The sequence below is a fragment of the Desulfuromonas acetoxidans DSM 684 genome, from assembly GCF_000167355.1.
Classification (GTDB): domain Bacteria; phylum Desulfobacterota; class Desulfuromonadia; order Desulfuromonadales; family Desulfuromonadaceae; genus Desulfuromonas; species Desulfuromonas acetoxidans.
This window is the reverse complement of the sequence record NZ_AAEW02000010.1, coordinates 1-115,343: the sequence shown is the minus strand read 5'-3', so window position 1 is coordinate 115,343 and position 115,343 is coordinate 1. Positions and strand designations below refer to the sequence as shown.

Below are 115,343 nucleotides of genomic sequence, written 5' to 3'. Positions count from 1 at the left end.
TTGATCGCGATGAACTTAAGCCCGGAGAGAGCGTCGTCGCCCAGATTCATCTGGAGCGTCCCCTGGTGGCCCACCGCGAAGACCGTTTCATCATCCGCTCCTATTCCCCGATGACCACAATAGGTGGAGGCAAAGTACTTGATGCCAAGCCTGTCAAACACCGTCGTTTTCGCGAAGAAATCATTGAAGCTTTGGCCGAGCTTGAATCGGGAGAAAAAGCGTTTCTGTTTCAAAAAGTTACCTCTTTGGGCCCCATGAAGCAAAAAGAGCTTGAAACAGTCTCAGGCCTTGGCAGGGAACGCGTAACGGAGCTACTGGAGACATTACAGCAGGAAAAAAAGGTGACATTGCTCGGCAATCAATGGCTGTCGTACGAAACGGAACGCTCCTGGCAGATCCGTCTAGCCAAAGAAGTCTACAACTATCATCAGAACAATCCATTGTTGCCGGGGATTCCACGAGCAACGCTCAAAAGTGTTCTCCCTGCCAAGCTTGCGCTCAAGGGCTTTGACCAATTACTCAATACCCTTTCAGAAACGGCAAAACTCGAACAGATCGGAGAATGGATTAAGAATGCCGGATTCTCGCCTACACCCACTGAAAATCAGCGTCAGAAAATTCAGCAGATCGTCGAGATATACATCAGTGCAGGAACCCAAACCCCAATTTGGTCCGAAGTGCTCGACAACCTGAACTTCCCCATAACTGAGGCAGAAGAATATCTGGCTTACCTTTTGGGAACCGGCGTTCTCGTACGTCTCAACGAAGAAACGATCTTTCATCAAGAGATTTACCAAAAAAGTCTGCTGGCGCTGCAACAACACTTTGCAGACCACAGCGCCCTGACACTCGCCGAATTTCGCGACATTCTCGGCAGCGCCAGAAAGCAAACAAAAGCCCTGCTCGACCATTTTGACGAACGGCAATACACCATCCGCCGTGGTGACGAACGCGTTGCCTGGAAATTACCGGAAAACCGATTTTGTGCCTGACCATCGTGATGCAGATAACTTTTAGCATCAGGGTATTACCACTCTTGCTTAATAAGATCGAGGAGAATTGATCACATGAAAATCCTAGCTTTGAACTGCGGCAGTTCCTCCCTCAAGTATCAGCTTTACAACTGGGACAAGAAAACTGTCATCGCCAAAGGCGTTGTCGAAAGAGTCACCATAGGAGACTCCTTCATCGTCCACGAGGTTCCCGGACGGGAAAACTATCGTAAAAAATACGACTGCCCTACTCACGAAACGGCCATTCATCTGATAGTCAAGACCCTCACCCATGCGACCCATGGGGTGGTAACGGATATGAGTCAGATTTCCGCCGTTGGTCATCGCGTTGTTCATGGCGGTGAAAAATTCACGTGTTCGGTTCTTATCAACGACAAAGTCATCGAGGGGATCAAAGAGGTTCAACACCTGGCTCCATTGCACAACCCGGCGAATATTTCCGGAATTGAAGCCGCCCAGGTTATTTTACCGAATGCTCCTCATGTGGCGATTTTTGATACCGCATTTCACCAAAGTATGCCTGAAAAGGCCTATCTCTACCCGGTTCCATACGAGTGGTACGAAAAACACGGTGTCCGCCGCTATGGTTTTCATGGCACGAGCCATCTCTATGTCTCCAAACGGGCGGCCGTATTACTGGGCAAACCCCAAAAAGATTGCAATCTCATCACAATGCATATCGGCAACGGTGTTTCTCACTGCGCCATCCAAAGTGGTATTTCTGTCGATACCACCATGGGATTAACCCCGCTTGAAGGTGCCGTCATGGGCACCCGCTGTGGTGATATTGATCCAGCGATTCCCGCCTTCATTATGGAGCAGGAAGGCCACAGCGCCAAATCCATCGACAGTATCCTCAACAAAAAATCCGGATTACTCGGCATTACCGGCAAATACACAGATCGCCGTGATGTCATCGACTGGGCCGAGGCTGGCGACGAGCGATGTCAACTGGCCTTGGAGATCGAAAGCTATCGCCTGAAAAAACAGGTCGGTGCCTACCTTGCGGCACTTGGTCGGGTTGATGCCATCGTCTTCACCGCCGGCGTCGGCGAAAATGCCAGCCTGATTCGCCAAAAAGCCCTCGAAGGCCTCGAATCATTGGGAATTGAGCTGGACATCGAAAAGAACAAGAAAACGTTCACAAAAAGCGGTGAGACCCTCATCAGCACAGCCCAATCCAAGATCAAAGTCTTTGTCATCCCCACCGATGAAGAACTTGTTTTCACCGAGGATGTCGTTGGCATTCTCGAAGGAACCTATAGCGACCATTTGACCTTTCCGTACACGTTCTCCAGCAACGACACAGAAAGCGAGGAGGTCGTGCAAAGTCAACGTCTCACTGCATAAAGGAGCTTATGACCCATGTTAGTTGTCGACAAAGATACGTTTCAGCAAGAAGTTTTGGACGCCAATGGTTTTGTTCTTGTGGATTACTTCGGTGACGGCTGCGAGCCCTGTAAAGCTCTGCTCCCCGACATTGAAGCGCTTGAAGAGCAATACGGCGAACAGGTCAAATTCACCAAATTGAACACCTCGAAGGCTCGTCGCCTCGCGATTGGCCAACGGGTTCTCGGTCTCCCCACCGTCGTCCTCTACAAAAACGGGGAGAAAATGGAAGAGGTCGTCAAGGACGACGCGACCAAGGCGAGTATCGCCGCAATGATTGTAAAAAATATCTAAAAGAAAGGAACGTGCCTGATGAACATGTTTGACGGCAAGAAGGTCATCATCATCGGTGACCGAGACGGCATCCCCGCCCCTGCGGTGGTCGAATGTCTCAAAAACACAGGCGCAGACGTAGTCTTTTCCTCCACGGAATGCTTCGTCTGAACGGCTGCTGGAGCCATGGACCTGGAAAACCAGAATCGCGTGAAATCCATGACCGAAGAGTTTGGTGGTGAAAACATCATCGTTCTCGTCGGCGCGGCTGAAGCGGAGTCCGCAGGACTCGCTGCTGAGACCGTATCTAATGGAGATCCGACATTCGCAGGTTCATTGGCAGGGGTCCCGTTGGGACTCAAAGTCTACCACGTAGTTGAGCCGGAATTTAAAGCTGCTGTCCCTGAAGAGGTTTACAGCGATCAGATCGAGATGATGGAGATGGTGCTTGATGTCGATAGCATCGTCGAAGAGATGACTGAGATCAGAACTCAGTACTGCAAGTATCTCTAACAGGCTGTTGAAAAACAGCCTATGGAGGCAACGATGAACACTGAAAGAGACAAGTTCCTAACAGAAATACTGGGCGAATGCTGGCATGGCTCTACCATTGTCGGCTATCGAAACAACCCGAGCTCTACGCAAGCGCTGTGCAAATGTGGCCAAGGGTCATTGTGGAAATGTTGCTTTGACGATGACGATTATCAATTCAAACAGAACAATTTTTCCACCTGGGAGTGCTTTGGGAAATTACTCAACTTACTGTCACATCACGAAAGAAGAGATGAATTTTTCTCAACGTATGGAGCAATTATTCCGGATCATCAAAGACCGAAATACTACCTTGAGGATCGCTATATCGATCCTGATGCGTTGGCCAACATTGCTTATGAGTTTTTGAAATAACCCAGTACTCGCCACCCCAACGGGGTAACTCTCTCTCTTTCGGTGGTGAAAGAATTAACCGTCAAGCGGTGTATCCGTTGTGTGATCGTTCCAGTTCAGGATACACCGCAACGGAGTACCATCATGTTTGACAGAGCCCTGGAAAAGGAATGAATCAATGTCACAATACGTCCGCACCATCGCTCCGGCAACGTTGTTCCTCGCACTACTTTTCGCCACGCCACTGTTTGCTGCCAGCGATCATCAGCAAACGGTTCTCGACGAACTTAACGCGCTAAAACAGCGCATGGCACAACTGGAGCAAATGCTCCTTAACGAGACCACTTCCCCCATCTCTGAAGAGGAACGGTCCCTTCAACCCCAAGCTGAAGACACCGTCACGACCGCGACTGTGGTCGAAAATGTCGTCGAAGCAATCAGACGTCATGGCCCGGAATTCAATGGCGCATTGCGCTTCGGTTACTGCTTTAACGACTTCAACGACCAAAGCAAAGAGAAATGGGGCAACGCCGACTTCAACCTGTTTCGCCTTGGTGTCAAAGGGTCGTATGGCAAACTAAGCTATAATGCCCGCTATCGTTGGTACCGCGACTATAACTTTATTGAGTTCGGATACCTCGCTTATCAGGTCACCAACAAGACCGAAGCGCAGTTGGGCATCAGTATGGTGCCATTCGGCATCATGCCGGAAGCTGCCAACAATTTCTGGTATGGAATCCCCTACTTTACCGGCTATGGCACCGATTATGATCTGGGTTTGAAAATTCTGCATAAAAACGGCCCCTGGGACCTGCAGTTGGCTTTCTATAAAAATGAAGAGATGGGCAGTTCATCGAAACTCGAGCGCTACTCATACGATGTGCTCACCGTGTCGAGCAATGATTTGGCCGCCAATGAAGAAACCAACCAGTTTAATGCGCGCCTGACTTATACCTTCAATCATGGTGATCTTGGACAGACAGAACTGGGCATTTCCGGCCAGTACGGTGGCCTCTACAACACCATTACCGAAGATATGGGGGAGCACTGGGCTGGTGCCATCCACTTGAACGGTAACTATGGACCATGGGGACTGAAGCTTGAAGTGATTGAGTACGATAACAATCCTGAAAACCCTAAAGGCGTCGATGATGATATCGTTTATATCGGTGCGTTCAACGATGCCTACGAAGTGGCTGCTGAAGGCACGATCATCGTTGCCGATTTGAGCTACAGCATTCCGGTTGAATGGGGGCCGATCAATAATTTGAAGTTCTACAACGACTACAGCCGTTTGGTCAAAAAAGAGAGCGGCTTTGAAGATTCGCAGATAAACACCTTGGGCTGCATGGTCACCGCCGGTGACATCTACGCCTACTTCGACGTCATTATGGGTAATAACGCCATCTATATCGGGGGCAAAAACAATCCGTTTGCCGCAGGGGAAAAAGACGCTGACTGGCAGACCAAGTTCAACATCAACGTCGGTTACTATTTTTAATTCTGCTGACACGATGGACAAGGAAAGACAACTGTTCACACAATGACAAAAAAGAATCTATGCAGTTCAGGAACATTCAGGGCTGTATTTGAGTCTTCCGCCGTTGCCGGGTTAAATCTGGCCTTCGGCAGCAAGAATTCAAAAAGCCTGAAAACATCAAGTTTTCAGGCTTTTTAACTTTTCAATCCCCCCCCCGGATGCACCTTAGCGGGTCAAATCCGATTGGAGCAGCAGAAAGCTGGCCACGACAATGGCAGCACTCTGGCTGTTACGTCCCCAAGTGAAGAACCCTCCAACGCTTTGCGGAGTTGCCATCCAACGAAAAAACGTCGTCCTCACCGTGATCGAAATAAATCGTGACGCCGTTGTTTGGCGAACCAGGTTAACATCGGCAAATCCGATACATCCATTTTTCAAAATAGTTTTATTTGACTATGTCTTCTAAACGACATAAGGTGTAAAGAGAATAAAATGAACTCTCTTTCTCTGCTAATTGTCCGGTAGTACATAAAAAATTAACGATCAACCCCGTGGATTCACTTAACCCCCAGCTACGGAAACGACACAATTGAGAAACGTAATACATCAGAAGAGATCGATCCCCCCAGTGTAAGCCCCCCCCAACGCCTTCTGAATTATTTACGTACTCTCACAATCAGACAAATGGAGGACCGCTTGATGACAAAAAGAACATGGAGCATTATTCTCTTGGCTATTATGCTCTTCGCAGTGCCTTTTCTCGCCCAGGCGCAAGAATGTCCAACTGCTGCCCCGGAGAAGAAACATTGCAAATATGCGGAGATCAATGCAGCCCTCGGTCTAAGACCTCTCGGCGACCAAGCACTGTGGTGGCAAGACGGCAATAAAGAGTTTAAAAAGAATTGTATGAATTGCCATCATCGTGGCAATGATGTGGGTGCCAACTTTCTTTATGTCGAATCTAAAACACAACAAGGATGGGATAATGTTTTTATTCGACGTTATCCTGAATGTGCCAAAAACGGTTCCTGGGATTCTTTGACGAAAAAACAACTCCAGGATATCAACGATTTTCTATACCGTTACGCTTACGGAACCGGAGGCGTCTACGAATCGCGCTTTGGCTGATAGGCCATCATCTCTCCTGGTTCAGGGGAACACAGATAACATACAAACAAAAAGGAGATCGCCATCACGGATCTCCTTTTTGTTTGTCACTTCTACCAGCCGATTCCTTTTAATTAAGCATCTGAAGACGATAGATACCTGCGGATATCAACATCATCGATCTGCTCCGACGGCAAAAAGCGACGGGCATACTCCAGATACACGCCACTGGTCAGGAACAGCTCAAAGACTTGGCGGTCAACATGCTCCTGTTCCACCATGCTGTAAAGAATATCGATGGCAACACTGACGGGCTTGGCCTTGTGATAAGGGCGGTCCGATGCGGTGAGGGCTTCAAAGATATCGGCCAGTGCCATGATCCGTTCGGGAATGGACAGCTCGCTACCAGCAAGGCGACGAGGATAGCCATCACCACGCATCGTTTCATGATGGGTCGAAGCATAGCGAGGCACACGCGCCAGATCTTGAGGAAATGGCAATGCCTCCAGCATGCGAATCGTGCTGATAATATGTTCGTTAATCCTGAAGCGATCTTCTGTGGTCAATGTGCCTCGCTCAACGAGCAGATTATACAGCTCGCCGTGGTTGGCTTTGTGTTCAGGAATTTCCATACGAATGCCAAGATGGGAATCGTAATGCACCGCATGATCTCGGGAAATCACATGTTCAGGCTTATCGGCCAGAAGCGGCTCCTCACACGGCAGCGGAGTTTCCTTACCGTGCAGCCGTAGCTCTTCCACCGGTGACAGGCCCAATCGGTCGCTAAAATGACGTGTCCAGGTTACGCTGGCGAGTTGTTGCAAACGCTGTGTTTTTTGTTCATCAAGAAATTCCCCACCAACATTCATACCGGCGACAAAGACAAAGTCATCCTGCAATTGTTTGTGGGCAGCGTCCCTCTCTTTACGATACAGGGCTTGTTGGTCAGGGTTCTGTTGGCACTGTTGCCAATAGCGAATCTCAGCATCACGCCACAGCACCTCAAATCGGGTACGGATTTCATGGATGCGATTGTAGATCATTTCCAGCTTGGTGCCTTTATCAACGATATGTTCCGGGGTGGTAATTTTCCCGCAATCGTGCAGCCAGGCACCAACACGAAATTCACGCCATTGCTCGTCGCTTTCAAAGCTGAAATCGGCAAAAGAAGGCAATCTACTCTGCTCAGCCTGTTCTGCCAGCATAAACGCCAGCTCGGGCACTCGCTTACAATGCCCGCCGGTATAGGGAGATTTATCGTCAATGGCTTGGGCGATCAATTGAATAAACGCATCCATCAACGCTTTTTGTTTAATTTCATAATCACGAATTGAAGCGGCCATAATTTTCATCGACACACCGAGATCGTGAATTTCCTTGATATGACTGTCGGGAATGCGCAATTGGTCATAGCGGCGCAGACGAATTTTCTCATTTTCTTTTGCCAGGTCTTTAATTGGTGACACAATGGGGGAGGCAAAAATCCACGGTGTCGGTAACAGCACCAGCAGCAACACAACCGTGAAAAGAATTGACCATGTGACTCTCTCCAACGCCGGCTGTAGCACAGCATCCACCGGCATAACTATCGCCAGATACTCATCCGCCCGGTGCACCTGAGCAAACGGAGTCACATAAATAAACACCTGTTCACCGTTGATGATAAATTGGTTTAAACGACGTTGTTTGTGGGGGTGCCCGGCCAGAGTCACCAGTTGTTCATAAGGAACAACCCCCTGTCTCTGGCGTGGCTGATCGTCAAACCACTTGGCGGCCAAAGCCTGTTTTTGAGCATCGCTCACAGCAGAAATCGCTTTATTGAGAATCGACAACAAGCCAGCTTTATCGGCAGAAACAGCCAGATGGAGTTCGTGGGGAAAGGCGACCGGATCAAACTGAACCGCGTCATGATATTGCAATTGAGTATAAAAATAGTGCCGGGCGATATGATGAAGAATTTCGCCAAAATCCAATCCGGCATCTGCCTTTTTTCGGCTGACCGCTTCAAGCGCCTCGCGACTGGTGGCGACTTCCTTAACCGTGATGCGCGGAAAATTCGTCTCAATGACATCAATGATCGACCAGCCCCGAGGAATGGCCAGTGTTTTGCCTTCCATCTGGCGGATATGAGTCACCGGCGCATGATCGGGTAAGGTCACCAGGGAGTACGGCAAGGAGAGGTAGGGGTCTGAAAAAAGTCCCAAGTGTTGCGTTTGCTCGGTGCGGAAGAGGGACTGCAACACATCAATCTCCTGGTTACGAAACCGCTCAACCAGTTCCAGCCAGCTAAAACCGTTGACATATTCAAACGATAGACCAGTCAGTTGCGAAATAAGGCTCAAATAATCGACACTGTAGCCATTCGGCTGCCCGGAAACGGCAAAGTCGATCGGCGCCCAGTTGGTTTCATTGGAGACCTTAAGCGTGCCTGAAGCGGCAACAAGAGCCTGCTCGCTTTCCGATAACGCCAAAGGCTCGACGTGGGGCAGTCTTGCGCGGCGATCCGCCCCAAGGTCAGAGGCAATCACCTCGCCACTTTTTTGATACAGGTAGATATCTCCAGCACCATCAATGCGTTGTCCGGCCAGATAGCCGGAGAGTGAACTCAAAGAGATATCAACCGCAACAACCGCCCCACCACCTTTAAGACGCATTGAATAAGTTTGCCCCGGCGCCTGTAGAATCTGAAACAGGTACGGTGCGGTTTTATTGACATGATCCGCCCCGGCTTGAACAAACCAGGGGCGGCTGATGGCGTTATAATCGCTGGGGACACTGCGCCGGGAGCGCAATTGAAACTCCCAGTCGAGATAGGCATAGCTCTTGATTCGCTCGGAACCATCGCGCCGCACTGTAATCACCACCCACCGATCTTCGGGCAACGCGTGGAGTTGCCGACGGACAATAGGGTTGCTGTTAAGGTTGATCAATTCATAGAAGTCATTGTTATCAAACCCCAGATAAATCGAGTAAAACATTGGATTGGCCGCCATAAACTCGGCAAACAAACTGCGCACCTGGGGCCGAATCCATTGATCTTTGACCAGTCCGGGGTAACTGGCCAGCAATCGGGTCGCCTGAGTGGCCTGTCTGTCGATCGCTTTGACAAACTCTCCGGCACCAACGGCCAAACCGTCAAAACGGTTGATCGCTGTTCTGGTTGCCATGCTACGGCTGAAATAATACTGCAAACCCACAGCCAGAGCGGCCGTAAGAACCGTTGCCAACACAAAAATCGTCACAACAGTCAAACGAATGGTGGGACGAAATCGTTTGTGTTTATGCGTCTGTTTCCCCATTACCACCACTCCTTGATCCTTTTAAATCCAGGTATCTCATACCCATTGTTTTATCGGACATTGAGAGTCAGTACAGATTTTGTCTAAAAGACACAATACACCCTTCTAATAACTATAAAATAATAAAAAATAAGAAATATGGCCTCATCCACGATTAATCATCCATTATTCTAGTGACTTACAGATCGACTGCTCATAAAAAAAGAGACAGGCAGGTGCCCGTCTCTTTAAACATTTCCCCGAAAAGCGGTTTAACAACGCCTTTCGAAATTATGGCTCCATGCAGAGGATCAGGGCTCGCTGATCCACACTTCAACCCGGCGATTCTTTTCACGCCCTGCTGAAGTGGCGTTGTCGGCAACAGGCATAGCCTCGCCAAGCCCCATCACAACTTTGGCATTGAGTCCACGGCTCTGTAAAGCTGTGGAAACTTTACGCGTCCGTTTCTCAGACAGCACCTGATTGACATCGTTTTCACCAATATTGTCGGCAAAACCGAACAACATCAACGGACGATAGCGGTTGCGCCCTTGATGCATGAAATCCACCAGACGATCCAAATCGCGTAAAGCGCGATTATCCAGTTCGGTGCTACCACTTTTAAAGCGGTAGGTGACCGAAAGACGCTTTGCGCCCTGAGTTGCAGCCAGATAGTCGGCAGGAGCTGTTTGCGGCAGTGTGAACTCATGTTCCTCAACGGTCAATTTGATAAAGCCAACCTCGTTAACCACCTGTTGGCCTAAATCACTCAGGGCAAACTCGATAAAGTCCCGGGTGTGGTCATTGTTCGGTAACGCTGGTGAATACAGATAGAGACGCCGTGCCAGAGGATAATCTTCCGTGGCCACAGTAAAGGGTGTCGGATACACACCGGCTGCCCCCTGTTCTGAAACCGAAATCGCCTTGGCCGGTTTAATATAAGGCAGGCCGATAAAACCAATCCCTTGTGAATTTTTCGCCACTTGCGCGGTGAGAATACGACTGTCCTCAATACGGGTGGCCTGCTCTGCCAAACTGAGTTTACGCGGTTTGAGGATCATATTTTTAAACGTGTCCCAGGTGCCCGATTTTTCATCGCGGGCAAAGACAGCAACTGGGCCGGTCAAGCCGCTGGCAGGAATCTGGCCCCAGTCGGTGATCTGCCCAGAAAACAGCCCCGCGAGCTGGGCCATACTCAACTCGGAGATGGTGTTGGCGGGATTGACAATGACGGCGATACCATCCATCGCCAATACATGCTCAGACGCAGCCTGGCGCATATCGCCAAACCGTTCGAGCATCACCACTTCTTTATCTTTGATTCGCCGTGATGCCATGCCGATATCACACAGCTCCGCATCAAGGCCTTTAAACGAGGTACTGGAACCATGCGCCTGAATAGCAATCTTCAACAGGTCGACACCATCGATGAGACCAAAGATATCCTGCTCATCGTGCTCGGCGCCGGGTTTCATCCAGATACGATTCGCTCCGAGTTTGCGCAGATATTTTTTTGCCAGTTCTGGTGCTAATTTCGCTCCGATGGTGTTGGAACCATGCAAACCAAGAATGGTGCGCGGTTCCAGGGTCGACACATCCTGAACAGACGCGACCGTGTTCTGCGTGGCTGTTTCCACAGCGACGGCAGATGGCAGTGACGTCGTGATATTCCACCAGTAACCGAAAGCCACACCTATTAACAGAATCGCCGTCACAGCAACCATCATCGGCCAGCGTTTCTGTTTTTGCTCAACAGCCGTCTCAGAAAAAGCCCGTTCAGGTGCTTGCGGCTCAGCGCTCTCTTTACGCTGCTGACTCAAGACACCGGTCATCAACGTATCAAACGCATCTTTCTGCTCTAATACCGCCTGTCGTGTCACCTCCGGTTTAACATCCGGCTCACAAAGAAGCAGCACTTCCCCTTTGGAAAAATAGTAGATCAGCACCCGATGGTCGGCGTAGCGGAAATCGCCGGTCTCCACTTTACCCAGCGAAGCCACCACCCCGCTGCGACTCTGGTTCATCACCTTGCCCAGACGCGTCATATCTTTGTGGGTAAAGTTATGCGGTAATTCGTGGCCCACCACCTCGCCATCACGACTACATAACACCACCCCACTGACACCGGCGGTCTTCAGGAGTCTCTGGACCACATCAGCTGGGGTGCTGTGCCCCTCTGTCTTACTGGTTTGCTCTGCCATAAGAGTTCCGTTTAATGATCCATAAGAGTTTTGCGAACAGCCGCTTCAACAGACTGAGGTTTTTTTTTGCCACTGATACTGACCAGCAAAGCCTTGAGATTGGAGATCAGCAACAGCATATGTCCACCACGACCACTGAACATGCCACTGCGCAGCTCGCCTAATCCGAGAATTCGCCCCAATTCAACCCCGTTATTACGCATCAGATCGCCCTGGGCAGACATGCGCAAACCGGCATTGGTCTCATCTTCATGGGGCTGGCCGTTTTCATCGAACAACACCGCATATTCAACGCCCTGAATCGGCAATAATTTTTTAACCAGCCGATTCACTTTGCGCTCTTGCGGTGCGTCATAAAACAGCGCTTCACGCTGTTTATCCGTCAGCTCATCCAGCCAGCGATGGCCCTCAAGCAGCAGGTGGTTCATCGTCACATCAATCGTCTGACGGGGTGGCTCAAGGCCCATTTGGCAAGAAAAACGTCCCTTGTCACGACCCAACATGATGTACACCGCTTTCAGACCGCGCCAACGACCATACTCAGCATGAACCACATCGCCTTGATGAAAATAGATCGCGCCCTTGTGCTCGCCCTGTTGAATGGAAAGGGCTCCAGAAAATCCATTCTGGTTTTGCATCTGGAGTAAATCCGCCAATCCAACCGTTGGCAATTCACCTGTAAATCCCAATTCTTCAGCAGTATTTCCCGTCATCGCATCCTCCATTCAGTCAAATCGAAGACAATAGTCATCGTGCCCACACTCTCACCACGCCGACTGACTGTTTATGCGCGCCATTTGTTAGATCGGGATAAAAAGTCGAAAGAAGTTTAAAATTGGACGTTAGAACGAGACGGATCAAACCCGGCTAAAAAATACAGACTGTCTATTCAACAAACATTCAAAGGTAAACGTAATCACTTTGCCGAGCAGCATTGAAAATGCTAATCTGTAAAAAATTAGACACCCATTATTTCACCATCAGGACGCTGCAGACGTGAAAATACTCCATATCCTCAGCCAGATTCCCGCTTCGACCGGAAGCGGAATGTATTTACAGGCCATCATGGAGCATGCCCGTCTTCAAGGGCATGACAATTTCCTGCTGGCCGGAGTTCCCAACGATTTTCACTTTGCCGACCACTGCGGACACCTGCCCTGCAACGCTGAACCGGAACTGGTTCGTTTTGGACAGGACACGGACTTTCAGGTGGTCGGCATGAGCGATGTGATGCCTTACCCCAGCGCCCGGTTCTGTGATCTCACTGCAGAGGATCTGGCCCGCTATGAAGCCTGCTTTGACGCGCGACTGCGTTCAGCGATCCAACGCTGGCAACCCGACATCATCCACGCACATCACCTGTGGTTACTCACCTCGCTGGCGCGACAACGCTTCCCGGAGATCCCCATGGTTGCCAGTTGCCACGGTTCCGATCTCCGCCAGTTTCACACCTGCTGCCATTTACAGCCTCAAGTGCTCTACGGCTGTCGTCAGGTTGATGCAATCTGTGCGTTAAATGAAGGGCAAAAAGAACAGATCAGCCAAGAGTATGAAATCGATCAGCAACGGATTCACGTTGTCGGTGCCGGGTTTAACAGCGCTCTGTTCCAAGCCCCGCAAACAGACCAAAAGCCAACCGATCCCACTCAGATCGTCTATGTCGGCAAACTCAGTCGCGCCAAAGGCGTTCCCTGGCTCATCAAAGCCCTGCAACGCCTCAAACAGAAAAGGTGGCATTTTCACCTGATCGGTGACAGTAAAGGGGAGGAGAAAAACGAGATCATCGCCCTGGCCCGGCAACTCGGCAACAGCGTTACCCTGCATGGCAGTCTCAAACCCGATCAACTGGCTGAGATTCTTAAAAAGAGCCACCTGTTTATTCTGCCGTCCTTTTTTGAAGGGGTGCCACTGGTGGTCCTTGAAGCCCTGGCCTGTGGTTGCCGGGTGGTCACGACCAATCTGCCAGGGATCAAAGAGGTTTTTGGTCCACTGACCTGCGATTGGCTGCAACGTGTTGAATTGCCCGAAATGGAAACTATCGACCATCCTCACCCCGATAGCGAAGAGGATTTCATCGAGAGACTGCAGGATAAAATTACAGCTCAACTGACAGCAATCGAAAACAATCCGACCCTCAGTCCACCACAAGTGGTGCAGAACGTGATTCACAATTATGAATGGGAAAGTACCTTCTGCAGAATTGAGAAGGTTTATGAGCAGGTTTTACGTCTGAACCAGTGAAGCCATTAGCGCCGGAGTGTCAGCATGGATCGGCTGAAAGGATTCACGCTTTGCGTGCGGATTCGGGAGCCAGACACACAGCAATGGCGGCCATATCATCGTGGGGTTTAAACCGGGGGAACTGACGACAATGCGGGTCGGCTTTCTCCTGCTGGCGCACCCAGCGCCCGACACCGTCGAGGCCATCTTCTAGATAACGCTCGGCAATGGCCTCAAAATCAGGATCATCACCAGCCGAAGACGGGGGAAACAAGCCATCGCTGAACGCCAGGACATGGCTGAACTCACCATGACGTATCCGACCATGGTGGAGAAAGGATTCCACCCGCTCGTCACCGCACAGCACACCATAATCTTCATTCATCCGCTGGCGTACCCGCTCAATCTGCGGCCGCAAACGACGCAACGCATCATCAACGGTTTCTCCGGGTTCCTGCTGCCACTGAAGTAACGTCTCCGCATCATGGTTATAATACGGCGTCAGCAACCGGTGCTGTCCGTCCCGGTCAATCGCCATAATCAGGCAATCACCGGTCTGCACCCATTCGAGGTCGTCACCGTTCATCCGAAATACGGCAGCACTGGTGCTCCACCGCTGTAACTTATCCGCCACATCAACACCATGTTGCTCCATGGCCGCGCGTAACCGACGGTTGGATCGCCGCGCCAGATTCAGCAGATCATCATCATTGCAGGCAAACTCCGCAGCCGCGACCTGCGCCGCCCACCAGGCCCCGCTTTTTTCATCATAAAGATTTTTGACCAGACTGGAGGCACCATCAAACACCCCGAACAGGTTGTCTTCGATAAGAACCCGATCTTCGTTAAATTGGCCTGAACCTTGGTGCCACAATGTGTCGATGTGTAAATTCACGATGAAACGCCACCCGCAAATAAGAAAAACAGATAACAGCATCATACATAGGCGCTAAAAATTTGTCACATCGATAATTCCGATATTGCGGCTGCAAATATTTGCATTTCCCTATATATATTTTTTTTTGATGCACAGGGGACTTAAAAGGGTTTACAGAAACAGGTGAAACTGTTATCAGCAACTAACAATTCCCCGCGATAAAAGTGACTATGCTGTCAAAACAACCTTTGAAAACATCACAGACATCTCCCCCATCGCTGCAGTGGTGGCTTTTGCTTGCCGTCCTGTTATTGTGGCCAATGTCACTGGGCGCTGCAACGGCTTCGAATCAGTTCACCGAATGGCTGGCTGTTTTGCGACAGGATGCCATCGCTGCAGGGATTTCAGCCACAACGGTTGACAACGCCTTATCCGGCATTCGCCAACCCAAAAAAAAGGTGATTCATCACGATCGCAATCAGCCGGAAAAAAAAGCGACCCTCCAGCGCTACATGGCCGGAAAAATCAATGGCACTCGTATTGAGCATGGTCGAACCATGCTGGAGCGCTACCCCACCTGGCTGACACGGGTTGAACAACGCTACGGCGTGCCGCGCCGCTATCTGATCGCCCTATGGGGAATTGAGACCCATTACGGTGCTTATTCCGGTAACTTTTCGGTTATTCAGGCCCTGGCAACCCTCGCCTATGATTCACGCCGAGGTGATTATTTCCGTAAAGAGCTTTTGAAAGCCTTGCAAATACTTGATGAAGGACATGTTTCTCTGGCACGCATGAAAGGTTCCTGGGCGGGCGCGATGGGACAATGCCAATTTATGCCATCGTCATTTTATCATTACGCTATCGACGGTAATAAGGATGGTCGCATCGATATTTGGGCGACAATTCCTGACATTTTCGCCTCGATGGCCAACTACCTGGAAAAGGCACATTGGCAGACGGGTCAAACCTGGGGACGCCAGGTCACGGTTCCGAAAGATCTTAACCACAACCTGATCGGGCTTAAAACACGATTGCCGCTGGCGCAATGGCGAGAGCATGGTGTTCGGCAACTCAATGATTCGCCCCTGCCATCATCCGAACTTCGCGCCTCGTTGATTGCTCCGGATGGTCTGAATGGCCCCACCTATCTGGTGTATGATAATTTTCGCGCGTTACTGCGCTGGAACCGGTCGCACCGGTTTGCCATTACGGTTGGCACACTGGCCGACAAGCTTGTTGAAAAAAAATAACCCCGGACGTGATCATCACGGAGAAATCCCGACAGAACCAACCTTTTCGGGGCTGCTTCGACGTAGGTGCCAAGCAGCCCCGAGTTCACCTGATCGACTTGACAGAAGTCCCATCCGGGAGCTTTTCAACGAGGCAATCCGAAAAGGCGATTTTCCGTCTTGCTTACAGGCTGTTTTTCAACAGCCCGTTAAAAATGATAGCTCACGCCCAGCCGTAAAGTGACAAGACCCATTGTTTTGTTTTTATCCCCGGCGATGCTGATCTCATCGCCGCAGGTGGTCACTTCGAGATTGGTCGAGATCTTTTCATTGTACTGGTAGCTGGCCCCACCGCCCAACAAGGCACGGAAATGATCGTCCGATGTTTGCTCACCATTCTGCGTGATCTCATAGTCGAGGGCGGCGGCACCGAGGATTCCGTAGACGGACCAACTGTCCCACTCATAGCCGATATGGGTCTTCACGCCATATTGGCTATCGAGTTCCAGCCTGTCGCCGTCGGAAAACGTTTCGTCCTGAGACGTGTCATGGTAAAAAGCTTCACCGGCGACGAACATTCCCTTAAAAATCCTGTGCTTATAACCGGCATAAATCCCGCCGGAAAAATTTGAATCGCCATCAAGCTTATCCGTGTTGCCTCCACTGTCGACCACAACTCCGGAACCGACAGCCGCCGCTCCGACATAGAAACCGTTACCGCTACCACCTGCATACGCCGTACCTGCCGCGAAAACGAGCGCGACAGCCGACAGGACCAGATACGTCATGTTTTTCATCATCAATCTCCTTTTGTTTATCAAGACGAGGTCGGATTGTTCTTAACGCGCCGTCTTTTGCCGACGCGTGTTTTCACGTCACAACGTTACGCCGTAGAGGCCTCTCAAGCTGTGGAATTTGTGTATGAATTTGTCTGGATTTGTAAGGTCACCACCGCGACGGCCGTCGGTTCGGGCCGACAGAGGCTACAAAATCATACAAATGCAGACAAAAGATCTACGGACTGCGCCGTGCCCTTTCGTGTTATGAACAAACCTGCGGCGTCTTTACATCGGGAAAACATTGCGGCTTGTCGAGCGACAGGAGTTTCATTATCATTGACGCACAGACCATCGGCGCCGCCGAGGCCGTGCTGAACCCCCAACAGACGAAATCAAACCACATGACCATGCGAAAACATCTTTTCCTGGTTGAAGATGACCAGAGGCTTGGGGACCTGATCACCTCTTATTTGACCCAGCAGGGATTCAGCGTCACCATTGAACGCCGGGGCGATAGCGCTCCGGCGCGAATTCTCGACGAGCAGCCGGACCTGGTCGTCCTGGATCTGCTGTTGCCCGGCCTGGACGGATTGACCATCTGCCAACAGGTTCGCACCGGATACGGCGGCCCTATTCTGATGTTGACGGCCCTTGAAGATGATATGGATCAGGTTGCCGGATTGGAAATGGGGGCCGACGACTATGTCAAGAAACCGGTACAGCCCCGGGTCCTGCTGGCGCGCATCCGCGCCTTGCTGCGCCGCGTGGAGAAAACCGCCGCTGAGACAGACACCGCCTCGGTGCCCATCAATGAACTGGTCTTCGGCGGATTGCGGATCAATCACACCGCGCAAAGCGTGCTGCTGAATCAGCAGCCGGTCATCCTCACCACCAACGAATTCAATCTGCTTTGGCTGCTGGCACGCCATGCCGGACAAATTCTGGATCGCGCCACCATTTACCGCGAACTGAGAGGAATTGATTACGACGGGCTGGACAGGTCGGTGGATCTGACGATTTCGCACCTGCGCAAGAAACTTGAAGATGACGCGGACCGGCCCCAGCGCATCAAAACAGTCTGGGGGCAAGGCTACCTGTTTGCCCTGCAGGCTTGAGGCGTGCCGATGAAGCGAATTTTTCTCTCTTTTTTCCTGTTTATCATGATCAGCATGGTCGGATTGCAGTACATGCAGCCACTGTTGATCGGCAAACCGCTGCAAGACTATTACCACGAAGAGTACATCGCCTATTGGCGGGATCTGACCCGGGGAACCTTTCAGCTCTTGTTGAACGAGCTCCAGCCACTCACGCCCGCTGAGCAGAAGCGCCGGATAGAACAGCTGCAAAACCACTTCGGTTACCCGCTCGCCCTGACCGATTCAGGGCATCTGCACGTGACGACGGCGGAGCGGCAACAGTTGACAAAACACCTCATTGTCGTCAAAGACAACGGTGAGATGTTTTACCGGCTCATCCCGAAAACCGACACGGTGATCGCCATGGGTCCGGTCAAGGATTTTGCCCCGTCGGTGCAGATCGATCTTTTGTCCTGGGCGGTCATCACCCTGCTTTTCGGCCTGATGGCGTTACTCTGGGCACGGCCGTTCTGGTCAAAGCTGAACGCCATCTGCAACGCAGCCCAGGCCTTCGGCCAGGGCGATTTCAGTGCCAGGGCGCAACTGCCGCAACGTTCGGCTCTGGCCCCCCTGGCCAACACCTTTAACGACATGGCCGGCCGGATACAACAGCTGATCAGCTCCCATAAGGAGCTGACCCGGGCGGTTTCCCATGAGTTGCGCACCCCCATCGCCCGTATTCGCTTTGCTCTGGAAATGGCGCACGCTCCGGCAAATAAAACCGATCAACGCATGTTTCTCAACGAAATCAACCGGGATGTTGATGAATTAGACGAACTGGTGTCGGAACTTCTGACCCATGCCCGCTTTGATCGGGAAGCTCCGGGGCTCCGTCGGGAAGAGCAGCTCATGGCCCCCTGGCTGATGCAGACCGTGACGGAGGTAAAACCCGCGTTGGCCAAGGTAACGGTCATCTGCCTGATTGCCGATGACGCTCAGAAGATGCGGGCACGCATCGCACCGCGTGACATGGCCCGGGCAGTAAGCAATTTGATTCTCAATGCCGGAAAGTATGCCGAAAAGCAAATCGTCGTCACTCTCGAGACGCAGGAAGACCGCTGCCTGATCCATATTGATGATGACGGTCCCGGCATTCCCGTCGCCGACCGTGAACGCATCTTCGAGCCGTTCGTCCGTCTGGATTCCAGCCGCAGTAAAGAGACCGGCGGTCACGGCCTGGGCCTGGCCATCGTCAAGCAAGTCATCACCCTGCACGGCGGAAGTGTACAGGTGGAAGCCTCGCCGCTTGGTGGCGCCCGTTTTACACTCCTCTGGTGATAGGCTCTTGAGCCGTCGACAGGTGTTATCATTGCTGACCCTTCTTTGAAACAACAGCAAAAACCATTCTATTTTTAATTGTTTTTATGCATTTTTTTTTCAATATCAAGCTGCCGTTGAAGCATTTAATACACAGCGTTCACCACACAAAAAAAGGCAACATTAAATTAACAACCCGTTAATTTCATTTACGAAACAAACGAAACCCTTTGCCACGGCCGCAACACAATGCCAACAGTCCCGTGTCGGCGGTAAAAATTGCAACACTGTTCTTAAATAGGTATGATTCCCTTTCACCCGCATCAGTAAGATCAAGGTGAATAAGAGCGTACACGTGCTTGGGCTGAATGCGTTTGAAAAAATCCGGGTCGCCCCCAGAGATCCGGTAGTGATTTTTTCAAAGCTCAGTCGGCTCAATGAGCTGTGCGATCTGCCACCGGTAGCTTCACTGATTCAGGTTTCAATGTAGATTGAAAGGATTATTTTCATGGCAAATTTCATCCCTCCTCAGGGCTTGGCACAGGCTCTGGTTCCCTGGGGGACCCAAAAAGCGCAGCGTCCCCTTGTTGATCTTTTAGTTCTCGGCTTTCTGGCGGGAGCATATATCGGTTTTGCCGCACATCTGGCAACAGTCGTTGGCACAGGTGACTTTGCCTGGCTGGGCATGAAGAAGCTTGCGGTGGGGGCGGTATTCAGTCTCGGTCTGATGCTGGTGATCATTCCCGGTTCAGAATTGTGGACCGGCAATACCCTGATGAGTGTCTCTTTGTTACAACGACAGATCTCCTGGAAAGACATGATGCGCAACTGGCTGCTGGTCTATATCGGCAATCTGGCCGGTTCGCTGTTTCTTGCCTGGATGATTGCCGGACAAACGGGGATTCTTGATGGGCCGATCGGAGTATCCGCAGTGAAGATTGCTGTTGCCAAAGTCTCCCAGCCCGTGGCAGACAGCTCCCATAATCTGGCCTATTTTTTCCGCGCCGTGGGATGTAACTGGCTGGTCTGCCTGGCGATCCTGCTGGCCATGGCGGCTCAGGACATCGGCGGTAAAATCCTCGGCATTTTCTTTCCGATTATGGCGTTTGTCGCTTCCGGCTTCGAGCACGCAATTGCCAATATGTACTTCATCCCGGCGGGTATTTTTGCCCGACAATGGCCAAATGTTCAGGCCATGATAGAGCCAGACCCTACCGTTATGGCTTCATTGAACTGGTCAAGCATGTGGATCGACAATCTACTGGTTGTCACCTTGGGTAATCTTGTCGGTGGCAGTATCTTTGTCGGTGGGCTGTACTGGCTGGTTTACATTCGCCGAGCAGATCACTAATCCACAGCGCAGCGCATCAGACCAACAAAACAGAATTTCATCCCACTTTTGAACACATCCCCCCGTCACTTTTCCCTTCGCTTACACCACGTTAAACCACTCCTCGCCATTTTTGACATTGACATTAATAAATAGAAAAAGCAAAATGAAAGAGCTATTTTCATCGGCATTTCCGATTTCAATTGATGGCCACTTTTCCTATTTCTGTCCTGGGTTTTACATGCATCGTCTTTTTTTCACCACCCTCTGTGTGCTTGTTCTGTTCACCAGTATGGCCCATGCATTAGACTTGGGAGAGAACATTCAACTCCACGGCTTTGCCTCACAAGGCTACATCAACAGTCACAACAACAACTTCCTGGCTCACAGTCGCTCAGGATCAATCAAGATGAGCGATATTGGGCTCAATCTCAACTGGCGGCCATTCCAATCGTTACGCATCGGTGCTCAGGGATATTACCGTAACCTGGGTGATTACAACGAAAATCGCATTGTTCTGGATTGGGGCGTTATCGATTACCACCCGCTGGATTTTTTCGGTGTTCGCGCCGGTAAAGTAAAAATGCCTTTGGGATTGTACAATGAGGTGCGTGATTCACAGTTCCTGTTGCCGATGGTGTTTCTGCCGCAAAGTATTTATGACGAAAGCCGTCGCGACAGCAATCTGGCCTATATCGGTGTCGGCGTGTACGGCAATATTGCCTGTGGAAAATTTGGCGATGTGGATTACCACCTGTTCACCGGACAAACAGACGTGCCAGACGAAAGTCAGCTTGAACAGAACAACGTAAACTCGGCCATGGCCATCATTGAGCGGAATAACACACTGCCGGGCAGCAAACAGAATCCATTAATCCCTGACAGCTATGAATCTCTGGATCGTGAAAGTGATGATCTGTACGGTGGTGCTTTGGTTTACAACACCCCCTTGGGACTGCGCCTGAGCTTCACCCTTTTTCACAGCAAGGCAAGCCTTTATCTCAACGACTCGTCTCAACCGGCAGGAAGCACCCTGGTACATAACCGCTTTGTTTTTTCAGCAGAATACAGTGCTGAACAGTGGCTTATCGCCAGCGAATACAGTGAAACGGACAGAACCACAACCATTTTCGGCTCAACGTCTTTGGATGGTCCGACACAGTCCTGGTATGTCATGGTCTGTTATAACCCTGTTGAAAGCTGGACATTCTCGCTGCTTTACGATGAATTTTATCGGATGAAACATGACAAGCACAGCGATGAACGCCCCCAGGCAGAACCCTATACAGGCTGGCGCAAGGATATCGGTGCAGGTGTGCGTTACGACATTAATGACTGGTGTAATTTGAAGTTTGAATACCACTATGTCGACGGTAGCGCCATGCAACTCAGTGTCATCAATGATGCTCCCAAACGGTACTGGAGCTATTTTGCGGCCAGACTTTCGGTGGTTTTCTGATGAGATATGCGATCCTGGCCATTCTGATTATATTGCTGAGCCTGCCGCCGGTCTATGCAACGACGGTTGAATCAGCATTGCGAGTTGTTGTGTCTGCACAGAACCCGCAACAGCAACTGAGCCGTTCGGAGCTCAATCGTATTTTTCTTGGTAAAACCCGCAAATGGACGCATGGGGAACGCGTTGCTCTCGCCATCAACTCTGAAGCATCCGCCATGGATGAATTCTGCCAAACGATTGTCCACAAGACGCCTCGACAATTCTCCATGTATTGGCGCAAGCAACTCTACTCAGGGCACAGTATGCTTCCGGCTCAATTTGACACTGACGAGCACATCATCGACTATGTTGCAGAACATTCCGGTGCCATCGGGTTTATCCTCTCGCCAATCAACGACCCTCGTATCAAAGAGGTGATGATCGCACCATGAGCGTCTGGTTTCGGAGTATTCGGGCAAAAGTATGGCTGTGCGTAACCATTGTTTTAATGGGTTATTTCGCGGCAACCCTGGTTGGATTCTATGTCAACATCTATCAATACAAGCGTCTGACCCATCTGCAAGCCACCCACATCCCGCTGACCACTCTGGGCAATGAAGCGCTTAAACAATTTGAGCAACAAACAGAGGAATATGAAGACGCCTTTCTACTGGCTGAGGTTGAACTTTCTCAACAAGCTGCTGAAATGAACAACCACGTTCTCAATCCGTTGGATCAATTGATTCAGGTCACAAAAACCCATCCAACCAGCCCAGTAGATCTCACTAAGTTACAACAGGTCAGAAAAGACTACCTCCAACTCTCCGCCATGGCGGAACAGCTCCATACAAAGATTGCCAGCAATATCTTCTCGGCAACCAGCCAGACAGAGATCCAACAATTCAGTGAGGCCCAAAGAAACTTTGGCGACGAATTACACTCTCTGGCAACCACTCTTAACAACGCATTGCTGCTTGAAGTTGAGCAACATAAAAATCGCGCCCTGAACAGTATCATCTTGCTTTCAGTCCTGTTCATGGTTGTCCTCTTTATTGTTGCCCTTTCGGTCAGTCAGGTTTCAAGTGCCCTGCTGGTCGCTCCGTTGAGACACATTCAGGAAAATATTGAGCGGTTTGAACAGGGGTTGAGTCTGAAAAAACCCGCCCTGGAAAACAACAGCGATGAGATCGGCCAGTTGGCCGCAGCTTTCTGGAACATGACGGAAAAACTCGGCAGAACGACGGTTTCTAAAAATTATGTCGACAATATTATCAATAATATGTCGGGAGCCCTGGTGGTCTTGCGTCCCGACCTGACCATCCATAAAGTCAACCCTCAGACACAGGATTTGTTTGGCTTTAGCGAAGAGGAACTCATCGGTCAACCGTTAACGCTTTTAGTTGATTGCGATCAGGATGCTCACAATAGCCCGGAACGGATCAAAAAGTTATTTCGCGGCGAGTCGATTCGCAATACTGAAATTTGTGCAACCAGTAAATCAGGCCAGGAGATCCCGTTACATTTTTCCGGCGCGCCCATGTATGACGATCTGGGCAACCTGAACGCGCTGATCTGCCTGTTCGATGACGTCACCGAATTGAAACAGGCCGAGGCAAAACTCAAACAACTGGCCCATCACGACCCGCTGACCGGGCTGGCAAATCGCAACCTGTTTTTCGACCGACTCCAACATGCACTCCACGATGCAAAACGTCATGGACGCATTTTTGCGCTGCTCTACCTTGATCTGGATAAATTCAAGCCGATCAACGACACATTGGGCCACGAATTCGGGGATCTCGCCTTGCAGGAGATCAGCAAACGTCTGCAGGAAACCCTGCGCGGAGACGACACGGTTGCCCGTATTGGCGGCGATGAATTTATCATCATCCTCAACGGCCTGCCTGACATTAACGCAGCAGTGCCCCTGGCTGAGAAAGTGATTCGCACCATCCTCACCCCCATCCAGATCGGCTCGTTATCCCATCAGCTGGGGGTCAGTGTCGGCATCAGTGTCTTTCCCGGTGATGGCAAAGATACCGACACCCTTATTTCCACCGCAGATAAAGCGATGTATGTGGCCAAACACAGTGGCGGCAACGGCTACAGTGGCGCCGGACATGACTATACCTGCTGCATTGACCCCGCAGAATAGAGCCGGTTTTCGCCACAACTACTGCTCGGTGTAAAACACTTCGGTTTCTTTCTCCGGCACCAGGTCGCGCATCGGATTGCTCCGGTTCAACACAAGGTTGTGCAGATAAAACAGCAGAGTAAAACCGCCAACAGCAAGATTCAGATCCATCACCAGCGTCACCACAGCAGTGCCGCTGATCATCAATCCTTCGCGATTGGTGACATAGATCTCCCGCTCATCGCGACGCGAAAAAAAGTCCTTCCACTGATACCAACGCTTGGTCACAAGCTGCTTCAGGTACAAACGCAGCGGCATAAAATCAAACACATCATAGCCCACTTTCATCAGCACACCGACAAACACTGCCTTGGGAATATAATTGATCCATTCCTGAAACAGCATCATTTCAATCAAAACAAAGGCCCCGGTCACAATCCCGGCCAGGCGTAGATTCGCCTCCTCCTTGAGCATCAGTACCGAACGGATTGTCGCTTGGGCACCGGGAATTCCGCCAACCAGTGCGCAAGCGCCACTGGCAACGCCCTGCGCCATCAACTCCTGATTTTGGCGCGTTACTTCACCACTCATCTTATCAACCACCAAAGAGGTTAGAAGCGTGTCGAGGTAACACAACAATGTCAGCTGAATGGAAAACGGCAACGCCGCTTTCAGCGTGGCCAAAGACCAATCCCGTGGCCACTGTTGCTGGATAAAACCGAAGAAATCCGCACCACCGAAGGAACCGTTGATCTGGACTCTTTCAACCTCGGGGCACAACAAGGCGCAGCCAACAGAAACCAGGATAATCGCCAGCAGGGTCGAGGGGAGAAAACGAGCACGCCGCCCGACCAGATGCCGCATCAGCGGCGCCAGAACAAAAATCAACACCAGAGTCGCCACCACAACCACAGCATTGGCTCCCATGCCGCCTTTCAGAGCCAGCTTGTCTCCCCAGCCAAACACAACATAAAGTTGATCCTGCCAGATCAGCAGGGCAATGCCGCTCATAAACCCGGACACCACCACATTGGGGACCAGGCGAATAAAGCGCCCCAGTCGCAACAATGCCATCATCAGCAGCAACAACCCGGTGAGCAAAAACACCAGATTGATAAATTGATCCGCCTGACTGGACATGGCCACGCGCTCATAGGCAAACGCCACCACCACGGCACTGACCGCACTCATCGGCGCGGTCGGGCCGGAACACTGTACCCGTGTCCCCCCCAACAAAGCTGTGATCAGGGCGATGATACCAGCGGACAGCATGCCTGAAAAAGCGCCCCGCCCGGAAAGGATGCCCAACGCCGCCCCTAGACTCAACGCGATAAAACTGACGGTAAAACCAATGACACAGTTCCGTAGAATATTTTCCAGTGAAAGTTTGGCAGAATCGTCCACAGCCCCCTCCCTGTAAAAACATCGCCTCGGTCACCCTTTCAGAACACGGGCCGATCCGAACAACAACAAGATCAAATAACAATGTTCTACTAAGTCAAGTTACACATAAAAATGACGATATTCAATCAACACAAAGAAATAAAAAAACCTTGTTAATTCAATATATTATTTATTCTCACATCTTTGGAAGAAAAGAGATTTCGTTCTATTTCCACATCAACAAAATCATAACTGCGATATCAAAAATGAATCTGACATCCCAGAATTTGAGCGTAGTATTTATCGTTGAAAAAAATAGCGGCAATAGCGGCGTTGAGCTGGCAGGCTATTGAAAGGCAACCTGTAGACCCCATAGGCTGAAGACAAAAATCAAGGACAGCTTTTCAAATCCTTGATTTTATAAGCAAGAGGGAAATCGCATTTTCGACTTGCATCGATGAAAAGCCCCCCGGAGGGGACTTTTTCAATACCCACGAAAAGCCTGGGAGAGATTCACGGCAAAGATAAACTCTCTGTGAGAAAAGAACAAAGCATCTGTTTCGCAGCCGGGTTGTCCCGGCTGCGAAACAGATCTTAGAAACGGCCGAATTCGTCATCATCAAGGCTGATTTGCGCAGTAGCCTGAGATCCTCCCCAACCGGAAGAGCTGGTTGAGGATGGCTTGGCAGCCGACACTGTCGGTTGGTATTGAGGCTGAGGAGCCGGCTCAACAAAGGCCTGAGCCTGTCCGGCCAGCTTGAAACGACTCAACAATTGCTTAAGATGCGCGGCCTGAGCACTTAACTGTTCTGCCGCAGCCGCCGATTCTTCGGCCGTGGCCGTATTCTGCTGGACGCCCTCATCAATCTGCCCCAGCCCCTGGTTGATCTGAGAGATGCCTTGTGCCTGCTCGTTGCTGGCCGCGGCAATTTCAGCGACCAGATCCGTGACTTTGGTAATGCCTTCAACAATCTCTTCCAAAGCTGCTGAGGTCTGTTGGGCCATTTCGGTGCCATTCTCGGTCTTGGCCACTGACCCCTCGATCAATTCAGCAGTTTCACTGGCCGCCTTGGCACTGCGCGCCGCCAGGTTACGCACCTCTTCGGCAACGACTGCAAAGCCCTTGCCGTGCTGACCGGCACGAGCAGCCTCGACAGCAGCATTCAGCGCCAACAGATTGGTCTGAAAAGCAATCTCATCAATGGTCTTGATAATCTTATTGATATTCTGTCCAGCGTCATTGATCTCATTCATTGCCGCTACCATAGCGCGCATTTTTTCACCACCGGATGCCGCCGCCTTGCTCGCTTCACTGGACAACTGACTGGCAGTGTTGGCACTATCGGCGCTATGGCGGGTCTGTGAGGCCATCTCATTGATGGAACTGCTGATCTCTTCGAGAGAGGCCGCTGTTTCAGTTGCCCCCTGCGACAGGGTCTGACTGGAGTCCGCTACTTGAGAGCTGGCAGAACTGATCTGGTCGCCGCCGGCACGAATCTGAGCGATCAAATCAGTGAGCTGGTGCACCATGGCCTTCATAGAGGTGCCAAATTGATCCCGTTCAGAGGCCAGATGCACGTCAACGGCAAAATTACCTTCAGCGATTTCAGCGGCCAGATCGGCATGTTGTTTCAGGTTGGCGGCCATCAACTTGAGTGATTTCGCCAATTCACCGACTTCATCACCGGAACTGTGGTCAATATCAACAGCCATGTCGCCATCGGCAATCTGGTTGGCCACCCCTTTAAGAGCCACCAAAGGACGCACAATTTGGCGCAACAGAACAAAGACCAGCGGCAGGATAATCACGACAAAACAGACCACAACGGTTCCAAGCCCCCACCACAGGGCCTGACTGGTGGTATGATTAATTTCTGCATACAACTCAGCTTTACGCGCATCAACATCATCGACATAAATCCCGGTGCCGACGAGAAAATCGGTGCCCGGAATCAAAGTGGCATAACTCAGTTTCGGCTGCGACACCTCGCTGCCCGGTTTCGGCCAGACATATTCGCTAAAGTCACCACCTGACTTGGCCGCTTTGACCAGATCGCGGATAATATAAACGCCATTTTCATCTTTCAGATCGATTAAGTCTTTACCTTCCAGTGCCCGTTTAGGCGGAAGAGAGACCAACAACCCTTGGGTGGTATAGATCATAAAATAGCCGGACTTATCGGGATAAAACGCCACCGGCGTATTCAGTGTGCGAAGGTGTTCAATCTGCTCCTCTTTACTGTCCAGAGATTGAATCGCTTCCCCCAAGGTGATCGCCATCCCATCGGTCAACGCCTTGAGTTTGTCACGATGTCCCTCCATCATCACCGCTCCGGTCTGTTCGACCGCCAGACTGCCGACATTGTTCAAGGCATTGTAGCCAAAGATTCCGACGACAAAGCTGAACAAGGTGACGGCAGTCACCAGAATCCAGATCTTAAAACTGATTGACAAATTTTTCATAAACTCTCTCCCCACTTTTGTAAGTCGCACCCAGCGCGAATGTTCGTTCAAACACCTATCCACTTAGTTTAGCCGAAGTTTCAGGAAGTTAAATGGAAGTGCCTCACTTTCATGTGAAAAAAAATACGGTGAGCTGTTGCTTTATTTGCACTGAATATCAAAGAAAATAAAAATGAGACTTGAGAGATAATCCACGTGTGCAAAGCGCAACGAAAAGTGGGGGGGGGGTGGAAACAAAAAAAACCGTCCTGCGCTATGACAAAGACGGCGTTTTTTAAACTAACGTTAGAAAAGAGAGAGATCAGGCATCATCCTGAAGAAATAAAGCGCTGAACAAATCATAACTGGTTTGCGCCTGATGGTGGGCAACGTCCACAGTGGGAATCTGCGCGGAAAACGTTTTGCCGGCGGCCAGCTGATGTTGGTAGTCGCCGCTGGTCGGTGCCTGTGCGGCATCAAAAGACAGCACTTCAAGATCGGGATAACGCTCGCGCAACTGGTCGGCAAGACGCTGCGTCAAATATTCTGCAGCGTCACGACCTGTTAAGCCGAATTGCGAGATATCGTCCCAGATCGATCCCGTCCCCCTGCCATCAGCATTGCTCTCCATACGGCTCCAGCCGTTTTCCAACACGTTACCGACAATTTTACCGTTCGATTGGAACACGGCAAACAGCTTCATTTCATTCTGGCGGGCGATTTGCGCAGCGATCTCTTCGCTGGTTCTCTCGGCAGGTAATTGAATATTGGACAGCGCATCATCAAACTTTATGATGCTGTCAAAATCATTCAAAGGGGTTAAATCAGCAACGGAAAGGCGCGTAAAAGAAAGAGACGAAGCAGACACGGACGACATGGCGGACTCCTTGATTAAGAATTAACAGAGCACTCGCCTGTTTATCGGCATACCAGGTGTTTTTCTTTAACGTACGCGGGGAAATTCTTGTATTGGTCAGAAGATCCAGCTTGCGGCATTCGGCGGTGCCTGCTGTTCTTCCAAGGCTTTGAGGCCTTTCGCACAGCGCACAGCCAACCAGACCAACCAAAACAGTAACAGCAAATAGCCGATGAGAAAGGCCGAAAGCAGACCACCGACAAAAATGTATAAGGCTCCGATCCAGAAGGTGCGAATCTGAAAATCATAATGGCTGCGCAGCCAGACCGGCGCATCGCCACGATACACATAGGCCATGATGACACCGATAATCCCTGTGATACCGAGGACAATCCCCACCAGGTAGAGGATATAGATCAACTTTGCCGTTTTTTCACTGCTCTTGTTCTCCACGATCGTTCCGTCACTCATTCATCGCTCCCTTCAATAGCGAGTCAACGCTTCCCTGCTCGACCACGGAAGCAACATAAAAATTACGAGCCGAGCAGACACTCGCGCTCCTGCTCCATCGACTCATAATAGCGCGCTTCAAGCAGAGTTCCTTCCGGATCACGAAAATAGATCGATGTCCCTTGACCATGTGCACCCCAGCGTGGCACCGGCCCGGTTTCAATCTCCACCTGATGTTCCAGCAAACGCTCATGCAATGCCTGCCACTGGCTTTTGCTCACCGCCACGCACAAATGGTTCAACAACCCACGTTGTTGCCCCGGTTGCTTGGCCCACAGTTTTTTGGGAAACAGATCGATGATGGTATTGGCATTGAGGCGCACCGAGGCAAACGGCACCTTCCCGGCACGATAGGCGGTTAAACGCTCACTTGGTAACTCTAAAACCTCCGTATAAAACACCAGCATCCGGTCATCGTCTTCAACATTCAACGCAATATGATCCAGTAAACATTCCATAGCCCCTCCTTGTCAGTTCATCTATAAGGGTGCTGGATAGATCAACAAAGTCAACCGACAAAAGGTGCGCCAAGAGCTGTTTTTTGGCTCCCCTTCTCTTAAATGCACCAAGGGCGCTCACCACAAAAATGATGAACGCCCCTGATGGTTAGCATCATCAATACCTGCTCACGGTTGGTGACCGATCGTCTCGCCAACTTTGACCAGCGTCTCGATTCCAGCGGCACTATTTTTCAGCAGATCGTCATCAAAAACAATGGCATCTTTCAGAAACACCAGCACCACGGTAGAACCACCAAAATCAAAGTAGCCTTTCTCCTGCATGCGCTCAACGCTCTTGCCTTGATAGGTCTGATGAATCCCGGCAACACCAAACGCCCCCACTTCCATGAATGCCACGCGACCAAACCGATCACTGTCCAGCAGCGTGTAGGAGCGCTTATTGACACAGAAAACCCGCGGCTTGGCTTTCAGGGCCATGGGATTGACCGAATGGTATTGCCCGGCAATGGCTACCGAATCCGCCACCGTTGCATCACAGGGAAAGTGATAGCGATGGTAATCTGCCGGGCACAGGCGCACCACGGCGACTTTGCCTCCGCAAAATTCAGCCATCGGTCGGCCAAACAGAGCATCCAACCGATCTTCCACCCCTTTCACGGTAACCAGGCTATCACCCTCGATGTCCTCGTAAACCAGCAAACGACCATCTGCCGGACACAAAAAATGGGCGGGGTCCTCTGAAAAAGGGCGGGCCCCCTCTTTGAGCTTGCGGGTAAAAAAAGCATTGAAGCTGGCAAACGTTTCTCTGGGCTCGGCAAACTCGCTCTCATCAATGTTGAGATCGGTAATGGCCGAATCAATTTTACCTTTGGACAACGGTGAATCGAAATACCAGCCCAGAGCACGACTAAGCCAAGACGTGCCAAACAAAAGCTGCGAGCACCATTGGCCACTCATGGTTTGATAGGCCCATTTAATCGCAGCGTCACCCATTACGGTTTCGCGACAAAGCTGTCCGTTTTGTCGATCAAAATATTCAATACTATCCAAGGCAATCCATCCTTTTATCGTTTCTAAGATCATTCAGATGTCAACAAACCACGCTTAACCTACTGGAGTAGCGAAAAAAGGTCATCAATAAAGTCACGTTACGACCTTTCTTTTTTGGCGGGAGCAACCAACAGGCTTGCATTGACAAAAATGTTTTGCATACTTCCAGAATCAGGCGCCAACAAAAGCCTGCTATTCACAACTCACCCCGCCATCCCCAGATCGGAAAGGAGCTCAACAGATGTCTTACAGAATCCTAGAAGAAGATTGCACAGCTTGCGGCGAATGTGAACCGGTATGTCCTGTTGACTGCATCTCAGCCAAAGACAACGGCAAACGTCTGATCAATGAAGAGGAATGTATCGATTGTGGAGCCTGTGCGGATGCCTGCCCGGTTGATTGTATTTATCAGCACGCCCACTAGGGCAAACAACAACTGAAAACTTCCCCAAGCCACAGTGCCGTCACCGTCCGGTGAAGCCTGTGGCTTTTTTATTGCTTCAGCAATTTAAATGTTGTTTCAAGCCAATGCCACGGACACACCACAACATTAATTGGTGACATACGACCTCATTAGTTTATAATAGTGACATCCTGCACCATTATTAGGAGATTCCATGAACATGACAACGAAGTCATCCTTGTGGATACTATCCGTAGTGGTTCTCCTCTGCGTTTTCGCGCTAAACTCCCGGCAACCGTCTACCCCTGCAATAAAAGTCGCCGTCCATCACTGGATCGGCTACGAATCCCTGGCACTGAGCGAACAGGAACACCTCCTTGACCCCACCCTCGTCACTCTGGTTCACAGTACATCCCTTTCAGAATCTGCAGCCCTGTTGCGGCAAAACAAAGTTGATGCAGCAGCATTGACCTTTGATGAAGTTTTTCAACTACGTCAGGAAGGGATCCCCCTGACAGTCGTTCTTATCTTTGATGTGTCTGCCGGCGCAGATATCCTCCTGACGCGACCGGAAATCAACAGCCTTAAGCAATTAAAGGGAAAAACCATCGGCATGGAACAATCGGCCCTGAGCCAATTGCTTCTGAGCGCCATTCTCGATAAAGCCGAATTAACCCCATTAGATATCGACCTGCGTTATGGCATTGTTGCCAATCATGGGCAGCTGTGGCAACAACCAGCCATTGATGCGCTGCTCACATACCTCCCTCTGGCGAAAGGGATTGATCAAGACGCGACATGTCTGTTTGATTCCCGGCAAATTCCCAATACCATCAGAGATGTTCTCGCTGTCCGCAGTGATCGGTGCGAATCATTTCGTCCAGCGCTTCAACATCTGCTGGAATGCCACTTCAACATTTTAACCAAGCTGACTCAAAACGATCCAGACACTCTGCACCGCATTGCGCCCCTGCTTGGTTTTTCCGTTCAACAAACTGCCGAAGTTCTGCGCAAAGTGAAATTCCCCAGCCTGGAATGCAACATCGGCTTTCTCACACCGAACACAAAAAAAAGCCATCAAGCTCTTGATACGCTTATCAGTACAATGCAGCAGGCAGAACTTCTCCCTCAACACGTGAACTGCGAGCGTCTGATTGACAGTTCTTTTCTGCCAGGGCCCCAGGAGTAATGAAGATGGCATCCTTTTTTACGAAAATGCTCGCGGTCAGCCTGTTACTGGTCACACTCTGCCCTCTTCAGCCCCTGGCCATAGAATTGAGTCAAATCAAAATCGGTGTTTTGTCGTTCCAGCCCAAATCAACGTCGGCCAAACGTTGGGCGGTACTCGCCGACCACTTGAAAAAAATCTATCCGGAATTGCACCATGTGGTGATCAAGCCCATGAAGAAAGACGAGCTGGAAAAAGCCATCAGCAACAGCCAGATTGACTTTGTGTTAACCAATCCGGCTCAATATATCCGGTTCCACAACTGTTATGGGCTTTCTGCCCCTCTTGCCACCGTTATTCGCGGCACACGTCAGACCCCCCTGTCCGGTTTTGGTGGAACAATTTTCGTCAAAGCAGACAACAACCGGATCAACACCCTGGCCGATATCAGTACGTGTCGGGTAGCGGTTCCCTTTTTACATGCATTCGGTGCGGCACAAATGCAGCAGTATGAATTGCATCTCCATCATTATCCGGTGATCCCGGAGGATCATTTTGTCATTACTGGACTCCCACACGACACCGTGGTTAAAGCGGTGCAAACCGGAGAAGCCGATGTGGGGTTTGCCAGGGCAGGAACCTTGGAGCGGATGGTGCAGGAAAGAACAATCGCTTTTTCCCAATTTAAAATCATCCACGAACAACCATTTAAAGACTTTCCGGCACGTGTTTCCACGCATCTTTATCCGGAATGGCCCATTGCTGCGTTGCGGCATGTTTCGCAGCAAGATCAAAGTATCGTGCTCTCGGCTTTGCTGCAAATGCACCGGATTCCTGACGGCAAGCTGCCCTTTGGTGTCTGCGGATTCTCACCTCCGGCAGACTACAATCAGGTTGAAAATCTGATGCGTACTTTGCGTCTGCCCCCCTTCGACCGAATCCCCGAATACCGCCTTACCGATATCTGGACACAATATAAAACCCAGTCCAGTTTTGTTCTGGTCGCCATGGCCATCATTGTCCTTTTGACATGCTACCTGTTTGTCAGTCGGCGAAAACTTTACCTGGCGCAACAAAAGCTGATGAGAATCAGCGAACGGGATCCGTTAACCGGCCTCTACAACCGACGAAAATTTATGAACTATTATGAAAAAGAGTGGAAAGCCGCCCAGCGCTCGAAAACGCCTCTTGCCGTGTTGATGATCGATATTGACCACTTTAAAGATTACAACGACCATTATGGCCATCTGGCGGGTGATGTCGCGTTAACCGCTGTTGCCGGAGCCATTGAAACACGCATCACTCGGCCTCGCGATTGTACCGCACGTTATGGAGGAGAAGAGTTTATCGGCCTGCTCCCGGAAACCGACGACCTCGCCGCAGCTCAGGTTGCAGAAAAGATCAGAATTCAGGTGGAAAAACTCCAGGTGCAGCACGCTTATTCGGCAACAGCAGATCATATTACCGTCAGTATCGGGATCACCAGTCTGCAGGAAGGGGATAAAATCAACCGGATGGAACTGATCAATCTGGCGGACAAAGCTCTCTACGAAGCCAAAGAAGCAGGACGCAACTGTGTCAAGATCGCCTAGGTCAGCCCTGCCAACCCAGCCACATCGCTGTAGCCGTCAACAATAAACCAAACAGAACGCCCTGGGCCTTCTGATGGCGCTCATTGGCAACCAAAGTCGCCAGCGAATTGCCACCAACGATCCAGATCATGTTGGTCGATAACGTCAACAGCAGCAGCGCCACAGCCAGGCCGACAACACGCTGTGTGCTTCCAGGACCAGGGGTATAAAACTGGGAAAACATGATGGTGGGAACCAGTAGGAATTTGGCGTTCAATAGCTCGACAATTACACCATCTTTAAATGTCAGCGGTTTAAGAATCTGTCCCTTTCGACAGGACATCTTAAAAAACTTCACCGCCAGATAAAGTAGAAACAACACACCGGCATACTTGATGCCGTCGAGGATGCGTGGTGACACCGAAACGATATAGTCGATACAAAAACCGACCGTCAGGCTTTGCACCATTCCGGTCATGTTTGCCCCTAACCAAAACGGCACGGTTCCCTTGACCCCAAATGTACTGCCTGAAGCAGCAAAGAGGATATTGGCCGGACCGGGACTGATGACAATGGGCAGCAAGGTGACCAGCCACAGAAAAAACGTATCAAACGTCATAACGTTCACTCTTCAGATTCGAAAAGTTATCAGAGAAAAACAACCGCTGAATCATACGCTCTTTTGCTTTATGGTGGAATAGCTATTCACTCAGAGCACATTTCATCTTGTAGCCACCGGTGATTTCAAAGCCATTGTCCCGATAAAATGCCACAGTCCGCTCAAATTCCGGAACTGGCGGGGTGCATAATTCCAAACGCGTCCAGTTCTTTTGCCGAGCCACACCCCGCACCATTTCAATCAACTGCCGCCCGACACCCTGGGAACGATACGCTGGCAGGATATAAAATTCCTGAACAATGCCAAACGCCCCTTCCGCATAAAGTGAATAACTTTCACACAGCGCTGCAAATCCGACAACCTCTTCACCTTCCAAAGCAGCAATCACAGTGTAGTGACCGTTTTCCAGATAGTCCCGACACAGGCGAGCAGCTTTTGGTACATCGACGTCGAAATGATTGATTCCGGTACGCTCAATAATTTCGTTGGTCAGACAGACAGCCAGCCGGGCAATATCCTCAGCACGCGCGCTATTAATCTCTGAAAAATCCATTTGGCATTCTCCACACCATGATCCGAATATTCTTTTCGCTCATCAAAGCCCACTAAAAAAGAACAGATCCATTCTGCACCAAATGTCGAATTGTGTAAAAAAAATTGACAGATGGTGATTTGCTAATGTATTCAAGAGAATAAATTTTACATATTAAAATATTTTTTCAAAACTACAGACAGTCCATAACGTCAGGCTTACCTTAACAGTCTTATCCTGCGGAGAAAAATCAATGTCGGACCCTCTTTACAACATTACCTTTCAAGGCAAGCTTCTTTACGGCTATGAACAAGATGAAGTGCGCAACAATCTGGCCAAGCTGACAAAATTCGACGAACAGATGTTAAACCGACTGTTTTCCGGTGAAAAAGTGGTCCTGAAAAAGGAACTCGACCTGGCAACCGCTGAGCGCTATAAAGAAGTTTTGGATAAAACAGGTGCCCGTTGCGAAGTCGTACTGCTCTGTAAAAAAAACAACACGCCTGACGAGACCGAAAAACTGCTGCCTGAAGAAACACACGGCACAACCTGCCCCAAATGCGGAGCAACCGGCCAAGCAGAGGAAAGTTGTGCCAGATGCGGCATCCTGTTCAGCAAATACCGTCAACGTCAGGAACAGATCGCTTCAGGGCAGGGCCGCCCCGCCCCGGCAAGCCACAATGAAGCCAGCTATTTTGATGAGCATCAGGAACAGCTATTCATTTTAAAAGCGTTTGCCGTTATCGTCGGCATTATCTGTCTACAATCTTTTCTCAGCAGTTTTATCGGCTTGTTCATGCTGTTTTTCCCGGTGATTTTTCTTTTTTACGTCAAAATGCAGGCGACAGTGGAGGACCGCTCTGCCACTGAAGTTCTGGCCGAACACATTACTTTTATGCCGGTCATGTACACCACCGGTGAAAAAAGAAAAGAGGATGTCGCCGTCGTAACCTACAGCCTGATCCTGGTCAATATCCTGATTTTCTATCTCTATGAAATTAATACAGATCCCGAATTTCTCGTCAATAACTTGCTGTTTTTACCTCTCAAACCAAACGCATGGAATACGCCATTTAGTATTTTCAGCTATATGTTTCTTCATGCCAGCGGTGCCCATTTATGGGGCAACATGTTGTTTCTATGGGCCGTTGGAACCGTGGTTGAAAAGAGAATCGGTTGGAAACGCTACTTGGCCTTTTATCTACTCTCGGGAATGAGTGCGGCGTTTGTCTCGCTGTTCATTCACCTGGTTTTTCTCAACACACCGGTACACGTTTTAGGGGCATCCGGAGCGATCGCCGGAATAATGGGTATTTATGCCGTTCGCTGTTACTTTAAAAGTATGGTTTTCCCCCTCCCCATTCTGGGAATCTTCTCGCTCATTCTACCGGTCAGTCTCAAAGTTCGTCTCAATGCCTTGGTCATTATCGGTCTGTTTTTTTTAGCCGATTTAAGTGGTGGGATCGGCCAATTAACAGGCAAAGCCTCAATGATTGGCCACTGGACGCACATCGGTGGCATGTTAGGTGGAATCGGACTGGCGACATTTTTCAAGCTGAGCCGAGACGCCTTCAAAGAACGCCATCTTGAAATCGGCAGTACCAGCGTCCACGGTCAAAAACTTGGCATCAATACGGAGGCGGGTGAAGACTCATTACGACTTGTTTTGAAAGATAATCCACAGGACGTGGAGGCTTTACTGCTCCTGGCACAGCTTAAAAGTAAATACAGTGCAACCGACGAAGGAGCTGAACTTTATCCCAAAGCTATCAGTCTATTGATTAAAGACAATCGCCTCCCTGAAGCTGCAACAGCGTTCTTGGACTTTTACCGTATCTACCTCAAAGGTGTTGCGGCAAAGGACCTTTATCGCCTCGCAGGCTACTTTAATCAACACAATGAACTTGAACATGCCGGAACGTGCCTGGAGCTTTTGTGCAAGGACAGCACAACACCCCATCCGATTCTGGAGAAATCGCTCTATCAGTATGGCCGATTACTCGACATCATGGGATTTCCCGAAGCCGCCGCAGAATACTTCCAAAAAGTGATGGATCAGTTTCCAGAGTCGCCATTCAGTGAGAAACTTCAGTATCTAAAACAAAACAATTCGCTATAAGCAGTGATGACAAGCTCAGGAAATAGTCGTACCTCACTCAAAGACACACTGTCCTTGATCATAATCATATACCCCACCGGCATCCAGACAACGGTCAACTGCCAGCCATTGACCGCCATAGAGATATAAAGCGAAACCAAGACCAAACAGAACCAACGTCAAACCGAAACGAAAACGGAAATGACACACGACTTTTTTCATATGGGGTTCCCCTCTCCCACGTTTAAAACGTGATAATTTCAAACCCCTGATCGCGGTACCCTGCCATACCGGGATGACCAGCCATATCGTCCAACAAGGTCAGGTCTTGCTCTTGGGCTGCGGCCAGCGTGCCCAGTTTGGCGGAGCAAGCTTTACAAACCCCTTCGACAACACCAGCCTGCAAACATTTCTGCCATAAAGGTTTGAGCGGACTACCCTCTTCAATAAATTGCGGGATCAATTTAACCGCAGCACCTTCAACAATGATTTTAGCGTCATAGCCTTTCTCCTGCAGATCCAAAGCATTGAGCAGCACATGGATAAAACACATCGCTTCACCATTGAACACAAACAGCGCTATCTTTTTCATGGACAAACTCCTTATGGGGGGGGCAATTGTTCTTCAGTGATAGTCAGGGTGGTGTCAAATTTTCGGATGACCGTGAACGACCTAGCGTGCATTCCAAAGCCAAATACACCAGAGCGGCAGCAAACAATCCGTTGAGCGGTGGCAACCCCGGCAATAACTGTGCAGCAGCACAGCCTGCCAGCCACGCCACAACAGCAGATAAGCGAACCCTTGCGTCGAATACCACCTGATCGTGCCAGCGTTGTTTCTCATGCATAAAATAATCGGTGATAATGATCGCTCCAATCGGTGGCAAGCAGGCGCCCAGCAATGTGAGAAAGCCGACAAAATGCTCATACAACAGCATGGCGGCCAAAGATCCCAGCGTTCCATTGACCACCACCATCGCCTTTTTGGGCAGCCCGCTGATATTAGCGAACGCCAGCCCCGAGGCATACAAGGCACTGTCATTGGTTGTCCAGATATTCAGGCCCAACACCAGCATGGCCGGAACGATCAAGCCCTGGCGCAACATCACTTCGGAAATATCAGCTTGCTGATAGAGCGCAGCACCGACAGCACCAAACACAAACATCAGTGAATTACCGATAAAAAATGCCAAGACGGTTGTCGACACCGCCGTGCGACTGGTGCGGGCAAAGCGGGTAAAATCGGCCGTCAGAGTTCCGCCACTGATAAATGAGCCGACACACAAAGTCAGCGCCACGGAAAAGCTCAGTGGCTGCTCAGGGGTAATGGCCAGCAAGGACGCCATCCCCCCGGTACTGCGCACCGCTTCTTCAACTGAAAACATCCCTAACAAGGCAATGGCAGGAACAGCAACCAGACTTAACAAGGCCAATGCCTTGATACCAAAATAGGCTGTGGTGGTCATCAGCAGCCCGCCAACAGCAATCAAGAGATATAAATTGATTCCTGTCACCTTCTGCACCGGCAAAGCAAACATCACCACACCGACTCCAAACCATCCCACCTGGGTGATTCCCAGCAAGGCTGAGGGGAACCATGAGCCTTTGACACCAAACGAAGCATGGGCGAGTCGGTGTGTTGACAGGCCGGTTGTCGCAGCAATGTGGGCAAGAGCGCCAGTGTAACCACCAAGGATAAGATTCCCGCCCAACACGGCGAGAAAAAAGCGTTCAGCCGTCAGCCCGGCACCCAGCCGCCCGCCGGTCCACATGCTGGCGGAAAAAAAGGTAAACCCCATCATGACAATCAACATCGACCAGAACCCGCGCCGGGAATCCCGCGGAACGGGTTGATGTGAAAAATCACTATACGTTTGATCCGCTGAGTCTTTCATAACGGTTTGTTTACATCGCCTTTCAACGAGGTTGTGCCTCATTTTGTTGTTTGTCAGCACGCGACCACAAACCGGCCAGAACAGATCCGGAGATATTGTGCCAGATACTGAACACAGCGCCGGGTAACGTTGCAAGCGGCGCAAAATATTGACTGGCAAGAGCCACCCCCAAACCGGAATTCTGCATGCCGACTTCGATGGCAATGGTACGGGCTATCTTGCCGTCAAAGCCAACCAGACGTGCTGCAGCGTAGCCAACGCCGAGACCAAAACCATTATGGAGGATCACCGCAACAAACACCAGCGGCCCGACCTGGGTAAGATTGGCCTGATTCAGGGCAACGACAATGGCGATAATTGTGACGATGGCCACCATGGACAAAAAAGGCAACCAGGGTTCGATACGGTGACGTCGCTCACCGAGCACTCGGTTGATAAAAAGTCCGGACAGCAGGGGAATGACAACCATTTTAGCAATGCTGAGCAACATGGCCGAGGCTGGAACAGGCACAGTCTGCCCCACATACAGCAAGGTCAGATAAGGTGTCACCAGCACGGAAAGCAGTGTCGACAACAACGTCATGGTGATGGACAAAGCCACATCGCCCTTCGCCAGATAGGTGATCACATTGGACGCCGTGCCACCGGCCACGCTACCGACCAGGACCATGCCAACCACCAGATCACCAGGCAGTCCGAGCAGGCGGGAGAGCCAATAGGCCGCCGCAGGCATCATAATATATTGCACTGCCACACCAAGACCCATGGCTTTGGGACGCGTCAGAGCACGCCTGAAATCAGCCGGCGTCAGTGTCAGCCCCATTGAAAACATAATGAATGTCAACAACGGTACGATAGAGGGTTTAAGCAGGACAAACGGCTGTGGAAAGCAAAAGGCCACAATAGAACAGACAATGGCCCAGACAGGAAAAAGAATCGTGATGATGGCCAGCATACAAAACCTTTTGAAACGCCGCGGTTCACACTCTCAGCATGATGCGACAAAGAGACATGGATTATGCCTGCCCATCATAAGCCAAACCGCCGTGAAACAACAAGCCAGTGTCCATACTGGCAACGCTCAGGCCTTAACCAACCAACGATTGGGTCGGTTCAAATCAAAGAAGATTCCCCCAAAATAACGCCGCCAGATAAAGCCCAACACCGTAAGCACTGTGCGACCCCAAGCTGAGCAGACGGGAAAAATTTGGCCGAGGTAATCTCTTGGCTGCGACACCAAATCCAAAGCAGGGTTGCATTAAAAAAAATGGGGCAACAATTGTCACAACGCCAATGAATATCGCCGGAAAAAACGTCGGATGCTTTGCCCAGTCAAGCCCCCAGAAAACCAGAAGAACAAGAGCAAACGCCACACCAATGGCATAATGAGCCCCCCACCCCATCAGGCGTTCCCCGCGAACAGGTGGGGATTCAACAATGGTGTTGTGCGTGAATTTCCCTTGGGGCATATGGCCAAGCCAACGGCCGACAAAGGCATAATTCAGTGAAGGAAGCTTAAATACCGATTTCAGAAACAGCGCCCAGAGATCCATGACCACAGTCGCGCCACAACCGATCAGAAATGCCTTGACAACAAGTTCGACCAGCTCATTCATGATGAGACCCTCCATAAGTGATGTGAGATGCTACCGGTTCAGCACCGGATAAGGTATTGCAGGGAAAGGGAAATGGGTTCAGCAAAGAGACGTAAGAATTACGCTCTAAACATATGGATAGGCCTATAATAAGGAGTGCGGCGCAGGCTGTCTACTATTTTGATAACCCATTAAAAACAAAGAATATAATAGAAAAAATGCACACCAGAACAACAGATTTTATTCTACATAAATCATCTTGCGCGTCATGCCGCCATCAACGACCAGGTTCTGCCCGGTAATAAAGCCAGCCTGAGCTGAAGCGAGAAAACAAACCGTGGCGGCAATATCCTGTGGCTGGCCGACCCGCCCCACCGGATGCTGTTCATGGTCTTGACGACTCAGAGACTGGCTGATGCCGTGAGCACCTTTCTTCAGGGCGGAAACATCAATCCAGCCCGGGCTGATGCAATTCACCCGGATCTGTGGCCCGAGACTGAGTGCCATGGCATGGGTTAAAGCAACCACTCCCCCCTTGCTGGCAGCATACGCTTCACTATCGGGCTCGGATTGCACGGCACGGGTTGAGGCAATATGAATAATCGAACCACTGGGATGCCGCAACAGAGGCGCGGCGTATTTACTGCATAAAAAGGGGCCGGTCAGATTCACATTCAGCAAATGCTGCCATTCTTCCAGCGCCAGGGATTCCAAAGGAGTCCCATGGGCTTTGGCAACCGCCGCATTGTTTACCAGCAGATCGAGGCGACCGTAAGTTGCCTCCAGCCAAGAGAACAGTAGTTGAACCGCCTTCTCATCACTCACATCCACCAACTTGCCAATGACGGAGCCGCCCAACGCCGCAACGGCTTCCTCCACAGCCTGACCGTCATTATCCGCTATAACAACGCTCCAGCCCTCGTCACGCAACCTTGTGACAATCCCACGGCCAATGCCCTGAGCCCCACCGGTCACCACGGCAATCTTCTCTTGATCCATTCCCATCTCCGTTATTTTTTACGCTGATGCCGTCTCGGACTTTTGCTGCGCCGGTAAGCCTGCAAATAGAGAGCATCTTCCGCATAGGTGGTGGGATAAATCGTCGGCACCGGCAGCGGATTCAGATGATCATCAACATTAACAAAGGTGAACAGACATGAGTTGGACAGTGCCTCGCTGGTGCGATCCCGGCTGATGCGCCGGATGTTGGCTTCCACCGAAATAGAGGTCTTACCGGTATATACGACGCGACAGGTGTAGTGCAGCTTGTCTCCCAGCCGCACGGGATGAAAGAAATTGACCCGATTCACCGCAACAATCACCGGCCGGTTGGGCGCCACCAGCTCGGCGCAGATCGAGGAAAGCTCATAGGCGCGCCGCATCAGATAGCCGCCAAAGATCGTCGTCGGCACATTCTCTTTGGCCGGATACATCCGCTCCCAGGAATCCGCCACCAGCTTACCGGACAACAATCCTTTGAAGCCCGGCTCATCCTGCGCCTTATGCAGTTTGGTCAGCAACTCGTACTCTTCGCGGCTGGGCGGTTCCTGGGCAGCATCCTGTTGGCTGCGATAATCCTTGCGACTGGCGATGGCATTTTCATAATGCTTTTTTTCCAGCTCATCATGGTAATCCAACGGCGGAATCGTCACGCTCTTCGAGTCATCACCAACACCCAACCGGGCTACCATGGTGAAAAAACACGAGGCAATATACACACCGGGGTCGCCGGGGTGCTCGACACGAATACCCACTTCCATCGAGGTGCGCCCGACATGGTTAATCCGGGCATGCAGCACAATATCGCGATTGACATCCGCCGCCCCCATGATCATGATCTCATCAATGGCCGCAGTGACCACCCGTGCCTCCGGATAGGTCTGACACACATAATTCAGCGCCGTGTCTTCAGCCATCTTATCAAGATCTTCCAGCAAGCGGCCAAAGCGCACATTGCCGACCAGAGGTTCATTGACCACCATGTAGCTGCGGCGTAAGTCGGCATCAGTACTTAAAGGGATGGTGCGATGACATGCGGTATCAATAGGACGTGCCATGGGATTCTCCTAAAAAAACATCAAGGTCAAATCGACAGAACATAGAATAACAGATAAATAAGGCGTTAGGCATTTTCGCGATCCTCATGACTCGGCGGCGTTGACACCACCAGAAACTCCAAATCCTCTTCGTGTTGATTACTCAACGTATGCGGTACGCCAGCCGGAACATGAAAACCTTCATTGGCTTTCAGCGTGTGAATCGTTCCAGCCACTTCAAGCGTGGCAATGCCATGAAGCACGTAAAAAAACTGCTCGGCCTTGTTATGCAGATGGCGCACCTCTGATGCCCCGTTCGGAACCAGCTCCTGAATAACACTGAGGTTTTTTGAGGCGGCAAGATGCCAGCCATCGCAACCGGCACCCCAGACATAATGTTGCGCAGTTTGTTTTGATACAACAGACACTTTTCTCCCCCTGTAGCTTCTACGAATGGAACATTTTCGGCATAGTAAAAAATTTGTGCCACCCGTTTTGTTTAAACCATTTCGTCCATCTGTACCTCAAAAGAATAACGCCATTGTTTGAAAATGGCAGGCCCTCAAAAATAGTTATCGTCACAAAAAAAGATTTTTACGTCCTTATAACTTTTATAATCAACAAAAGCAGGTAGGATTAAACTATCTAATTTTATTAAATTGTTGTTTATTTTGCCTGCTCCTCCAAGGGGAAAAACATGTTCCGCATCCGCGCCGCGTCCATTGGTACCTATCTGGGGGTCTTGACCGTCGTCGCTGTTTTACCCGCCCTGGTTCTAATTATTCATGCGGGACGGGAGCAACGCCGTGACGCCATCGTTCAGGCCGAACATCAGATGACGATCCTTGTCCGCAGCATGGTCGAACATCAGGAAGGGGAAATAAAAGCAGCACGCCAGACATTAAAAACATTGGTACAGACAGAGGCCGTACAATCTCAAGACCCAACCGCGTGCAAACAGTTATTTCATGAGATCATCTGCCACAGTTCGAATTTGCTCAACATCACGCTCTGTAACAAAAGTGGTCAAGTCGTTGCCTCCGCACGCCCATTCAATGCCATCAGCCTCGCTGACCGCAAACACTTTCGTGATGCCCTGCAAAAAAAGTCCTTTTCTGCGGGAGAGTTTATTTTTACCCGCCTTGGCGATACAGAACCGGCCTTCCCTTTCGCCTTGCCGGTGCGCAACAGCCATAATCAGGTCAAAGGAGTTTTGACCATCGTTCTTGCCGTATCATCGTTCACCAATTTACTTGAACACGCAAGTCTTCCCCAGGGCTCTTTTATTGCCGTGACAGACCATCATGGGCTCCGTCTGTTTTACCACCCTGAAAATTCAGAAACACATCCGATTGGCCAACCCATCGCAGCCGAAAGCTGGCAAGCGGCGCAACAGGCCCGTGATCCCGGACTGGTGAGTGCAGTCGCTTCCGATGGTCGGGTAAAACGCCTGGCATTTTATCCGATGTACCTCAATTCTCAAACAACACCCTATCTCTTTATGTGGGCCGGTATTCCCGAACAGCAGATTTTAGCCCCGGCAAACCTGGAATGGAAAATCAACCTCAGCGTGATGGCGGTGGTTATCCTCTTCAGCGTACTACTGGCACGGTTTTTCGGCCAATACACCTTGGTCAAGCCCCTAGCAGCTCTGGCACAAGCCAGCCACAATTTCGGTCAGGACCAGCCCTGGCAATTACCATCTCAGTATTGCCAGCCTGCTGAAATCGAACAATTGTCCGCCACCTTCACAACCATGACACAGCGGCTTGAAAACAGTCGTGCGATCCAACTGCAATCGGAACAACGCCTGGAACACCTCGCAACCCACGATGAGCTTACGGGCCTGGCCAATCGCACCCTGTTGCTCGACCGTTTAGACCACGCCATTGAAGAGGGCATGCGGCAACATCATGCTGTTGCGGTCCTGCTGATCGACCTTGACCGTTTTCAAGTCATCAATGACAGCCTGGGACACGATCAAGGGGATCGACTTCTTTGTCAGATTGGTAAGCGGCTCTGTCAACACGTCCGTTCAACAGATACCGTCAGTCGTCTCGGTGGTGACGAATTTGCCCTGGTTTTAGGTGACCTGAACAACGAGGAAAGCCTCATCCCGTTAATGCAAGACCTGCTTAAAGAGATCAGCTCCCCCTGCCATATCGACAACCACCATATTGTTGTGACAGCCAGTATCGGCATCAGCCTGTTCCCCAACGATGGCAATGACAGCATCACATTGCTGCGTAATGCGGATCTGGCCATGTACCAGTCAAAACGGCACAAAGGCGATTTCACCTTCTACTCCAGTGATATGAATCAACATGCGGTAAAAATTCTTGAGCTTGAAAAAGATTTGCGTCAGGCACTGGAACGCGGAGAACTGTTACTTCACTATCAGCCCAAAGTCTCATTGCAAAGCGGCAAAATTGTCGGCTGCGAAGCGTTAATCCGCTGGCAACATCCATTGCGCGGCCTCGTCTCGCCTGCTGACTTTATTCCACTGGCCGAAGAGACCGGTTTGATTGTTCCAATTGGAACCTGGGTGTTGGAGCAAGCCTGTCAACAGGCCATAAGCTGGCAGCAACAACAATTACCAACCATCACGATGGCCGTCAACCTGTCATCACGACAGTTCCGTCATGGGAATTTATGCGACGTGGTTGACACTATTTTAGAGACAACAACATTACACCCCGATCTACTCGATCTTGAGATCACCGAAAGTATGATCATGGACGATCCGGAAGGCGCCGTCCAAACCATGATCGCGCTCAAAGAGAGAGGAGTCCTTTTAAGCCTCGACGATTTTGGCACCGGCTATTCCAGCCTGAACTACCTGCGCCGCTTTCCCGTTGACTGCCTTAAGATTGATGCTTCTTTTATTCGTGACGTTGCACAAGATTCCAGTTCTGCCGCGGTTGCAGTCAGTATTGTCGATATTGCGCATCATCTGGGTTTAACCACTGTCGCGGAGGGGGTTGAAACGGTCGAGCAACTGGACTTTCTGGAAAAATGCCACTGCGATATCCTTCAAGGCTACCTTTACAGCCGACCTTTGCCCGCAGAAGATTTCACCTCTCTTCTGAGGAGTAATCTGGATCTGAAGCAGACCCTGAGTAAAAAACCGGACCGCGTGTAGTGAGACTTCTCAATCAACCTGCCGCATTATTTATATTATTGAGCACGCCCGCTAGCTGGATATTGAACAAGTCAGAACGTCCTTCTTGCCTTTTTAGACGCCTGTGGCTTCATCCGTCAGAGACTTGTCCCATTGATTCAACAGAGCTGATCGACCGTTGATGTACTGCTCATAATTCATCGGCGTATTGTTATGCAGGGCATTAAAGACACACCGCGACAACATTGGACAAAACCGTCGACGCCCTGGATAATTTCGATATTTATCCGAATTTTCTTTAAAAAAATGGCCGGCACATCGCATGATGCACCGGCCCTGTTTCTTATAAAATCGCCCTGAACCGTTACGAATTTTTCTTGCGCAAACGATCCATTGCCGCTTTCAGACTGACCCGCAGCCGTTCAAGTGCATCGGCCAATTTACCAACTTCATCCGTCGATTCTGCCGTAATGACCTCATCCACCTTGCCGTCGGCCAGATCCGATGCTGCCTGTGTCAGGGTTTCAAGAGGTTTAAGAGCTCGACCAACAGTGACGACAACAGCAACAATGGAAATCACCAGAATGGCCATCAACATGATCATAAGCGACTGCTGCAGCACCATTTTCTGCTGGTTCACCTTGGCCAGCGAAAATCCGATGCGGAAACCACCCCAGTGCTTCCCTTTCACAATAATCGGAGCCGAAATGTCCCACATTGTCTCACCGGTATCACGAGCATAAACCTGGAGAAAACCCTCTTCGAGGTTCTGTGCCGCGCTTAAACCGACCGAGTCGTTAAAAATCCGCTTGGTGCGGTTTCCGGTTTTATCTTTTTCAACGTCACCGGTAATCGGCTGCTGATACAGGGTATTGTGCGTAGGAAGATAACCATTCACATCAACTGCAACAGCAAAAACGACACTTTCATCCTTAAGAAATTCATCTTCAATGGCCAGAAGCGCCTTATCCAGATAAAAATCGTATCGGGTGTGATATTTTGCCGGTTCAAATCCGGGGATCTCTTCATACTCGGTGTCAAACGCATCCTTGACACTGAACACGCCGTTATCAATGGCTTCTTCGAGAATGCGGCCGGTAAAACGTGCGCCGAGAACAGCTTCTATTTTCCCCCGTTCCAGCAATTGCTGTTCAAGATGCCGGCTCTGCTGACTCACGATGAACCAGGCCCCGACAACCATGACGATCAACAGCAGGACATTAACATAAACGGTTACTTTTACACTGATTTTTTTAAACATGATCCCCCCATGATATCTGAATTAAACGTAGATCTTCATTCTAGAAAGTCACTTCAGTTTGTTTTATAGCCAATGCGTATGGCACCCCAATGACGGTTACTGATGGTGATCGGAATAGAAAGATCGGACATCTGTTCGCCGGTATCACGGCTGTAACGCTGCAACAGATAGGGCTGCTGATTCCGCGCCGCCGCCAGACCGGTGCGATCATTGAAAATCCTCTTGGTCCGATTTTTCACGCTGTCAACCTCGGCATCACCGGTCAAAGGCTGGGCAAAGCGCGTATTATGCGTAGGCAGATAGCCGTTGCGGTCCACGGCGATGCAAAACACCAGATGTGGATCTTTTGCCAAATATTTATCGAGGATCGGCCGCAAAATCTCATCACTCAAAGTATCGTACTGGGTGCGATATTTCTGCGGGTTGGTATTGGGGATCGGAATGTAAAACGTGTCAAAAAGCTGGCCGACGGTTAACCGCCCCGAAGTAAGCAACAACTCGAACTGACTGACAACCTCGTCGCGACACTGCTGCGCCCAAAGATAGGTGTTACGATCAAGAGCCGACTGCAGTGTGTCCGCTTTGCCAATACCGGGTGTGACCATCAGCGCCAGCATCGAGCACATCACGAGCATGACTTTCACCTTTGCCCTGCGGCTGGAACGAACTTTTACACCCGATAAAACCGCCGGGAGCCGCCCTGTTTTTTCAGTTGTCATCTCCATTATCATCCCCTTTGATCACGAAGGATTTAGCCACGCTCCACCGTCTCTTGAATCAGAGCCTCTATGTGCTGGAAAAGCTGCGGGTTGGTACTGCCACCGGGTTGTAGTACGACAAGGTGATACTGCCGGATCGGAAAAAGATGAATGAAACGGCCTGCGGACTGAAACGACACACCTCTGAACGGATCGTTGTTAAGGCCGGCGGATAATAATGTGCAGCGCTGGATCAGCGTTTTTGCCCAGGGCAAGTAAGAAACCGCATCCGTGAGATTGTGCGAAAGAATCTGTCCATTGCTCTGGGCCAATACGTAGCCATCAACACCGGACAGAGCACTCAACGCCGTGATGAAATCGGTCACCCTAGCCACGCGGTTGCTCCATCTGGCGTATTCTTTCTACCGTTTCCGCACACAAAGCCAGATAACGCTCGTATTTCTGCGCATCATCAATCTCATGGCGAAGCATCTCCAGCAGACTGTCAAACGAGCCCTCCCCGGCTCGTTTCCAGGCATCCAGGGCATCATCGAAAATGATCTCCGCCATCGGTCCGATGATTTTTGCCAGCCGCTGTTTCAGCTCGGGAATTTCCCCGCTGAAATCCGTCGGTTGTGGCGGTGCAACTTCCGGCGGGGCAACCTTGTCACTCCCCCCGTCCTCAATGATTTTCGGTTTACTCAGCATGTTGAGGGAATAACTCACCATGCGCCCATTCATGGAAGGTTCACCAAAAACAAGAATGGATTGATCGGCAAAGGTATGAACGAACAGAGCCACTTCATCGTAATGAAGCGTCATCTCACTGGCATCAGACAGTTTTTCCCGCGCCAGCGACATCACCTCGTCCAACTGCACACCTAAGCCAAGCAAGACCTCCTCCGACAAAAAAGGCGGCATACGATTAATCATCACCTTCAAGTCAGCGTCATAAACACAAACCCCTAAAACGCCTGGAAGTTTTTTTAACGTGACAATTGCCTGCTCCATTGCGCTCTCCTAAAATCGTGCCGGGGGATCGAACTTTGATTTAAATTGCTGCAAGAACTTTTTGACCGACTGCTCACGCCGTAAGCCAACGGTGATGGGAACATCTTCAAAGGTAAAAAAGACATGGCGCACACCATGACCCTCATTGGTTACCATGTATTGAAAATTTCCGGCTTGAAGAAGCCGGGCAATGTCGTCAGTTTTCGTCTGAAGATGGCCGGGATGAAGGTTTTTGACTGGCTGTTGGCGACGTGATTTGAACAGGCGCAAGTTGCTGTCTTGATCGTAAAGGCAGTATTCGACAACTCCGGGCAACGGCTCGAGAACTGAATCAATCTGCTGTTCCAGAAGAGTCGTTGCCCCGGATTGCACCAAAGAATGCCCTTCATCACCCGAAGTGTCCTGCGGCTTGGCCAGTGGCAACTGCATTTCATCTTTTAACCGCAGCGCCTCCATAAGCAGAGACATAAAAGACTCGGAAATTTCCTGGGCAACATTGAAAGGCTTATCCTGAAATCCGATCCGCACACTGTCCCAAGCGATGATGGTGTATGCCGCGTCCTTGCCACGCAGTGTCGCCGTTTTGGCCGCAACAATCTCACCCTCGCGAATGAAAAGCTCACCATGCTCCGTGTCCGTCTCGACAGTCAGCACACAATTCTTGTGTTCGACATTCATCAACTGCAAAACCGATGTCAAACTCAAGCCCTTGAGCTGTCCGACCGCTCCGTTTGTCAGTTGCTGGTGAATTCTTTTAGCGGCTTCATCAGCCTTTAAAGGCTTGGTAAATCGTCGGGCAATGCGCAACTCAGCCAGACGAGCCTCCAGATCCGGGGAAAGAGGAGCACTGAGCACATCGACCGGCAGCTCGGGAAAATACCGATTAATTGATTCAATCAGCTCAAAACAGCAGCTTTCTGTTCCATCAATATCGGTAATGACCAAATCAATGGCCAATTGCTGCAATCCCCGATTGATATCACTGCGCTCATTGGCAACGATCACTTCAAGATCGCTGTAGCGCTGCAATGCCTGAAGCAGGGCACGCAGTGTCACGTTGTCTTTGTCAAGAATAAGAATCTTCTTCATACGATAAGCCAGCACCCTAAAGTTGACGAAAAAAGAATCGTAAAACAGGCGTTTAAAGCAATTGCTACCCATTTTCAAAAAAACTTCAGCGGCAGCACTTTCAATACCGCGTTATGCTTTCAAAAAACCCTATTTATCAGGGAATAACACATCAGAGACATTCCTTATGTCTACTATAGAGAAAAATAAGTAAAACACAGTTATACTAATTTTCAAAGCATTTGTTTTGTCCTCCTCGCAGTCACAACCTCATCAGAGACGGCCAACAACCATCCCGTCCGACCGTGGCACAACAGATCGAAAAAGGCCGATACATATCTCGCTGCACCGGCCTCTCAAACTTTTAGTCTGCGACGATTCAACGCCGCAATAGTCTCAACACAAGCGTGGGCGGTTAAAATAGGTGGCAAAAAACAGTTTCGTGGGAAGTAAAATTTTGTGCGCGAACCCAGATGGTCCGCTGAAATGAGGCTTTATAGAAACAGCATTTATCCCGCTCAGAAGATCCGCGACAAAAGCCCGATAGAAAGCATTGAAATGGGTGATGTGACAAGCACAACAACCATTGAGAGAAGAAAGGATATGATCTTTGCTGGTGAGTTGACAAGCGAGACAGACACGCCATATCTGCCCGGCAGAGTTGATCGCCGTCATACATCCGGTGCTTACAGCGATAACAAGAAACAGTCGAACTAGTAACGCGTGCCTTGCTCCTTATAGCGGGCAGGACAGGTCAGATCGTTGATTGCCACGTGTGAAATGGGAGACCTGGACAGCTTTTCACATCGACAATGGTGTCCGAGTTACACCGTCTTGCGATCCCCATGACTAGGCGGGGTTGAAATCACCAGAAACTCAAGCTCTTGCTCGTGCTGGTTACTCAACGTATGCGGCACGCCAGCCAACACATGAAACCCTTCATTCGCATTCAACGTGTGAACAACTCCGGCGACTTCAAGCGTAGCAATACCTTTAAGAACATAAAAGAACTGCTCGGCTTTTGTGTGCAAGTGGCGGACTTCCGCAGCCCCACGTGGAACACACTCCTGAATGACACTGAGTTTTTCTGAGGCCGCAAGATGCCAGCCATCACAGCCCTCACCCCAGAGATAATGTGTTGCTGTTCGTTTTGATGAAATTAGCATCGCGATATCCAGAAGGTTAAAAAAACAACGGCCATGACAACTTGTTCTCACAACGAATAACAGGCTCTCGCTAAGGATTTGCCATATTACAAGGACAAGTTACCAGCGATTTACGTCGCCTTGTCAGGTCAGAAATGTACCAGTATGAACAACACACACCGTGATCCATTTTTCCATAAGATCAATTCTCCTGCCCTGACCTCAGGATCATCGGATTAAGTCAGAACCAGCAAAAAATATTTATGGAGGACCAAGCACCACAGCGAGCATCACACATCAACCTTAAAACCAAGCTCAACATCACAGGCGGCCTGCCCACCACGAATCCCCCAATTTTCAGCGGTAATTTCGCGCAACATAATTTTTACGTGGCTTTTGGGAATTCCGAACGGTTCCAGATTATTCACGATAGCTTGATAAAGACTTCTTTTTGCATCAAGTGAGCGCCCAGCAAAGCAATCAATACTGATATGAGTATAAAACTCCGGTTTTCACGATCAGGAGGACATGCAAACCGGTGAGGCTCATGCACTAAAAGCCGGATATTTCTATCGTGAGGCATAATTTTGAAGCTCTCACGAAGCGCAGCATGTACCGCTTCCATAATCCCTAATTCGACGTCTCTTGAATATTGTTGCCGGACTTCGATTAGCGCACTTGGCATTTCTTTGTAATCTCCATTTCCATGTGCAGATCACTTTATAACGCCGCGCTTTGCGGCAAATTTGGAGCGCAGCGGAAAGTTTATCCGACAGCAGCGATTTGTTATGTGAGGTTATCACTCAGACCACCTCTGCCATCAGTGCTAAACACATGATTCTTTCCCAATGGTTCACAAAGGGGGCAGCATCAATTGCGGGCTGCAAAATGGTGTTTTTTGCCACCTCAAGTTCCAATGGAATTTGCAACAAAGCTTGAATTTGCGCTAAATAAGTAACCAGCCTTGGGCCAGCCTCTTTTGAGAACCTCAAGTCTAAATTAAAATCATTAAAGTGTTTTTTCACTCGAAGTTTTTGGGTATCCTCCCAATGTTCTGGAGGTTGAACGAAGTACTCAATACCCCCCGGTTCACCGCCTGTATCTGCTATATATCGAGCAAATATCCATTGCTCGTTGAAATACCGCTCGTTATCCAAATATGGTTGAAGTACTTGTCCTGCTTCACTAGTGGCAAAGTTCTCTCCTTTGCCATCCATGTTGCAGTCTCTGCACGAGGGCACCAAGTTGACCGGCAATACCGAAAATTGTGGGTAGTGCGCTTTGGGCAGGAAATGATCTAAGTTTCGAGGGCGGCCGATACCACCGCAAAAAGGACATTTCTCGTTGGCCGCAGCCATCAAGGCATTATAAATTACGCGGGCAGGTTTACCCTCTTTTACAAAGTAAGTGCTATACAGCTTTAACAGATCCGATTTCTTTAGCTGCTCAACAACAACTGGGTCACAATCCCGTCCATTAGGAGTCGAAGGTAAAGTGTACAGTTCTCCTGCAGAGGCTGACGCGGCATAGCCAACTGCACTAGCTTGCAAAAGGTGCATGTCGTTATCCACTTTTTGCAGTAATTTGTCATTGCCTGTGATTCCTTGGCGACACATTTCAATTGCTTGCTCACTTGAATAAGCAGGTTGTTTAAGCTTTAACATAAACCTGCACTCCTGTCGCGATGGGTTACAAGTGCTTTCAATAAAGCACGCGCTTCTAAACCAAGCTGGTTGTTATATTCGTTCACTATCTGTTGGTATGAGCTTCCTCTCTCGACAGATTTTACCAATAAATCGTGAAAACCGGGTTATACCCCGTTTCTACGGACGGCTTGAAAACAACTGAAACTCCATATCACGTCTAGCAATCCTTTTCCTCATTCGTGGATTATGGAAGCGTTCAATATAGTTGAATAGATCCGCTTTGGCGGCATCCATTGTCGGATATCTCATCCGATTTGTGCGTTCTCGCTTGAGAACACCAAAGAATCCCTCGCAGGCTGCGTTATCTCCACAATGACCAACAGCACTCATGGAGCAAACCAAGGCGTTCTCCTTCAAGAATCTTTGGTAGTCCGTGCTGCGAAATTGACTGCCGCGATCCGAATGCAAAATCACATGGTTACTTTCTTGACGTTGCCACACGGCCATTTCAACGGCACGGATCACCATCTGCCGGTCTTGGCGATGGTGCATTGACCAGCCAACGACCAACTTGCTGAACAGATCGATGACAACACACAGATAAAGTTTTCCTTCGCCGGTCTTGAGTTCTGTGATGTCTGTGACCCATTTTTGTTCTGGTTCCAATGCCTTAAAATCACGCTGCAACTGATTCTGAACATCGGCAGGGACTACAACTGGTGTGTGATATCGACCTCGTTTTTTCTTTCGCGGCCAGCCTTGAAGTCCGGCTGAAGCCATTAAACGAGCAATGCGATTTTTACTTGCAGTCTCTCCGGTTTCCCGAAGGTCTTCATGCATACGCGGAACACCAATGGCACCGTTGCTGTCTTCATGGATTTCACGAATGCGCTTCAGTAGACGCTCGTTGTCAATCTGTCGTGTACTGGGGGATCTTTTCTCCCAGTCATAATAACCACTGTGAGAAACTTTGAGGCAACGACACATCAAGCGAATAGGAAATTCATTGCGACAACGTTGAACCGCCTGATACTTCAGGACGACTCCCTGGCAAAGAACGTTGCCGCTTCGCGTAAAAAATCCCGTTCCTTTTTTACCCGGGCTAATTCACGTTTAAGAGCTGCAACCTCATCATCTCTGGGATTTCCAGTCCCGCCAAAGGCATGGCGGCCCTCTGCCTCAGCCTCTCGCTTCCACCGTGAAAGCAGGTTGGCATTGATACCGAGTTCTCTTGCAACCTGAGCGCAACTGACATTAGGCTGGCAAGCCTGTTCTACTGCCCCACGTTTAAATTCCTGACTGAATTTTCTTCTCTTAGACATAAACACTCCTTTAGCCCACTATAGGCTTTTTTGAAGTGTCCGTAAATTCGGGGTAGAACCCATGGCTTCCCCCAAAGACTAATATCTAAAAAACACCAACGAGGGTATATAAACAAACCAAGAAAGACAGAGGGTCAGGTCTTGCGTTGCAACATTTATATCCCGAGACTCGGCACTTTCCCATGAAGCGACAGGGTTAAGTCTAGAGATGGCTTCCCCCAAAGACCAATATCTAAAAAAACACCAACGAGAGTATATAAACAAACTACAAATATCAATAATTCTAATGATTTCGCTAAACAGAAAAAGGCCGATGCATCACACGACACATCGGTCTTTTCATCAGTCAGCTATGTAAATAAACCTCTACTTCAACTCAATAATCTTCTCCATTCAGGACAAATCAAAGCGATCGAGGTTCATTACTTTGTTCCAGGCACGGACGAAATCGTTGACGAATTTTTCTTGAGAGTCCTCGCATCCATAGACTTCCGCCAAAGCTCTCAATTGTGAATTGGCACCAAACACCAGATCAATGCGGGAGCCAGTCCATTTGAGTTCACCAGAGGCTCTGTCCCGGCCCTCAAAGACATTTTTATCGACCGTTGGGTTCCAGACCGTCTTCATATCGAGCAGATTAATAAAGAAATCATTGGTCAACTTTCCTGGTTGTGCGGTAAAGAAACCATGAGAAGACTCGCCGTAATTGCCACCAAGCACACGCAAACCACCAATCAAAACGGTCATTTCAGGGGCTGTGAGATTCAGCAATTGCGCTTTGTCGATCAATAGCTCTTCTGCATTGACTGAGAATGTTCTTTGCAAATAATTACGAAAACCATCTGCCACCGGTTCCAGAACGGCAAATGCCTCAACATCGGTCTGCTCAGCGGTTGCATCTGTACGCCCCGGTGAAAACGGCACGGTTACGGGACAACCTGCGACCCTTGCGGCCTGCTCGACAGCAGCGCAACCACCCAGCACGATCAGGTCGGCGAGTGACACCTTTTTGTTTCCGGCCTGAGCGGCATTAAACTGCTGCTGAACCGAGCCAAGTTTTTGCAAAACGGCATCCAGAATTTTCGGTTGGTTCACCTCCCAATCCTTCTGGGGAGCAAGCCTAATGCGTGCGCCATTGGCGCCGCCCCGTTTATCTGAACCACGGAATGTCGAGGCTGAAGCCCAGGCCGTGGAAACCAGCTCAGCCACAGAAAGGCCGGTACTGAGAATGGCCGCTTTAAGACTGGCAATATCCGCATCATCAATCAACGGATGATCAACCGCTGGCACCGGGTCCTGCCAGATCAGATCCTCTTCCGGCACTTCCGGGCCAAGATAGCGTGAGCGAGGGCCCATATCACGATGAGTCAGCTTGAACCAGGCACGGGCGAAGGCATCTGCAAATTTTTCGGGATTTGCCAGATAATCCCTGGCGATGGGTTCGTAGATCGGATCAAACTTCAGGGACAAGTCGGCGGTGGTCATCATCGGGCGAACTTTTTTGCTCGGATCGACCGCATCCTCCACCATATCTTCATCATCAACATCCTTAGCAAGCCATTGATTCGCCCCGGCCGGACTCTTGACCAGCTCCCATTCATACTTGAACAGCACTTTCAGGTAGCCCATATCCCAGGTCGTCGGATTCGGCTTCCACGCTCCTTCAATACCGCTGGTTATGGCATCCCCGGCCTTACCACAGCCAAAGCTGCTCTTCCAACCGAGCCCCTGTTCTTCAAGTGGTGCCGCTTCAGGTTCCGGCCCGACATGAGAAGGATCGCCTGCGCCATGACACTTGCCAAACGTGTGCCCTCCGGCCACTAAAGCAACGGTCTCTTCGTCGTTCATCGCCATGCGGGCGAAGGTTTCGCGCACGTCTTTTCCCGATGCTACAGGGTCAGGGTTACCATCAGGCCCTTCAGGGTTAACGTAGATCAGGCCCATCTGCACCGCAGCAAGAGGGTTATCCAGATCCCGCTCTCCCGAGTAACGGCTATCCGGCTTGTCACTGGTTGCCAGCCACTCTTTTTCTGCTCCCCAGTAAATATCCTTTTCCGGTTCCCAGATATCTTCACGGCCACCGGCAAAGCCAAATGTCTTGAAGCCCATACACTCCAACGCACAGTTGCCCGCCAGAATGATCAGATCGGCCCATGAGATTTGCTTTCCATATTTCTGTTTAATCGGCCAAAGAAGACGACGTGCTTTATCAAGGTTGACATTGTCGGGCCAACTGTTCAGAGGAGCAAAGCGCTGGTTGCCATTCCCGCCACCACCGCGGCCATCGCCCATCCGATAGGTTCCGGCACTATGCCAGGCCATACGAATCATCAGCCCGCCGTAATGACCATAATCCGCTGGCCACCACTCCTGAGAATCGGTCATGAGTTGGTAAAGATCTTCTTTTACTGAGCTTAGATCCAGTTTTTTAAATTCATCGGCATAGTTGAAGTCAGCACCCATCGGATCTGACTTTGATGACTGTTGATGCAAAATATCCAGATTTAACTGATTCGGCCACCAATCCTGGTTGGTGGTTCCTCCTCCTGCGACCATTCGGCTGCTTTTTCCTGTCACCGGGCACTTGCTTTCTCCACTCATTACAGTTCCTCCTTTTAGGCTCGGGGGATATCATTGTGTGATGTCTTGATTGAGTATAACGGGAGATAAAAAATATTCCATTGGCATAGACTTATGCAGCCACCTGCCCACGGATGGCCCAAACGTTACGACAGTGATAAAACAGCAAAAATGGTAACGCACATTGCGCGCTGAAAATTCCATTAAAAAAGGCCGGTGCTTCATTCAAAGCACCGGCCTTTATTTCTTGCATCAAGGATATCAATCCAGGTTACTTCAACGCAACAATTTTCTCCAGACTTGCCTGCAGTACAGTCAGCTTCTCCTGCGCTGCGGCCAGCTTACCACGGTCTTTTTCCAGAACCGCTGCCGGGGCATTGGCGACGAATTTCTCGTTCGCCAATTTCTTGCTGAACATGTCGACATCTTTCTGCACCTTGGCGATCTCTTTGGTGAGGCGCTTCTCTTCCTCTTCGACGTTGATCAGACCGGCCAGCGGCAGGAGGATCTCCACATCGCCGGACACCTGCTTGGCGACCTGGGCCGGTTGGTCGAGAGCGACACCGCAGGTCAGCTCTTCGATGCGAGCCAGGGCTTTGATGTACTCTTCACCATCACTCATCACCGCCAGGCTTGCCTCGTTTTTGCAATCGAGCAGTGCACTGATCTTCTTGGCCGGAGAAACATCCATTTCACCACGGATGTTACGGATGGAACGAACAACCTCCATCACCTGCTCCATTTTGGCGGTGGCGTCTTCGTCCTGCAGCAAACCTTGGCCCTGCGGGTAATCGGCCAGCATGATGGATGCAACCGGACGGGTGCCGGGCAGGTTCTGCCAGATCTCTTCGGTGATGAACGGCGTGATCGGATGCAACAGACGCAGCAAGCGCTCCAGAACAGTGTAAACCACCGTCTGGGCACTGAGCTTGGCGGCGGCGTCATCGCCGTACAGAGCCCCTTTGATCAGTTCGATGTACCAGTCACAGAACTCATGCCAGGTAAAGGTGTACAGCGTGCTGGCCGCTTCATTGAAGCGATACTCTTCCAGCGCCTTGTTGGCTTCTTTTTCCACCTCGGTCAGGCGGGTCAAGATCCAGCGATCCGCCATGGACAGGCTGAGCTCATCCCAGTTGGGGGTGTCAACCGGCTCAAAGCCTTCGAGATTCATCAGAGTAAAGCGGCTGGCGTTCCACAGCTTATTACAGAAGTTGCGGTAGCCGCCGATCCGCTCGGTGGAGAGCTTAACATCACGGCCCTGAGCAGCAAAGGCGGTCAGGGTAAAGCGGAACGCATCGGTGCCGAACTCGTCGATGACGGTCAACGGGTCAATAACATTGCCCTTACTCTTACTCATCTTTTGGCCCTGAGCATCGCGGACCAAGGCATGGATGTACACGTCCTTGAACGGCACTTCGCCCATGAACTTGAGGCCCATCATCATCATGCGCGCCACCCAGAAGAACAGGATGTCGAAACCGGTGATCAAGCAGGATGTGGGGTAAAACTTGTTCAGCGCATCGGTTTTCTCCGGCCAGCCCATGGTCGAAAACGGCCACAACCCCGAAGAGAACCAGGTATCAAGCACGTCGGTTTCCTGGTGGATATTGGTGCTCTGGCACTTGGCGCAGCAGGTCGCATCGTCGCGCGAGACGGTAATCTCACCACAGTCATCACAAAACCAGGCGGGAATGCGGTGTCCCCACCAGATCTGACGACTGATGCACCAGTCCTGAATGTTGTACATCCACTCGTAGTAGGTTTTTTCCCATTGCGCAGGAACAATACGGGTCTGACCGCTTTCCACAGCTTTGATGGCTTCTTTGGCCAGCGGCTGAACATCGACATACCATTGCAGGCTCATGTAAGGCTCAATGACCGTTTTACAGCGGTAACATTCCCCCACCGAGTTCAAGTGGTCATCGACCTTTTCCAGCAGACCAAGCGCGTCAAGATCGGCAACCACTTTTTCACGTGCCGCATAGCGCTCCATGCCCTGATAAGCTCCGCCGTTTTCGTTAACAAAGCCGGACTCGTCAAGGATGTTGATGTTTTCCAGATTATGTCGCTTGCCCATTTCAAAGTCGTTAAAATCGTGGGCCGGAGTAATTTTAACCGCCCCGCTGCCGAATTCTTTATCGACATAGTCGTCAGCAATGATCGGAATTTCACGACCGGTCAGCGGCAGTTCGATCATCTTGCCCACCAGATCGGCGTAACGTTCATCGTCAGGATGAACCGCGACCGCGGTATCACCGAGCATGGTTTCCGGACGGGTGGTGGCCACAACCAGCACCTGGTCGGTCCCTTTGACCGGGTAACGCAGATGCCACAGGTTGCCTTTTTTATCGTCGTGCTCCACTTCAAGATCGGACAGCGCGGTATGACAGCGCGGACACCAGTTGATCAGTCGATTATCACGATAGATCAGCCCCTCTTCGTAAAGACTGACGAAAACTTCACGTACGGCTTTGCTCAGACCATCGTCCATGGTAAAGCGCTCACGCTGCCAGTCGCAGGAAGCGCCAAGGCGCTTAAGCTGATTGATGATCTGTCCGCCAGACTCTTCGCGCCACTGCCACACCCGCTCGATGAACGCGTCGCGACCGACATCGTGACGGTCCTTATCTTCACTGGCCAGTTGTTTTTCAACCACATTCTGAGTGGCAATACCGGCATGGTCGGTACCGGGCATCCACAACACTTCGTGACCGGTCATCCGTTTCCAGCGGGCAAGGATATCCTGCATGGTATTGTTGAGAGCGTGCCCCATGTGCAGCACACCGGTAACATTAGGCGGCGGAATGACAATCGAATAAGGCGGCTTGTCCGAATTTTCGTCGGCATGGAAATACCCGTTTTCTTCCCAGGTTTGATACCACTTGGTCTCAAAGTCGTGCGGCTCGTAGCCTTTTGCCAGTTCGTCTGCCATGATGTGTCTTTCCTTCAAAAAAAAGAATCGGTCTAACCGACCGAGTTTGGGATCAAATTCAGAATTTTACAACGTTTCAGACCGTACGCTTCCATACGAAAAAAGGGGATTTTAGCAATCCCCTTTTTATCCGTCAATGTTCAGTTCACTATTTGCGTGTGGGCCTTCGACAAAACCCTTGCCAGGAGAACATCAGGCTTCAGGCTTAATCTTGTCCATCTCCTCACGAACCAGGCTCTCGGCCAGATCGGGAACGACTTCCCATACGACCTTTTCCAGGATCGGTGAAGCAAGTTTTTCGATAACCGCCCCGGCAACGCGCTCAACAATTTCCGTCAATTGCTCGTCGCTGAGGTAGGCAACGCGGGTTTCCACCCGCTTCGGAGTCGCCCCGTACGCACCTTCGGCGACAATAGCATCGGCACCGAGATCCATGACACCGGCGGGCGCGGCAGCGGCAGGTTGCTCGGCAACAGGCTCAACCAACGGTGGCAGGTCAGCTACCGGTGCAAGTTCAGGCTCAGGCTCCTCTTGCGGCTCAAGGGGCTGCAACGGTTCAAAGGAAGGGGCCGCTTCAACCGCTTGTTCCTCCTCAGGTTCGGAGAAATCACCCAGCGGTGGCAGATCAGCAAACGGGTCTTTGGCTGCGACCTCAGGTTCCTCAACTGTCGATGTTTCCTCGGCAGCAGCAAACGGATCGAGCGATGACAACGATTGTTCAGAGGTTTCTGCAACCGGCTCATCTGCCGGAGCTTCTTCCGCTTCAGGCAGGGCAAACGGATCAACCGGCGTCTCCGCTTCATCGGTTTGCGCCGGCGGCGTTTCATTGGTTTCAAAGCTGAATTCGCTCAGCGGCGGCAGATCGGTTGTCGCCTCTTCCTCAACCTTCTCGCCTGCGGGCGGTGCATATTCGGTTACAGCATCAAAACTGAAACTGTCGTCTTCCTGAGCTGGAGCAAGCTCCTCTTGAGTGGCCGCCGGTTGGCCCATATCAAAGTCAGGCAACGGCTCGGGCTCTGCGATAGGAGTTTCGAGGGCTTCGGGTTGGGCAGGAGCTTCAACAACCGGTGTCTCAGCCTGTTTGGCACTGATCTCTTCGAGGGCACCAAGCAGATCACTTTCCACCGGAGTCTGACCGGGAGTCGCTTTCCAGGTATCTTGAGCGGGAGCATTGGAAAGCATTTCTGCGACTTTATCGACCAGTTCCTGGGAGCTGAACGGTTTGGCGATCCAATCGGTGGCACCAACAGCATTGGCTTTGGATTCGTCAAACGGCTCAAAGGTGCCCGCCAGCAACAGGACAGGGACCGAAGCCAGCTCAGGCACGGCACGGAGCGCTTCACACAATTCGTAACCATCTTTGCCGGGCATAAACACATCGGCCAGAATCAGATCAGGGCAATCCTGTTGAGCCATGCTCAAGGCCTGGTCACCATTATCTGCAATCTGGAGCTGATAGTCTTTATCAGCAAATGTAATTTCGATGACTTTCTGTATAGTGACACTGTCATCGGCCAGCAACAACTTTTTGCCCATCTATGCCTCCTCAGCTTTTATGAAAAGCTCGCGACTGTTATGAAGCCCCATGATTGCTCTATTTCATCTAAAAATGAGTCCATGACAGATACTCAGTATTTTCTCATTTTCAAGTGCAAAACGCTAGCACAGAGCTAAAATTCTGTCAAGGAAAGGAACAGCCAAACATCGTCAAGTTATGCACACTTACAGCGTCGCCCACGGCCGGGGAAGAAAGATCTCCTGGTACAACTTCATGGCATAGCGATCCGTCATCCCGGCAATGAAATCGGTAATACTGACTTCGAGCGGGTCACCGTCGAGACAAACCGCGCCGTAACGTTCCATCTGATCGGGATTTTTCATAAAGAATTCGAACAGTTCCCTGAGTACCCGTGCCGCTTTGGTAAAATCATCGTGAACACTCGGCACCCGATAGACATGATCAAACAACCAATCGCGCAGATCAGTAACCCACTTAAGAACATTGTCGGACAAGCCAATCTCAATCGCACCATCGCGTTGTGAGGCCTGGATCATGTCAGACACCATCGTATTGATACGCTGGGAATGGCGTTCGCCCAGATGTGTCAACAACGAGCTGGGTACATCATCAACGGTGATCACCCCGCCGCGCAAGGCATCGTCAAGATCATGATTGACATATGCGATGATATCCGCAAAGCGAACAATCTGCCCTTCGAGGGTTTTTGCCCGCCCCCCATCGCAACAGGCTGCTACCGGCCCGGTTCCTTTGGAATGATAGAGTATGCCGTCACGCACTTCAGAGGTCAGGTTCAATCCCCGGCCGTTCTTCTCCAGCCGCTCCACCACGCGCACACTCTGGCGGACATGATGAAAACCTCCGCCAAGCAACTCATTCAACACCCGTTCACCGGCATGGCCGAACGGAGTGTGGCCAAGGTCATGGCCCAGGGTGATCGCCTCGGTCAAATCTTCATTGAGAGACAGAGCCCGGGCAACCGTGCGGGCAATCTGAGACACTTCAAGGGTATGGGTCAAACGAGTGCGATAATGGTCGCCTTCCGGCGATAAAAAAACCTGTGTTTTATGTTTTAAACGACGAAACGATTTGCAGTGCAAAATACGATCACGGTCATGCTGAAAACATGTTCGTATCGGACATGGTTGTTCTTTTCTCTCACGACCAAGACTATCAGCACTGCAACAGGCAAAGGGAGAAAGGGTGTCTTTTTCCCGCTGCTCAATCATATGACGTATGGCATTTGATGGCATAAAGCATCCTCAAAGAGTTTCAAATATCATCTTCAGTTTGAATCAGGATGATTAATTTTACATAAAAAAAAATGTTTTTTGTTGAACAATAGCCAGAATAGTCTTTTTTCACTTGATTTTATATATTTATAGCGTAATAGATTATAAAACATTCTATTCAATTCACCACATATGGAGAATACATTATGTCAAAGCTTCTGGAAATGGCTGTAGAAATTGTTTCTGCTCATGCTTCAACCACAACAATGTCCAAAGAAGACTTGGTCGCTGAGCTTGCCGAAATACATACTGCGCTTAAAGCAATGGAAAACGGTGAGCAGGTCGCTGAACAGCAAGACCAGGAGCAGCAACCGGCTGTTTCAATGAAAAAAGCTTTCGGCAAGGACAAAGTCTACTGCATGATCTGCGGAAAAGGCATGACCACCCTTGGTCGCCATCTGCGCATGGTGCACGGCATCACTCCGGCAGAATATCGCAAGCAATTTGATATTCCGCGCACGCAACCCCTTGCCGCCAAAGCGTATTCGGAACAACGTAAAAAAATGGCCATTGAGCGGGGCCTTGGCGAAAAACTGGCACAAGCCCGCGCCGCAAAGAAGAAGTAAACGCTTTGCATCACATGAAAATAAAAAAGAGGGGCTGTTCAAACAGCCCCTCTTTTTTGTTCGTATTTTTAAAAAATTGAAAACGGCACAATCAGCAACGGTTCGCCGCGTTCATCAAGCACTTCAACCCGCCATGCCCCTTTCCACTGCGGCAAAATCCGCTTTGACGACCAAGTGCGCCAACTCGACGAACGCACCGGCAAACGGACCCGGGCCAGTTCCTGGTCTTCACAATACCAGACATGAGTAATCCAGGTATCGTCAGTGGCACCATTAACACGGGTAAAACAGTACAACTGATCCGTTCCGGCAGGAACAGTGTTCAACGAATCAAGCGGCTCGCGATTGACAATGCGCGTGGTAATCGAAGCGTCGACCACATCCAGCGCGAGACTGCCCGTCACACTGACCAGCATCAGTGTTAAAGCCAAAATAACAGTCTTCATATTTACCATAACCCCTCCTGTGGAATCACATTTTCGGTTTCTATTCAACTCTGCCGACGGACAACAATCAGCTGGCAGTCAATGGTGGCAAAAAGCTGTTGCCACAATGTGTTTCAATGGCAAAGATCTCACCGAGAGTCGCGGCAATATCACCAAACGTTTCACGATCGCCAAGTGGGCATCCTTTCGAAAGAGAACGATGCCAAGCCAGCAAGGGAACATATTCACGACTGTGGTCAGTGCCGGGCGTGGTCGGGTCACAACCGTGATCGGCAGAAATCAGTAACAGATCGTCCTTGCCAAGTTGGGGCAGAAATCCGGCCAGCCACTGATCAAATTGCTCCAAGGCCCGAGCAAAACCGGTCACATCACAGCGATGCCCGTAGAGCATATCATAGTCAATCAGATTGGCAAAAATCAGGCCGTGTTCTAGATCACGCAAGGCAACGGCAATTTTTTCCATGCCGTCAGCATTGTCCTTGGTGGGATAATGCCTGCTGATGCCCCGTCCGCAGAAGATATCCTGAATTTTGCCAATGGCAAACACATCAATCTGCTGCTCGGCCAAACCATCCAGAATCATTGCCGGGGGCTGCATGGAGAAATCGTGTCGCCGTTCGCTACGCCTGAAATTATCAGCCTGGTCACCGACAAAGGGGCGGGCAATCACCCGTCCCACATGCCATTCATTGAGAACCTGACGCATGCCACGACACAATTCATACAGTTTGTCCGGCGGCCACAGATCTTCATGGGCAGCGATCTGAAACACTGAATCGGTGCTGGTATAAACAATCGGTCGGCCGGTGCGCAGGTGTTCCTCGCCCAGTTCAACCAGGATCTCGGTTCCACTGGCAATCACATTGCCGAGCGGTTCAACACCCGCCAGCTCTGTAAATGCTTGAATAATCGGTTCAGGGAAGGCCTCAGCAAATGTGGCAAACGGTTGCTCTAAAATCGCTCCGGCAATCTCCCAATGCCCCGTGGTACTGTCCTTGCCGGCGCTCTGTTCGGCCATCCGCCCCCAGGCGGCTTCAGGAGTTGAAGCAGGTGGAACCCCTTGCATAGCAACGATATTACCCAATCCAAGCCGCTGCAGTATCGGCAAAACCAAAGCCCCATCCTGTTCAGCAACATGCGCCAACGTATTGGCATTGTTGTCACCATAGTGCTCTGCATCCGGCAAGGCGCCACAGCCGACCCCATCAAGAACAATCAAAACAACCCGTTTAAACAATGGTCCCCCTGTTACTTGTGCTTTATTTGCAGCCACTGGTCAAGAATCGTTGCGGTGGCACTGCAGCCGATGCGGGTAGCACCGGCATCGACCATGGCCTGAAACGTGGCATAGTCCCGTATGCCGCCAGCAGCCTTGACCCCGATCTTCCCTTGAGCCATTTCAGACAGCAGTGTCACATCGGCAACGGTCGCACCACCGGAACCAAACCCGGTTGACGTTTTAACATACGCAGCACCGGCCGCCATCACCACTTCGGTCAATTGCCGTTTTTGCTGGTCATTCAGATAACAACACTCGATGATCACTTTAAGCGCACGCCCTTCGCAGGCGCGGTTGATCTCGGCAATCTCATGTTCAATTCGGGCATAGTCCCCCTCCTGAGCCCAGCCACCGTGAATCACCATATCGACCTCATCGGCACCAAGGTGACAGGCTTCTGCCGCCTGCATCACCTTACTGGCGGTGGTTTCATAACCAAGCGGAAAACCGATCACCGTACCCACGGCCACTTCTGAGCCATGCAGTAAATCCGTCACCAGCGGCAAACGAGATGCGGGCACACACACTGAGGCGCAACAAAACTCAACGGCTTCTTCACACAGTTGTTCAAAGTCAGCGGCACAGGCAGTCGGTGCCAACAGGGTATGATCAATCAGGCTTGCAGGAGAGACAAAAGACATGAGGGGCTCCTTGACAGAGAAAGCCCGCCAAAGCGGGCTTTCTGCAACGGATCAATCAAGAGATTGTCGCGGTCAGATCAGGTCCGGTAATCGGCATTGATTTTGACGTAATCGTAGGTCAGATCCGAAGTGTAGTAATGCGCCCGGCCGGCGCCGAGATGCAGATCCACGGTGACACGGAACTCAGGTTTTTTCAGCACTTGTGTAGCCAGAGCTTCCTGCTCGGGTCCAGTGGTCAAACCGTTCGCCACCACCTGAACGTCATCAAAGAAAATATCGATTTTATCCGGATCGACATCAACGCCCGAATAACCAACAGCGGCGATAATCCGCCCCCAGTTGGCATCTTCACCGAAAAACGCTGTCTTGACAAGACTGGACGTGGCCACACTGCGCGCGGCGATCTTAGCTTCAACATCGCTGTTAGCACCACACAGTTCAATCTGCACCAGTTTGGTGGCACCTTCCCCGTCCTGGACGATCATTTTAGCCAGATCAAGCAGAACCGCAGCCACCGCCTCGGCAAACAGATCTGCCTCGCGGCTGTCAGGCTGAACGGTTGCGTTGCCGGCCGCGCCATTGGCCAGCAGCAACACCATATCGTTGGTGGAGGTATCCCCATCAACGGTAATCGAGTTGAACGAATCGTCAACGGCCTTGGTCAGGGTTGATGACAACAGTTCCGGGGCCACATCGGCATCGGTCATCACAAAGCCAAGCATGGTCGCCATGTTGGGATGAATCATCCCCGCGCCTTTGGCGATCGCCACCACCTGACAGGTTTTGCCGCCCACCTCGATAGTGCGACAGGAGGTTTTACTGAAACTATCGGTGGTCATAATTGCTTCGGCGACGGCGGTTGCCTTGTCATCAGCCAGGCCCTGGCACAACGCCGGAATGGCCGCGGTCAACCGCTCCACCGGCAGGGGAACACCAATGACCCCGGTGGAAGACACGGCGACGAGTTTTTCATCGACAGACAACGCCTTGGCCACTTCAGCACCACTGGTGCGCGCCACCTCAAGACCGGCTTCACCGGTGCAGGCATTGGCATTGCCGCTGTTGATCAACACGGCTTGACACAGCCCTTCGGCAATCCGCGGTTTGGTGACAACCAGCGGAGCGGCAATCACTTTGTTGCGGGTAAACACTCCGGCACACCGGGCTGGAGTTTCTGAAACGATCAGGGCACAATCGTTGCGCCCCGGTCCTTTAATCGAGGCTTCTGCCGCGGAAAATGTGAATCCTTGTATCACGGGAACAGTCATGGTTCATCTCCCAAGTGCGGGTCTTTCTCAACGCCCGCAGCACTTTTTGTATTTTTTGCCACTGCCGCACGGGCAGGGATCATTGCGGCCAACTTTATCCTCATCGCGTGTCACCGGTTGAGCCGGTTTGTCGGCCTCGTCACTGCGATTCATGACCACTTTGCGCTTTTTCTGTTCCTCTTCCATCCGCTCCACATCATCCTGTTGGACCAGTTGGATCATAAACAGCTTCTGCAACACTTCCTGACGAATGCGGCCCATCATCTCCATAAACAGGTTGTAGGCCTCGCGCTTGTACTCCTCTTTGGGATTTTTCTGGCCGTAACCTCGCAGGCCAATCCCCTCTTTGAGGTGATCGATGGATAACAGGTGGTCCTTCCACTGGCTGTCGATCACCTGCAACAGCAACACTGTCATCAGGTGTTCAAGCACCGCCGGGGTAAACTCTTCTTCTTTGTCGATCAACCGTTTGAACACCTGCTTTTTCAGCGATTCGGTCAACTCCTCGGTGTTCGGCTTGCTCTCCAGATCAGGCATCTCCGGTGGAAAGTTGAATTGGGAAATAAAGTCGTCGACCAAACTTGAAACATTCCAGTCCTCGGGCGAAACCTTTTCAGGACAAAACGTGGCGACAATATCTTCCACCATCTCTTCGATGATAGCGTTGTAGGTGCCACGGATATTCTCACCGGCCAGCACTTCACGGCGCTGGTCATAGATCACCTCGCGCTGACGGTTCATAACGTCATCGTATTCGATGAGGTGTTTACGAATATCGAAGTTGTGTCCTTCCACCTTCTTCTGAGCGTTTTCAATCGCCCGTGAAATCATGCCGTGCTCAATCGGCTCATTCTCGGGAATCTTGAGTTTATCCATGATAAACGCCACCCGATGGCTGCCGAAAATACGCAGCAAATCATCTTCAAGGCTCAGGTAGAAGCGGCTGGCACCGGGATCGCCCTGACGACCGGAACGGCCACGCAACTGGTTGTCAATACGTCGCGACTCATGACGCTCGGTACCGAGAATATACAAACCTCCAGCCTCAAGAACCTTCTGCTTCTCTTCAGCGCACTCTACGGTGAATTTTTCCAGTAACTCGGCGTAGCGCTCATCTTCCGTGTCACCGTTGACCACGTCCTTGGCCAGCATGTCGGGATTACCGCCTAGCACAATATCGGTACCACGACCGGCCATGTTGGTGGCAATGGTCACGGAGCCGAGACGACCTGCTTGGGCAACGATCTCCGCCTCTTTTTCATGATGCTTGGCGTTGAGGACATGATGCGGTACCCCGGATTTCTTCAACTGAGCGGCCAGACGCTCGGAATTTTCAATGGAGATGGTCCCCACCAGCACCGGTTGACCGCTTTTATGGCACGCGCGAATATCTTCGATGACGGCGTTGAATTTCTCCTGCTCAGTCTTGTAGATCATATCGGCATAATCGGTGCGCTGATTGGGCCGGTTGGTCGGGATCACCACAACACTGAGCTTGTAAATTTCGTTAAATTCTGCGGCTTCCGTATCCGCCGTACCGGTCATACCAGCCAGTTTGTCGTACATCCGGAAGTAGTTCTGGAAGGTAATGGTTGCCAGCGTCTGGTTCTCGCTTTCGATCTTCACCCCTTCTTTGGCTTCAACCGCCTGGTGCAGACCGTCACTCCAACGCCGTCCCGGCATCAGACGGCCGGTAAATTCATCAACGATCATGACTTCGCCATCTTTGACCACGTAATCCACTTCATTTTTGAACAACGCATGGGCTTTCAGCGCCTGGTTGACGTGGTGGAGCAATTCGATATGACGCGGGTCGTAAAGGTTATCGACGCCAAGCATTTTTTCGACGGAGGCCACACCGTCTTCGGTCAACGAGGCTGCCTTCGCTTTCTCGTCCACCGTATAGTCACCGGTAAACTCCTTGAGGGTCTGGCCAATCTTGCCGTCGCGATGCTCGATCACCTCACCTTTTTTAAGGCGTGGGATGATCGCGTTCACCCGATAGTAAAGTTCACTCGACGCCTCACTGGGGCCGGAAATAATCAACGGAGTCCGCGCTTCGTCAATCAGGATGGAGTCCACCTCATCGACAATGGCAAAGTTGAGATCGCGCTGCACGTACTGGCTCAGTTCAAACTTCATGTTGTCGCGAAGATAGTCGAAACCGAACTCATTGTTGGTGCCGTAGGTCACATCGGACGCGTAAGCTTCTTTGCGTTCTTCATCGGTAATGCCGTGAATAATACAACCAACGGTCAAACCGAGAAAACGGTGCACCTGGCCCATCCAGTCGGAGTCACGCTTGGCCAGATAATCGTTGACGGTGATGACATGCACCCCTTTGCCGGTCAGGGCATTGAGATAGGTGGGTAAAGTCGCCACCAGGGTTTTACCCTCACCGGTTTTCATTTCAGCAATCTTGCCGCTGTGCAGCACCATGCCACCGATCATCTGGACATCGAAGTGACGCATACCAAGCACACGCTTGGCCGCTTCGCGTACCACGGCAAACGCTTCAGGAAGCAGGTCATCCAGCGTCTCGCCCTGAGCCAGGCGCTGTTTGAATTCTTCGGTTTTCGCTTTGAGTGCAGCATCATCCAACGGCTCGATCTGCTCTTCAAGCGCATTGATCTGATCGACGATTTTACGCAACCGCTTCAGTTCACGATCATTCTGACTGCCAAAAATCTTCTTAGAGAGGGAACGGATCATTCAAAGTCTCCGGTAAGTTTTGAATCACCTGACAGGCCACACGGGCTTCAGGGACGAGGTACGGCACAAGGCCATCAAACAGGATCGTGAAAAAGCCCCGTCCGGGACCATTTCAGTTGTCTGCTAAAAGACTAGAAAATTTACCACAGTCGCATCACAGCGACAAGAGGTATCCCAATGTTGTTTCAAGGATTTTACGGCGAGCTAACATCTCATTGAACAGATTGCCCGAATGCCATCGGGCTGTTAGGTTTAAAAGTAAAAAACTTTGGCAAAAGCCTCATAATGCATGTCAATGCGTCTCAGGAGTTTTTTATGCTGCCAGCCCCTATTACCCGTCGCCTCCAGCACCTTCTATCGTGGATCGCCGTCCTGCTGATGTCCGGGTGCGCCTCTCAGATCCCGCTATCGCCAACAACAGAGCATACGACCTGCACCGAGCTCTGGCAGGAATTTGATCAGCAGGTTTCGACCGCCGGTGTTCGTGATGTCGCCAGCCAATCCATCGACGGATTCAGCTATCTGCGCAGTGACCGCTTTCTCGCCCACCGGATGAGACAGGCCGACACTGTAAACAGCCAGCGTTTTCTCGCCCAACAGATGCGCCAGCGTGACCTGGACGCCCGTTACCGGGAGTTGCTGCGCTTGGCAGAACAGGCCCAACAGGAATTAAGCCTCCGGGCGGCGAGTCCCAACCCGGTTGCACTCAAGGCCACCCTGTCCCGTTGCTCGGCACAACTGATGCGTGATGACTTTGCCGACGAAATCGTCTACTCACGCCTGCAACAGGCCATGGAGATCAAGGATGATTACCGTTTCTGGCAGCGCACTCTTGGTTTATACCCCCTGTTTATCCTGCCGGTCGGTTATCTGGCCAACAACGCCCACCAGGAGATCCATCAGCAGGTTGAATCCTTCAGCGAGGCCAATCTCGTCCCGGAGCACACGTTGTGGTATACCCCACAAACCAAACAACCCCTGGCCGCAAAAGCGATCAAAGCCATTGTCACATCATCGCGCGACAATGCCGCCGGTCTGCATCAACTCAATGATGGTGACCGCCAGCGTCTGGCGGCGAGTTTCGCTCCCGAGCTGCGCCAGATTCGCGACAAAGAGAGTGACCTGATCGGTGCTATTACAGCGGTCGCGCAGGATGACGACACAGTGCGTTTTACCGTCGAAACCGACACCCCGGTGGTTTATTACTACTTCAGTGAAATCATGTTGCAGAGGGTACCCGCCCTGCAGATCAACTATGTGTTCTGGTATCCGGGACGCTACAATGGTGAATCCTCATGGATTGAGCGCGGCCATCTCGACGGCATCACCCTGCGCTACACCCTTGACCGCAACGGCCGACCGGTGATGGTTGATCTGATCAACAATTGCGGCTGTTATTACGGTATGGTTCCCGATGCCGACTATTTTGACCTGGAAAATCTCAAAGACACTGACAAACGTGATCAGATCCTGCAAACACTCCCCCACCAGGCGCAACGACAACGCCTGCTGTTCACTTTCAGCCCACGCCACCTGCTGCTCAATGCGCGTATGGCCACAAAAGAAAACGCAACGGAGCATCACTATCAGTTGCGCCCCTATGAAGAACTGGAGCTGCTCCCTGTCGGCGATGGGACCTTTACCAGTCTGTTCGATGAACGGGGCATCGTTCCCGGCACCAAGCGTATCGAAGCAGGACTCTTATTTTCCATGGGTATCCCGGAAGTGGGCAGCATGCGCCAACGAGGGCATCAGCCCATCACCCTGATTGGCCGTGAACATTTTGACGATCCACTGTTGTTTGACAACCTGTTCCATTATCTTCAGGAGCCACCGCAGGACGATGAGTTTATCCGCAAGCAATGAAGTGGCCTGACAAGACGGGTCAATACGATGAAAGCCTTGTCTCAGGGGCGGTAAGTCTCAATGAATCATGACGATATCGACACCATGTAATGTGGACTGACGCTCATTGCGTTCAGCACGGCTGAATGGGAGAGCTTGAAACTAAAGAACAAGCGGCCGCAAGGGTGGGCAGTGCCCACCCGTTTGAACGGTGCCACGGAAGAAATACAGAGCGGCGTCAAATCGTTATCAACGTTTTACGCCATAGATGATGAGTTGCATGATTTGCCGACCTCAAGGGCGGCAAGCCGAATCAGTGAAGCATGACGGAAACAAACACAGTGTCGGTTGATCCAGGTTCAGGAGGTATTCAAGCTGGTTTTTGCATACTTTTGAGCGGCCAGTCAAAAGTATGTCGGCTGCCGGGACGAAACCCGGCGACCTTGCTCTTGACTTTGATCTTCAGTGGTTCGTCATTCGGAACGAATCGCGCTGGCAAACTTCATCCGTTCGCAATTCTGGTACGCACGTGACGTGGGCTTCCGCGCCCACACCTCGGGCCACATTTTGCGTCGACAAAAGTGGCGCAAAATCGACTCCCGACCATTGCACCCTACGGGTTCCCTCTCTCCATTCTCTTACATCGCGATGTCGGCAAAACTCACCCAGTCTGTATCTGTCCTCAAACAGTTTGCCGACAACCATCACAGCGACGCTCTTTGCGTTCGGTGCTGCTGAACGGGAGAACTTGGTTGCTAAATAACAAACCCAGGCAGGGTGGGCACTGCCCACCCGTTTAATCGTTGCCACGGAAGAAATAGGGAGCTGCGTCAAACCGTTATCAACGTTTTACGCCAAAGATGATGAGTAGCACAATTCGCCGACCTAAAGGGCGGCGAGCCGAATCTGTAAAGCATCACGGAAACAGACTCAGTGTCGGTAAGTCCAGGTTCAGGAGAAGTTCAAGCTGGCTTTTGCATACTTTTGAGCGGCTAGTCAAAAGTATGTCGGCTGCCGGGACGAAACCCGGCGACCTTGACGTTGATCTTGTTTTTAAGTGGTTCGCAATTCGGAACAAATCGCGCTGGCGAACATCATCCGTTCGCGATGACGGTACCCACGTGACGCGGGCTTCCGCGCCCGCCCGTCGGCTCCCTTTTGCGTCGACAAAAGGGAGGCAAAATCGACTCCCGTCATTGCGCCCTACGGGTTCCCTCACTCCAGTCGCTTACGCCGTGATGTCGGCAAAAACTCGCTAGCGCTCAAACAGTTTGCCGACGACCATCACAGCGACACTCCTTACATTCGGCGCTGCTGAACGGGAGAGCTTTGGTGCTAAATAACAAACCCAGACAGGGTGAGCACTGCCCACCCGTTTTGTCGGCTGCCGGAACGAAACCCGGCGACCTTGATCTTGTTTTGTACTGATTGACTTAAGCAGATAAATAAAAAGAATTAGTCCAAAGGAGCAACCCGAGCCCGCCCGGTCAAATCAACCACAGCCAGTTCCGGCTCACCACGATAAAGCACCTCGGCAATCCCGCTGGCATGAACCCCAAGACTCTTCTTCACCTGAAGTTTAGCCACGGTAGTACCATTCGCCACAACCGAGGCATCGCAGCATTCCAGATGTTCCGCTTCCAGCGTAGACGCCCCGGACAATTCCGCTTCCAGCAACGACGCAAACCCAGTCAACCGAGCACTGCACGCCCCATCCAAAGTCAGAACAAACGCCGGACAAAGCAAGTCATCAATCTCAACACGGTGAGCGCCCTCAGCCGTCACTCCGGCCAGATCGGCAACCTCCAGATTAATCACCATGGGTTGTTTAAGCTGCAAAGCAGTTTTAGGCGCAATCAACAGCTCACCATCCTCCACCTGCGTCACCACCTCATCCAGCAGATTTTCATCACCACTCACCGTACAAAGGTTTTGCCCTGTCACACGCACCTTGAGCGTAAAACTGCCTTGGAGCACAATATGATCAAATGCGGCCAGAGTGCGTTGCTGTTGCCCCAGAAGGCCAGTGCCCTGCAAACAGGAATTGGCCCAACTCAGTGGCGGAACACTTATCAAAATAGCCAAAAACATCACAAAAGAGATAAGACGATGTCGTAGCATAACGAACCTTTTTATTTTTAACGCTCATCACCGCAACAGGGTGCGGCTCGACAAGCCATATGAGTCAGTAAAATTTGTCCATGTCTGAAACGTGAGTCAATTGGTCTCTATATGTACCATTGTCGACCCGAGGATGCCAGTGGAGAAATGGCGCTAAAACACCAAGAGGCCCCATGTTCGGGACCTCTTAATAGATCAATGTGCCAAAGAGCGGGTTCTAACCGGCCACTTGGGACTTGGTGAAAATCGCGAAAAAAGGCACCTTGTTTTCTTCAAAAAACTCACGACCACCCTCTTCACGATCGACCAGTGTCACCACGCCAAGGACTTCGAGGCCTTCGGCCTGGGCGCGTTCAATGGCCTTCATAGAGGAACCACCGGTGGTTACAACATCCTCAACAATCACCACCTTAGATCCGGGAGGAACATTCTTACGCCCCTCCAGCCATTGGCCGGTGCCGTGTCCTTTGGGCTCTTTTCGGATGATAAAGGCCGGAATCGGCGTGCCTTCCAGAGAGCTGATCAGTGACGCAGCTGTGGCAATAGGGTCCGCGCCCATGGTCAGGCCGCCAACGCCGTCCACTGTGGCATCAAAATTTTCCAATGCCTTGTAAAAGGCTTTACCGACCAGCACTGAACCACGCGGATGCAGAGTGGTCTGTTTACCGTCAAAATAAAAGTTGCTTTTGCGACCGGATGCCAGGGTCACTTCGCGTTGCTCATAAGACAGCTCGCGAATAATCTCCATCAGTTCACTGCGTTCATTTTCCGTCATTGCTTCTCTCCTGGATGCGACTAAAACAGACCTAATTGTTTGTCCGCCTTGAGACGGGGAAATTTCACCGGATAGTTGCCACTGAAACAGGCGGTACAGAACTGCCCCTCGCAACTGCCACCTTCACAGCTGCCGGTCGCCTTGTGCAAGCCCTCTTCCGACAGATATCCGAGGCTGTCAGAGGTGACATAACGGTTGATCTCCTCGATGGTGTGCGTAGAGGCGATCAGCTCGGTACGGGTCGGCGTATCAATCCCGTAGTAACAGGGATAGCTGGTCGGCGGACTGGAGATGCGCACATGTACTTCCTTGGCCCCGGCATTGCGGATCATCTTGATGATTTTACGCGCCGTGGTACCACGGACGATGGAGTCGTCAATCACCACCACCCGCTTGCCCTCAATCACTTCGCGCACCGGGTTCAGTTTAATCTTGACGCCAAAGTGGCGGATCGACTGTTGCGGCTCGATAAAAGTACGACCCACATAATGGTTGCGGATCAGTCCCAATTCAAAAGGGATCCCCGACTCTTCAGCATAACCGATGGCCGCAGGCACCCCGGAATCGGGAATCGCCACCACCACATCGGCATCCACCGGATACTCGCGGGCCAGTTGACGACCATACTCCTTACGCACACCGTAGACTTCACGTCCAAAAATGGTGCTGTCGGGACGGGCAAAGTAAACATATTCAAAAATACAAGGTGACGGTTTGGCTTCCTCCAGCGGATGATAGGAGTGCAAACCATCCTTATCGACAACAATCATCTCGCCGGGATCAAGCTCACGGACAAACTCAGCTTCGATCAGATCCAGGGCACAGGTTTCTGAAGCGACCACATAGGCACCATCGAGTTTGCCGAGAATCAGCGGCCGGAAGCCGTTGGGATCGCGCACGGCCACCATACGGGTTTCGGTGAGAAACACCAAGCTGTAAGCGCCACGCACCCGTTTCAGGGCATCGACCACCCGGTCAGCCAGACTGTCGCTTTGTGCCCGTGCCAACAGATGCATGATGACTTCGGTGTCAGCAACGGTGGAAAAGATTGAACCAAGTTGCTCCAGTTCGTTGCGAAGTTCCTGAGCATTCACCAGGTTACCGTTGTGAGCCACGGCAATACTGCCACGCACGTAATCAACCATGATCGGCTGAATATTTTTCGGATCGTTGCCGCCCGCCGTGGAATAACGCACATGACCAATGGCGTTCTGGCCCGGCAATTTGTCAAACACCTCATTATTTCTAAAGGCATCGGCAACCAGACCGTTTTTGCGATAGGCACGCAGGGACACGCCATCGGAAGCAACAATCCCGCAACTTTCCTGACCACGGTGCTGCAGGGCATAAAGACCGAGATAGGTCAGGTTCGCCGCTTCGGGATGTCCATAGATACCGAACACGCCACATTCATCTTCAAACTTGTCAAACATCGGGTTGTTTCTCCAGATCAGAGCAGATTTTCACGAATAAAAGTGACCGCATTCTGGTACAGCCACAGGCCCATCCCCTCTTCCGGCAACTCCTCACGGGTCCAACGCGGATGGTGGGTACGATGAACATAGGCTTCCGGGTGCGGCATCAAGCCAAACAGACGTCCGCTGGGATCACAGATCCCGGCAATAGCAGCGCTGGAACCATTGGGATTGAGCGGATAATCCATGGTTGGTGCCTGATAATCGGCATCGCAATATTTAAGCACCGTCAGATGACGCGACTCAAGTTCGTCAAGAATGCCCGGAGATTCGGTGACAAACTTGCCCTCACCGTGACGCACCGGCAGATAAATGCCTTTCAGACCCTTGGTAAACACACAGGGGGAGTCGGGATCAACCTTAAGATAGGTCCAGCGATCCTCAAAACGGCCACCGTCGTTAAACGTCAGGGTGGTGGTCTGAGAGTGATCGCCATCCAGAGACGGCAACAATCCCATTTTAACCATCAGCTGAAAACCGTTACACACGCCCATCACCAGCTTGCCCGCGGCGACAAAAGCGCGAATCGAATCGGCTAGAGTCTGGTCGCTACCGGCGATCACGGCACTGTTGAGACGATTGGCACCGGCTTTAGCGCTGCCGAGGTCATCACCATCGAGAAAGCCACCGGCAAAGTTGAGGAAATGGTAGTCGTTGAGATCGACCTCTCCAGCCAGCAGACGGGAGATGTGAACAATATCAGCGACATCTGCACCAGCCAGACGGCAGGCGTTAGCGACTTCGCGCTCACAGTTGGTTCCGTTTCCGGAAATGACAATTGCCCGTACCTGTTGTGCCATATTACATCTCCCTCAGAGGCGCTTGCCAGGCCTCTTTTAAGACAGCGTTGTCACGATCAATAATCACCGAACCATCAAGGCCAGTCACTTTCAGGCGGGGTTGCTCAGTCACCTCACCGAGCACACTGACCTCCTGACCGGCGAACAGTTTCTCAAACTCTTCAGCCTTGTCCGGCGCTACGGTCACCAGCAGGCGACTCTGCGATTCAGAATAGAGGATCTCCACATCACTGAGCGTGCCGTCACAACGGACCTGACTCAAATCAATATCAACACCAAAGCCACCGGCAAACGCCGCTTCGGCAGCCGCCACGCCAAGACCGCCGTCAGACAAGTCATGACAGGAGGCAATCAGGCCAGCCTGCTGTGCACGATTCAGGGTGCGATAACGCAGCAAAGCCGTTTTCGCATCGACGGTCGGCACGCTGTTGCCGACAAATCCGAGCTGGGTGTAGAGCTCCGAGGCACCGAGTTCGGCTTTAGTCATGCCGAGCAGGTAGACCTTATCGCCGGGGCGCTTGACATCCATGCTTACGGTCTGGCGCACATCATCCACCTTGCCGATCACCGAGAACAGCACCGTCGGCGGGATGGAGATCTTGGTGTCGCCGATCTGGTAATCGTTTTTCATCGAGTCCTTGCCGGAGATCAGCGGCACGCCGAAGGCCAGGCAGTACTCGTAGAGGGCTTTGTTGGCACGCACCAGTTGGGCGGCCTTGTATTCACCATCCGGTGTGCGCTCGCTCTTGACCGGATCACACCAGCAGAAGTTATCGAGACCGGCCACGTGATCGATGTTGCCGCCGACGGACACATAGTTACGCAGTGCCTCATCAATGGCACAGGCCATCATGTGATAGGTGTCGATGTCACTGTAGCGTGGGCAGATGCCGTGAGCGGTGGAGATGCCGGCAAAGGAATCAAACAGTGGCCGCACCACCGAACCATCGGCCGGGCCGTCGTTGTCGACACCGGTCAGCGGCTTTTGCACCGTCGCGCCCTGAACTTCGTGATCGTAGCGCCGCACCACACACTCTTTGGAGCAGACATTGAGGCTGCTGAGCAGCGTTTCCAGCGCTTCGTCCGCAGCCGGCAGATCCGCAGCGGTCGGTTCGGCGTGCTGCTTCACCTCCCACTTGGCAGGAATCTTCATCTGCGGGGCGCCTTCGTGGAGGAAGGACATCGGCAGATAGGTCGCTGTTTCGCCCTGATAGAGACAGTGGTAATAACCGGAATCGGTAAACAGACCGAGATCCGTCGCCTCGACGTCCATCTCTTTGGCCAGGGTAATAAATTCGTCCACCTTCTCGGGCGGAACCGCCAAGGTCATGCGCTCCTGGGCTTCGGAGATGAGAATCTCCCACGGCTGCAGACCGGCATATTTCAGAGGACAGCGATCCAGGTGCATCTCAAAACCACCGGTATCTTCAGCCATCTCACCCACCGAAGAGGACAAGCCACCCGCACCATTGTCGGTAATCGCGGTATAGAGTCCTTTGTCGCGGGCGATGATCAAAAAGTCAAACATGCGCCGCTGAGTGATGGGGTCACCAATTTGAACCGCAGTGACCGGCGAATCCTCGTTGAGCTCTTCGGAAGAGAAGGTTGCTCCGTGGATACCGTCCTTGCCGACGCGACCGCCGACCATCAGGATGTGATCACCCACTTCGGCTTTTTTCTCATGACCGGGACGCCCGTGGAGTTCGGTCGGCATCAAGGCGGCGCTACCGCAGTAGACCAGCGGCTTGCCGGCAAAGCGGTCATCAAACACCAGTGAACCATTAACCGTCGGAATACCGCTTTTGTTGCCACCGTGTTCCACGCCTTCAACCACGCCTTCAAAAATGCGGCGAGGATGGAGCAGACGCGGCGGTAGCGGCTGGTCGTAAAACGGCGAGGCAAAACAGAACACGTCAGTATTGAAAATCAAACGCGCGCCGCGGCCGGTACCGAACGGGTCGCGGTTAACACCGACGATGCCGGTCAATGCACCGCCGTAAGGATCCAGAGCACTCGGTGAGTTGTGGGTTTCCACCTTGTAGACCATGCTCCACTCATCGGTGAACTCAATGACTCCGGCGTTGTCCTTGAACACGGACAGACAGAAGTCTTTGTCGCCTTTGGCAGCGCGAATATCGCGGGTGGCACCCATGATATAGGTTTTAAACAGGGAATTGATGGTCTCGGTGTTACCTTCGCCATCGTCGTAGCTGATTTCAGCGGAGAAGATCTTGTGCTTGCAGTGCTCGCTCCAGGTCTGGGCCAAAGCTTCAAGTTCGGCATCGGTAAGCTGGGCGGGTACGCCGGCGGCAGCACGCTGTTTCTGGACCTCGGCATCGGCGATAAACGCCTGAATGGTCTTCATCTCCTCGAGGTTGAGGGCGAGCATGCCATCGCGGCTGATCTGCATCAACTCATCATCACTGACATTGAGATCAATGGGGCGGATCTGCGGCGTGGCCGTGCTGACCACTTTAGGCGGCTGAACCGTGAGGCCATTGGTCTGGTCGAATTCGTCGCGACTGACAATGGTCCAGCGCTGAATCAAGCCATTGGCAAGAAAACCGCAAGCAATTTTTTCAGCGACCTCTTTATCAATGGGACCACTGAGCAGATATTGCACCGAGGTATAAACCGCTTCGTCATCGTTAAAGCGACGACCGGTCTGGTACTGGATGGCCTCACGTGCGGTACGACCGACGTTATCGGTCACACCGGGACGAAAACCAACTTCCACCAGCAGGTCAAAATCTTTGGCCAAAGGTTGATTGATGGCGACATTTTGAATCACCGGATCGCTGAACGGCCCCTCGGCCGCGGCGGTCAGTTCTTCGTCACTGAGTGCGGCATCGACGGTATAAACATCGATGGTACGAACCTGATCCAGTTGAATTCCGAGGTGTTCGTGAATCTCACGACGCACCCGCTCACCGCGGGCATCGCGAACGCCATCTTTCAGGGCGACGACAATTCTGCTGGCCATAGAGTCTCCTTGGCAGAAAAAAGGAAGTGACTTCCCCAGTCAACCGACTCGGGAAACGTGTTTATCTTCTCTAGTGAACTTTTTGTAAAAAGCTCTTTTTAAATCAAAATACGGCAACAAAACCTGACACAACAACGTGCCTTGCCTGATTTCAGAACAAAGCACGTTTTATTCACTTTCACACCATTGTCGAGTCAAAACAACAACTCACCACATGGGGAGCGCCGGTAATCATCTGCGGTTGACAGTGATTCTGTGCGCTAAGCACCCGAGAAACAGACTGTTGCGCCAGTTGCGGCGTGTTATTGGTCTCGCTTAAATGAGCCAGAAACACGGCATCCAACCCATCCCACAACACCTGCTGTAACAATTGGGCACCATCAGCGTTGGAAAGATGGCCATGGTGACTGCGAATGCGCTGTTTCAACGGCCAGGGATAAGGCCCATCACGCAGCATCTCCTCATCATGGTTGGTCTCCAGCACCAGAACCCGGCACTGCTGCAAGCTCTGTTGCACCAGACGGGTGGCGATGCCCATGTCGGTGGCCACACCGATTTTCCCGTCACAGGTATCAACGACAAAGCCAACCGGCGCTGCTGCATCGTGAGTGATGGGAAACGGTTGGATCAAAACATCCTGAAACACCACCGTCTCGCCAATATCAAAAAAACGCTCCTCCACCTTGCCCAGCTTGACAATGGCCGCATGGGTGTCGGGATGGAAAAAAATCGGCAGTTTATGGCGGCGCGACAACGGACCCAGACCGCGGCAATGATCCGAATGCTCGTGAGTCACAAACACCGCATCAAGGCTGTCAGCATCCACACCGATCTGTTCGAGGCGACAGCTGATCTGTAACGCAGAAAGACCAGCATCAATCAAGATGCGGGTCTTTTCACTTTCTATATACAGTGAGTTTCCCTTGCTGCCACTGGCCAGTTGACAGATTCGCACGTCAGACTCTCCAACCGAAACCGGTCCACCGACCATTCGGGTTTTCTCGTTAAGTCAGACCGTACAATTAGAACGGCCCGTCAAAAACGTTCTCGGGTATACCGGAAATCAGCGTCAGCAGCAAGGAAAAAACGTCGCTATTTCAGCCGCCACCGCTACCATTTTCGCGGATTGTTCAGTCAGGCTCTAAATAGCACAGCTACCATAAAAGGGCAAGGTATCTGCCGGGGCTTTTTACACCGGCTCTGGAGAAAGAAGCCACTGTTTTCTTATGCTACGTCGTGATGGGATCACGGCAATCCATTCCCGTCAGAACGAGCATTTCATTTTATGACAAGAAATTCCCTGTTTTCTCAGGCTTAACGCTTGACGAACCCCCAACCCCTTTATATGATTTGCGTCGTTGGCGGACAAACGTTCCATCCTGTCTTTTTTATTTAATCTTATCTGAAGGAGGGCTGACCATGGCAACAAAAGTCGCCATCAACGGCTTCGGTCGCATCGGCCGTAATGTACTGCGCATCGCTCAGGGACACCCGGATTTCAACATCGTCGCCATTAACGATCTGACAGATGCGCCCACCTTGGCCCATCTGCTCAAATATGATTCGGTTCACGGCACCTTCGCCGGCGAAGTCAAGGCTGAGGGTGACACACTCTACGTCAACGGTCAGGCCATTAAAATCACCTGCGAACGCGATCCCGAAAATCTGCCCTGGCAGGAGATGGACGTAGAAATCGTTGTCGAGTCCACCGGACGTTTTCGCAAGCGGGAAGATGCCGCCAAGCACCTCACCGCCGGTGCCAAGAAAGTCCTGATCAGTGCTCCGGGCAAAAATTCCGATGTCACGGTTGTTCGCGGCGTTAACTTTGACCAGTACGACCCGGCACAGCACGACATCATCTCCAATGCCTCCTGCACCACCAACTGCCTGGCCCCGGTGGCCAAACTGCTGTTGGATTCAGTCGGTATTGAGCGTGGCAGCATGACCACCATCCACTCCTATACCAATGATCAGCGTATCCTCGATTTACCTCATGAGGATTTACGTCGTGCCCGCGCCGCCTCCCTGTCAATGATCCCGACCACCACCGGCGCCACCAAAGCCGTGGGTCAGGTCCTGCCGGGCCTTAAAGGCAAGCTGACCGGCCTGTCGGTACGGGTACCGACCCCCAATGTCTCCCTCATCGACCTGGTCATTGAAACGGAAAAACCCACCAGTGTTGAAGCGATCAACGCCCTGATGGCCCAAGCCGCCGACGGCCCGCTCAAAGGCGTCCTCGAATACTGTGATGAGCCGCTGGTCTCCATTGACTTTAACGGTCATCCGGCATCCGCCATCTTCGATTCCCTGTCCACCACAGTCATGGACGAAACCCTTGTCAAAGTTCTGTTGTGGTATGACAACGAATGGGGCTATTCAGCACGCGTGGTTGACCTGATCAGTTATGTCGCCCGCAGTTAAATAAAACACAGTCAATCCATCAGGAGATGCCATGGCGGCATCTCCTGTTTTTACATCAAAAGACAACCACCTCCTCACCGATGAGGAGCACACGACAAGCAACAGGAGAACACAGGCACATGCTCAACAAAATTTCTGTCACCGCACTTGAATTAACAGGCAAGCGGGTTTTCTGCCGCGTCGACTTCAACGTTCCTCTCGACAGCGCTCAAACCATTACCGATGACACCAGGATTGTCGCTGCATTGCCTACGATTCGCTATATTATTGAACAGGGCGGCAAGCTGATCCTCGCCTCTCATCTCGGTCGCCCCAAAGGCAGCTTCAAACCGGAATCCAGCCTGGCGCCGGTGGCGCCCTATCTGAGCAAATTGCTCGATCAGCCGGTCACCATGGCCAAAGACTGTGTCGGCGATGAGGTCAAAGCACAGATCGCGGCCATGAACGACGGCGATGTGCTGCTGCTGGAAAACATGCGCTTTTATCCCGGCGAGGAGAAGAACGACCCAGCATTTTGCGCCGAACTGGCCGAACTGGCCGACATCTATGTCAATGATGCCTTCGGCACCGCTCATCGCGCACACGCTTCCACGGAAGGGATTGCCCGCCTGCTGCAACCGGCAGCGGCCGGTTTCCTGATGGCCAAAGAACTTGAATATCTGGGGCAAGCCCTCGACGCCCCCAAGCGTCCGTTTGCTGCCGTGATCGGCGGCGCCAAGGTCAGCGACAAAATCACCGTTATCGACACCCTGCTCGACAAAGTCAACGCCCTGCTCATCGGCGGCGGCATGGCTTACACCTTCCTGAAAGCACAAGGCGTTGAAATCGGCACCTCATTAGTGGAAATCGACCAGCTCGACCTAGCTCGAGAACTGATGGCCAAGGCCGAAAAGAACGGCGTTGAACTAATGCTGCCCGTTGATCATGTTACCGCCAAGGCGTTTGATAAAGAGGCTGCGGCAAGCGTCTATACCAACGAGGCGTTCCCGACTAACGAGATGGGACTCGATATCGGTCCACAAACCGCCCAGGCCTATGCCGCTAAAATGACTGAAGCCGCAACCGTGGTCTGGAACGGCCCCATGGGCGTGTTTGAATTCCCGGCGTTTGCCAAAGGCACTTTTGCTGTCGCCGAAGCGCTGGCAAAATCGGATGCCATCTCCATCATCGGCGGTGGTGACTCGGTGGCGGCAGTCAACCAGGCCGGTCTCAACGACCAGATGACCCACATCTCAACTGGTGGCGGTGCATCACTGGAATTTCTCGAAGGCAAAACCCTGCCCGGCATCGCCGCGCTGACCGATCAATAAACCATCCAGTCTCACAGGAGAATGTTTCAATGCGTAAACCACTCATTGCCGGAAACTGGAAACTGCACAACACTGTCGAGCAGTCCTGCCAGTTGGCCCAGGCTCTGGTCAACGACTTAAGCGACGTCACCGAAACCGAGATCGTCATAGCTCCGGTGTTTACCGCCCTGTCTGAGGTCGGCAAGATATGTACGGAGTCTCCCGTTCAACTGGCGGCACAGAATTGCCACTGTATGGATGATGGTGCTTATACCGGCGAGGTGTCCGTTCCTCTGCTGGCCGATGTCGGCTGCAGCCATATCATCGTCGGACATTCGGAGCGTCGCCAATACTTTGGCGAGACCGATCACTTTGTCAATGTCAAGGCGCGCGCCATCCTCAAACACGGCCTGACCGCCATCATCTGCGTTGGTGAAACTCTCGAGCAGCGTGAAAGCGGTGAGTTATTTGAAGTGATTGCAGCGCAGATACGCGGTGCTCTGGAAGAGATCACTGCTGAGCAGATGGCTCAGGTGGTTCTCGCCTACGAGCCGGTGTGGGCCATCGGCACCGGAAAAACTGCCACCAGTGAAGAGGCCGAGGAAGTTCACGCCTACATCCGTGGCCTGCTGCACGGCAGCTTTGGAACAGACATTGCCTCTCAGTGCCGCATTCTCTACGGCGGCAGTGTCAAGCCCGGTAACATCAGTGAGCTGATGGCCGAGGAAGACATTGACGGTGCCCTGGTCGGTGGTGCCAGTCTGAAAGCGGAAGATTTCAGTGCCATCGTTCGCTTTAAAAAGTCTTTGAAAATGGCGCCGCACTAGGATAAAAACACCCCTTGGCAGTAACGCCAAAGTTGTGTTAGAGTGCTTCGCTGTTCGCGAACCGGTATTCTTATTGATTATGGATACCCGACTAATGACCCTAACAGGAGATCAAGCTCACCATGATTCCTTTTTTGCTGACGGTACATGTTCTGGTGTGCATTGCACTTATCGTAATCGTTCTGCTTCAGGCTGGTAAAGGGGCCGAAGCCGGTGCTTCTTTCGGTGCTGGTGCCAGTCAAACCGTTTTTGGCGCTTCCGGCGGCCGCAGCTTCATGAGCAAAATGACCACGTTTGCAGCATGCCTTTTCATGCTGACCAGTTTGTCTCTGGCTTATCTGTACGGCAAGCCCGGCTCTGACAGCCTGATGCCGGACCAGGTTCAACCGGTACAAACCCAGCAACAACAGAGCGCTGAATAGATAATTTTTCTGCCGCAACTTCACGGCAAAAAAAAAGTGCTCATCGACCGGATTCTCTATTGACAAAAACCCGGTCAAATCAGTATAAATACAACCTCGTTAGCGCCGAAGTGGTGGAACTGGTAGACACGCCATCTTGAGGGGGTGGTGGCCAATTGGTCGTGCGAGTTCGAGTCTCGCCTTCGGCACCAAATGAAGATAAAACCCGATACATTGAGTTGTATCGGGTTTTTTATTGTCTATGCGTTGAGACTTGAAGCGCAGTGAGCGCTGACTTAATGTCGGAATGGCGGCCAGGGATGGCGCGTCAGCGAATGGAGAGAAGCCGACGCAGGAACCGCCACGACGGCGGTGACCAAGTGGGCAAGTCTCGCCTTCGGCACCCCCCAAATACAAAACAGCTCCTATTTTACAGGAGTTTTTTATTCCAAGGTTATGCATAGTCGAGAGAGTCACTTGGTGAGATTCAAAAAAAGAAGAAAAGCTTAAAATAAATTCTTCTCAGAAGTTAAACCCAATTGATTGACACCAAGGATCGGAAATAGTAACCTGATTGACGCTTATGGGCAGATTTTGGATTGCGTTTCTGCAATCAGTGAAAAAATGGTGTCGCATCATTCGCCCGATAGCGGCCCTTCAATGTTACTGGTCACATGACTAAAATAGATGCGTAGGAGTGCCCATAAGCACCCTCCCCCCTTCTCTCCAAAGACAATAAATGACTAAACTTGAAAGAATCAGACTCGCTAAAGACAAAAAAGATTTTGCAAAGTTATTAAAAGTCAGTACCGTTTTTTTAACCAACACTTTATATCTCACCCCAATAGAAGACCAATACGAGGAATTCCAAATCCCAAAACGAAGTGGTGGATTCCGAACGATTCATGCACCAACAGCAGAATTAAAAGACCTTCAATCACGACTATCAAATCTACTTCTAGACTGCATTGACGACATCAACAAAGAAAAAGAAATAATTTCTACACTATCACATGGCTTTGTTCGAAAACGCTCTATAATCACAAATGCCCGGCTCCATGTAAGACAAAAAAATGTATTAAATATTGATCTTGAAGATTTTTTCGGAAGTTTTAATTTTGGAAGAGTTAGAGGTTTTTTTCTTAAAAACAACAACTTTAAACTAGATAAAAATATAGCAACAATAATTGCAAAAATAGCTTGTCTAAACGACACTCTTCCGCAAGGAAGTCCATGTTCACCTGTAATCACCAACCTAATTACCCATCCACTAGATATTCGACTTGCACAGCTTGCAAAAAAATCCAGCAGTGTTTACACAAGATATGCTGACGATATTACTTTCTCAACAAGAGAAAGAAATTTCTCAGAAAAAATTGTTTCAATAGAAAACAAAAAAGTTACCCTTAGTAAAAAGCTAAAAGAAGAGATTAGAAGATCAGGATTTAACATTAACCACAAAAAGACAAGACTCCAGTTCGCTGATTCACGTCAAGATGTAACAGGACTAATTGTAAACAAAAAAATAAACATTAAAAGAGAATACTGGAGAGAAACACGAGCAATGTGTCACAGTCTCTTTAAGACAGGAGAATTCACAATAAATGAAAATGGAAATCTCAGAAAAGGTACAATAGATGAGCTTTACGGAAAGCTTAATTTTATAGATTCAATTGACAGATATAACCACTACAACTGTAAAGAATCACTAGATCACAGATATTCTCTAAAAGATAGGGGCATTGATACACACAGAGAAAAGCTAAATGGAAGAGAGTCTACTTTTAGTGATTTCCTTTACTACAAGAATTTCATAGCTAACAATAAACCAACACTTTTATTTGAAGGAAAGACAGACAATATCTATATAAAATATGCGTTAAAAAGCAAATCCAACACCTCCAATGAACTAAAGCCGACAAAAAACGACAATGACCAGTTAGAACTGCCTGTCAGTCTTTTTGATTACACAAAAAGAACACGTTATCTTCTAGACCTATATGGTGGTGGGAATTATTTAAAGTTCTTCTCACAGAGATATAAGAAAAGCCTAAAATATTACAACGTAAAAACACCACAAAACCCTGTCATACTAGTGCTTGACAACGACAATGGCCCAAATGGACTAATCGGTTGGCTCTCTTCACAGAAAATAATATTTCCAAAGATTGAAGAAGATAATAAGAACAACAGTATCAGAAATTCTGATTTTATACATATAGTGTCAAACTTATATCTCATCTTAACCCCTCGTGATAATGGTAATGATAGTATGATGGAGAATTTATTTGACGATAAAGCTCTAAGCTATAAAATTGATGGAAGGGAATTTGAACCAAGCAACGAATACGATAGCACAACAAAATATGGTAAAAATACTTTTTCACTCAAAGTCGTCAAAGACAAACATAAGGAAATCAATTTCGATGGTTTTATTCCATTACTATTGCGTATTGCAAAGGTAATTAAATATCATAAGAAATTTGTCAATTCATAACTTGATTTATTGCGTAGTTTAAGATTACAATCAATAAACTTAAAAGAGTGGGTCAATTAGGGTAATAATTGGTGTTAACGGTATAATATTACCACATAGTGGGTGAGTTCGAGTCTCGCCTTCGGCACCAAATGAAGATAAAACCCGATACATTGAGTTGTATCGGGTTTTTTATTGTTTTAAAAAGCTGAAACGCGAAGCATAAGAACTTATGCAGTAAGCATTTGATTCGTAAATAACTTCGAGAACTCTTCTTTGGGCAATGGCCGAGAATAGAGGTATCCCTGGCCATAACGGAAGCCCATCGCTTTAAGATATTCCCCCTGAATTTCTTCCTCAATCCCTTCGGCAATCAGTTCGAATTCCATTTCGCGAGTAAAAGCCACCAATGATTTTGCCAATGCGGCGTCACCTTTGCTGTGATGAATATCCGTAACAAAGGCACGGTCGAGCTTTATCTTATTGACAGGGAATCGTTTCAGGTAAGCGAGCGACGTATAGCCGGTACCAAAATCATCCAGCGCCAGAGGCACTCCCAACGTATGCAGTTCACCCATCTTTTTCACCGCCAGCTCGACATCGGCCAACATCAAACTTTCCGTTAATTCAAGTTCCAGACATCTGGCAGGAATAGCGTGCGCGTCAATAATCTTCATGACCATTTCAATAAAATCATCGGTGATAAATTGTTTCACAGAAATGTTCACGGCAATCGGCAGCCACTCTTTGTTTGTTTCATAGTGACTGCGAATCTGTTGCGCAACCTGCTCAAGCACCCACTGCCCAATCGGAAGGATCAAGCCGCTCTCTTCCGCAATCGGGATCATTTGCGCAGGGGAAATCCAGCCCATTTCGTCATTGTGCCAACGAAGCAGGGCTTCTGCAGCAATAATTGCTCTGCTTTCAAGATCAACTTGAGGCTGGTAATAGAGCTGCAGCTCCTCTTTTTCAAGCGCTTTATGCAACATGTTGGTTAGATGGAGCGCTTGTTCCGCCTGTTGAGAAAACTCCCGTGAAAAATAGCAGAAACAATCACGACCATTTTTTTTGGATTGGTGCATGGCGTTTTCGGCTTTTTGCATGAGTCCAAGATCGTCACTGCTGTCTCTGGGAAAAAGGGCAATGCCGATACTTGCGGTCAAAAAGAGTTCTGACCCATCAACGATAAAGGGAAGTCGAATCGCGTTGAGAATCTTAGTCGCAACTGTAGAGGCATCCATGGCATCAGCGCCACCATAGGTCATCAACGTAAATTCATCGCCGCTGTGGCGGCAGAAAGAGTCTTCACCTCTGAGACATTTTTTTAGCCGTTTGGCAACTTCGATAAGGATCTTGTCGCCAATAACATGCCCAAGACTGTCATTGATTTTTTTAAAATGGTCCAACCCCAAAGAATAAACAGCAAGAGTCGTCACATGGCGCTGGGCATGCTTGATCGCCTGCTGGAGTCGATCACGAAACAGAACTCGGTTGGCCATGCCGGTCAGTGGATCTGTTTGAGCCAGATGAAGCACTTTTTTCTCCAACGCCTTTTCATTGCTCAGATCCGCGAAGATACCGACATAGCGATAAACAGTCCCGGCATCGTCGGTCAGGGCACGAATCGACAACATTTCCGGATAGCTCTCCCCATCTTTGTTGCGATTCCAGATCTCTCCCTGCCATTGACCGTATTGAGCCAGTTCATTCCACATGGCTTGATAAAAGGACTTATCATGGATCCCGGATTGAAACATGCGCGGAGTTTTACCCAGAACATCCTCTTCATCGTAACCACTAATCCTGCAGAACGCCCTGTTAACAGCAATAATACTACCGGTCACGTCAGTAACTAAAACCCCGTCATTGCTGTTTTCGACCACGGTCATGAGCTGTTTGAGCTGTTCCTCTTTTTCCAAACGCTCACGGATATCCCGCACCGAACTCAAGACAGCGGTGTCCCCTTTGAAAGAGACCAAGGTACTGTTGACTTCCACAGGAATTTTTTCACCATTCCTTGTTGTGTGCGTGCTTTTAAACACAATGGTTCGGCCCTGCAGAATTTCTGCAAAACGCTCACAATTTTTATCTTTGCAAACTTTGGTGCAGTGCGTGCCAATCAGCTCCTCTTCCCGGTAGCCAAGTAAAGATAAAAATGCCTGATTAGCCATCAAAAAATGACCGTTAACATCACGCACAACCAAACCGTCAGCAACAGTGTTAAAAAGGTCCTGGTAGGTTCTCAGGCTGTTCTTCAGTTCAACACTTAAACTCTCAAGTTTTTCTTTATAACGATGCACATCAGAAACATCGTGGAGAAGAAACTGAATCTTTTGCGCCCCCTGCACCGTCATAAGACTGGCAACAACCTCAAGATATAAATCCCTGGCAGGCAAATGAACCACATCACTACAGAAACCTTTCTCACGGGCCGTATTCACAAACTCTTTTACCGAGAGACAACTTTCCGGCATATGAAGATTTTCAAGATTGATCGGCAAACGTTCCGCCTGGATATGGAAAAGGTTTAAAGCCTCAGGATTCATTTTTTCAATGTCACCGGATTCAGAAAGGATCAGTATCGCTTCTTTGCTTTGCTTAAAAAGGGCTTCATAGGATGTGGCCTGACTCTCCGCTTCAAAATAGAGCGGATCGAGACCGAGCTTTTTAACGATCACCCACACAAGGAGCGCCAAAAAAAGCAGCGGAACAGTCACGACCACAACAACGGTTCCGGCATGATTCAGCCACTCCAGAGTCTTGACCTGGTCCTGTTTTTTGAGCTCCAGTATCCCTTCATTGACATTTTTGACCAGGATCTGCGTTTTTGCACTGCGAAATTCTTTCTCTGAATCCCCTTGCCGGTTGGCTGAAAAAATTTCAAACGCATTGGGTGATGTCAGGGTTATTGCGATATATTCAGGATGCTTTTCAAAATAATCATGGAGCATTTTACGAACCTGAACATAGTCACTGCGCAGCAATGCTTCGCTCAGCATCGAAGTGATCAGTTCCTGTTCCAGGTTGAAACTCTGTTGCAGAGCCTGTTCCAATTGCTTTTCGCGTGCCATGGATGACACAAGACCTGCCAGCCCGATAAACAGGCAAAACAAAACAGCCAGCATTAATGCCACACGCCGGTAGGTCATCACGCTTTTTAAGCCAGCTCTATTACTCTTCATTGTCATCCACATTTATCTGGTTAAAACAATCCGTACACAATCGTAAGGGATCATAGTCCTCATTGTGAACAGGCCGGATAGCAACGGCATCAGAGCGCAACTTGTGCAGGATTTTTCGACCTGCCTTTGTGTCGTTGAGATGCAACAAAACCTCTTTGATCTTCAGGGCAACCTCCTCTTCAAGCGAAGAGGAGGCCACAAAAGCATGGTCAGCCACTTTCGGCTGAACCGCCAGAATTCGCAGCCCTTTGGTGCTCATTTTTTCATAGGCTTCATATTTGACTGAGCCGGCATCAAACTTTCCCGCCAGCACCGAAAAAACCACATTTTCATGATTCCCCAAAAACGCATATGAACTCAGGCTTTCAAGAGAAATCCCCACTTTATGCAATTCGGCGCAAGCGAGCTTGAATCCCATGGTCGATTCGCGCGAAACAAACGCAATCGAGTGCCGGTTGAGATCGGACAGATTTTTCAGAGGGCTATCTGCTCTAACCACAATAACACCCCGCAACATCGGGACCCGGCCGTTGAGCACGCCCAATAGTTTAATATCGGGATTGCGGTCAAATGCGTTGACATAGATCGAGGGCCCTAGAAAAGCGATATCCGCCCGTCCAGAGCATAATGTGTCAACATGGGTAGGATAATCTTTTGAAACCTGTAAAACGACCTCATGACCGATACGCACAGAAAGTTCATCAACGAGAGGCTGAAAACGCTCATGCAGCTCTAATGCAGACAAAAAAGGATGTACGACAAACACCAACGGCTTGGCAGTCATTGCGAACGAGCACAAAGGAACAGCCAACACGAAAAACATCACAATCAATAACCGGATTTTCATTCATCAGCCCCCAGTTTATGGTTCTTCCATTCCGGCACCAACAGACTACCGGCAAAAGGCTCGCCGCCCCAGGGATGGGCAACAGCACAAAACACGCCCCCTATTCGGCTATGGTGTAGCAGTAACGGCCCTTTTCTTTCGACTCATACATGGCCCGATCAGCCCGACTGAAGAAAAGAGACTGGTCTTCGCCATCCTGATAAAGGGCAACACCCACACTTGCAGTCAACTTAAGATTATGGGGGTATTCAACGACAATCATCCCCTCAAGTAAACGCTGGCAAAAATGCTCAAGCTCTGTTTTGGTGATAGCGGGGGTCAAAATCACAAACTCTTCGCCACCGAGCCGCGCAAGAAAGTCGGTTTTGCGACATTTTTCCTGCAAATAGGCACTGAAAATTTTCAGGACCTCATCGCCAATACTATGGCCGAAAGTGTCATTGATCTTTTTAAAATGATCAATATCGATCACGGCCATGGCCAACGACTCTTTTCTGCTTTGCGCCTGTGCAATATAGCGCGGAGTTTCATGGTTAAAACGCAGGCGATTCCACAGGCCGGTCAACGGATCTGTCGTCGATAAACGATCCAACTCTCTGTTTTGCTGTTCGAGGAGCAAATCCTGACCATCCTTTTTGACCAACAGTGCCCGAATCATAAAATAAACAGCAACAAAGCCAAGGGCGGTCAAAAAAGCGACGACGGTTGAAGTTTTTACACATTGCGCATTGAATCTGGCCAGGGGAATACTGATCGACATCAACCCGGATAACTGCCCCTCCTGGCGATAAAAACCGTGACTGTCGCCGTAACGGGCAACTAAAGAGGGCGGAGCAATGGCGGGATCACTGTGGCAAAGCAGGCAGCTTGAATCAAAACGCCCAAGCGGAACCGCATAAAAAAGAGCGGCCTGACCATTTTGAACAATTTCTTCGCAATATTCGCTGATCTCGTCGTTCTCAAACTTGCTCAGCAATTGTTCTTCAAAAGCGGTTGCCTGATTTTCGAGGTTAAGGGGGGACCGGGAAGCATAGCGAAAAATAGACGCCGAAAACTCTTTGCCCTGCAAATCAAGAAAAGTTTTCAAAACTTCGCGAGAAATATATGAGCGGGACATCAGTTCCGGAGAAAAATAATCCGCTTGCATGACCCCTTGGTCCTGAAGACGGTAGATCTCCGGACGAATCGTATCATGCACATACTCGCGAATAGCCAATTGCACCTGCAGCAGGTTATAAACGGCCTCCTGTGCCTTGAGCATCTGGCTTTTGTGGATCACCGTGTGAAACAGCACGATCAACGCCACCATGGCGATGCCGAGAAAAACACCGGTTAAGGCAAGTATCTTTTTATTTTTTCCAGTCTGAAGCAAAATGACCCCCCTCGGGCATCTGGAAAAAGCATTCAGCAGGACCGCTCCAGCAAGCTGGTCGCATCATCAACCGGCATAGGCCGGTAGAAATAAAAGCCCTGAATAAAATCACAGTTATTGTCTTTCAAAAACATCAATTGTTCAGCCGTTTCCACCCCTTCTGCAATGGTCTGCATACCAAGGCTCCTGGCAATACCGATAATACTCGTCGCCACGGCATCAGCACTTAAATCCTGTGTTACATCATCAATAAAAGAACGGTCGATTTTCAAATAATCCAACGGTAAGCGCCGTAAATAATTTAAAGACGAATACCCCGTCCCAAAATCATCGACGGCAAGACGAAGTCCCAGATCTTTCAACTCCTTCATAATGCGAATCGACGACAACGGATTCTGCATAATCATACTTTCCGTCAATTCAAACTCGAACCAGCTTGAATCAATGTGATAAGAATCCAGGATCGTTGCAACCTGCTTAGCAAGATCCACCGACTGAAACTGTTTTGCCGAAAGATTGACCGCGACCGGAACAATGGCATAGTCCTGATCAGCCCATTGCCTCAATTGACGACAAACATCCTCAATCACCCATAAGCCAATTTCGTGAATCAATCCGGTCTGTTCGGCCAGAGGAATAAACACACCGGGGGAAATCATACCTCTATCCGAGTGAACCCAACGCAACAGTGCTTCAAATCCAACGATTTTCTCACTACCGGCATCCACCTTAGGCTGGTAGTACACGTGCAATTCGTTTTTGACAATGGCTTGGCGCAGTTCCGCTTCCAGTTCCAGAGATTCCAGAACCAAACCATCCATTGATGATTCAAAGATACAGGTCTGACTGTGCGTTTCCTTGGCCTTGTACATGGCCACATCCGCATGACGCAACAACTCCAAAGAACTCATCCCATGGTCAGGATAACTGCAGATTCCAGCGCTGACAGTTAAAGGGATTTGTCGCTCGCTCACAGTAAAAGGTTCGGAAAGCTCACGGTGAATCGCTTCTGCTGCACACAGTGCGTCATCCAGCGTTTCAACCTCGCTGAGCAGAACGACAAATTCATCCCCGCCCAACCGGACAACCGTATCCGACTCACGTACAACCTTCAAAAGGCGGTCGGCGATCAGTTGTAGGAGCCTGTCACCATTGTCATGGCCCATGCTGTCATTAATCATTTTAAAACGATCAACATCCAGCAAGATCAAGAACACAGTCCCATGAACCCGCTTGGCTTTTAAGATGGCCTGATCCAGTCGATCATGAAGCAATAACCGATTTGCCAATCCCGTTAAGCTGTCATGGGTTGCCAAAAATTCAAAGTGCTGCGCATTCTTCTTCTCTTCAGTGATATCTTCACCAATGACAATCAGGTGCGAACATTGACCTTTTAGATCATAAACCAAAGAGATGGAGATACGTTCCCAATGAATTCCACCATCTTTTGAGCGGATTTCCAACTCCTCTAACCAGGGTTCATCATAGTTTCGGCCATCGTTTGATCCACACTGTGCGGGGATCCGTTGTTGTATAAATTGGTATATAGGGTTGTCTGGATGAGAGCATTCATCCAAAGAATAACCGGTTTTTTCCTTGAAAAACTGATTGAGATAAACCGGCCTGCCGTCGCAGGTGGTCATTAAGATGCAAATCGGGCTTTGGTCTATCGCCTGTAGCAAGCGGTGGTTCTGCTGTTCAAACTTATTCCGTTCAGTGACATCGAGAAACAGGCCAAACTGATAATTTTGATTACCAAACGACACAGTACCACCCTGAATCTCAACATCTTTGAGTTGACCACTCTTTGTAATCAAATAAGATCCAAGCACCTCGCCATGTGCTTCATCCTGATGCTTTTTGAACGTTTGGGTAACAGCAGAGCCCTGGTCTTTTTCAAACTTGGGATGAAGAATATCCTGAGGTTTACCAATCAACTCCTCCGGCGTTCGCTCCACCAGATGAGCCAACTTTTTGTTACATTCAATGATTCTGCCACTGGTACAATCGGCAATAGCAATTCCAATCAGAGAATCTCTAAACAGAGCACGGTATTTTTCTTCTGAAAGAGCAATCTCCTGCTGCACTTCGTCTTCGCGGCGCAGGCGGCTTTGAACAAGATGGCGGAGAAAAAGTAAACCGGCAACGCCAAGCGCCCACAGCAAGGCATGATGTGTCATATCTTTGCGAAACAGGTTCAATTGCGCCTCACGGTAAGGCGCAAGAGGAATTGAGACACTCACCCCACCGCGCACGTCTCCGACCTCATAGCCCTGACTGCTATGGCATTTCAAACACATCAACTCGGTATACATCGGACGAATCAGACGCAGATATTCTTTTCCATCCAGAAGTTGAACAGAGACAACCTCTTCAGGACTCGTTTCCATCTGCTCTAGAGCGTCCCTCTCCCAAGGATCGGGCGTATTTTCGGGACGCAGAGGATTCAGGCTGGTGATATGTCCTTTTGCACCATATTGAACAGCCCCGAGTTCATGAACCTGGCGAGTCATATAGGCAGGATTGACCAGAGTCAGATGTTGACCCTCGCGAGTAACCACGTCTCGATGGGGAACATGATCAAGGTGGGGGTTGGGTGGCGTATGATCACTGACGGAAACATAAAGCCCACCCTGCTTAGCAGCCCAGCGCCGATAAACGACATCCTTGTTAAAGCTACCTGCGGCTTCGGCCTTTGCCAGATCGATAATAAGCTGTTGCTGACTTGTGTATTCTGACCAGGCGCCATAAAAAATAAGTCCCGACCATAGAACAAACAGGGTGAACCACAACCCCTTTGTCGATGTTCTGTGGGTCATACAATGCTCCAATCCCTTGCGCCGTCAGTTTACGCCTGAAGACTTTTCACACAGTTCTTTCCAGCTTTTTTGGCTTCATAAACCCCTTTGTCAGCCGCCACGAGCAGAGCTTCAAGTGTTTGCACATTGTCCATCATCGCAGCCACTCCAATACTGGTACTGGCCTGACGTAAATCGTTCCCAAGTGGATACTGTAACTCGTTAATCGCCTGATGCAATAATTCCCCGACGTGCATTGCCCCTACAATGTCCGTCTTCGGACAGATGATCAGAAATTCATCCCCTCCCATTCGACACACAATATCATCGGTACGTACCATCTCTTTGAGCTGACGGGCCAGCAGGCACAGCACTTGATCTCCAACATCGTGTCCGTAGGTATCATTAATCTCTTTAAAACCATCGGTGTCAATTATGATACACGCCAAATCCAACCCTTCTGGTTGCGCTTCGTCCCAAAGTGCTTCGAGAGTCAACAGGGCATGACGACGGTTATACAGCCCGGTTAAAAAATCCGTCATAGCCAATTCGCCCAACTGTTGATTGGCCTCAACCAGCTCTTGAGTTCTTTCATCAACCCGCCGTTCAAGGGTTTGATTCAGGTCACGCAATTCATGGTTGCGATTGAGCACCTGGTGAAACAAGCGATTGAGAGCTTCGAGCAACACCCCTTTTGCCCCATCCGCCTGATGTTCACAATGTTCATACGCTTGCTGCGGGTTGTTGCCTTGTTCAATCAGAGTACACTGCTCGCCAAAACTTCGGTCCGAGCCGAGGATGTGGTAGACAAGCCAGTTCATCAAAAATTCAAATAACGGCTTTCCCGTGTCCCGCCCCAGTTTACTCTCACCGTAAAGATGAAGGACACTCTGCAAAAAGCTGGCATGTTCATTTTTATGATAGTCAACATGACGCTCATCAATGCCGATGGTTTCCATCAGATTTTCCTCTTCGGAAAAATGATACTGTGTATACGAAACCAGCTCAGCAAAAATCTCTTCCATCTCTTTGCAAAGCGCATTCTTGTCGAAAAGAATGCGGCCAAAACGATTGGTGATCTCAACCAGGTGACGATGTTGCTGGTCAACATCATCAAGACCTGTTTCAAAATTTTCATTCCAGACGATTACGTCCATATATATCATTCCATTAAAACATGTGTTATTTCGACGAGAGATAGTTTGTTTCAATCGCCTCGACAGGCAGTGGACGGCTCATCAGGAAGCCCTGCACTTCGTCACAGCCATGCTTGATCAGAAATTGTTTTTGCAGCTCCGTCTCAACACCTTCGGCAATCGTTTTCAAGCCAAGGCTTTTTGCCATGGAAATAATCGCTGTAATAATGGCGGCATCATTTTCATCATTTTCCAGATCCATGACAAAAGAGCGATCTATTTTCAATTTTGAAAAAGGAAAGCTTTTCAAATAACTCAAAGAGGAATATCCGGTGCCAAAATCGTCAATGGCTAACTTGACTCCCAGCCCCCTGATCGCGCTTAAAAGCTCCATGGACTTTTCCAGGCGATCCATGACGGCACTTTCGGTAATTTCCAATTCAATCAGTTGCGCAGTGATTTGAAATTCATTCAGACATTCTTCGAGAATGTGAACAAAGTTATTCTTTTTCATCTGCAAACTGGAAACATTCACGGCAACAGGCACAACCGAAATTCCGGCCTGCTCCCAACTGTGAATCTGCTGACAGACCTGGCGTAACACCCACCGGCCCAGGGAGTGAATCAGGCCGGTTTCTTCGGCAAGGGGAATAAACTCGCCGGGAGAAACAGGCCCTTCTGCAGGGTGATTCCAGCGAACCAGAGCTTCGAACCCAACTAAGACGTCATTTTCAAGGTTAAATTGCGGCTGATAGTGAATATGGAGTTTATCATTCTCTATGGCATGTTTGAGGTCGGCTTCCATACGTAAGCTCTGCGGGGCAATCTCGCCATATTTCGGGTCATACACAGTGACAGCTCCGCCCCCCATATCATCCTTGGAGGTCCGCATAGCTACATCCGCCCGTGCCAAAAGCTCGGTGGAGTTCTCAGCCTGTTCCGGGTAAAAAGCGATGCCGAGACTGCAAGAAGGGATCAACTCATGACCATTGGCATGGAAACTTTGTTTAATTCCTTTCAACACCACGTCGGCCAGATCGACCACATCCTCCTGCTGAGGCACTTCCTCCAACAGGATAAAAAATTGACTCCCGGAATCTTTTGCCACCGTCTGACCTTGCGGAACCAACGTGTTCAAGCGCTGAGCAACCTCCTGCAACAGGCAATCCCCCACATGGTGCCCCAACGTCTCGTTGATTTTTTTGAAACGATCCAAAGTCAGGCTGATCAGAGCCAAGTGGGTATTTTTTATTAACGCATGATAAATCGCTTGGTTGACCCGGTCCAATAAGACAGAACGATTGGGCAGGCCGGTCAGATTATCGTAATGGGTTAAATCGTAAATTTTTCGTTCCTGTTCAATCAGGCTGTTTTCAACCTCAAGGCGTTTGGTGATATCACGAAACGATTCAATCACCCCCAACATGTTGCCACTCTCATCAAAGTAGGGAGCCGCCTGAATTTCATAGATTTTATTCTTCGAATCGATGTGCTCGATAATGGATGCGGGTTTTCCTGTTTTCAAAACCGTATGCATGGGACACGACTTGGATCGACAATCACACGGCAGACTGCCACGCTGGAAAGCCTCATAACAGCACACCTCTTCAGGATCATCGAGTTTACCGTCTGCCAGAGCCAGGGCAGCACGATTAGCTTTCTTAATGTGGCGAGAGGTATCCAGAACCAGAACAGGATCCACCATATTGTCAATCACCGTCTGGAAAAACTCATGTTCTTTTTGGATCTGCTGACGGGCATTCTTCTGGGCCGTAATGTCGTGAATAATGAGAAACAAGCAGGCTTTTTGATCCACATCGACAGGACTCAACCGCACCTCCAGGCAGCGCAGTTCTCCAACATCCTGATAGGGCAATTCAATAAACTCTTGTCGGCCATTGAGACAAACGGTTAACAGCTCAGCCAATTCCTGGCGGTCAAGGCCATGCAAGCCGTAAAAACATTTGGCTTTAAGCGCCTGAGCCGACATGCCGTAAAACCGCTCTGCCGCGACATTGGCATCCAAAACGTGATAATTTTCAACATCAACCAGAAACATAATCGATTGATGTACATGAAACATGCTGTAGATTTGTTGCCTTTTTTGCCTCAACCTCTCTTCCCGGCCCTTCACAGCGTTTTTCATTTCATAAAAAGCATTGGCCAGAACATCGAACTCGTTTTGTGCATTCTCCCGATAGGTCAGGATCGCCTGATCGTAGTCTCCTTGTTCCAGGCACAGGGCTGCCGATTTCAGTCCCTTGAGCCGTTTAAGGACAGTGCGCTGCAATAACGCCACCAGCACGACAAATGTCATGAAATATCCGACAACATTGATCGCAGCCAAGGCGAGAAATTTGCTTTTTTGTTCATCACTGAATGACACATTGGGAATCTCAACGATCAGCAATGCCGGCGCAACATCCTGCAGAGAAGAACCTTGTGTTTTCTGATGACAACTAAAACAGGTTTCCTGGTAAAAAATCGGCTGAACATAGCGAAACATTGGCGTCGGAAACTCAACCATTTCACTATATTCATCCATTTGCCGATTGTGTTTAAACAGATGGATCAGGGAAAGGTCTGAATCCAGCGCCTGGTACTGGATATTTTGCGGAAAACGTGCGGCATAGCGGATATGAATATCACCCTGGCCGGTTTGAGACAGTTTAGTGGCCGATTCGCCCAGCAAATTTTTTCTATGGACAGACGGCGGGTCCTGATCCGTCAAAAGACTTGAACGACATTGGTTTTGATAGAGGGATAACAGAGAACAGATATTTCGCGCCTGTGCCGTAAGGCGGCCACGGATGTTTTCTTTGACTTTGCCATTAAAAAAAACAAGCGTTGCCGACATGGAAATCATACAAGCCAGCAGTGCGACCAGCATAAACAGGCTGCGGATTTTCATCTTCACACCCACTTCCAATGAATACAGACACAACAATTCAAATCAAAGTGCCTCATGAGATAAAAGATTAGCACAAATCCAACACCTTGCGAGGGATTTTAACTAAAGACAGCACCGTATCAACACCACTGCGCTTAATGGTTTCGTTAGGCATACCAAACACGACACAACTGGCTTCATCCTGAGCGAAATTAACCGCTTCGGCCTCCTTCATCTCTTTCATACCTTTGTGTCGTCATCCCCCATACCGGCCAGAATCACTCCGATGGCATTCTTACCCGCGTAACACGCGGCGCTGCGAAACAGCACATCAATAGAAGGTCGATGTCTTGAAACGAATGGGCCATCTTTCAACTCAACACAATAGCGAACACCACTGCGTTTGAGCAGCACATGGCGGTTGTCGGGGCCATACAGCGTCACCGCCACACAAGCGCCCTGCACTGTTTCAATCAGCGTTGTTGAGGTCGCGACTCAAAGTTCTCCGGGTTTCAGAGAGAGTCGTGCGTGGATAGGAGGTCAGTCAACGCGATACACCGTCGGAGCCACCTGAGTCAAAGGGAGATCAAAGCCATGTAACGACTCTGAATGACCGAGAAACAGAAAACCTCCCGGCTGTAACTTGCGACAGAACTTCCTGACCAGACGCTCCTGCGTCTCTTTATCAAAATAAATAATGACATTGCGGCAGAAAATGACATCCATCGGGTGCGGCAGACTGAAATCCGCATCCATGAAATTCAGACGCCCGAAACGGATTTTCTTACGCAGCACGGGGGCAATACGCACCAGTGGATTATTGCGATCCTTGCTGCGCAACAAATAGCGCGAACGCATCTCCATCGGCACCGGCACAATCCGATCTGCATGATAAATGGCCTTTTTGGCATGATCGAGAACTTTGGTGGAGATATCTGTGGCAATAATCTCGTAATTAAAGTCCCCCGCAGGTTGCTTCTCGGCATAATCTGCTAATACCATGGACATGGTATAGGGCTCTTCCCCGGAGGAACAGCCGGCACTCCAAATTTTGAATGAACGACGTCGAGGCAGTTCCCTTTGCCAAGAGGGAAGAATTGTCTGGGTCAGATAATCAAAGTGATTCGCTTCGCGGAAAAAATCCGTTTTATTGGTCGTGATCACATCGAACAGGTGAACCCGTTCAAACTTTTGCCCCTCTTCGGTAAAAATAAAATCACAATATTCGCTGATGGAAGAGAGCTTCAAAGCCCTGACACGTTTAGTCAAACGCCCCATCAGCATAGATCTCTTGGAGTCTGACAATGTGATGCCAAGCTCTTGATAAATATAACGGCTGAGACGGTCAAAATCACGCTGGGTCAGACTCATTCAACATCCCTCGCCCAAAACGAGGCGACAAGGCAATCGCCTGTCGCCTCGCAACTTAATATTTCACAATCATATCAATATTCTTCAAATTCACTGTCCAAAGAATCTTTCCCCGCGCCCATATCAAGCATCAAGCCACTGTTACCCGGACTGGCCGCTGCGACTTTTTTGCCCGGAAGAGTTTCTTTAAGCTTGGGAGCCTTAGGGGGGGCTTTGGGGCTGTTAAGCTGTTTGGCTCCCGCAGAATCCAGCTTGAAGAACGAGATGGTATCCTGCAACTGAGCGGCCTGAGCATTGAGTTCCTCAGAGGTAGACGCCATCTCTTCGGCAGCAGCAGCATTCTGCTGAATCACCTGATCAAGCTGCTGAATCGCTTTGTTAACTTGGTCGGCTCCGGTATCCTGCTCTTTACTGGCTGCGGCAATCTCCTGCACCAACTCGGCAGTGCGCTGAATATCCGGAACCATCTTGGCCAGCATTTCACCAGCGGTTTCAGCCACTTCCACACTGCTAGATGACAAGTCGCTGATCTCGGCGGCAGCACTCTGGCTACGTTCGGCCAATTTGCGCACTTCCGAGGCAACAACGGCAAAGCCCTTACCATGTTCACCGGCACGTGCCGCCTCAATCGCCGCGTTGAGCGCCAGCAAGTTTGTCTGGCGGGCAATTTCTTCAATGATGGAGATCTTCTCGGCAATATCTTTCATCGCCTTGACCGTCTCTTCGACCGCCTTGCCACCACCCTGAGCGTCCTGAGAGGATTTAAGGGCAATCTTCTCGGTCTGCATGGCATTATCAGCGTTCTGCTTGATGTTCGCCGCCATCTCTTCCATCGACGACGAAGCTTCTTCGGCCGCAGCCGCTTGCTCGGTCGCACCCTGACTCATCTCTTCAGAGCTGGCAGACAGTTCCTGACTACCGGAAGCCACATTATTGGAGGCCGCTCGCACATCGCCAACGATCGTTTTGAGCTTCTCAATCATCTCGCGCAAAGCGTCGGCCATTTTACCCACTTCATCTTTTTGTTCCACATCAATGGTGGCTTCAAGATTACCCTGAGCAATCTCCTGAGCAAAAGCGATCCCCTTCTGTAAAGGACCAATGATGCCGCGGGCAATAACAAAGGCAAGCAGGATCGCAATGGGAAATGCGGCGGTCAGGCTCCAGATAACCCCCTGACGCGTGTTGGATGCCGCGAGGAGCATCTCTTCATCGGTCATAATGTGCTCATCCGTTGTGTGCGAAACCTCGCCGAGAATTTTTTGCACCTGCTTAAGATTGGGAACCGTTTCCGTCGCGTAAATTTTCTTTGCCGCATTCATACTAGACACACGTTCATCGGCCCGATCTTTTATTTTAGACAGAATAGCCTGTGTTTCCTTCAAGGCAACAAGCGTTTCCTTTTCAAACACCTCTTGGGCGGCCTTCTTGGGTAACTGCTTGATCTGTTTTGCCGACTGGTGCAAACGAGCGTGGGGTTCCTTGATCGCTTCAAGCAAATGCGCCAGTTCCGGATCACTCTTGGCAACTTCTTTACCTTGGACGCCATAAAGGAATTTACCTAACCCACATAATTCCGGATTTTCCTGTACACTTAATTCGTTCTGTTCACTGGAAAAATACTTAAGAATGGTGTTGGCCCACACCAGGTGATCAACCTCTTTCTCCGCCAAAAATTTTGGCAGTGTCACATCGGCCTGACGGAATGTATCGCCGATTCTCTTGGCGGAATGGTGGAGTTCATTATGGTATTGCTCGATTTCTGCCAGCAAAGCACGCAATTCAGGAACCAACTCTTCGGCCTGTTTACGCCCCTCGCCGTAATACCACTTGCCAAAAGCACATTTATGCGGATCGGTCTGAACAGTCAATTCGGTCACATGATCATCGGTTAACAACGAGTTCACCTCATTAGCCCAATTGAGGTGATCAACTTCCCGCTGAACCATCTCCCCTTTAAGCTTGTTGCCATCAATAACTTCACTGGCATTACTGACAATGTCGCTGATCCCCGAGATACTCCACAATCCCACTCCCAGCATCATCGCCAGAACCAGACCGAAACCGACAAAAAACTTACCGTTGAGTTTTAAATCTTTCCAGCGCATAAAACCTCCTGCTTACAAAAAAGGAACATACCGTATCCAGTTAGTTTTCAAGAATCGCTATCAACAGCCTGAATCAGCGAAATTTCATCGGCCGAGAATACCCGGTCAATATCCAGAATAATGATGAATTCGTCGTTGTGCTTACCCATGCCACGGATAAACTCCGTATCAAGCTTGGTGCCGATGCGTGGCGGTGGTTCGATCTGGTCGGGGTCGAGTTCGAGCACTTCCTGGACTGAGTCGACCAGGGCGCCGAGCACGCTGGGTTCGCCGTCCATGACCACTTCGGTGATGATAATGCAGGTGTTGACGGTGGCTTCGGCTTCACGCATGCTGAATTTGACCCGCATGTCGACGACGGGGACAACGCTGCCACGCAGATTGATAACGCCACGCATGAAGATGGGAGTCTGCGGCACTTTGGTGACATCAGTGAAGTCGAGGACTTCGCGTACTTTGGCGATTTCGAGAGCAAAGACTTCTTCGTCGAGCTTGAAGGTCAGATATTGGTTCATCTGCTCCAAATCTTCTGCGGACATGGTGGTTCTCCTTTCCCCTTATGCTTAATCGTGTTGTCTAAAACCTGTAGGTGTTTTTTACGGTTGGCTGACACGCCCCTCCTCACTGGCTTTCTGCATCAGATAGACAATGTCGAGAATAAGAGCAACACTGCCGTCACCGAGGATGGTGGCGCCGGAGACACACTGCACATCGCGATACATGGGGCCGAGGGATTTGATAACGGTCTGGTGTTCGCCGATGACGTTGTCGACGACGAAACCGAGCTGCTGGCCGTTGATCTGGGTGATGACGATCTGCTGTACTGCGGGCCGGTTGCCGTCGATGGCAAATTCTTCGCGTAACGGAACGTAGGGCACCAGGTGGCCGCGAACCTTGGCGAGATTGCGGCCGTGAGAGTCGTGGATGTCTTGGGCGGTGAGTTCGATGCATTCTTCAACGGCGGACAGGGGCAGTACGTAGCGGCCGTCACCGATCTGGACGAGCAGGCTTTCGATGATGGCGAGGGTCAGGGGGATGCGCAGGCTAACGGTGCTGCCCTGGCCTTTTTGACTGTCGAGGGTGATGCTGCCGCGTAATGATTCGATGGCGCGTTTGACGACGTCCATGCCGACGCCGCGCCCGGACAGGCCGGTGACTTGCTGGGCGGTGGAGAAGCCGGGGGCGAAGATGAGGTTGAGCAGGTCGGTGTGGCTCAGTTGGTCGTCGGCGCCGATGACGCCTTTGCTGATGGCTTTTTGGCGGATCACTTCGGGATCCATGCCTTTGCCGTCGTCGCTGATGTTGATGATGACGCTGTCGCCGGAGTGTTCGGCGCTTAAGTGGACCTGGCCGGTGCGGGGCTTGCCGGCGGCAACGCGGTCGTCGGGCATCTCGATGCCGTGGTCCATGCTGTTGCGGATGATGTGGACGAGGGGGTCGCCGAGTTGCTCGATGACGGTTTTGTCGAGTTCGGTGTCGGCGCCGGTGGTTTTGAGTTCGACTTCTTTGCCGAGATCGGCGCTGATGTCGCGCACGAGGCGTTTGAATTTGCTGAACGTGCTGCCGATGGGTAGCATGCGGATGTTGAGGGTGCTGTCGCGTAAGTCTTCGGTGAGGCGTTCGACTTCTTCGGCGATGGAGAGCAAATCGGCATCGTGGCGCTGGTTGGCGACTTGGCTGAGGCGCGATTGAACGGTGACCATTTCGCCGACGAGGTTGACGAGGTCGTCGAGTTTGTCAGCGGGGACGCGCAGGCTGCTGGCACCTTGGCTTTTTTCTTTTTTCTTTTCTTTGAGTTTTCGAATCTCCTGCTGTTCGAGCAGGGCGGAGTCGACTTGGTCACGACTGACAAGATTCGCTTCGACGAGCAGATCGCCGATACGTTTGTTGTGGGCGAGGACGTCGTCGATCTGCTCCTGACTGATGTCGCCACGTTCGACGAGAATATCGCCGAGGCGCTTTTTTTCCATATCATCGTCATCGCTGCCGAGATCAATGCGCTTGATGGTTAATTCACAGTCGTCTTCGACGAAGATGAACACGTCGCGGATGGCGTCTTCGCCACAGTCGCTGGTGAGGATAATATCCCAACAGGCGTAGCAGTCTTCGGGATTGAGATTTTCAAGATCAACGATATCTGCTTTGTGGGCAATGGTGCGGCTGTCACCGAGTTCGGCGAGTTCATCGAGCAGTTGGGCAATGGAGGTGCCGTTGTGCATAATATCAAGTGATGGCCGAAAGCGGATACGGTAGGTGGTGGGTTCGTCTTTTTTGTCGGCATTGCCAGCGGTGGCTGTTGTCGGTGTCGGTGTCGGTGTCGGTGACAACGGTGCGCTACCGCCTCTGGCAAGAGCCTGGAACTGTGCAACGAGGTCTGCACCCTGGGCGGCGTATTGCCCCTGTTCTTCAGCGTCGCAATCGAGCAGGGCAAGGATATGGTCACGGGCCTTGAGCGACAGATCAACGAGTTGTTTGGTGACGGGCAACTCACCGTTACGCACCAGATCGAAGACGGTTTCAACTTCGTGGGTGAATTCGGAGATGGTGGTAAACCCGAACATGGCACCGGAGCCTTTGATAGTGTGCATGGCCCGGAACACTTTGCTGATGGTCTCGTGGTCGTCGGGCTGTTCTTCAAGCTCTAGCAGCGAATCTTCGAGTTCACTGAGCAGTTCGTAGGCTTCTTCCTTAAAGGCATTTTGTGGGGCATCCTGCATGGGCGTCCTCGTCTTTGCTCGGCGGTTTTAGGTGAGGTTTTCCGGTATCCACAGGCATTTCATCGGATCTTCGGCCTCGTTGCAGGCCTGATCGCGAAAGAAGCCGAGGGATTGAGCACGATCGATAAAGGCTTCGGTGCATTGACCTTTGATCTGGAAGTGTTTGCCATACTTCTGAGCGTATTTGTTGGCGCTGCATAAGAGCTGCAACACGCTGTAATCGACATCGGTGACGGCGGCCATGTCGAGAATCACGTGGTCATGGCTCTGCAGGGCACTGAGCAGATCGTTTTTAAGTTGGCCGATGGTGGCGATACCCAGATCACCGCTGACAATCAGCAGTTGATAGGCTGCGCCGTCACTGTTTTGAATGGTTTTGCTTTCCAGTTCAAACATGGCTTCTCCGTTGTGGCCTGTCTAGCAGGATGTTGAAAAGGTCCCATCCAGGGCCTTTTCAATGACGCAAGCCGAAAATGCGATTTCCGTCTTGCTTACAAAATCAAGGGCTTGAAAACCTGTCCTTGATTTTGGTCGCCCGTCCATGGGCTAAACAGGCTGTTTTTCAACAGCCTGTTTAGCCGAGCACTTTTTTGACGACACCGAGAAGTTTTTGCGGATCAAAGGGTTTGACCAGCCAGCCGGTAAGCCCCGCGGCTTTGCCTTTGGCCTTGAAGTCGGCTCCGGCTTCGGTGGTGAGCATCAGAATCGGGGTGAATTTGTAGGTGGGCGCGGCGCGCAGTTTCTGTACCAGGGTCAGCCCGTCCATCACCGGCATGTTGAGGTCGGTGAGCACCAGGTCAACTTTGTGTTTTTGCGCGGCGGCGAGAGCTTCCTGACCGTTGCCGGCTTCAATCACCTGATAACCGGCACCTTTGAGAGTGAAGGACACCATCTGCAGGATCGATTTTGAATCATCGACCGCTAACACTGTTTTTGCCATAGAGTCTGTTCTCCCTTTCCTTATCTATCCAATTTTCCGATGTTTTCTAGACTAGCTCAAAAAAGCTCAATGTCACCTTCGTCCATGTTTTTCTGCGACACCGGGTTATGGTGACTTGCTTTGACTAGATCTGTCGACTCCAGCAGGAACTTTTCGAGCCGTTGTGTTGTGTTTTCTGTAGAATCGCTCTGATCCAGGGTGCTATTAAGATCAGCGAAGAGTCGGTCTAAAGAATCCAAGCGCTTACTGACGGTTCCAATAACCTGAGTCGCCATATCCTGAAACTGTAAATTGGTCACCGCCTGACGCACTTGCTGTGATACGGCCTCTGCAAGTCCAGAAATATCTCGGGCGCTGCGTTCAACCACCGCGTTAAAATCATGGGCCTGCGTCATGGCACGACCGATATGGTCCCGCTCCTCCTCAACCAGTTGGTCCGAACGCTGGGACAATGATTTAATGGAGAGGCTCACTTCACCAAACGCTCTGGAAATTTGCTGGACCGAAGCATCAATCTGTTCACTGAAGCGATTCGAGCGAATGGACAAATTGCGTACTTCTTCAGCAACAACAGCAAACCCCTTTCCGGCAGCTCCGGCCCGGGCAGCTTCCACGGCGGCATTGATAGCCAGAAGATTGGTCTGGTCGGCAATTTTTCGCACCTCACCGAGCATGCCGAGAACTTTTTGGAACTGCTCTTGGGTGGCATCCATGGACGTCATTAATTCGGTGGTCTGGCTATTGTTTTCGATGGTGGCATCAAGAAGACGCTGCATAACGTCTTCGATTTCTTTAAACATCTGCTGAAACGAAAGAGAATCGCCGCCATCTGTCTGACGCCCACCTTGAATAATTCCCAACGCAAGGGTCTTTTGCTCATCTGTGAGGTTTTCCAACTTGGTAAAGCTGGCAATCAACTTTTCAATCGCATCTGCCAGGATTGTCTGAACCTGAATATTTTCGTTTTGTCCGTCCTGACATTGCGCTGTTACTTCCTGTTGTAAACTCGTTAACAGGGTTTTTGTTTCACTGATGAGCAAATTTTCTGAGGGTGTACTGTGCTCGTCCAAAACAACAGTGGCAGATGTTTTTTCTGCGGAGAACGACAGCCAATACAGCCCCCAGCCACTGAGCGCTGTTACGACGACCAAAACGACGGCAATGAGATCACTTTGCATCACTGCCAAACCGAGCATCACCAGTTGCACCAAGGCAAGAATAAGACACCCCCACTTTACATTAACCGCCATGAGTCCGTTCCTGTCCTTTCTCATCCAATGACTTTTGATAAATCGTCGATAAACTGTTCTCGCCGACAAAAGCACAGTGCAGTGTGCGCCAAACCTTCCAGCGAAGTTTCAATTTCCGTTTTTTCCTGTTCACTGAAACCAACAAAAAATGTCGGAACTCCCGTCATGATCATTTGAGAAAAAAGAGGGCTTTTATCTTTGGATGTAATGACCAGTGCAGCAACGTCGATAAGATTGGCTCGGCAAGTACTCAACCAATTCACCGTCTCTTCCACATGTTTAAAAACTACCACCTCATAGTTATTTAACTGAAGGCGAAAAACATCACTGCGCCCCCTGGTAGTTGGATCAAAAACAACAACACACGCCACAGCCCCCTCCGTTTTTTTAGCCTTTCCATCTTTATAAAACTACAAAATTTGTAAAAAACTACAACAAGACAATGAAAATAAAGTTCAAATTAAGTTAAATTCATTTATGAGACCAAACACCATTTGCTTTCAAGAAAAATCAAGCTGCCGCCACTTTGTCTATAAAAACGATAAATGCCCTGAAATTTAAAGAGAAAATTTTATAGAAATAAAAACGTATACTCGCTATATTTGCATAGTTCATATATTTAATAGATATTTTTTTAAGGATAAAAAAATTTCTAAAAACCACCACAAGAGTCCGCTAACATCCAGAAATTGTATAAATCATCAAATAATGGACTGCAGAAAACTAGGCCTAAATCTCATTAAACATGAGGCTTTGCCACATCAACAGGAAGTTTTTTCTCTTTTAGTGAGAGCAAAAAAATAGAGGTGGGAAGAGCCAAGCCCATCCATTAAAAACGCACCGCTCGTGGTTACGTGGGAGACTTATAAGTGTTATTCAGAGGAGTTTAAAGGGAGCTTTAAATGAAATTCTGTCCCTGCACCAAGGGTACTGTCGACGGAGATTAAGCCATGATGTTTGCCAATAATATCGTAGCAGATACTTAATCCCAGCCCAGTCCCCTCGCCGACTTTTTTGGTGGTAAAAAATGGATCAAAAATACGTGACTTAACGTCGTCAGACATACCGCAACCGTTATCCTTCACAGTGATATGAGCCCATTGTTCGTCGGCCCAGGTCTTGAGGATAATCACCCCCTGTTGCTCAATAGCTTGCGCAGCATTGACCAGCAGATTGAGCAGGACTTGGTTAAGTTGCTGAGGATTGCACAGAACCTGGGGAAGGACTCCATACTCTTTTTCAATCCTGCAGTTATACTTGATCTCGTTCCAGGCAATACTGAGACTCGCTTCAAGACAGTCATGCAGGTCAGTCCAGTGCAAACCAGCATCATCAACACGGGAAAAACTCTTAAGGTTCTGCACGATCACACTGACACGGTCCGTTCCCTCAATTGATTCTTTGATCAAATCAGCCGTATCTTCGAGAAGATAATCAACCTTACTGCCCTTGCGACACTCTTTGGCCTGTTGGAGAAGGTCATCGTGGCCGGATTGATGAATAATCTGTTCCAACGAATCCATATAAGCAGTGATACGCTGTAGATACTTGCCAAGCGTGTTGAGGTTACTGTGGATAAAGCCAACAGGATTGTTTATTTCATGGGCAACACCAGCGGCGAGTTGTCCAATCGACGCCATCTTTTCCTGTTGTACCAGTTGACTTTGAGCAACCTTCTGCGATTCATAGCTTTTCTCTAACTGCTCAGTCAACTGATGAAGCGCGGTCACATCATGCAAAGTCACAACCCGGATATCTTGATTTTTTTCATCTTTTTCCAAAAAATCAAACGCTCGCCATGAAAACCATTTTTTAATGCGGTCATCGTAAAATTCGCCTTGGCCGTGATCAAAAAATTGCCGTGTCACATCTTGCGGCAAAAGGTCATTCACTGACGTGCCTGTGAGCTTTTTGATCGAACGCCCATAGTGCTTCTCAACGGCCAGATTAATGCGCTGAATATGCCCTGCTCCATCCATCAGAAACATAATGTCATCAATACAATCAAAACTCAGTGCCCACTCCCGGCTGATTTTTTCAACGTCATCGAATAATTGCCGCAACTGTTTATGTTGTTGGTGGAGAAGTTGCTGGTCCTGGCGCTGGCGCGTCACATCTTGAATCAGAAAAAGAATATGCGTCACCTCGTTCTGTTGATCAAGTACCGGAGTGACAACCAATTCGACGACCCGCTTCTGCTCCTCAAAAAAACATACTTTTTCCCCTTTCCAGGTTTCCCCTGTCACCAGACAAGGCCACAAATCGGGCAGTTGGCCGCGGTGTTCCCGGGAAAACAGGTCAAGTTTCCGGCCTTGTATCGCGCCGAGGGTACGACACTGCAACCCATGAAAGGCTTCATTGGCATACAGCACATTTCCGTCATTATCAGTCACAACAATCCCTGTTGGACTCTGCTCGAGAGCCAGGGCAAGCGCCTGTGTCCTAAATTGCGCCTCATGGCGACGACTGATATTCATAAAGGTGGCAATACGGCCACAGCGCTTACCGTGTTTATCCACGAGAGGCAGACAACGGTACTCCATCCATTCCAACGTCCCACCGGAAGTCAAAATGCGGATCTCAACATCTTGATGACCGGCAGGATGGGTTTGATGATGCTCCCACAATAAGCGGTCATCGGAATGAATCATCTGCTCCAAAAGCTGAGGTTGGTCAAGAAATTGTTCCATTTTCCAGCCGAACAGTTTCAAGCAGTTCGGTGAGATATATCGAAGATTTTCATCACTGTCGAACCAGCAGACAACCTCGCGACCAAAGCGATTGACACTACGGAAGAGAAGGTCTCGCTGCTGCTCGGACATTTTTTCCAATTCGTCTAACACCAACGGTAAAGACTGTGCGTCTTTGCTGGAATTTGTCATCGCCGCCTCTAATCATTAAATTTCGTCCAACGAAGATAGATTCTGTACAGTTTATCATGCTCTGGTAAACTCGTTACACTATAGACATTAAAACCTTACCACAAAGTTTTGATTGTGCTCACGTCCACATTGTCTGCGCGAGGCTGAAATGGCTGAACTTTTTAAAATTCTTTTTGTTGATGATGAAGCAAATGTCTTAAAATCGCTGCGCCGCTTATTTCTGGACGAGGAGGACTACGACATCCTGACGGCATCTTCTGGAATGGAAGGTCTCGAAATCATTAAGGAGAATAATGATATCCTCGTTATCATTTCCGACTACCGGATGCCTGAAATGACCGGAGTGGAATTTTTGGCTCAGGCCACCCAATTGTTACCCCATTCCATCCGGATCGTTCTCTCCGGTTATGCCGATACCGCCGCCGTTGTTGAAGCGATTAACATTGGCCATATTTACAAATTCATCCCCAAGCCGTGGGACGATGACCAGCTACGTATTGACATTCACAATGCCGTCGAAACAGTGCTTCTTGACAAGAAAAACCGTCAGCTCAGTGATGCACTTGAGAAACGGAATAAAGAGCTCAAAGAGCTGAACAGCGGGTTGGAAAAAGAGGTTGAAAAACGCACGGCATCACTGCGTCTGCGCAGTCAGGTGTTGCAGTTGGCTCAGGAGATTCTCGACAGTTTACCCATTGCGGTTCTTGGTATTGATCTTGAGGATCAGATCGTCCAAATCAACCAGCAAGGGATTGATCTTTTAGCCGATGAGGGAGAAATCCTGTTGGGCGCATCAGTGAAGAGTACGTTTCCTCCTGGGTTGATGGAACTGGTAGAGCAGATTAAACGCGATGGAAATGCCCACATGGAGCTTGACTGCAAGAACACAAAGGTGACCGGAATCGGCTCGTTTCTGGATAACAACAAGGAACGGGGAATGATTATTTCTCTAACCCCACGTTGAGATTGTTATGATGGCGACACAGAATCAACACCTACCGGAACTCACTGAGATCTTAGACGAGCTGGATGCCCTGCCTCAGCTTCCCGATATCGCTGCGGCCATGTTGCGCCTTCTCAACCAGCAGGAAAATGACACCGAAGAGCTTGCCCGAATTATTGCCAGCGACCCGGTTTTGGCGGCCCGTGTTTTACGGGTGGCCAATTCAAGCTATTATGGGTTTTCCCGCCAGATTAAAACAATTCTTGATGCCACCGTGCTTCTCGGCCAGAAGACACTGCGCAACCTGGTTTTGACCATGGCCCTCAAAGGGCTATACCGGCTGAGTGATCCCAGCGAAAAAATGCTCTGGGAAGAATCCATGGCTCATGCTCTGGGCAGTCAGTTTTTATCAACAACATATGCTGTTGCAGATCCGGAAGAGGCGTTTTTAGCCGGCTTGCTGGCCAACATCGGTGAGTTGTTTTTTCTGCAACAAAATCCACACGCCTATCACAACTGTCTAAAGAATAAGGTCACCGCCCAGTGTTCTCGTGAAGAGTTATCTCGCCACCATTTCCCCTGGTCTTTTAGCCAAATGGGAGCGGCGATTCTGGCACATTGGAAATTTTCATCGGAATTGGTCCTGTGTACGCTCTATTCCTGTCAACCTAACCACCCGCAGGATATGGCCCCGGAAACTTCTCGTCTCGCCCATCTGGTTTTTGTCAGTCGCTGTCTTTGTTGTCAACTGCATATCGGCAACACCCAGCCAGTCTGCAACAAGACACTGGACGAACATTTGAATAAAACCCTTCTATCGTCACAGCAAATTAAGCCTCAACAGCTTCTTGATGAGTTCAACGCTCTCTATCAAAAAAATATCCAGACACTTCTTTCGGCCTGAAACAGACACCGCGACGCATCACGCCTGCAGGGTACACAAAGCGGGTCCATTAGCTCTCATCATCTTTAAAAAGAACCAGCACATCCTGCTCCGGTGTATCAATGTCATAATATCGCTTGAGTGCGTTGATATTCCCTTCGTTGAGGACAACCCCTTTTTTCAACAACAAAAGTCCGGTACCACTGTAAACATCGCGCAAAATCATCATTCCTGGACGTAACATTCTGGGTCCACACTCTTTGCGCGTGGCATTTTCCAGCACACTGTCCAGGGCACTGTAATGGGCCTTGGCGGCATCGTGCAAAAATTTGATCAAAGCCGGATCAAAACGGCTGCCGAGATCGGATTTCATCCGCTCCAGGACAACATCCAGGGAATCACTGGTTTCATTCATATCGCGATCGAGCTTCTCCGCCATGGCCAGGATCCGACTCCCCAAAGGGATCGCCTCACCGGCCAGTTGATCCGGACCGCCCTCACCATCGAATCGTTCCAAGAGATGTCGGATCAGTACTCCCGCCTCCTGCAACTCAGCAATGGGCCCCAGTGCCGTTTGACTGCGGATCGGAAATTGCTCATACACCTTACGCTCTTCGTCAGACAGATCCTGCTCATTTTTTTTGAGAATCAAATCATCCATTCCCAACTTACCAACACCGTGCAACAGGGCCGCAACCCGAACCTGGCGAATTTCAGCCGGAGTCATACGACTCCATTCGGCCATCTTTTCTGCGATAGCTGCCGTGTTTCGAGCATGGTGACGTAAACTTTCATCTCTCAACTCAATCATGCAGGCAAAAGATTCCAAGACATGATCGATACTGCTGCGCAACAATTTGTTGCTTCGTGCCAGATCTTCACTTTTCTGGCGAATTCGATCCGTTTGATCGAGAACCCGTTGTTTCAAACGATCATTCCAATTTTTCAACTCTTCGTTCTGTTCATGGACAACCGACTGCAGCCGTTCATTTTCTCTGGCCAGATGATATTGTTTTAAAGCATCACGAACCAATAAAGTCAGCTGTTTATCATCCCAGGGTTTGGTCAGGTAACGCCAGATCTGTCCTTGATTGACCGCGGCCATTGTCGCGTCGAGATCCGCATAGCCGGTCAACATTACGCGTAAAGCATCTGGAGCTTTTTCTTTGGCCTGTTGTAAAAATTCCACCCCGGTCATCTCGGGCATGCGTTGGTCGGAAAAAATCAAGGCAACGCGATCAATCTCAATCTCTGATAAGAGGTGCAGCCCTTCGGCTCCGGAAGAAGCAATCTCAACTTCACACTCCTCGTCCATCAACAAACGCCGCAACGCCCTTAAGATACTGGTCTCGTCATCGACGCATAAAACAATGGGGTAAGACTCTTCCACCGTATCCGCTTGTTCAGAATCTGCCATAGGGTCTTTTCCTTTTGCTTGAATCCGTCCGTAAACAATCAACTAAAGCTCAGGCCGCAGCAGCAATTCACGTCACACTGCGGATAAATGTATCCTGCTGAAAAACATGGCGTTCGCTCAATCGTCAGCCTGACTGTTTGCCACATGTTTTTTATTGCGACGTAGTTTGACCAGGTCACACACCTCACGCGCAAAAGCACATTCACATACGTCTTGGCGTGCCTCTAACTTCCTTTTCTCACGGCAGGAACGGGGACAATTTTCATCATAATCCCGATTGTGCTCACAAACCGTTCCACGATGCAAATCAAGAAAATCTGCAACTTCCAGTGCCATGGTTGAATAACAGCCCTCTTTTTGATGGGTGAAAAAGAACAGGCCATACTCCAACTTGGCAAAATCGGCTTTATATCCGTTCAACTGCAAATGCATATCTTCTAAAAAATCATCCCGCGTCTGCCAGACTTCCTGGCAACAGGGACAAATTTTAAACGGAACGCGCGCCATTATTTCCCCTCTGCAACATGAGCCATTCTCAGAAACATTCACACAACAGACATGAACACCTCTACTCCACCCTTCAATTAACAGGTTAGAATTCTATTTTATCATAAAAAAAAATCAATCCATTGAAAGTCTCATCAAAACAGCAACAGCAGCCATCAACGAATCAAAATCAGGCACCATATTAGAGCGATTCGGACTTATTGCAGCGATCAATCCGTCAGTACAATCACAGCACATTTTATTTAGAACGAAGCAACGGTGGGAATCTCCTCATTGTTGATGAACACAATGACGCCGGAGATCTTAAAAAGGGAATAACTTACCAGAAATGATATTTACTGTAAAAAAAGGGGAATTAACGACACTAGGAGGTTGGCGCAGTTTGGCAATGGCACTTAAAGATGGACACCCGCCCAGACAACTCGCCCAACAATGTCAAGAATTGGCAGAGATTCACTCCGGACAATCTGATCTTCATAACGTGGATTGTCTGTTTTGACATGAACATCCCCATTCACCATTTTCTGCAAACGGCGAACGATCACTTTTTCGTCCTGGCGTAAGGCAAAAATAGCATCCGCTGACAAGTCTGGCTGATTCATATCAACCAGAACCAGACTCCCGGCAGCAAAAGTCGGAGCCATACTGTCACCGGTAACTCGTACCGAAAGCAGTTTGTCTACTTCAAACCCCTGATCAACAACCCAGTTCTGAAAAAAATCCATAAAGGTTTTAAAGGACGACAAATTTGCATAATCCCGGACAATACAGGACGGACCGCTGTCATCACAAGCTCCGCTGGGGCAATCTTTGACAAAAGGCTGGCAGGGCTTCTCGCCACCCATCAACAGCCACTGCGGACACACGTGCAATTGTTGACAAATAGCGGCTAAAAAGCCGGCATCCGGCAGGCTGATCCCTTTCTCGTAGCGCCCAAGGGTACTTTTACTGACACCAAAGCGTTGCGCAAAGTCAGGAAGTTTCTGCTTGCCGCGCAAAAAGCGCAGTCTCTCTCCAATCGTTTTCAAAACGACCTCCGTTGTTAAGTGCTCTATCCACACGAACTCATCGCTTCGGCTTCCGCACATATTCGGCCACCGAATCTTTCGCATTAGACAAACCACTAGGCATCATGAACTTAGACATGTCCATTGTCAACCATAACGGTCTTATTTATATAGCATTTTAACTTTCTATGATGGTGAATCTCACTCACGGCAGGATAGACACTTAGCACAAAGGCTGGCTAACAAATGTCTATTATTTAGATAACCGTTTATAATCACCGAAAAAAAACAGATACAAACTAACGCCAACAGGCGAACAGACTCAAGTGCTTAGACATTATAATATAACAATGAGCGCAACAACCCGCTGTTTGTTTTACTTTTGTAAAAGGACTCAGAGGCCTATTAGAGAAACTGCCTCTATAAGAAGAAACATTTATAATGCTGTTTTACATAGGTATTTCTAATATTTAATTCTTGACATAAACCATGTTCTGGGCTATCATGAGAGCAAGATTTTCAAAA

Annotated in this window: 90 protein-coding genes, 1 tRNA gene and 4 pseudogenes (1 of these 95 running past the window's edge); 31 read left to right on the top strand and 64 right to left on the bottom strand. The window is 50.2% G+C overall.

Annotation, left to right across the window (positions count from 1 at the left end; translation table 11 throughout):
- From selB to DACE_RS09950, 7 genes are all read left to right on the top strand, one after another.
- On the top strand, nucleotides 1-992 hold the 3' portion of the coding sequence (gene selB / locus DACE_RS09985) for a selenocysteine-specific translation elongation factor (protein ID WP_006000875.1). 937 nt of this gene lie to the left of the window's left edge; the window shows 992 of its 1,929 coding nt (coding positions 938-1,929); its start codon lies off the left edge, out of view; the stop codon is at nucleotides 990-992.
- A 75-nt stretch (nucleotides 993-1,067) separates the two neighbouring features.
- Nucleotides 1,068-2,363 (top strand): acetate kinase, encoded by a 1,296-nt coding sequence (locus tag DACE_RS09980; protein WP_006000874.1) that lies wholly within the window; start codon nucleotides 1,068-1,070, stop codon nucleotides 2,361-2,363.
- Nucleotides 2,364-2,378: 15 nt separating this feature from the next.
- Entirely contained in the window at nucleotides 2,379-2,696 is a 318-nt protein-coding gene (trxA, locus tag DACE_RS09975) for a thioredoxin TrxA (protein WP_006000873.1), read from the top strand.
- 18 nt (nucleotides 2,697-2,714) lie between these two features.
- The gene (grdA, locus tag DACE_RS09965) at nucleotides 2,715-3,188 is read left to right on the top strand and encodes a glycine/sarcosine/betaine reductase complex selenoprotein A (RefSeq protein WP_081449992.1); all 474 of its coding nucleotides are present in this window, start codon (nucleotides 2,715-2,717) and stop codon (nucleotides 3,186-3,188) included.
- A 33-nt stretch (nucleotides 3,189-3,221) separates the two neighbouring features.
- Nucleotides 3,222-3,581 carry a hypothetical protein gene (locus DACE_RS09960; protein WP_040366885.1) on the top strand — a complete coding sequence of 120 codons (360 nt, stop codon included), beginning with the start codon at nucleotides 3,222-3,224 and terminating at the stop codon, nucleotides 3,579-3,581.
- A 157-nt stretch (nucleotides 3,582-3,738) separates the two neighbouring features.
- Nucleotides 3,739-5,061 carry a hypothetical protein gene (locus tag DACE_RS09955; protein WP_006000864.1) on the top strand — a complete coding sequence of 441 codons (1,323 nt, stop codon included), beginning with the start codon at nucleotides 3,739-3,741 and terminating at the stop codon, nucleotides 5,059-5,061.
- A 678-nt stretch (nucleotides 5,062-5,739) separates the two neighbouring features.
- Complete coding sequence (locus tag DACE_RS09950) at nucleotides 5,740-6,168, top strand: hypothetical protein (RefSeq protein WP_040366879.1); 429 nt, start codon at nucleotides 5,740-5,742, stop codon at nucleotides 6,166-6,168.
- 113 nt (nucleotides 6,169-6,281) lie between these two features.
- On the opposite strand, the gene DACE_RS09945 is transcribed toward DACE_RS09950, so the two are convergent.
- The 3 genes from DACE_RS09945 to DACE_RS17350 form a co-directional block, all read right to left on the bottom strand.
- Nucleotides 6,282-9,446, bottom strand: coding sequence for an HD domain-containing phosphohydrolase (locus tag DACE_RS09945; RefSeq protein ID WP_006000860.1), 3,165 nt, complete (start codon nucleotides 9,444-9,446; stop codon nucleotides 6,282-6,284).
- Nucleotides 9,447-9,736: 290 nt separating this feature from the next.
- Nucleotides 9,737-11,626 (bottom strand): substrate-binding domain-containing protein, encoded by a 1,890-nt coding sequence (locus DACE_RS09940; protein ID WP_006000858.1) that lies wholly within the window; start codon nucleotides 11,624-11,626, stop codon nucleotides 9,737-9,739.
- 11 nt (nucleotides 11,627-11,637) lie between these two features.
- Nucleotides 11,638-12,339 carry a DUF4388 domain-containing protein gene (locus DACE_RS17350; RefSeq protein ID WP_006000856.1) on the bottom strand — a complete coding sequence of 234 codons (702 nt, stop codon included), beginning with the start codon at nucleotides 12,337-12,339 and terminating at the stop codon, nucleotides 11,638-11,640.
- A 283-nt stretch (nucleotides 12,340-12,622) separates the two neighbouring features.
- Here DACE_RS17350 and DACE_RS09930 point away from each other — a divergent pair, with 283 nt between their 5' ends.
- Nucleotides 12,623-13,867, top strand: a complete 1,245-nt coding sequence (locus DACE_RS09930) for a glycosyltransferase family 4 protein (protein WP_006000854.1) — start codon at nucleotides 12,623-12,625, stop codon at nucleotides 13,865-13,867.
- Nucleotides 13,868-13,910: 43 nt separating this feature from the next.
- Here DACE_RS09930 and DACE_RS09925 read toward each other — a convergent pair whose 3' ends face one another.
- A complete protein-coding gene (locus tag DACE_RS09925) occupies nucleotides 13,911-14,741 on the bottom strand; it encodes a protein phosphatase 2C domain-containing protein (RefSeq protein ID WP_006000852.1) in 831 nt (276 codons plus the stop codon).
- A gap of 212 nt (nucleotides 14,742-14,953) precedes the next feature.
- Here DACE_RS09925 and DACE_RS09920 point away from each other — a divergent pair, with 212 nt between their 5' ends.
- Complete coding sequence (locus tag DACE_RS09920) at nucleotides 14,954-15,976, top strand: lytic murein transglycosylase (RefSeq protein ID WP_006000850.1); 1,023 nt, start codon at nucleotides 14,954-14,956, stop codon at nucleotides 15,974-15,976.
- Between the two features lie 188 nt (nucleotides 15,977-16,164).
- On the opposite strand, the gene DACE_RS09915 is transcribed toward DACE_RS09920, so the two are convergent.
- A complete protein-coding gene (locus DACE_RS09915; protein ID WP_006000848.1) occupies nucleotides 16,165-16,755 on the bottom strand; it encodes an outer membrane beta-barrel protein in 591 nt (196 codons plus the stop codon).
- Between the two features lie 380 nt (nucleotides 16,756-17,135).
- Between DACE_RS09915 and DACE_RS09910 the strand changes: the two genes are divergently transcribed.
- The 6 genes from DACE_RS09910 (at nucleotide 17,136) to DACE_RS17345 (ending at nucleotide 24,050) form a co-directional block, all read left to right on the top strand.
- On the top strand, nucleotides 17,136-17,849 hold the full coding sequence (locus DACE_RS09910) for a winged helix-turn-helix domain-containing protein (protein WP_040366925.1): 714 nt from the start codon (nucleotides 17,136-17,138) through the stop codon (nucleotides 17,847-17,849).
- 9 nt (nucleotides 17,850-17,858) lie between these two features.
- Nucleotides 17,859-19,148, top strand: coding sequence for an ATP-binding protein (locus tag DACE_RS09905; RefSeq protein ID WP_006000843.1), 1,290 nt, complete (start codon nucleotides 17,859-17,861; stop codon nucleotides 19,146-19,148).
- 487 nt (nucleotides 19,149-19,635) lie between these two features.
- Entirely contained in the window at nucleotides 19,636-20,478 is an 843-nt protein-coding gene (locus tag DACE_RS09900) for a formate/nitrite transporter family protein (RefSeq protein ID WP_006000840.1), read from the top strand.
- A gap of 220 nt (nucleotides 20,479-20,698) precedes the next feature.
- A complete protein-coding gene (locus tag DACE_RS09895) occupies nucleotides 20,699-21,916 on the top strand; it encodes a hypothetical protein (RefSeq protein WP_006000838.1) in 1,218 nt (405 codons plus the stop codon).
- Entirely contained in the window at nucleotides 21,916-22,347 is a 432-nt protein-coding gene (locus DACE_RS09890; RefSeq protein ID WP_006000836.1) for a type 2 periplasmic-binding domain-containing protein, read from the top strand. Before DACE_RS09895 ends, DACE_RS09890 begins: the two co-directional genes overlap by 1 nt.
- The gene (locus DACE_RS17345) at nucleotides 22,344-24,050 is read left to right on the top strand and encodes a sensor domain-containing diguanylate cyclase (protein WP_006000834.1); all 1,707 of its coding nucleotides are present in this window, start codon (nucleotides 22,344-22,346) and stop codon (nucleotides 24,048-24,050) included. The genes DACE_RS09890 and DACE_RS17345 overlap by 4 nt, the downstream gene beginning before the upstream one ends.
- An 18-nt stretch (nucleotides 24,051-24,068) precedes the next feature.
- Here the strand turns inward: DACE_RS17345 and DACE_RS09880 are convergent, their stop codons facing one another.
- The 6 genes from DACE_RS09880 to asd all read right to left on the bottom strand — a co-directional run bounded on the left by DACE_RS09880 (nucleotide 24,069) and on the right by asd (nucleotide 30,731).
- Entirely contained in the window at nucleotides 24,069-25,433 is a 1,365-nt protein-coding gene (locus DACE_RS09880) for a SulP family inorganic anion transporter (RefSeq protein ID WP_006000832.1), read from the bottom strand.
- Nucleotides 25,434-26,006: 573 nt separating this feature from the next.
- The gene (locus tag DACE_RS09875) at nucleotides 26,007-27,875 is read right to left on the bottom strand and encodes a methyl-accepting chemotaxis protein (RefSeq protein ID WP_006000830.1); all 1,869 of its coding nucleotides are present in this window, start codon (nucleotides 27,873-27,875) and stop codon (nucleotides 26,007-26,009) included.
- A gap of 301 nt (nucleotides 27,876-28,176) precedes the next feature.
- Complete coding sequence (locus DACE_RS09870; RefSeq protein ID WP_006000827.1) at nucleotides 28,177-28,731, bottom strand: hypothetical protein; 555 nt, start codon at nucleotides 28,729-28,731, stop codon at nucleotides 28,177-28,179.
- A 96-nt stretch (nucleotides 28,732-28,827) separates the two neighbouring features.
- Nucleotides 28,828-29,181 (bottom strand): DUF4870 family protein, encoded by a 354-nt coding sequence (locus DACE_RS09865; RefSeq protein WP_006000824.1) that lies wholly within the window; start codon nucleotides 29,179-29,181, stop codon nucleotides 28,828-28,830.
- 62 nt (nucleotides 29,182-29,243) lie between these two features.
- A complete protein-coding gene (locus DACE_RS09860; RefSeq protein ID WP_006000823.1) occupies nucleotides 29,244-29,678 on the bottom strand; it encodes a VOC family protein in 435 nt (144 codons plus the stop codon).
- Nucleotides 29,679-29,846: 168 nt separating this feature from the next.
- A complete protein-coding gene (gene asd / locus DACE_RS09855) occupies nucleotides 29,847-30,731 on the bottom strand; it encodes an archaetidylserine decarboxylase (RefSeq protein WP_198912576.1) in 885 nt (294 codons plus the stop codon).
- A 196-nt stretch (nucleotides 30,732-30,927) separates the two neighbouring features.
- On the opposite strand from asd, the pseudogene DACE_RS09850 reads away from it, so the two are divergent.
- From DACE_RS09850 to DACE_RS09840, 3 genes and pseudogenes are all read left to right on the top strand, one after another.
- Nucleotides 30,928-31,155: pseudogene (locus DACE_RS09850) on the top strand (indolepyruvate ferredoxin oxidoreductase subunit alpha); the annotation flags it as partial.
- Nucleotides 31,156-31,348: 193 nt separating this feature from the next.
- A complete protein-coding gene (locus tag DACE_RS09845; RefSeq protein ID WP_006000817.1) occupies nucleotides 31,349-32,323 on the top strand; it encodes an ABC transporter substrate-binding protein in 975 nt (324 codons plus the stop codon).
- Between the two features lie 5 nt (nucleotides 32,324-32,328).
- Nucleotides 32,329-33,894, top strand: a complete 1,566-nt coding sequence (locus tag DACE_RS09840) for a diguanylate cyclase (protein ID WP_006000815.1) — start codon at nucleotides 32,329-32,331, stop codon at nucleotides 33,892-33,894.
- Nucleotide 33,895: 1 nt separating this feature from the next.
- On the opposite strand, the gene DACE_RS09835 is transcribed toward DACE_RS09840, so the two are convergent.
- Nucleotides 33,896-34,492, bottom strand: a complete 597-nt coding sequence (locus DACE_RS09835; protein ID WP_006000813.1) for a LysE family translocator — start codon at nucleotides 34,490-34,492, stop codon at nucleotides 33,896-33,898.
- Between the two features lie 82 nt (nucleotides 34,493-34,574).
- Entirely contained in the window at nucleotides 34,575-35,045 is a 471-nt protein-coding gene (locus tag DACE_RS09830) for a GNAT family N-acetyltransferase (protein WP_006000811.1), read from the bottom strand.
- Nucleotides 35,046-35,277: 232 nt separating this feature from the next.
- Between DACE_RS09830 and DACE_RS17340 the strand changes: the two genes are divergently transcribed.
- Nucleotides 35,278-37,143: a rhomboid family intramembrane serine protease gene (locus DACE_RS17340; RefSeq protein WP_006000809.1), complete on the top strand. Its 1,866-nt coding sequence runs from the start codon at nucleotides 35,278-35,280 to the stop codon at nucleotides 37,141-37,143.
- A gap of 33 nt (nucleotides 37,144-37,176) precedes the next feature.
- Here DACE_RS17340 and DACE_RS18165 read toward each other — a convergent pair whose 3' ends face one another.
- The 8 genes from DACE_RS18165 to DACE_RS09790 all read right to left on the bottom strand — a co-directional run bounded on the left by DACE_RS18165 (nucleotide 37,177) and on the right by DACE_RS09790 (nucleotide 43,076).
- The gene (locus tag DACE_RS18165; RefSeq protein ID WP_155809088.1) at nucleotides 37,177-37,344 is read right to left on the bottom strand and encodes a hypothetical protein; all 168 of its coding nucleotides are present in this window, start codon (nucleotides 37,342-37,344) and stop codon (nucleotides 37,177-37,179) included.
- A gap of 22 nt (nucleotides 37,345-37,366) precedes the next feature.
- Nucleotides 37,367-37,714: a DsrE family protein gene (locus DACE_RS09820; RefSeq protein ID WP_006000807.1), complete on the bottom strand. Its 348-nt coding sequence runs from the start codon at nucleotides 37,712-37,714 to the stop codon at nucleotides 37,367-37,369.
- A gap of 43 nt (nucleotides 37,715-37,757) precedes the next feature.
- Entirely contained in the window at nucleotides 37,758-39,017 is a 1,260-nt protein-coding gene (codB, locus tag DACE_RS09815; protein ID WP_040366872.1) for a cytosine permease, read from the bottom strand.
- 22 nt (nucleotides 39,018-39,039) lie between these two features.
- Nucleotides 39,040-39,972: a bile acid:sodium symporter family protein gene (locus DACE_RS09810; protein ID WP_006000803.1), complete on the bottom strand. Its 933-nt coding sequence runs from the start codon at nucleotides 39,970-39,972 to the stop codon at nucleotides 39,040-39,042.
- 163 nt (nucleotides 39,973-40,135) lie between these two features.
- On the bottom strand, nucleotides 40,136-40,633 hold the full coding sequence (locus DACE_RS09805) for a DUF2938 domain-containing protein (protein ID WP_006000802.1): 498 nt from the start codon (nucleotides 40,631-40,633) through the stop codon (nucleotides 40,136-40,138).
- 219 nt (nucleotides 40,634-40,852) lie between these two features.
- A complete protein-coding gene (locus DACE_RS09800; protein ID WP_006000800.1) occupies nucleotides 40,853-41,611 on the bottom strand; it encodes an SDR family oxidoreductase in 759 nt (252 codons plus the stop codon).
- Between the two features lie 11 nt (nucleotides 41,612-41,622).
- Entirely contained in the window at nucleotides 41,623-42,669 is a 1,047-nt protein-coding gene (locus DACE_RS09795; protein ID WP_006000798.1) for a hotdog domain-containing protein, read from the bottom strand.
- Between the two features lie 65 nt (nucleotides 42,670-42,734).
- Nucleotides 42,735-43,076, bottom strand: coding sequence for a cupin domain-containing protein (locus DACE_RS09790; RefSeq protein WP_006000796.1), 342 nt, complete (start codon nucleotides 43,074-43,076; stop codon nucleotides 42,735-42,737).
- A 269-nt stretch (nucleotides 43,077-43,345) separates the two neighbouring features.
- Here DACE_RS09790 and DACE_RS17335 point away from each other — a divergent pair, with 269 nt between their 5' ends.
- Nucleotides 43,346-45,790, top strand: coding sequence for a bifunctional diguanylate cyclase/phosphodiesterase (locus DACE_RS17335; RefSeq protein ID WP_006000794.1), 2,445 nt, complete (start codon nucleotides 43,346-43,348; stop codon nucleotides 45,788-45,790).
- A 343-nt stretch (nucleotides 45,791-46,133) separates the two neighbouring features.
- Here DACE_RS17335 and DACE_RS09780 read toward each other — a convergent pair whose 3' ends face one another.
- From DACE_RS09780 to DACE_RS09760, 5 genes are all read right to left on the bottom strand, one after another.
- Nucleotides 46,134-47,030 (bottom strand): HAMP domain-containing protein, encoded by an 897-nt coding sequence (locus DACE_RS09780; protein WP_006000792.1) that lies wholly within the window; start codon nucleotides 47,028-47,030, stop codon nucleotides 46,134-46,136.
- Between the two features lie 53 nt (nucleotides 47,031-47,083).
- Complete coding sequence (locus DACE_RS09775; protein WP_006000791.1) at nucleotides 47,084-47,665, bottom strand: hypothetical protein; 582 nt, start codon at nucleotides 47,663-47,665, stop codon at nucleotides 47,084-47,086.
- 116 nt (nucleotides 47,666-47,781) lie between these two features.
- Nucleotides 47,782-48,123, bottom strand: coding sequence for a hypothetical protein (locus DACE_RS09770; protein ID WP_006000789.1), 342 nt, complete (start codon nucleotides 48,121-48,123; stop codon nucleotides 47,782-47,784).
- Entirely contained in the window at nucleotides 48,116-48,739 is a 624-nt protein-coding gene (locus DACE_RS09765) for a DUF8082 domain-containing protein (protein WP_006000787.1), read from the bottom strand. Before DACE_RS09765 ends, DACE_RS09770 begins: the two co-directional genes overlap by 8 nt.
- 9 nt (nucleotides 48,740-48,748) lie before the next feature.
- Nucleotides 48,749-49,828 (bottom strand): DUF4388 domain-containing protein, encoded by a 1,080-nt coding sequence (locus DACE_RS09760; RefSeq protein ID WP_006000785.1) that lies wholly within the window; start codon nucleotides 49,826-49,828, stop codon nucleotides 48,749-48,751.
- A 438-nt stretch (nucleotides 49,829-50,266) separates the two neighbouring features.
- Between DACE_RS09760 and DACE_RS09755 the strand changes: the two genes are divergently transcribed.
- Nucleotides 50,267-50,524, top strand: a complete 258-nt coding sequence (locus DACE_RS09755; RefSeq protein ID WP_155809087.1) for a hypothetical protein — start codon at nucleotides 50,267-50,269, stop codon at nucleotides 50,522-50,524.
- Between the two features lie 107 nt (nucleotides 50,525-50,631).
- On the opposite strand, the gene DACE_RS09750 is transcribed toward DACE_RS09755, so the two are convergent.
- The 8 genes and pseudogenes from DACE_RS09750 to DACE_RS09710 all read right to left on the bottom strand — a co-directional run bounded on the left by DACE_RS09750 (nucleotide 50,632) and on the right by DACE_RS09710 (nucleotide 62,204).
- Nucleotides 50,632-50,973, bottom strand: a complete 342-nt coding sequence (locus DACE_RS09750; RefSeq protein ID WP_006000782.1) for a cupin domain-containing protein — start codon at nucleotides 50,971-50,973, stop codon at nucleotides 50,632-50,634.
- 269 nt (nucleotides 50,974-51,242) lie between these two features.
- Nucleotides 51,243-51,637 (bottom strand): annotated as a pseudogene (locus DACE_RS09745) (tautomerase family protein).
- Nucleotides 51,638-51,755: 118 nt separating this feature from the next.
- Complete coding sequence (locus DACE_RS09740) at nucleotides 51,756-52,616, bottom strand: HNH endonuclease (protein ID WP_006000781.1); 861 nt, start codon at nucleotides 52,614-52,616, stop codon at nucleotides 51,756-51,758.
- Nucleotides 52,617-52,740: 124 nt separating this feature from the next.
- Nucleotides 52,741-53,920: pseudogene (locus tag DACE_RS09735) on the bottom strand (IS3 family transposase); the annotation flags it as partial.
- A 393-nt stretch (nucleotides 53,921-54,313) separates the two neighbouring features.
- Nucleotides 54,314-56,521 carry a catalase/peroxidase HPI gene (gene katG / locus DACE_RS09725; RefSeq protein WP_006000777.1) on the bottom strand — a complete coding sequence of 736 codons (2,208 nt, stop codon included), beginning with the start codon at nucleotides 56,519-56,521 and terminating at the stop codon, nucleotides 54,314-54,316.
- Nucleotides 56,522-56,771: 250 nt separating this feature from the next.
- On the bottom strand, nucleotides 56,772-59,432 hold the full coding sequence (locus DACE_RS09720) for a valine--tRNA ligase (protein WP_006000776.1): 2,661 nt from the start codon (nucleotides 59,430-59,432) through the stop codon (nucleotides 56,772-56,774).
- A gap of 192 nt (nucleotides 59,433-59,624) precedes the next feature.
- Entirely contained in the window at nucleotides 59,625-60,968 is a 1,344-nt protein-coding gene (locus DACE_RS09715) for a response regulator (RefSeq protein ID WP_006000774.1), read from the bottom strand.
- Between the two features lie 186 nt (nucleotides 60,969-61,154).
- Entirely contained in the window at nucleotides 61,155-62,204 is a 1,050-nt protein-coding gene (locus DACE_RS09710; RefSeq protein ID WP_006000772.1) for a deoxyguanosinetriphosphate triphosphohydrolase, read from the bottom strand.
- A gap of 185 nt (nucleotides 62,205-62,389) precedes the next feature.
- On the opposite strand from DACE_RS09710, the gene DACE_RS09705 reads away from it, so the two are divergent.
- Entirely contained in the window at nucleotides 62,390-62,809 is a 420-nt protein-coding gene (locus DACE_RS09705) for a Ros/MucR family transcriptional regulator (protein WP_006000770.1), read from the top strand.
- A gap of 68 nt (nucleotides 62,810-62,877) precedes the next feature.
- Here DACE_RS09705 and DACE_RS09700 read toward each other — a convergent pair whose 3' ends face one another.
- From DACE_RS09700 to secA, 5 genes are all read right to left on the bottom strand, one after another.
- Entirely contained in the window at nucleotides 62,878-63,255 is a 378-nt protein-coding gene (locus tag DACE_RS09700) for a DUF2914 domain-containing protein (RefSeq protein WP_155809085.1), read from the bottom strand.
- Between the two features lie 67 nt (nucleotides 63,256-63,322).
- Complete coding sequence (locus DACE_RS09695; protein ID WP_006000766.1) at nucleotides 63,323-64,492, bottom strand: phosphopentomutase; 1,170 nt, start codon at nucleotides 64,490-64,492, stop codon at nucleotides 63,323-63,325.
- 11 nt (nucleotides 64,493-64,503) lie between these two features.
- Nucleotides 64,504-65,175 carry a deoxyribose-phosphate aldolase gene (deoC, locus tag DACE_RS09690; protein WP_006000764.1) on the bottom strand — a complete coding sequence of 224 codons (672 nt, stop codon included), beginning with the start codon at nucleotides 65,173-65,175 and terminating at the stop codon, nucleotides 64,504-64,506.
- 77 nt (nucleotides 65,176-65,252) lie between these two features.
- Nucleotides 65,253-66,443 (bottom strand): bifunctional glutamate N-acetyltransferase/amino-acid acetyltransferase ArgJ, encoded by a 1,191-nt coding sequence (gene argJ, locus DACE_RS09685; protein WP_006000762.1) that lies wholly within the window; start codon nucleotides 66,441-66,443, stop codon nucleotides 65,253-65,255.
- Nucleotides 66,444-66,470: 27 nt separating this feature from the next.
- Nucleotides 66,471-69,155, bottom strand: a complete 2,685-nt coding sequence (secA, locus tag DACE_RS09680; RefSeq protein WP_006000760.1) for a preprotein translocase subunit SecA — start codon at nucleotides 69,153-69,155, stop codon at nucleotides 66,471-66,473.
- A gap of 315 nt (nucleotides 69,156-69,470) precedes the next feature.
- Between secA and DACE_RS09675 the strand changes: the two genes are divergently transcribed.
- Nucleotides 69,471-71,021, top strand: a complete 1,551-nt coding sequence (locus tag DACE_RS09675; RefSeq protein WP_006000757.1) for a hypothetical protein — start codon at nucleotides 69,471-69,473, stop codon at nucleotides 71,019-71,021.
- 1,434 nt (nucleotides 71,022-72,455) lie between these two features.
- On the opposite strand, the gene DACE_RS09670 is transcribed toward DACE_RS09675, so the two are convergent.
- From DACE_RS09670 to DACE_RS09645, 6 genes are all read right to left on the bottom strand, one after another.
- A complete protein-coding gene (locus DACE_RS09670; protein WP_162013601.1) occupies nucleotides 72,456-73,085 on the bottom strand; it encodes a GIN domain-containing protein in 630 nt (209 codons plus the stop codon).
- Nucleotides 73,086-73,338: 253 nt separating this feature from the next.
- The gene (pyrE, locus tag DACE_RS09665) at nucleotides 73,339-73,896 is read right to left on the bottom strand and encodes an orotate phosphoribosyltransferase (protein WP_006000754.1); all 558 of its coding nucleotides are present in this window, start codon (nucleotides 73,894-73,896) and stop codon (nucleotides 73,339-73,341) included.
- Between the two features lie 20 nt (nucleotides 73,897-73,916).
- Complete coding sequence (gene purF / locus DACE_RS09660; protein ID WP_006000752.1) at nucleotides 73,917-75,329, bottom strand: amidophosphoribosyltransferase; 1,413 nt, start codon at nucleotides 75,327-75,329, stop codon at nucleotides 73,917-73,919.
- 17 nt (nucleotides 75,330-75,346) lie between these two features.
- Nucleotides 75,347-76,171 carry a phosphoribosylformylglycinamidine synthase subunit PurQ gene (locus DACE_RS09655; protein ID WP_006000750.1) on the bottom strand — a complete coding sequence of 275 codons (825 nt, stop codon included), beginning with the start codon at nucleotides 76,169-76,171 and terminating at the stop codon, nucleotides 75,347-75,349.
- 1 nt (nucleotide 76,172) lies between these two features.
- Nucleotides 76,173-79,154, bottom strand: coding sequence for a phosphoribosylformylglycinamidine synthase subunit PurS (locus DACE_RS09650; RefSeq protein WP_006000749.1), 2,982 nt, complete (start codon nucleotides 79,152-79,154; stop codon nucleotides 76,173-76,175).
- Nucleotides 79,155-79,332: 178 nt separating this feature from the next.
- Nucleotides 79,333-80,109 carry an MBL fold metallo-hydrolase gene (locus tag DACE_RS09645; protein WP_006000747.1) on the bottom strand — a complete coding sequence of 259 codons (777 nt, stop codon included), beginning with the start codon at nucleotides 80,107-80,109 and terminating at the stop codon, nucleotides 79,333-79,335.
- 464 nt (nucleotides 80,110-80,573) lie between these two features.
- Between DACE_RS09645 and gap the strand changes: the two genes are divergently transcribed.
- The 6 genes from gap to DACE_RS09615 all read left to right on the top strand — a co-directional run bounded on the left by gap (nucleotide 80,574) and on the right by DACE_RS09615 (nucleotide 86,589).
- On the top strand, nucleotides 80,574-81,575 hold the full coding sequence (gene gap, locus DACE_RS09640) for a type I glyceraldehyde-3-phosphate dehydrogenase (RefSeq protein WP_006000745.1): 1,002 nt from the start codon (nucleotides 80,574-80,576) through the stop codon (nucleotides 81,573-81,575).
- 119 nt (nucleotides 81,576-81,694) lie between these two features.
- Nucleotides 81,695-82,885: a phosphoglycerate kinase gene (locus tag DACE_RS09635; RefSeq protein WP_006000743.1), complete on the top strand. Its 1,191-nt coding sequence runs from the start codon at nucleotides 81,695-81,697 to the stop codon at nucleotides 82,883-82,885.
- A gap of 29 nt (nucleotides 82,886-82,914) precedes the next feature.
- Nucleotides 82,915-83,691 carry a triose-phosphate isomerase gene (tpiA, locus tag DACE_RS09630; protein WP_006000741.1) on the top strand — a complete coding sequence of 259 codons (777 nt, stop codon included), beginning with the start codon at nucleotides 82,915-82,917 and terminating at the stop codon, nucleotides 83,689-83,691.
- 122 nt (nucleotides 83,692-83,813) lie between these two features.
- Nucleotides 83,814-84,113, top strand: a complete 300-nt coding sequence (gene secG / locus DACE_RS09625; protein WP_006000739.1) for a preprotein translocase subunit SecG — start codon at nucleotides 83,814-83,816, stop codon at nucleotides 84,111-84,113.
- A 104-nt stretch (nucleotides 84,114-84,217) separates the two neighbouring features.
- A tRNA-Leu gene (locus DACE_RS09620) sits at nucleotides 84,218-84,304 on the top strand.
- 527 nt (nucleotides 84,305-84,831) lie between these two features.
- Entirely contained in the window at nucleotides 84,832-86,589 is a 1,758-nt protein-coding gene (locus DACE_RS09615) for a retron Ec67 family RNA-directed DNA polymerase/endonuclease (protein WP_006000737.1), read from the top strand.
- A gap of 209 nt (nucleotides 86,590-86,798) precedes the next feature.
- Here the strand turns inward: DACE_RS09615 and DACE_RS09610 are convergent, their stop codons facing one another.
- From DACE_RS09610 to DACE_RS17315, 16 genes and pseudogenes are all read right to left on the bottom strand, one after another.
- Nucleotides 86,799-89,750, bottom strand: a complete 2,952-nt coding sequence (locus tag DACE_RS09610; protein ID WP_162013600.1) for a sensor domain-containing protein — start codon at nucleotides 89,748-89,750, stop codon at nucleotides 86,799-86,801.
- A complete protein-coding gene (locus tag DACE_RS09605; protein WP_006000733.1) occupies nucleotides 89,740-90,597 on the bottom strand; it encodes a PhnD/SsuA/transferrin family substrate-binding protein in 858 nt (285 codons plus the stop codon). Before DACE_RS09605 ends, DACE_RS09610 begins: the two co-directional genes overlap by 11 nt.
- Before the next feature lie 100 nt (nucleotides 90,598-90,697).
- Nucleotides 90,698-91,969: a diguanylate cyclase domain-containing protein gene (locus DACE_RS09600; RefSeq protein WP_006000731.1), complete on the bottom strand. Its 1,272-nt coding sequence runs from the start codon at nucleotides 91,967-91,969 to the stop codon at nucleotides 90,698-90,700.
- Between the two features lie 32 nt (nucleotides 91,970-92,001).
- Nucleotides 92,002-94,788 (bottom strand): EAL domain-containing protein, encoded by a 2,787-nt coding sequence (locus DACE_RS17330; RefSeq protein WP_006000729.1) that lies wholly within the window; start codon nucleotides 94,786-94,788, stop codon nucleotides 92,002-92,004.
- Nucleotides 94,789-94,817: 29 nt separating this feature from the next.
- Nucleotides 94,818-95,924, bottom strand: a complete 1,107-nt coding sequence (locus DACE_RS09590) for a GGDEF domain-containing protein (protein WP_040366854.1) — start codon at nucleotides 95,922-95,924, stop codon at nucleotides 94,818-94,820.
- Between the two features lie 25 nt (nucleotides 95,925-95,949).
- Nucleotides 95,950-98,814 carry an EAL domain-containing protein gene (locus DACE_RS17325; protein WP_006000725.1) on the bottom strand — a complete coding sequence of 955 codons (2,865 nt, stop codon included), beginning with the start codon at nucleotides 98,812-98,814 and terminating at the stop codon, nucleotides 95,950-95,952.
- Between the two features lie 67 nt (nucleotides 98,815-98,881).
- Nucleotides 98,882-99,231 (bottom strand): annotated as a pseudogene (locus tag DACE_RS17910) (chemotaxis protein CheB); the annotation flags it as partial.
- A gap of 102 nt (nucleotides 99,232-99,333) precedes the next feature.
- Nucleotides 99,334-100,164, bottom strand: a complete 831-nt coding sequence (locus tag DACE_RS09575; RefSeq protein ID WP_006000718.1) for a CheR family methyltransferase — start codon at nucleotides 100,162-100,164, stop codon at nucleotides 99,334-99,336.
- 74 nt (nucleotides 100,165-100,238) lie between these two features.
- Entirely contained in the window at nucleotides 100,239-102,272 is a 2,034-nt protein-coding gene (locus tag DACE_RS09570) for a methyl-accepting chemotaxis protein (RefSeq protein ID WP_006000715.1), read from the bottom strand.
- A 47-nt stretch (nucleotides 102,273-102,319) separates the two neighbouring features.
- The gene (locus DACE_RS09565; protein ID WP_006000713.1) at nucleotides 102,320-102,811 is read right to left on the bottom strand and encodes a chemotaxis protein CheW; all 492 of its coding nucleotides are present in this window, start codon (nucleotides 102,809-102,811) and stop codon (nucleotides 102,320-102,322) included.
- A 57-nt stretch (nucleotides 102,812-102,868) separates the two neighbouring features.
- A complete protein-coding gene (locus DACE_RS09560) occupies nucleotides 102,869-104,989 on the bottom strand; it encodes a chemotaxis protein CheA (protein ID WP_006000711.1) in 2,121 nt (706 codons plus the stop codon).
- Between the two features lie 27 nt (nucleotides 104,990-105,016).
- Nucleotides 105,017-105,385, bottom strand: a complete 369-nt coding sequence (locus DACE_RS17320) for an STAS domain-containing protein (RefSeq protein WP_006000710.1) — start codon at nucleotides 105,383-105,385, stop codon at nucleotides 105,017-105,019.
- 178 nt (nucleotides 105,386-105,563) lie between these two features.
- Nucleotides 105,564-105,929: a response regulator gene (locus tag DACE_RS09550; protein WP_006000708.1), complete on the bottom strand. Its 366-nt coding sequence runs from the start codon at nucleotides 105,927-105,929 to the stop codon at nucleotides 105,564-105,566.
- Between the two features lie 56 nt (nucleotides 105,930-105,985).
- Nucleotides 105,986-107,179 carry a methyl-accepting chemotaxis protein gene (locus tag DACE_RS09545; protein WP_006000706.1) on the bottom strand — a complete coding sequence of 398 codons (1,194 nt, stop codon included), beginning with the start codon at nucleotides 107,177-107,179 and terminating at the stop codon, nucleotides 105,986-105,988.
- 20 nt (nucleotides 107,180-107,199) lie between these two features.
- On the bottom strand, nucleotides 107,200-107,550 hold the full coding sequence (locus tag DACE_RS09540; protein WP_006000704.1) for a hypothetical protein: 351 nt from the start codon (nucleotides 107,548-107,550) through the stop codon (nucleotides 107,200-107,202).
- Between the two features lie 501 nt (nucleotides 107,551-108,051).
- Nucleotides 108,052-110,061, bottom strand: coding sequence for a PAS domain-containing sensor histidine kinase (locus DACE_RS17315; RefSeq protein ID WP_006000703.1), 2,010 nt, complete (start codon nucleotides 110,059-110,061; stop codon nucleotides 108,052-108,054).
- A 148-nt stretch (nucleotides 110,062-110,209) separates the two neighbouring features.
- On the opposite strand from DACE_RS17315, the gene DACE_RS17310 reads away from it, so the two are divergent.
- Together DACE_RS17310 and DACE_RS17305 are read left to right on the top strand one after the other, a co-directional pair.
- Nucleotides 110,210-111,025, top strand: coding sequence for an ATP-binding response regulator (locus tag DACE_RS17310; RefSeq protein WP_006000702.1), 816 nt, complete (start codon nucleotides 110,210-110,212; stop codon nucleotides 111,023-111,025).
- 7 nt (nucleotides 111,026-111,032) lie between these two features.
- The gene (locus DACE_RS17305; RefSeq protein WP_006000701.1) at nucleotides 111,033-111,908 is read left to right on the top strand and encodes an HDOD domain-containing protein; all 876 of its coding nucleotides are present in this window, start codon (nucleotides 111,033-111,035) and stop codon (nucleotides 111,906-111,908) included.
- 49 nt (nucleotides 111,909-111,957) lie between these two features.
- Here DACE_RS17305 and nosR read toward each other — a convergent pair whose 3' ends face one another.
- The 3 genes from nosR to DACE_RS09510 all read right to left on the bottom strand — a co-directional run bounded on the left by nosR (nucleotide 111,958) and on the right by DACE_RS09510 (nucleotide 114,839).
- Nucleotides 111,958-113,304: a response regulator c-di-GMP phosphodiesterase, NosR family gene (nosR, locus tag DACE_RS09520; protein WP_006000700.1), complete on the bottom strand. Its 1,347-nt coding sequence runs from the start codon at nucleotides 113,302-113,304 to the stop codon at nucleotides 111,958-111,960.
- Between the two features lie 117 nt (nucleotides 113,305-113,421).
- Nucleotides 113,422-113,811 carry a hypothetical protein gene (locus tag DACE_RS09515; protein WP_006000699.1) on the bottom strand — a complete coding sequence of 130 codons (390 nt, stop codon included), beginning with the start codon at nucleotides 113,809-113,811 and terminating at the stop codon, nucleotides 113,422-113,424.
- A gap of 395 nt (nucleotides 113,812-114,206) precedes the next feature.
- On the bottom strand, nucleotides 114,207-114,839 hold the full coding sequence (locus DACE_RS09510) for an XRE family transcriptional regulator (RefSeq protein WP_040366850.1): 633 nt from the start codon (nucleotides 114,837-114,839) through the stop codon (nucleotides 114,207-114,209).
- Between the last annotated feature and the right edge of the window lie 504 nt (nucleotides 114,840-115,343).

Coding starts and splice junctions, on each gene's coding strand:
- argJ (WP_006000762.1), bottom strand. CDS start 66,443: ATGACTGTTCCCGTGATACAAGGATTCACATTTTCCGCGGCAGAAGCC.
- purF (WP_006000752.1), bottom strand. CDS start 75,329: ATGTTTGACAAGTTTGAAGATGAATGTGGCGTGTTCGGTATCTATGGA.
- DACE_RS09920 (WP_006000850.1), top strand. CDS start 14,954: ATGCTGTCAAAACAACCTTTGAAAACATCACAGACATCTCCCCCATCG.
- DACE_RS09870 (WP_006000827.1), bottom strand. CDS start 28,731: ATGTCGTCCGTGTCTGCTTCGTCTCTTTCTTTTACGCGCCTTTCCGTT.
- DACE_RS09545 (WP_006000706.1), bottom strand. CDS start 107,179: ATGGCGGTTAATGTAAAGTGGGGGTGTCTTATTCTTGCCTTGGTGCAA.
- DACE_RS17325 (WP_006000725.1), bottom strand. CDS start 98,814: ATGAAAATCCGCAGCCTGTTTATGCTGGTCGCACTGCTGGCTTGTATG.
- secG (WP_006000739.1), top strand. CDS start 83,814: ATGATTCCTTTTTTGCTGACGGTACATGTTCTGGTGTGCATTGCACTT.
- secA (WP_006000760.1), bottom strand. CDS start 69,155: ATGATCCGTTCCCTCTCTAAGAAGATTTTTGGCAGTCAGAATGATCGT.
- DACE_RS09705 (WP_006000770.1), top strand. CDS start 62,390: ATGTCAAAGCTTCTGGAAATGGCTGTAGAAATTGTTTCTGCTCATGCT.
- DACE_RS09570 (WP_006000715.1), bottom strand. CDS start 102,272: ATGCGCTGGAAAGATTTAAAACTCAACGGTAAGTTTTTTGTCGGTTTC.
- nosR (WP_006000700.1), bottom strand. CDS start 113,304: ATGGCAGATTCTGAACAAGCGGATACGGTGGAAGAGTCTTACCCCATT.
- DACE_RS09955 (WP_006000864.1), top strand. CDS start 3,739: ATGTCACAATACGTCCGCACCATCGCTCCGGCAACGTTGTTCCTCGCA.
- codB (WP_040366872.1), bottom strand. CDS start 39,017: ATGAAAGACTCAGCGGATCAAACGTATAGTGATTTTTCACATCAACCC.
- katG (WP_006000777.1), bottom strand. CDS start 56,521: ATGAGTGGAGAAAGCAAGTGCCCGGTGACAGGAAAAAGCAGCCGAATG.
- DACE_RS09650 (WP_006000749.1), bottom strand. CDS start 79,154: ATGGCCAGCAGAATTGTCGTCGCCCTGAAAGATGGCGTTCGCGATGCC.
- DACE_RS09740 (WP_006000781.1), bottom strand. CDS start 52,616: ATGTTAAAGCTTAAACAACCTGCTTATTCAAGTGAGCAAGCAATTGAA.
- trxA (WP_006000873.1), top strand. CDS start 2,379: ATGTTAGTTGTCGACAAAGATACGTTTCAGCAAGAAGTTTTGGACGCC.
- DACE_RS09565 (WP_006000713.1), bottom strand. CDS start 102,811: ATGTCCGCAGAAGATTTGGAGCAGATGAACCAATATCTGACCTTCAAG.
- DACE_RS09915 (WP_006000848.1), bottom strand. CDS start 16,755: ATGATGAAAAACATGACGTATCTGGTCCTGTCGGCTGTCGCGCTCGTT.
- DACE_RS17340 (WP_006000809.1), top strand. CDS start 35,278: ATGTCGGACCCTCTTTACAACATTACCTTTCAAGGCAAGCTTCTTTAC.
- DACE_RS17350 (WP_006000856.1), bottom strand. CDS start 12,339: ATGACGGGAAATACTGCTGAAGAATTGGGATTTACAGGTGAATTGCCA.
- DACE_RS09830 (WP_006000811.1), bottom strand. CDS start 35,045: ATGGATTTTTCAGAGATTAATAGCGCGCGTGCTGAGGATATTGCCCGG.
- DACE_RS09795 (WP_006000798.1), bottom strand. CDS start 42,669: ATGGCACGTCCTATTGATACCGCATGTCATCGCACCATCCCTTTAAGT.
- DACE_RS09615 (WP_006000737.1), top strand. CDS start 84,832: ATGACTAAACTTGAAAGAATCAGACTCGCTAAAGACAAAAAAGATTTT.
- DACE_RS09805 (WP_006000802.1), bottom strand. CDS start 40,633: ATGAATGAGCTGGTCGAACTTGTTGTCAAGGCATTTCTGATCGGTTGT.
- DACE_RS09895 (WP_006000838.1), top strand. CDS start 20,699: ATGCATCGTCTTTTTTTCACCACCCTCTGTGTGCTTGTTCTGTTCACC.
- deoC (WP_006000764.1), bottom strand. CDS start 65,175: ATGTCTTTTGTCTCTCCTGCAAGCCTGATTGATCATACCCTGTTGGCA.
- DACE_RS17310 (WP_006000702.1), top strand. CDS start 110,210: ATGGCTGAACTTTTTAAAATTCTTTTTGTTGATGATGAAGCAAATGTC.
- DACE_RS09720 (WP_006000776.1), bottom strand. CDS start 59,432: ATGGCAGACGAACTGGCAAAAGGCTACGAGCCGCACGACTTTGAGACC.
- DACE_RS09635 (WP_006000743.1), top strand. CDS start 81,695: ATGCTCAACAAAATTTCTGTCACCGCACTTGAATTAACAGGCAAGCGG.
- DACE_RS17330 (WP_006000729.1), bottom strand. CDS start 94,788: ATGACCCACAGAACATCGACAAAGGGGTTGTGGTTCACCCTGTTTGTT.
- DACE_RS09575 (WP_006000718.1), bottom strand. CDS start 100,164: ATGAGTCTGACCCAGCGTGATTTTGACCGTCTCAGCCGTTATATTTAT.
- DACE_RS09780 (WP_006000792.1), bottom strand. CDS start 47,030: ATGTTTAAAAAAATCAGTGTAAAAGTAACCGTTTATGTTAATGTCCTG.
- DACE_RS09750 (WP_006000782.1), bottom strand. CDS start 50,973: ATGCTAATTTCATCAAAACGAACAGCAACACATTATCTCTGGGGTGAG.
- DACE_RS17335 (WP_006000794.1), top strand. CDS start 43,346: ATGTTCCGCATCCGCGCCGCGTCCATTGGTACCTATCTGGGGGTCTTG.
- DACE_RS09950 (WP_040366879.1), top strand. CDS start 5,740: ATGACAAAAAGAACATGGAGCATTATTCTCTTGGCTATTATGCTCTTC.
- DACE_RS09590 (WP_040366854.1), bottom strand. CDS start 95,924: ATGGACGTAATCGTCTGGAATGAAAATTTTGAAACAGGTCTTGATGAT.
- DACE_RS09675 (WP_006000757.1), top strand. CDS start 69,471: ATGCTGCCAGCCCCTATTACCCGTCGCCTCCAGCACCTTCTATCGTGG.
- DACE_RS09835 (WP_006000813.1), bottom strand. CDS start 34,492: ATGACGTTTGATACGTTTTTTCTGTGGCTGGTCACCTTGCTGCCCATT.
- DACE_RS09960 (WP_040366885.1), top strand. CDS start 3,222: ATGAACACTGAAAGAGACAAGTTCCTAACAGAAATACTGGGCGAATGC.
- DACE_RS09610 (WP_162013600.1), bottom strand. CDS start 89,750: ATGAAGAGTAATAGAGCTGGCTTAAAAAGCGTGATGACCTACCGGCGT.
- DACE_RS09875 (WP_006000830.1), bottom strand. CDS start 27,875: ATGAAAAATTTGTCAATCAGTTTTAAGATCTGGATTCTGGTGACTGCC.
- DACE_RS09560 (WP_006000711.1), bottom strand. CDS start 104,989: ATGCAGGATGCCCCACAAAATGCCTTTAAGGAAGAAGCCTACGAACTG.
- gap (WP_006000745.1), top strand. CDS start 80,574: ATGGCAACAAAAGTCGCCATCAACGGCTTCGGTCGCATCGGCCGTAAT.
- DACE_RS09910 (WP_040366925.1), top strand. CDS start 17,136: ATGACCATGCGAAAACATCTTTTCCTGGTTGAAGATGACCAGAGGCTT.
- DACE_RS09775 (WP_006000791.1), bottom strand. CDS start 47,665: ATGCTCGTGATGTGCTCGATGCTGGCGCTGATGGTCACACCCGGTATT.
- DACE_RS17305 (WP_006000701.1), top strand. CDS start 111,033: ATGATGGCGACACAGAATCAACACCTACCGGAACTCACTGAGATCTTA.
- DACE_RS09905 (WP_006000843.1), top strand. CDS start 17,859: ATGAAGCGAATTTTTCTCTCTTTTTTCCTGTTTATCATGATCAGCATG.
- DACE_RS09655 (WP_006000750.1), bottom strand. CDS start 76,171: ATGGCACAACAGGTACGGGCAATTGTCATTTCCGGAAACGGAACCAAC.
- DACE_RS17320 (WP_006000710.1), bottom strand. CDS start 105,385: ATGTTTGAACTGGAAAGCAAAACCATTCAAAACAGTGACGGCGCAGCC.
- DACE_RS09605 (WP_006000733.1), bottom strand. CDS start 90,597: ATGAAAATCCGGTTATTGATTGTGATGTTTTTCGTGTTGGCTGTTCCT.
- DACE_RS09515 (WP_006000699.1), bottom strand. CDS start 113,811: ATGGCGCGCGTTCCGTTTAAAATTTGTCCCTGTTGCCAGGAAGTCTGG.
- DACE_RS09760 (WP_006000785.1), bottom strand. CDS start 49,828: ATGAAGAAGATTCTTATTCTTGACAAAGACAACGTGACACTGCGTGCC.
- DACE_RS09860 (WP_006000823.1), bottom strand. CDS start 29,678: ATGGAATGTTTACTGGATCATATTGCGTTGAATGTTGAAGACGATGAC.
- DACE_RS17345 (WP_006000834.1), top strand. CDS start 22,344: ATGAGCGTCTGGTTTCGGAGTATTCGGGCAAAAGTATGGCTGTGCGTA.
- DACE_RS09945 (WP_006000860.1), bottom strand. CDS start 9,446: ATGGGGAAACAGACGCATAAACACAAACGATTTCGTCCCACCATTCGT.
- DACE_RS09940 (WP_006000858.1), bottom strand. CDS start 11,626: ATGGCAGAGCAAACCAGTAAGACAGAGGGGCACAGCACCCCAGCTGAT.
- DACE_RS09710 (WP_006000772.1), bottom strand. CDS start 62,204: ATGCCATCAAATGCCATACGTCATATGATTGAGCAGCGGGAAAAAGAC.
- DACE_RS09715 (WP_006000774.1), bottom strand. CDS start 60,968: ATGGGCAAAAAGTTGTTGCTGGCCGATGACAGTGTCACTATACAGAAA.
- DACE_RS17315 (WP_006000703.1), bottom strand. CDS start 110,061: ATGACAAATTCCAGCAAAGACGCACAGTCTTTACCGTTGGTGTTAGAC.
- DACE_RS09700 (WP_155809085.1), bottom strand. CDS start 63,255: ATGAAGACTGTTATTTTGGCTTTAACACTGATGCTGGTCAGTGTGACG.
- DACE_RS09820 (WP_006000807.1), bottom strand. CDS start 37,714: ATGAAAAAGATAGCGCTGTTTGTGTTCAATGGTGAAGCGATGTGTTTT.
- DACE_RS09800 (WP_006000800.1), bottom strand. CDS start 41,611: ATGGATCAAGAGAAGATTGCCGTGGTGACCGGTGGGGCTCAGGGCATT.
- DACE_RS09890 (WP_006000836.1), top strand. CDS start 21,916: ATGAGATATGCGATCCTGGCCATTCTGATTATATTGCTGAGCCTGCCG.
- DACE_RS09550 (WP_006000708.1), bottom strand. CDS start 105,929: ATGGCAAAAACAGTGTTAGCGGTCGATGATTCAAAATCGATCCTGCAG.
- DACE_RS09865 (WP_006000824.1), bottom strand. CDS start 29,181: ATGAGTGACGGAACGATCGTGGAGAACAAGAGCAGTGAAAAAACGGCA.
- DACE_RS09900 (WP_006000840.1), top strand. CDS start 19,636: ATGGCAAATTTCATCCCTCCTCAGGGCTTGGCACAGGCTCTGGTTCCC.
- DACE_RS09765 (WP_006000787.1), bottom strand. CDS start 48,739: ATGGAGCAGGCAATTGTCACGTTAAAAAAACTTCCAGGCGTTTTAGGG.
- DACE_RS09810 (WP_006000803.1), bottom strand. CDS start 39,972: ATGCTGGCCATCATCACGATTCTTTTTCCTGTCTGGGCCATTGTCTGT.
- pyrE (WP_006000754.1), bottom strand. CDS start 73,896: ATGACGGAAAATGAACGCAGTGAACTGATGGAGATTATTCGCGAGCTG.
- DACE_RS09980 (WP_006000874.1), top strand. CDS start 1,068: ATGAAAATCCTAGCTTTGAACTGCGGCAGTTCCTCCCTCAAGTATCAG.
- DACE_RS18165 (WP_155809088.1), bottom strand. CDS start 37,344: ATGAAAAAAGTCGTGTGTCATTTCCGTTTTCGTTTCGGTTTGACGTTG.
- DACE_RS09840 (WP_006000815.1), top strand. CDS start 32,329: ATGGCATCCTTTTTTACGAAAATGCTCGCGGTCAGCCTGTTACTGGTC.
- DACE_RS09845 (WP_006000817.1), top strand. CDS start 31,349: ATGAACATGACAACGAAGTCATCCTTGTGGATACTATCCGTAGTGGTT.
- tpiA (WP_006000741.1), top strand. CDS start 82,915: ATGCGTAAACCACTCATTGCCGGAAACTGGAAACTGCACAACACTGTC.